Genomic DNA, 82,087 nt, shown 5'->3' on the forward strand with positions numbered 1-82,087 from the left:
CCGGACGTCGGCCCCGATCCGCGCCACCTCGGTCGCGATGCCGTGCACCACCGGGTCGGCCCGGAGGTCGGGCGCGCTGTTGTCGCGGATCGCGCGGGTCATGCCGGTGACGCGGGTGACGAGGACCCGCAGGTGGTCGGTGATCGCGACGTCGCGGTCGAGGATCGTCCGGTGCCGGCCGCCGCGCGGGTTCATCGTGAGGGACTCGCGCGCTGAGCCGAGCGATGCCTCGGCCTTGGCGTGCTGCTGTCGGAGTGCACGAGCAGCGACGAGCGCCTCGTCCCAGCGGTCGCGGTCCCATCCCTCGGTCAGGCCGATCGCGATCCGCTCGAACGCCACCGCGGTGTCGCGGGCGAGCCGCGCGACGGCGAGGTGCGCCGGTTCGAGCAGCACGGGCGGCACGATGAGCGCGTTCACGACCAGCGCGACGACCGCGCCGATCACCGTCTCGAGGATGCGGTCAGCCGAGTAGTTCGGCGTGACGACCCCGGTGGTGAGCACGAGCATCCCGCTGATCCCGACCTGCGTCGCCGAGGTCGGGGTGAGCCGGAGCGCCCAGGCGATGAGGATCGCGAGCACGATGACGAGCAGCACCACCATCACGCCGTCGCCGAGCAGCAGGTGGAAGCCGGTGGCCAGCACGACGCCGATCACGACGCCCGCGCTCCGTTCGAGCCCCTTCACGAACGACTGGTTGATGCTCGGCTGCACCACGAGCAGCGCAGCGATGGCCGCGAAGGTCGGGAACGGCCCCTGGATGACGAGGCGGCAGAGCAGCACGGCGGCGACGACGGCGACGGCGGTCTTCACGACCTGCAGGAACGGCGTGCGACTGGAGCTGCGGAGACGCGTGACCGGGTTCACACCGACCACGGTAGCCACCGGGCGTGCGCCGAGCCGTGCACGAACGCGACGAAACCGCCGCGACACGGTTGACTGATGCCGTGTGGCCCAACCATGAGCGCGTCATCCCGCAGGCCTTCGCCGGCTCCGGGACCTCCGTGGTGGCCGCGCGGGCGCACTCGGTCGAGCCCTCGGGCAACGGCTACCTGTACGGCTACGAGGTCGACACGGTGGACCGGAACGGCCAGCGTGCCACCGTCCTGACCTACGTGGACACCGGCGGGACGCACGACCAGAACAGTGCCATCGTCACCGACCCCGCGACGAACGAACCCGTCTCGGTGTGGGCGTACCCGAACGACCCCGGTCTGCCGGTGCTGCCCCAGGCGACCTACCGCGACGCCGTCGCCGAGCTGCTCACCACGCTCGGCATGCCCGTGACCGACCCGGTGCTCACGGTGGCCGCCTACCGACCGGGCAAGCGTGCAGTGGTTCGGATCGACGCCCCCGAGCGCACGCTGTTCCTGAAGATCGTCCGCCCGCACCGGGTCGCCCCGATCGTGCAGGCGCACGAGCAGTTCGTCGCGGCCGGCCTGCCGGTGCCGCGCGTGCTCTCCAGCCGCGGTGACGGCCTGCTGGTCCTCGAACGGATCCGCGGCGTGCCCGCCGGCAGCCGCATCCTCGACATCGCGGACGACCCGCGATTCGTGGCGTCGCTCGCCGCCCTGAGCGGCCGGGTCGCCACCGTCCCGATGACCCAGCAGGCCCGTGCCGACGCGATGGACCACGCCGACTGGCACCGCCGCACGCTCGTCGCCGCTCTGCCCCACGACGCCGAGGAGATCGACCGGCTGTACGACGCGATCGGCCGCCGCTCGATCGGGTGGTCGAGCTCGACGAAGCAGGTCGTGCACGGCGACCTGCACCTCGAGCAGGTGTTCGTCGACGAGGACGAGCCGTGGCGCATCTCCGGCCTGCTCGACATCGACACCGCCGGGTGGGGATTCCCGGTGCGCGACGTCGGCGCGGTCGTCGCGCACCTCGTCGTCACCGGCCTGTGGCACCGTTCGCGGGGCGACGCGGAACGCGGTGCGGCCGCGGAGCGCCTGGCCGATGCCATCGCCCGTGACTGGGTCGCGCGCAACCCGCGTGAGGCGGACCGCATCGGCCCCGCCATCGGCGCGCAGCTCCTGGCGCACGCCGGCGGCCAGGCGACCACCGGTTCCGCCAACGGGATCCAGACGGCCGAACAGCTCCTCGCCGCGACGCAGGCCGCCCTGGCGGACGCGGCCCCGAGCCTCCCGACCGGTGGATCGACCCGTCCGCGGTCCGCGCCGCAGGTCTGAGCCGACCGTGGTCACCGTCGCGAAAGCGACAGGTCGGCGCGGAACATCCGTGGCATTCCGTCGCTTCCGCGGATTGGACGGGCGGGGAACCAGCGATCTGTCGCTGTCGCGGGGTGGTCGCTACCGGCGGACGGGAGGCGCGACGCGCGCGGGTGACCCCGACTCGCCTCCGTCGGTGGTCCGGGAGTAAACTGAGTGCGCACGCACCGCGTTCCCGCGTGCCGCGTCGATTCCGGACGCAGCCGTCGGTCACTTGATCGATGCGGGAACCGGGCCGTGACCGCTCCGTGGGGGCGTCACGTGCGTGTGACGACGCCGGATCCCGGCGCGGACCGTCGCACCCTGTGCCCACCGGGCGCTCGTGGTGGAGCGGACCGCGGGAGTCCACCGGACGTCCCGATGCGGGGACCGGCGTAGCAGCGGGCCACGGTGGCCCGCAGCCGGACCGGTGCCGCGCAAGGCTCCGGTGCAGGACTTCCCGCCCGAGGGCGGATCGCCCCGATGCGTGGGCGGAACAGGAGGAGCGTTGGCTCGATCAGGCACCCGGCGAGCTGCCGGCGGGACGCGGACCGCGTCACGTCGCACCAGGCCGCTGGACAACGACGGCGTGATCCCCGTCCTCGCTCGCGCTGTGCGCGAGGTCGAGGCAGCGGCGCAGCGCGGACCGCTCAAGGCGTCGAACCGGACGAAGTTCCAGGCCGTCGCCCTGCTCATGCGCGAGGAGCGTGCACGGGTGAAGGCGGACACCGACCTCACCGATGCGCAGCGCGCCGAGCAGCTCAAGCGGCTCGACGGCGTCGCGACGATCCTGGCGAAGACGGCGGCGCGCGACACGAGTGTCATCCAGCTCCTCGCCGAGGAACTGCCGGTCCCCGAGGCGACCCGCGCGGTCAAGCGCGACATGATGATCGCCGGGGGCATGGAACTCCAGCCGGAGGACCTCGTCATCGCGACGGAGCCCGCGCCGGTCGTCGAGTCCCCGGTCCGTGCCGTCGTGCCGCAGGCCGTCGTGCAGCGTCAGCTCGCGAACCCGTTCATGCCGCCGGACTTCGCCCTCGCCGACCAGCCCGTCGCGCACCCGCGCCGGCTCGCGAACTGGGAGCTGTTCGGGCCGCTGTTCAAGTCGTTCGAGTACGGCGCAGGCGGGGGAGCGGCGACGATGCCGCTGCCGGAGCCCACGTCGCTGCACTCGCGCTCGGGCACCACGCTCATGAAGCACCAGGCGGAACTCGTCGCCGCGGCGGCGCAGGGACACCGCACGTTCCTGCTCGCCGACGAGCCGGGTCTCGGCAAGACGGCGCAGTCGCTGCTCGCCGCCGACGCCGCGAACGCCTTCCCGCTGCTCGTCGTCGTGCCGAACGTCGTCAAGACGAACTGGGCGCGCGAGGCCGAGCGCTGGGTACCGAACCACCGTGCGACCGTCATCCACGGGGACGGCAACGACCTCGACGGGTTCGCCGACATCGTCATCGTGAACTACGAGATCCTCGACCGGCACGCCGGGTGGCTCGGGAACTTCGGGTTCAAGGGGATGGTCGTCGACGAGGCGCACTTCATCAAGAACAAGGACTCGCAGCGGGCACGGTTCGTGCTGCAGATCGCCGAGCGCATCCGGCAGCGCACCGCCGCGCCGCTGCTCATGGCGTTGACCGGTACGCCGCTCATCAACTCGGTCGAGGACTTCCGCACCATCTGGGAGTACCTCGGCTGGATCGACGACAAGAAGCCGCGCGCGAAGCTCATGAACGAGCTCGAGGAGATCGGCCTGACGCCGGCCGACCCGGGCTTCTTCGTCGAGGCCCGCCGTGCTGTGGTCGACCAGGGCATCGTCCGACGCCGCAAGGTCGACGTCGCCGCGGACATCCCGGCCCGCCGGATCGCGGACATCCCCGTCGAGCTCGACGGCGACGAGGGCCGCTCCATCCGCGACGCGGAGCGCGAGCTCACCGCGAAGCTCGTCCGCCGGTACCACCAGGCGCTCGACGCCCGCACCGGGCAGGACCCGGTCGTCGGCATCGACCACCGGCTCGTCCGGCAGGTCGCCCGCTGGGAGCTCGAGGACCAGGACGCCTCGTCGACCGGCGAGAACGTGTTCTCGATGGTCCGCCGCATCGGTCGCGCCAAGGCCCAGCTCGCGGCCGACTACGCCGCGCAGCTCGCGTCGAACGTCGGCAAGGTCGTGTTCTTCGCGAAGCACCTCGACGTGATGGACCAGGCGGAAGAGGTCTTCGCACGCCGCGGTCTGCGCACCGCCACCATCCGCGGCGACCAGACGGCGACCCAGCGGACGGCGCAGATCGACTCGTTCGTGAACGACCCCGACGTCGCCGTCATCGTCTGCTCGCTCACCGCCGCCGGCGTCGGCCTGAACCTGCAGGTGGCGTCGAACGTCGTGCTCGCCGAGCTGTCGTGGACGAGCGCCGAGCAGACCCAGGCGATCGACCGCGTGCACCGCATCGGGCAGGAAGAGCCCGTCACAGCGTGGCGCATCATCGCCGCGCAGACGATCGACACCAAGATCGCCGAGCTCATCGACTCGAAGGCGTCCCTGGCCGCCCGCGCGCTCGACGGCTCCGACGAGGAAGTCGTCGACTCCGGTGACATCCAGCTCGACGCGATGGCCGCGCTGCTCACCGAGGCCCTCGGCGGCTAGCGACCGCGGCGCGCGTCCCTCTCGCACAACCAAAGTCCGTCCGAACCACGCGATCGTGCGGTTCGGACGGACTTTGGTTGTGCGGGGCGTCGCGCCGGGGCGCGCGCGGCGGCGCTCAGATGCGGGACTGCACCTCGGCCAGGGACGGGTTGGTCGCCGTCGTGCCGTCGGGGAACACCAGCGTCGGCACCGTCTGGTCCCCGCCGTTGACCTGGGCGACGAGCTCGGCCGTGCCCGGGGTCTGCTCGATGTCGACCTCGGTGAAGGGGACGCCGGCCTTGGTCATCTGGTTCTTCAGCCGGGCGCAGTAGCCGCACCACGTGGTGGTGAACATCGTGACCGCGCCGGCTTCGGGGGTGAACTGCTCGCGGGTGATCGTGTCGCTCATCCCAGCAGGCTAACCCCGGGTGCAGGGAAAGCGCGCAACGCCTGGTAGACAGGAGCGTGTGAGCCACACGCACCTCGAGATCGAGCGTACCTACGACCTGCCCGAGGGCGGTGCTCTGCCCGACCTCGTCGGCGCGGGCGGCATCCTCCGCACCGAGCACCAGGAGCCGTTCGAACTGGACGCCACCTACTGGGACACCGAGCGGTACGACCTGGTGGCCGCACGGGTGACCGTTCGTCGTCGCACCGGTGGCCCCGACGCCGGCTGGCACATCAAGCGCTCCGAGTCGGACACGATCCGCCATGAGCAGCACTTCCCCCTGACCGACGACGCCGACGCCGTGCCGGACGAGGTCCTCGCCGCGCTGTTCACCGAACGTCGAGGCCGCGGCCTGCACCCCGTCGTGCGCATCACCACGACCCGCACGGTGTCCCGTCTGCTCGACGAGGACGGCGACCAGATCGCCGAGCTCGCCGACGACCACGTGACGGCCCAGCGCCTGGACGACGAGGCCCCGGAGACCGCGCGCACCTGGCGCGAGATCGAGGTCGAAACCGTCGGCGACGTCGACCCGCAGGTCGCGCACGAGCTGTTCGCGGCTCTCGACGGACGCTTCGCGACCGTCGGTGCCGGCCCCGCCGCCGTCGCGTCCAAGCTGGCACGCGGGCTGGCCGGAGCACCGGCACCGCGCCTCCAGACCGAGGAGAAGCCGGCCAAGGGCACGACCGCACGCGTCCTGACGAAGCGGCTGCGCAAGCTGCGCGTCGCGCTGCTCGGCCAGGAGGCCCGGCTCCGGTCCGGCGACACCACCGACCTCCGGCAGACGGCCGAGACCACCCTCGAGATCGCCGCGATCCTGGGCGGGTACCGTCCGGCGTTCCCCGCCGGCGACGCCGTCGACCGTGCCGCCGAGGCTGCGAACGGCCTGGCGGCCGTCACCGCGCGCGCCGCGCTGGCCGAGTACCTGATCGATCGGCTGCCGCGGGCGTCGTCGCCGGCCCAGGACGACCTGGTCGACGCGATGACCCGTGAGCGCATCCTCGCCTCGACACGCGAACGCCGCGACCAGTCGGTGCGGGACGTCGTGGCGTTCCTGCACGGTGAGCCGTTCCTCGAGCTGCTCGACGCCCTCGACGACGCGGTCGAGCGTCCGGCGCCGACGGCGTGGGCGCTCCGGTCGCCGAAGCAGGTCGCGCAGGACGTCGGTGCCGAGGTGAAGCCGCGCGTTCGCGAACTCGTCCGCGCTGCGGTCGCCGACGACACCTCGGACACCGCCGCCGAGCGCGAAGCAGCCGACCGCGGGACCACCGAGGCCGCGTGGCAGGCGACGATGCGGGCGCGGATGGCCATGGACGTGCTCGGTGACGACGCGTTCCCCCACGCGCTGTGGAAGCGGATCGGCACCGCGGCAGACGTGCTGACGGAGCGGGTTCGCTCCCTGCACGCCCTCGACATCCTGCGCGCCAACGCGGCGATCGCGGAGCGCGGCGGCGAGGGCACGTTCGGGTACGGGGTGCTCGCGGGGGACCGGGTGCGCCTGGCCGAGGAGTCCTACGACGAGGCGGTGCACGCGCTCAACCGCGTGTGAGCGGGCTGCGTTCGCGGCTGTCGTTCGCTGCGTTCGCTGCGTTCGCGGCGTTCGCTTGGTGAGTAGAAATGGTCGGGTCCCCGTTCGGGACCCGACCATTTCTGCTCACGAAGTGCGCGGCGGCGCTCAGCCCGCGGCGATCGGGTTGGCGGTCGCGGCGGCGGGCGTCTCGTCGGCGAGCCCGAGCACGTCGAGCAGCCAGGCGAGCTCGAACGCCCGCTCCTTCCAGGACGCGTACCGACCGCTCACGCCTCCGTGTCCGGCGGACATCTCGGTCTTCAGCAGCACCGGCGCCCCGACCTCGCGGAGCTTCGCGGTCCACTTCGCGGGCTCGACGTACAGCACGCGGGTGTCGTTGATCGAGGTCACGGCGAGGATCCGCGGGTACTGCACGTCGTCGCGGACGTTCTCGTACGGGGTGTACTCGCTCATGTAGCGGTAGACCTCGGCGTCGTGCAGGGGGTCTCCCCACTCGTCCCACTCGATGACGGTCAGGGGCAGGTCCGGGTCGAGGATGCTCGTCAGTGCGTCGACGAACGGCACGGCGGCCAGGATGCCGGCGAAGCGGTCCGGTGCGATGTTGGCGACGGCGCCCATCAGGAGCCCACCGGCGCTGCCGCCCTCGGCGACGAGGCGGTCGGCGCTGGTGCGGCCGGAGGCGATCAGGTGGTCGGCGACCGCGACGAAGTCGGTGAAGGTGTTCTTCTTCGTCAGGGTCTTGCCGTTCTCGTACCAGTGCCGGCCGAGCTCGCCACCGCCACGCACGTGTGCGACGGCGAAGACGACACCGCGGTCGAGCAGCGAGAGCCGCATGACGCTGAAGCCGGGATCGATGGAGTGCTCGTACGATCCGTAGCCGTACAGGTGCAGCGGCGCCGGGGTGCCCTCGTCGATCGCGTCACGACGCCACACCAGCGAGATCGGCACCCGGGTGCCGTCCTCGGCCGTGGCCCAGTCGCGCTCCTGCACGTAGTCGGCCGGGTCGTAGCCGCCGAGGACCGGCTGGCGCTTCAGGACCGTGACCTCGCCGGTCGCCAGGTCGAGGTCGCTGACCTCGGAGGGGGTGACGAACGACGTGTACCCGAGGCGGAGCGTGGGCTGCTCCCACTCCGGGTTGCCGCCGAGGCCCACCGAGAACAGCGCCTCGTCGAAGGGGACCTCGTGCGCGTCGCCGTAGCCGTCGCCCTCGATCGGGATGATCGCCACACGGGGGAGCGCCTCGGAGCGGTACTCCAGGGCGAGGTGGCCCGCGAAGGCATCGACCGACTCGATGCGCCGCTCGCTGTGGTGCGCCACGACGACCCGGCGGTCGCGCTCGGACGTCGGATCGTCTGCGGGCACGTCGACGAGCTCGAAGTTCTCGGCCCCGTCGTTGTGCAGCACCAGGAACCGGTCGCTGCCGCCGACGATCGCGTGCTCGATCTCGTACTCGACGCCGTCGCGCCGCGGCCAAACGACCTGGAACTCGCCGGTCGGGTCAGCCGCGTCGAGGACGTGCGCCTCTGACGTGATCTTCGACCCGAGCTCGATGACGATGTACTGCGACGAGCGCGTCACGCCGACGCCGACCCAGTAGCGGTCGTCGGGCTCCTCGAACACCAGGACGTCCTCGGACGCAGCGGTGCCGACCGTGTGGCGCCAGATCTTGTCCGGCCGCCAGGAATCGTCGACGGTGGGGTAGAACACGTAGCGACCGGCCGGATCGAAGGTCGCACCGGCCCCGGTGTTCGGGATCGCGTCGCCGAGATCGGTGCCGGTGGCCAGGTCGCGGACGTGCAGGGTGTACCGCTCGTCGCCCTCGACGTCGATGCCGTAGACCAGCCGGGTGCCGTCATCGCTGATGTCGTAGGAGCCGAGGGAGAAGAACTCGTGCCCGTCGGCCAGGGCGTTGCCGTCGAGGACGACCTGCTCGCCGGGGAGCGTCGACTCGCCCTCGGTGACCTCGGGCGGGGTCCATTCGTCGGGGCCCGCGACGGGGGTACGGCAGTGCACGCCGTACTGGCTGCCCTCCGCGGTGCGGGTGAAGTACCACCAGCCGCCCATGCGCACGGGGACCGAGAGGTCGGTCTCCTGCACGCGGCTCTTGACCTCTCCGAAGATGCGGTCCCGCAGCGGGGCGAGGTGCTCCGTCGCGGCGTCGGTGTGGGCATTCTCGGCCTCGAGGTACGCCAGGGTGTCGGGGGATTCCTTGTCCCGCAGCCACTCGTAGTCGTCGACGAACTCGATGCCGTGGTGGGTCCGTGTCACGGGCCGCTTGGCGGCGCTGGGCGGAGTGGATGCGGTGTGCTCGTTGCTCACCGTCCCACCCTATTCGCCCGTGCCCCCGGTCAGGCCGCCGCGGGTTCCCGTCCGGCCAGGGCGGCGGGTCGCCGGTCGGAAACGGCGGCCTGCACCCGCTGCTCGAACGACTCGAGCTCGGCGACGACCGCCGGGGCGACCCAGGCCCGGTCGCGGCGGCGTCGGGTGACCGGGCGGAGCACCCCGGCGTGCACGAGGTCGGCCACGACCCGCTCGGCGCGGTCGACGGGCAGCAGCGTGTGCAGGTGCTCCTCGGTCAGGACCGGGTCGTCGGCGAGCGCGCGACCGACGACCGCGTGCGGCCCCGACGCGCAGGGACGGGCGACCCGGTCGGCGTCGTGCTCGGCGAGCATCAGGGCACTCAGCGTCGCTTCGTCGCAGACCGTCCCGATCGCGAGGGCCAGGTCGACCACGAACCCGGTGACCCGACCGTCGCGGTACTGCTCCAGGTGCCGGAAGTACCGCCGCCGATCGGCCGCGAGCGCGGTGGCCACCGGCGCTGTGACCGTCGTGGTCACCCCTCGTCGCCGCAGCACGGCCCCGATCAGTGCCCGCCCGATCCGACCGTTGCCGTCCGTGAACGGGTGGATCGACTCGAACTGCGCGTGCGCGATCGCCGCCTGGGCGATCGGGTGCAGGTCCACGCGGCGCACGAACGCGAACAGGTCGGCCATCAGCGGTGCCACGAGCTCGGGTGGTGGCGGCACGTACCGGGCGTCGCGAGGGGTGGCACCGCCGCCGATCCAGTTCTGCACGTCGCGGTACCGGCCGGCGTACCGTCCGTCGACGGGGTCATCGCGCATCAGCAGGCGGTGTGCCTCGAGCAGGGCTGCCTCGGTGACGGTGCCGAAGTCGGCGCTGGACACCAGGTGCTCGACGGAGCCGCTCGCACGGACGACCGCGGTGGCACCCGGGTTCGCCCGGATGCCGACGAGCGCCCGCGCGAGGTCGTCGATGGACGCGGACTCGTCCTCGATCCGCGACGACGCCACGGCTTCGGTCCGGCCGAGCACGGACCCGAGTGGAGCGAGCCGGGAACCGTGGTGGACGTCGAGGGCTCGCAGGGCGGTGGCGCTGCGGTCGAGCAGCGCCTCGGTGTGGGCGTCGGGGACCCACCGAGCCCGAGCGATGGACGGCGGCAGGGCGACCCGGACCGAGGTCACCAGGCGGTCGTCACGACGCCCCCGGACCGCGCTCCGCCACGGTCGCTCGGTGCTGTCGTGCGTGGGCCAGGTGTCGCTCGGGTCTGCCATCCCCTGACGCTAGGGCCGCTCGGACGCTCGACGCCAGGAATCCGTATTTCGCCGCACGACCGCACGACCGCACGACCGCACGACTGCTCGCCCGCTCGCGCCGCGTAGCGTTGGTGGCATGCGCAACTCCTTCGCGATCACCGGTGCCCACGTCGTCCCCGTCTCCGCTCCCGCCTTCGACGGCGGCGCGGTCGTCGTCGAGGACGGCCGCATCACCGCCGTCGGCCCCGACGTCACGCCGCCGGAGGGGATGCCCGTGATCGACGCCGCCGGCTCCTGGCTCGTGCCCGGGTTCGTCGAGGCGCACGGCCACGTCGGCATCCACGAGGAGGCGAACGGCGAGGCCGGCAACGACACGAACGAGATGACCGCCCCGAACACGGCCGGCGTCCGTGCCATCGACGCCATCGACATCGACGACGAGGGCTTCCGCGACGCGCTCGCCGGCGGGATCACGAGCATCGTCGTGAAGCCGGGCTCCGGCAACCCGATCGGCGGCCAGAGCGTCGCGATCAAGACCTGGGGCGGCCGCACCGTCGACGAGCAGCTCATCTCGGACGCGGTCAGCGTGAAGAGCGCCCTCGGCGAGAACCCGAAGCGCGTCTACGGCGGCAAGGGCCAGACGCCGTCCACCCGTCTCGGCGTCGCGAAGGTCATCCGTGATGCCTTCGTCGAGGCGCAGAACTACCGTGCGGCGCGGGACGCCGCCGCGGCGAAGGGGGAGCCGTTCGCGCGCGACCTGACGAAGGAGACCCTCGTCCGGGTCCTCGACGGCGAGCTCGTCTGGGACCAGCACGCCCACCGCCACGACGACATCGCGACCGCGATCCGTCTGTCCGAGGAGTTCGGCTACCGGCTCGTCGTGAACCACGGCACCGAGGCGCACAAGATCGCCGACGTGCTGGCCGCGAAGGGCATCCCCGTCATCTACGGTCCGCTCTTCACGAGTCGCTCCAAGGTCGAGCTCCGCGACCGCGGGATCCCGAACCTCGCCGCGATCGCGGCAGCCGGGGTCCGCGTCGCCATCACGACGGACGCGCCGGTCGTGCCGATCACCATGCTCGTCGACCAGGCCACCGCCGCGGTGAAGGAGGGACTGCCCGCCCAGACCGCGCTCGAGGCGCTCACCGTCAACCCGGCCGACTTCCTGGGCTTCGGGGACCGCGTCGGACGCCTCGCCGAGGGCTGGGACGCCGACCTCGTGCTCTGGGACGGCGACCCGCTCGACGCGACCAGTCGCGCGACGCGCGTCTGGATCGACGGCCGGCAGGTCTTCGAGTGGGCGGACGGCGTCGGCGTCACCACCCCGCGCTGGTAGCGGGGAAGAGCCGGGAGGCGCGGATCGCGACGTGCCCGCACGTCGCGATCCGCGCCTCCCGTCCGTGTCGCCGGGGGCGCTGGATGGTGACGTCCGGCGGACCCGGCCGGGTCAGACCTCGCGCGCCAGCAGGAAATCGTTGATGCGCGTCGTCAGCTCGGCGTCGATCGGCCGGGCGTCACCGTTCAGGGCGCGGATCGGCGCTGCCTGCCGCACGCTCGACACGAGCCAGAGCGCGTCCGCGGCCCGCAGGTCGGCGACGGTGACGAGCTCGTACGCGGTCTCGATCCCCGACTCCTCGGCGTACCGGAACACGTCGGCCTGGGTCGTGCCGTCCAGGATCCCGATGTCGGTGCGGGGCGTGACGAGCCGGTCGCCGACCCGCATGACGAGGTTCGCGCGCGTGCCCTCGAGCACGTACCCGTCGCTCGAGACGAACAGGGCGTCGTCGGCACCGCGGCGGACGGCCTCGCGCAGGGCGGCCATGTTGACCGCGTACGACAGCGTCTTCGCACCCTGCAGCAGCCACGGCGAGGTGCGCTCGACGTCGTGCCGGTACCCGCGGTCCAGGAGCACGACCGAGATGCCCTCGGTACGTGCGGCGGTGGAGTCACCGGACGGGGCGGCGTAGACCCAGCCGGTCGGGCGGTCCGTGCCCTCGACGCCGCGCGTCAGGACGGTCTTCGCGAAGGCTTCGCGGACCGGGTCGAGGCGCGCACAGACGGCCTCGATGGCCTGCCGCCAGGCCTCCGGGTCCGGTGCGGGCAGGTCGAGCAGCGCGGCGGAGCGGCCGAACCGGGCGATGTGTGCCTCGAGTGCCTGCGGACGACCGTCGATCACGGTGATGGTCTCGAACACGCCGTCACCCCGGGTGACGCCGAGGTCCTGCACCTGCACGTGCTCCTCGAGCGGCTTCGCCCACGTGAAGGCGTCGGCTCCGGGATCGTGCGGCGCAGCGTCGCGGGAGGGCTGGTTCAGGACGGCGAGCACGGTTTCGGTCATGCCCCCCATCCAACCCCACGGGCGTGCGTGTGCCCGCGGCGTCACCTCGCGTCGGGCAGGGCGCCGAGCAGCTTCCACACGGCCGGCGTGAGCTCGGGGTGCTGCAGCGCGATCCGCCGTAGCCGGTGGTACTCCTCGCCCAGGGCGGTGCCCTGACCGGACGCCGGGTGGGTCGACCACTGCGCGTGCCGCTTGCCGATCGCCTCGTCGAGGTCGACCGCATCGGCGCGCAGGATCAGCACGACCTGCTCGTCGACGGTCGGGAGCGTCGGCATGAAGTCCCACGGGTCCTCGCCCTGACGGCTCCGGTGCTCGACGAGCATCGAGATCTCCTCGGCGGCCTCGGCGCGCAGGACTTCGAGGCTGCGCCCGGTCCTGCGGGGCTCAGCCATGGTGCCCCCGCAGCCCGCCTGCCATGGGAAGAGCGTACGGCACTCCATCGGTCAGACTGGACGCGTGACCCGTCCAGACGAGAGCAAGTCCCAGCACCCCCGGGTGGTCGTCGTGTACCTGCTGCGTGACGGCGCGGACGGTCCGGAGGTCCTGCTCGGCGAGAAACGCCGTGGCCTCGGGACAGGCCGCCTGGTCGGTCCCGGCGGCAAGCGCGAGCCCGGTGAGTCGGCGGTCGAGACCGCCGTGCGCGAAGTGCGCGAAGAGGTCGGTCTGCGGATCGGGGCGGCCGACCTGGAGGCTCGTGGCACGTTGGACTACCGGTTCCCGTACCGGCCGTCCTGGTCCCAGGTGTCGGACGTCTTCGTCTGCCGCCGCTGGCAGGGGGACCCGACGGGGTCCGACGAGCTGGAGCCGCGGTGGATCCCGGTCGACGCGGTGCCCTACGACGCGATGTGGGACGACGCCCGGTACTGGCTGCCGGGGGTGCTCGACGGCGGCAGCGTGCGCGCGCGGTTCACGTTCGCCGAGGACGACGCGACGGTGGCGGGCTTCACCGGCACGGGGGTCGGCGGCTAGCGGGTCTGCTGGGTACGGGTGCTGCCGGTGCGCGCCTCTTCGGCGGCGGCCATCACGTCGGCGTCCCCGCTCCGGCCGCCAAGGGGGCGCACGAAGAAGTCGATGATCCCGAAGATGATCGCGCCGATCATCGAGAACATCGCCCAGCCGACGAACAGGCCGGCGGTGTTGCGGCCGTCGGCAGGGGCGAGCAGCACGCTCGCGGCGTAGAACCCGACCGTCAGCACGAGGAACACGACGACGACGGTGATGAGGACGCGGTGCCAGGTGATGCGCGGGTTCATGCCCCCAGGATACGCGGCGGCCGGACGTCACCGGTCCGTGCCGGTACGGATGATGCACGCGCACCCTGCGACGTTGCACGCGTCGTTCGACTGGTGCCTCGTCGGAACATGCACACGTAATGGATGCGTGTGCATCATTCGACAGTGCACGAGTCGTTCGGCTGGTGCATCGTCGGAACATGCACGCGCAGTCGGTCTGGGAGAGCGTTGCGACCGTCAGGAACGAGCTACCGGTCCGCGTGCCGCCCGTGTGACGGCTCGTCCGGTGCGTCGACGCGCGCCGCTGCGTCGGACCGGACCGGGGCCCGTGAACCGTCGGTCCGCGGGACGGGACGGGTGCGCGGTCCGGTCCCCGCGCCTCCCGGCCGTTGCGCGGGGCCGGTGCGCTCGCCGCTCCGCACCACCGCGATGCGGCCCGTCGGCGTCGCGCCCGGTTCGAGGCCGTCGCGGCCGCCCGTGAAGACGTCCCCGCCGGTGCGGTCGTCCTCCCAGTCGTCGTCGCGCAGGACGCTCAGGGTGCCGGTCTCGGTCGAGGTGAGCCCGTGCCGCTCGAGTTCGGCGTCGCGCTGCTTGCCGAGGAACTCGCGGTTGGCGGTGTTGGCGTCCTGGAACATCGTGGTGCGGCCGGTGACGATCGCCCGGATCCGTCGGCGCTCCCACCACTTCTTGCCGAAGTACATCAGCACGAGGCCGGCGAGGGCGTAGCAGGCCATCGTGATCAGGCCGCGAGCCGGTCCGGGCCCGACGCCGTAGACCTGGTGCTTGATCATGTCGACCATGCTCGAGCCGACGACGACGTTGTTGAGCCACGCGAAGGGCTCGGGCATGAACCACTTCGGGTACGCCCCGCCGGACGACGGCATCGACAGGAAGACGAAGCAGATCATCGCGGGGGCGGCGATGAACCGGCCGACGAAGTAGCTCAGGCCGTTCACCGCCAGACCGATCGCGACGATCCAGCCCCAGGCGATGAGCACGAGCTCGATCCAGTGCCCGTGGATCGCCCCGAGGACCGGGCCGGCGAGGGTGTTCGTGATCAGCGAGATGACGAGACCACCGATGACGATCACGGCCATCCGGGTGCGGTGCCGGAGCGGGCCGCCCATGATCCCGATGAACATCGCGACCATGTAGCCGCCGATGCACCACGCGAGCATGACGTACATCGCGACGGTGCCGTACTCGTCCCAGGTAGGCAGCGGCGCGAGCTCCGTGACCTTCGGACTCGCGACACCGATGCCGGCGAGCACCGCGGTGAGGGTGGCGGGTATGAGACTCGCGACCTGGAACTGGTGCGCGCTGGCCTTGAAGAACTCGTTCGCCGCGGGGTCGTACGCGACCGCCATCGACCCGCCCACCACGTCCCGCTTGGCCTGGGCCAGGGAGTCGTACGAGTGGAACACGAACTCGCCGGGCAGCGCCTGTCGCACGGCCTGCACGAACGTCGGGTCGCTGCCGACCAGCGCGATCGGGACGTCGTGCGGGTGCGGGGCGTGGAAGGCGAACACGTAGCAGAGGCAGAATCCGACGATGAAGAACAACGGCATCCAGAGCTGCAGCCCGATGAGCTGCAGCGACGGGTGCAGGGTCGAGTACCACCGGCGGTAGGCGCCGTACTGCTGCGGTGCGGGCGCGGGTGCCTGCCGTCGCGGTGCGGTCCGCTTGCTCCCCGCGACCCTGGCGCCGCGTCGGGGCTTCGTCCCACGGGCAGAGGGCCGGGCGGTGCGCGGTTTCGCTGGCGACTGCCGGGACCCGCCGGATCGCTCCGGGGTGTCGTCGTTCCTGGGGACGTCGTTCCGCGGCGTGCTCACTCGGCGCTGTGCTCCTGATCTCGATCGGAGCGCCAGGATACGCCCGGGGTGGTCAGGAGCGGCTGCGTGACGCCTGCGCCGAGTCCATCGCGAGTTCCTCGGCGTCGAGGGTCACGAGCACACGGCGCATGACCTCCTCGTCGAGGTTGCCCTTCTCGCGCTCCTCGAGCACGATCTCGCGCCGGCGGTCGAGCAGCTCGCGCCGGATGTCCTGGATCTGCGCGCCGCGGAGTCGCATCGGGGCGTTCCGCTCCTCGTCCTCCTCTTCCTCGGCGTCGCGTCGGAAGGTCTCGGCCTGCCGTTCGAGCCGGGCCTTCAGCCGGTTGACGACGGAGTCGACGGCCTCGGGCCCGTAGTGCGTCGACCAGGCGGGCCGGCGCGCGTCGAGCAGCTCGATCGCTGCCTCGATGGTCCGCTGGTTCAGGCGCATCTCGCTGCGGACGTCCTCGTCGTCCTCGGCGGGGTCCTGCACCTTGAGGGCCCGGATGACGAAGGGCAGCGTCAGACCCTGCAGCAGCAGCGTCCCGACGGTGACGAAGAACGCGATGATGAAGATCGTGTCCTGCGCCGGGATCTGGACGGGGCTGGCGACGACGGACACCGCCGCGGCCAGGGTGACCACGCCGCGCATGCCGGTCCACGAGATGACGGTGAGCTCGCGCCAGTTGAGCTTCGGTTCGGCGGTGCCGCGCATCCAGCGCAGGGACCGGTGCCCGCGGGACAGCCGCACCCGGAGTGGACGGATCCACCGCCCGTTGAAGCGGTTGCGCGCGTAGGACTCGAAGACGAACAGCGGCCGCACCAGGATCACGACCACGAGCACGACGGCCGCGGCGGTGAGGGTCTGGCCCAGGCTCCGCTCGCTCTCCACCAGGTCCTGCACGACCGTGTTGAGCTGCAGCCCGATGAGCGCGAACACGAAGCCCTCGAGGATGACGTCGATGCTCGTCCACAGCGGGCGCTCCTGCAGGCGGGTGGCGTAGCCCTCCTTCGGTGAGTTGTACCCGATGTACAGACCTGCCGTGACGACCGCGATGACGCCGGAGCCGGAGAGATCCTCGGCGAGGATGTACGCGACGAAGGGCAGCAGGATGCTCATGATCGTCTCGACCACGGGGTCGTTGATGCGCATCCGGATCCAGTGCACGAGGACGCCGAGCACGATGCCCACGACGAGGCCGACGCCGATCGCCAGTCCGAAGATCCCGAGGTCCTGCCAGATCGTCAGCGACGTGCCCGCGATGATGAGTGTGAAGACGCGCACGAGGGTCAGCGACGCGGCGTCGTTGATGAGGCTCTCGCCGGACAGCACCGTCATGACGCGCCGGGGGAGTCCGAGCTTCCGACCGATGGCGGCGGCGGACACCGCGTCCGGCGGGGCGACGATCGCGCCGAGGAGGATCGCCGCCGGCAGCGTCATGTCCGGTATGAGCAGGTACACCACCCCTCCGACCACCAGCGCCGTCACGATGACCAGGAAGATGCCGAGACGACGGATCTGCTTGATGGACCCGCGGAAGCTCTGCCACGAGACGTCGAGCGCCGCCGAGTAGAGCAGCGGCGGCAGGATGACCGTGAGGATCACCTCGGAGTCGATCTCCATCGGGGGCAGTCCGGGCAGGAACGACGCCGCCAGCGCGACCGCCGTGACGAGCAGGGGCGCGGGGAGGCCCTTCGCCCGCGCGAACCCGGTCACCGCGAGTGATCCGATCAGCAGGATGAGGAGCTCAGCGGTGTCCATGGGACGCATTCTCCCATCGGCATGATCGCGGTCTTGAACGAGTGTGAAGCTGCGGTGAACAACAGGTTGCCGATCAGGTTTGCTCCAGCGGCCGACGCCTGGGACACTTGCCCGCGGTGGACATCACACTCATAGTCGTCCTGGTCATCGCGTTGGCCCTCTTCTTCGACTTCACAAACGGTTTTCACGACACCGCCAACGCGATGGCGACCCCGATCGCGACCGGCGCCATGAAGCCCAAGGTGGCGGTCACCGTCGCCGCGGTGCTCAACCTGGTCGGGGCGTTCCTCAGCACCGCCGTGGCGACGTCGATCTCGCACGGGCTGATCAACGAGGGCCCCGGCGGCGTCGCGATCAGTCCGGAGATGATCTTCGCGGGCCTGATCGGCGCGGTCGTCTGGAACATGATCACGTGGCTGCGTGGCCTGCCATCGTCGTCGTCCCACGCCCTGTTCGGCGGGCTCATCGGTGCCGCGATCGTCGGCGCCGGGTTCCAGTCCGTCAACTACGTCGCGCTGCTGACCGTCGTCATCATCCCGGCGTTCGCCTCGCCCGTGATCGCCGCGCTCGTGTCGTTCCTGTCGACGCGCATCGCCTACCGGATCACGAAGCGGCCCGTGTTCCCGAACGAGCGCGGCGGCTTCCGCATCGGGCAGGTCTTCACCAGCTCGATGGTGTCGCTGGCGCACGGCACGAACGACGCGCAGAAGACGATGGGCGTCATCACGCTGACCCTCATCGCCTCGGGCGCGCAGCCGTCGAGCCAGGGCGTGCAGTTCTGGGTCGTCGTGGCCTGCGCCCTGGCGATCGCGCTCGGCACCTACACCGGCGGCTGGCGCATCATCCGGACGCTCGGTTCCGGCATCACCGAGATCCGTGCGACGCAGGGGTTCGCCGCCGAGGCCTCGACCGCGGCGACGATCCTGGCCTCGAGCCACCTCGGGTTCGCACTGTCCACGACCCAGGTCTCCTCGGGCTCGATCATCGGTGCCGGGCTCGGTCGCCGCGGCTCGAAGATCCAGTGGTCGACCGCCGGCAAGATCGTCATCGCCTGGTTCATCACCCTGCCCGCAGCCGCCGCGGTGGGTGCCGTCGCCTCGGGCATCGCGCGCTTCGGCATCGGTGGGCTCGTGATCGACGTCGTCGTCGGTGCCGCCGTGATCCTCGGCCTGTACCTGTGGTCGCTCCGGAAGCCGCACGAGCAGGCCGCGGCGATCGAGGTCGACGTCGCCGCCAACGCCGTCCTCACCCGGAAGGAGCTGCGCGACATGCAGCGCAAGAAGCGCGCGGACGCGGTCGCACAGCGCCGCGCCGAGCTGAGCCGCGAACGCACCCTCCGTCGCATGGCGGCCCGCAAGGGAGGCCGTCGCTGATGGGGATCGACTGGTTCGCATTCCTCACCGTGGCGCTGGTCGCCGTGGTCTCGTCGTGCTTCGTCGTCGCCGTGTACTCGGTCGGCCTCCGGCTGTGGAGCGCCGCCGACACCCGTGCCGGCAAGTTCGCCGTGAAGGACGACGGCACGATCGGCCCGGCCACGGCCGGCTTCCCGAACCCGGCCGGCGCCTCGGCCGCCACCCGTGGACTCCGCGCGCTCGCGATCGCCTGCTTCGTCGTCTGCGGCGCCGTCGTGCTCTACGGCATCTACCTGATCGTCCCGCAGTTCCACTGACGCCCTCGCTCGGCGCGCGTTCGTTCGCGTTCCGTTCGCGCAACTGGTGCGTCCAGTGAGCAGAAGATGTCGGGTCGGGACCTGCGACCGGACGTCTACTGCTCACTCGTTTCGCGTTCGCGGCGTGACCGCGGCGCGGCCTGGAGGCCCGTGGCGGCCTGGCGCCGGGCCTCCAGGCCGTCGCGGGGCGAGCGGGCGGAATGCCGACGTGCGTTGCGGAGGCCAACACGGCCTCCCGCCCGCTCGCGCTGGCGGCGCGTTCGGTGAGCAGAAGCGGTCGGGTCGCGGTCTGTGACCCGACCCGTCCTGCTCAGAAGTGCGAGCGTGAGCGGCCGGGCGTGCGCCAGGGCATACGTGCGTGAGCGCGCGGCGTGAGCGGGCGAAACACCCGCGTCCGCAGCCGCGGGCACCCTGCCATTTCGCCCGCTCGCGTTCGCGGCGCGCCACTGCCCGCCCCGGAGGCGCGTGGCGGCCTGGCGCCGGGCCTCCAGGCCGTCGCGGGGCGAGCGGGCGGAATGCCGGGCTGCGTTGCCGAGGCGACCGCGGCATTCCGCCCGCTCGCGCAGGCGGGCAGCGGGCAGGCAGGCCGCCGCTCCCGCCCGCCCCGGCGCGGTTCCGGACCGGCTGGACGGACCGGACTAGCCTCGACGCGTGACCGGCAACGAGGAGGCACCTGTGACGACGACGCGGACCGAGAGCGACTCGCTGGGATCACGGGAGGTCCCGAACGACGCGTACTGGGGCATCAACACCCTGCGGGCACTGGAGAACTTCCCGATCACGTCCGTGCCGATCGCCGTGTACCCGGACCTCATCGAGGCGCTCGTCACCGTGAAGCAGGCCGCCGCCCGCGCGAACCGTGCCATCGGCGTCCTCGACGACGAGCGCGCCGACGCGATCGACCGTGCGGCGCAGGAGGTCCGTGACGGCGCCCTCCGCGAGCAGTTCGTCGTCGACGTCGTGCAGGGCGGCGCGGGGACGAGCACGAACATGAACACCAACGAGGTCCTGGCGAACCGGGCCCTCGAGCTCCTCGGGCGTGAGCGCGGCGACTACGCGTACCTGCACCCGATCGACCACGTGAACCGCAGCCAGTCGACGAACGACACGTACCCGACGAGCATCAAGATCGCGATGATCTTCGGGGTCCGTCGATTGATCGACCAGCTTGAGCAGCTCTCCGCGGCGTTCGCCGAGCGGGGCCGTGCGTTCGCCGACGTGCTGAAGGTCGGTCGGACGCAGCTGCAGGACGCCGTGCCGATGACCCTCGGGCAGGAGTTCACCGGGTTCTCGCACACCATCCAGGAGGACGCGGACCTGCTCCGCAAGGTCATGCCGCTGCTGGCCGAGATGAACCTCGGTGCGACGGCCATCGGCACGGGCATCACCGCCGACCCGCTGTACCGAGACGAGGTCCGCCGTCAGCTGCAGGACGCCAGCGGCATCGACGTCGTCACCGCACCCGACCTGATCGAGGCGACGAGCGACGCCGGGTCGTTCATGACGCTCTCCGGCACGGTGAAGCGCAGCGCGGCGAAGCTCTCGAAGATCTGCAACGACCTGCGGCTGCTGTCGTCCGGCCCGCAGGCCGGTCTCGGCGAGATCACCCTGCCGCCGCGGCAGGCGGGCTCGTCGATCATGCCGGGGAAGGTCAACCCGGTGATCCCCGAGGTCGTGAACCAGATCGCCTACGCGGTCGCCGGGGCGGACACCACGGTGACGATGGCGGCCGAGAGCGGACAGCTGCAGCTCAACGCCTTCGAGCCGATCATCGCGCACTCGATCCTGCAGTCACTGCAGTGGATGTCCCGCGGCTGCGCGACCCTGCGCGAGCACTGCGTGATCGGCATCGAGGCGAACGAGGCGAAGCTCGCCGCCCAGGTCGACACCAACGTCGGGGTCGTGACCGCACTGACGCCGTACATCGGCTACGCGGCGGCGGCGTCGATCGCGCACACGGCGCTGACGACCTCGACGCCGATCTCGACGCTCGTCGTGGCCGCGGGTCTGATGGACGAGGACCAGGTGATGCGGGTGCTGAGCCCGGCGCGTCTGTCGGGCATCGAGCTCGCGACCGGCGCCATCCCGATCGTCACCGAGGAGATGCTCGACGCCGAAGCACGCAAGCGCTGACGCCAGCACGTCAGCACGTCAGCACGTCAGCTGACGCGGGCGCGCGTCAGGGCAGGGGCCGCTCGCCGACCCGAACCTGCTGCGCCATCGCACGCAGGTGCTCCTCCGCCGGTGTCGGCTCGGCGGCCTCGTCCTCGGCGACCCGCGCGGCCTCGGCCCGGACGTACTGCGCCGCCGCGATGTCGGCGTCCCGCCACCGGGCGAGGGTGAAGTTCCGGGTGACGTCGCGGAGCGGGAGCCGGATCGACTCGTCCGCCTCGATGCCCGCCAGGAGCTGCCGCATCCGGATGACCTCGGAGTCGAGCTCCCCGCCGACGACGAGCACGAAGTTGGAGATGTACAGGTAGACGAGCAGCAGGATCGCCCCACCGAGCCACCCGTACGCGCGGTTCCCGCCGCCGAGGGTCTCGACGTAGAGCGCGAAACCCAGCGTCGCGATCGCCCACGTGACGATGGCGAACCCCGCGCCGGCCGACACCCACCGCAGTTGCGGCGTCTTCACGTTCGGGGTCGCGTAGTACAGCACCGCCACCATCACCACGAGGTCGGCCGCGAGCACCGGCCACTTCACCACGTTCCAGACGTCGTCGATCCACGGCGCCCAGCCGAGCTGCCGGATGATCGCCTCTGAGATCGTCGGGGTGCCGAGCAGGATCACGATGGCCACGGCTCCGCCGACCATCACGAGCAGCGTGACGAGGAGCATCATGCTGCGGAACTTCCAGATGCGCCGACCCTCCTCGACCTCGTAGGCGGTGTTCATCGCCCGCCCGAACGCCGTCGCGTAGCCCGACAGCGACCAGAGCGTCAGCACGACGCCGATCGAGAACCCGAGCCACGGGTTGTCCAGGGTGAGCAGCTGCCGGAGGGGGCTCTCCAGGTGCGCGGCGGTCTCCGGACGGACGATGAAGCCGAGCACCTCGACGATGTCCGACACGCTGTCGCCCCGCCGGTCGACGATCGACAGCGCGGACACGACGGCCAGCGCGGTCGGGAACACCGTCAGCAGGGCGAAGAACGTCAGCGACGCGGCCGCGTCGACGACGCGGTGCCGGATCACCGAGTGGTAGGTGCGTCGGACGACGGCGCGGACTCCTGTCCGCTGGAGGTCGCGCGAGGCGCTGTCCGGCATGTGTCGTACGGTACCGGACCGGTGACGTCACGCCGTGCCGTGGAGGCACCGTGATGTGGCCTGGAGGCGCGGGGCGGGCCCGCCCCGCGCCTCCGGGCCGATGGTGGTCGCGTCCACCCCGTCAGAGCGACACGATCCCGCGACGATCCGCCGTCCGCGTCGCCGAAGCGACAGACGTCCGCGGAAGGTTCGCGCAGATCTGTCGCTTTCACGGAAGGAGGTGGTCCGGAGCGGCGGCCGCGCCCGTCAGTCGGCGTGGGGGTGCAGGGCGTCGTACCGGCGGAACGAGGGGACCATCCGGAGGAGCAGCGCGACGAGGCCGATGATCAGCACGCCGCCGATGACGGGCGGGTACGCGATCCCCGCGGCGACGACGAGGCCCGCGTAGAGGTCGCCGAGTCGCGGGCCGCCGGTGACCACGACGATGAAGATGCCCTGCAGTCGTCCCCGCATGCCGTCCGGCGATGCCGCCTGCAGGATCGTGTTCCGGAACACCGAGCTGACGTTGTCCGCACCTCCGGCCATCGCCAGGAACAGCGCGGCGAGCCCGAGCGCTGGGAGGATCTCGACGCCGAACGCCTCGCCCGAGCGCCCGCCGAGCAGGTGCGCCAGCGCGATGACCACACCGAACGCCGCGATCGCCCCGCCGTACGCGGTGATGGCCCAGCCGACGGCCTCACCCTGGCGTCGGACGTGCCCGAGCGGCCCGGAGAAGACACTCGACAGCAGCGCACCGATCGCGTACGCGGCGGTGAGCGTGCCGACGGTGATCGACCCGCCGCCGATGACGAGTGCGCCGATCGCGGGGAACAGCACGCGCGGCTGCCCGAACGTCATCGCGACGATGTCGAGCACGAACGTCATGGTGATGTTGCGCGACCTCCGCAGGAACCGTGCGCCCTCGATGAGCGAGCCGAGCCCGGGCCGGAGCGCGTCGCGGTCGGCGGCCATCCGCGGCAGGGTGAACACCCCGAGGAACGCGAACGTGAACAGGACGACGTCGATCGTGTACGTCGGGGCGAACCCGACCGTCGCGATCAACACACCCGCGATCGCCGGACCGACGGTGACCTGGAACCCCGAGGCGATCCCGCCCAGGGCGCTCGCCGCGGGGAGCAGGTCCGTGCCGACGAGTCGGGGGACGATCGCGGAGCGCGAGGCGTTGCTGACGGTCGCCGCCACGGCGTTCACGGTGGCCAGGACGTAGAGCAGCAGGACGCTGTGCAGGTCGAGCCAGGCGTGGGTGGCGATCAGGGCGACCGCGACCCAGGCGATGATCGACGAGATGAGCGCGACGAGGCGCCGGTCGAACGCGTCGGCGAGCATCCCGCCGTACAGTCCGGCGACGATCATCGGCACGAGTGCGATGACGCCCACGAGCGCCACGGCGAAGGTGGAGCGGGTGATCTCGTACACCTCGAGCCCCACGGCGACGGTGGTCATCTGGGTCCCGATGCCGGCGATGGCGGTGCCGGCCCAGAGCCGGGCGAAGGCGGGGGAGCGGCGGAGCGGGGTGAGGTCGGCGAGCAGGCGGCGGCGGGGCGGTGCGGGAGTGGATCGTGTCACGGTGGAACCATTCTGCGGGCTGCACGGTCTGTGCGTCTGCCCCGCTCGGCCTCTGGTTGACTGATCCGCATGACTGACCTCAACAGCAAGCCCGAGTTCGACGCCCCCGAGGGCCCCGCCCCGACCGAGCTCGTCGTCACCGACATCGTCGAGGGTTCCGGCGAGGAAGCGTCCGCCGGGTCGACCGTCAAGGTCCACTACGCCGGCGTCGAGTACGAGACCGGCGACGAGTTCGACAGCTCGTGGAACCGTGGCGAGCCCATCGACTTCCCGCTCGCGGCGCTCGTGCGCGGCTGGCAGGAGGGCATCCCCGGCATGAAGGTCGGCGGACGCCGCAAGCTCGTCGTCCCGCCGGAGCTCGCCTACGGTCCCGCCGGCGGTGGGCACTTCCTGTCCGGCAAGACCCTGATCTTCGTGATCGACCTGCTCGGGGTCCGCTGATGCAGGTCGGTGCCCCGACGATCGAGCTGAACGACGGCCACCGGTTCCCGGAGCTCGGCCTCGGCACCTACGGCCTGAACGGTGACGAGGGTGCGGCCGCGGTCGGTACCGCGATCACCAGCGGCTACCGACTGCTCGACACGGCGCTGAACTACGGCAACGAGGACGCTGTCGGCAAGGCCGTGCACGAGTCCGAGGTGGCGCGCGAGGACCTCGTCGTCACGTCGAAGCTCCCCGGTCGGCACCACGGCTACGACGAGGCGCACCGGTCGATCGACGAGACCCTCGGCAACCTGGGGCTCGACCACGTCGACCTGTACCTGATCCACTGGCCGAACCCGTCGGTGGGCAAGTTCGTCGACACCTGGAAGGCGTTCGTCGACCTCCGAGACAGCGGCAAGGTCCGCTCGATCGGCGTCTCGAACTTCACGCCGGAGCACCTCCGCCGCATCGTCGACGCCACCGGGGTCGCCCCCGCCGTCAACCAGGTCGAGCTGCACCCGTACTTCCCGCAGGCAGAGCTGCGGAAGGTGCACCAGGAGCTCGGCATCGTGACCGAGAGCTGGAGCCCGCTGGCGAAGCGGTCGGAGCTGCTCACCGAGCAGCCGATCGCCGACGCCGCCGCGGCGCACGGCGTGACCCCTGGCCAGGTCGTGCTGCGCTGGCACGTCCAGCTCGGTGCCGTGCCGGTGCCGAAGTCGGGCGACGCGGCCCGTCAGCAGGAGAACCTCGACGTGTTCGGCTTCGAGCTGACCGACGACGAGGTCCGGGCGATCTCGGGTCTCGAGCGCGGCCGCCTCTGGGACGGCGACCCGGACACGCACGAAGAGATGTGACCCGTCGCGACCCTTCGGGGACTGCGGGGCTCCCGGTGGGCAGTACACTGGTTCCCCCTCTTCCCGAAGGGTTGCGTGTGTCCGAACCGACCGAGATCGACCGTGAACGCGGCTACGTCGACAGCCTCTTCAGCCGACTCGACGAGCTGACCACCGAAGCCGAACAGCGCCTCGCCGAGACCCGCCGACAGGCCGTCGGCGGCAACCACCAGAGTCGCAGCGAGCGCGACGCCTACGCCCGGCTCTACGAGGACACCATCGCGACGCTCGAGCGCGTGGGGGACCGGCTGGTCTTCGGCCGGCTCGAGGTGGCCGAGCCCGAGAGCCCCGACGACACCTTCCGCTACATCGGCCGGGTGGGGCTCCGCGACGCCGAGCACCGCCCGCTGCTGCTCGACTGGCGCGTCCCCGGTGCCAGCGCGTTCTACCAGGCCACGGCCGCGCACCCGATGGGCATGCGCTCCCGTCGGCACCTGTCGCTGCAGGGACGCCGGGTCGTCGGCGTCGAGGACGAGGTCTTCGACGCCTCGCTCTACGACGACGAGCGCACGCACCTGCAGGGCGAGGGCGCACTGCTCGCCGCGGTGACCGCCGAGCGCACCGGTCGGATGACCGACATCGTCGCGACGATCCAGGGCGAGCAGGACCGGATCATCCGTTCCCCGCTCGAGGGCGTGCTCATCGTGCAGGGTGGCCCCGGCACCGGCAAGACCGCCGTGGCGCTGCACCGCGCCGCGTACCTGCTCTACTCGTACCGCGAGCGACTGCGGGGGTCCGGCGTGCTCATGGTCGGTCCGTCGCCGGCGTTCCTGACCTACATCGAGCAGGTGCTCCCGTCGCTCGGCGAGACCGGTGTCGTGATGGCATCGCTCGGCTCGCTCTACCCGGGGGTGCACGCGACGACGCACGACGGTCGTGACGCCGCCGCCGTCAAGGGTTCGGCGCAGATGGCGTCGCTCCTGCGCCGGGCCGTGCGCTCCCGCCAGGTCGTGCCGACCGAGTCGGTCACGCTCGACGTCGAGGGGGAGCGGCTCGTGGTGCCGCCGCAGCTCGTCGCCGACGCGATGAAGCGCGCGCAGGACCGCGGCAAGCCGCACAACGCCGCCCGCGTCACGTTCAACAAGATCGCCCTCGACGCGATGACCCGGCTGCTCGCCGAGCAGCTGCGTGAGCGCGGCACCACGGTGGACGAGGCTGACGAGAAGGTCCTGCGCGAGGACATCCGGAGCTCGTACGACGCCCGGGTGCTGCTCAACACCGCCTGGCTGCCGCTGCCGCCGGAGAAGTTCCTCGAGGACCTCTACGCCCGCCCGAACTGGCTCGCCTCGCTGACCCCCGACTGGACCCCGGAGCGCCGCGCGCTGCTGCAGCGCGCCCGCGGTGGGACCTGGACCGTCGAGGACGTCCCCCTGCTCGACGAGGCCGCCGAACTGCTCGGCCCGTTCGACCCGACCGGTGGCGCCGCCAAGCGTGCCGCGAAGGCCAGCCGCAACCGCGACATCGAGAACGCCCGCCAGGCGATCGAGAACATGGGCGTCGAGGGCATCGTCACCGCCGAGCAGGTCGCCGGTTCGTTCGCCGAGGGTGGCGACCCGCGCTCCACCGCCGAGCGCGCTGCCGAGGACCGCGAGTGGACCTACGGGCACATCGTGGTCGACGAGGCGCAGGAGCTCTCGCCGATGCAGTGGCGCGTGCTCGCCCGCCGCAACCCGCTGCGGTCGTTCACGATCGTCGGCGACATGGCGCAGGGTTCCTCCCCCGGGGCCGCACGGACCTGGGACGACGTCATCGGCGCCCTCGCCCGCCGTCGTCGTGGGCGCGCGCCACAGGTGCCGCTCGACCACCGCATCGAGCAGCTCACGGTGAACTACCGCACCCCGCGCTCCATCGTCGAGGCCGCCGGGGCCTTCGCTGACAGCGCCGGACTCACGGTCACCCGCAACGAGGCCGTGCGCGACGGCGACCCCGTCGAGCGTGTCCGCGTCGCCCGGGCCGACCTGCTCGACACCGTCGTGGCGGTCGCCGACACCGAGCGGGCCCGGATCGGGTCCGGCACCATCGGCGTCATCGTCCCCGAGTCCGAGGTCGACACCGTCCGGCAGCGACTCGCCCGCACCGAGGCGGACGTCCGGGGGCTCGCCTCGCCGACCGTCGGGTCGCTCACGGTGCTGACGGGTGCGGACGCCAAGGGCCTGGAGTTCGACGGCGTGCTGCTCGTCGACCCGGACGGCGTGGGCGCCGACGCCGCCCGTGCCGCCGCCGCGGTCTACGTGGCGATGACGCGCCCGACCCGTCGTCTGACGGTCATCGACGTCGACTGAGGCGGACGGGAGGCCCGTGGCGGGCCCGCCACGGGCCTCCCGTCGGTCGCCGGTCGCGCCCCCGGACGCCGGTCACGCTCAGTCGCGCTTGCGGTGCTCGACCAGCGCGAGCGCGTACGACTCCCACCACTCCCCGGCCGCAGGGCCGCCGTTGCAGGTGCCGTCGCTCAGACCCGGGGTCTTCACCCAGAGCAGCGCGTCGAGCCGGGTCGTGCCGCCCGTGACGTGCGGTTCCTGCCCGAGTCCAGCTCCCTCGGGGTTGCACCAGGTGCCGCGCCAGCCCTGCCCGTTGCGGGACACGTCGACGACGAAGTGCGGGTCGCCGCCGATCGCGTCGGCGAGCTCGTCGGCGTAGGCGCGCTCCTGGTCGACCCGGTAGAAGTTCGACACGTTCGTGAAGAAGCCCTGCACTTCGTCGACACCGGCCTGCCGCAGCCGGTCAGCCATCGTCGTGACCGGCACTCGGTTCTCGTTGCCGCCGTCCAGGTAGATCGTCAGGCCGTGGCCGGTCAGCTCGTCGACGGCCTTCCGGAGCAGGGGCAGCCGCGAGTCCCGCAGTCGCTCGCAGTTCTGGATCTGGGCGATCGCGTCCGGCTCGACGAGCACGACGGCGTGCGTGCCGGCCATGGCGCGGACCGCGGACCGGACCCACGGCAGGTAGGCGTCGTCCTCGGTGCCGCCCTCGGAGTAGCTGCCGCAGTCGCGGTCCGGCACGTTGTAGAGCACGAAGACCGGGGTGGCGCCGCTCTCCTCGGCGGTGTGCATGACCGAGCGGATCGTGGCGCGGGTCTCGGCACGCGAGGTGTTCGTGAGCCACGTCGCGATCGGCTGGTCGGCGATGACGGCGATCCGGTCGGCGGTGACGTCCTCGCCGGCCGCCCGTGCCTCGCGTTCACGGATGCCGGCCTGGTTGACGGCGGTCGGCTGCCGCGCGAGGCCGCCGGGGAACGCCTCGGCCGCTGACCTCCGTTCGGTCACGGTCCGCCCGCTCGGGGTGCCGCCACCGTCCGGCGGGCCGCTGTTCCACGGGGCGACGACCGCCAGGGTCGTGACGACCGCGGCGACGACGGCCGCGGTGGCGATCCATCCCCACTGCCGCAAGCCGCCCGTGCGGTTGCTGCGCGGTCTGCGGGGTCCCTCGTGCTCCGGCATCCGGCGGTCCTCCCTGGTCTGACCGTGCTGTGTCGGTGGTGCGGGCGGCTGACGTGCCCGGACCCATGCTGGCAGGTGCGGCCGACTGCTGACCAGCAACGTCGGGCGATCGTGCAGGCTGGACGCCGGTTCCTGTCAGGAGCGCTCCAGCGGCCGTGCAGGCCGGTGCAGCACACTGTTCGGATGTTCCGTCGACTCCTCCTCCTCGCCGTGACCGCGGCGTACGCCTGGGTGATCTGGCGGATGACGCTCACCCCGCAGGTGTTCACCTCGGCTCAGAACTCCCTCGTGCTGCACGCGATCGCGTGGGTCCAGCAGCTGCCGCACGGCACCTGGTTCACGTACGAACGCACCGAGTTCCTCGCCAACATCGCGATGTTCGTGCCCGTCGGGATGCTCGCCGCGCTGTGGTTGCCCCGCCGCTGGTGGATCCTCGGCGCCCTGGTCGCGGTGGTGCTGTCCACCGGCATCGAGTTCGCCCAGGCGACCTACCTGCCGTACCGCGTCGCCGACCCCCGCGACGTCCTGTCGAACGGCCTCGGCGGCCTGCTCGGCGCCACGCTCGTCGGCCTCGTCCGCAGCCTGCTGCCCGCACCGCGGCGCCGTCGTCTGCGGGCCAGGACCGCATAGATCTCTGGTAGTCTTGCGCGGTTGCCGTCGAACGGCCGCGGACAAAGAGCGCCCGTGCATCAGGCACGGGCACCGCGCAACGGACAGAAAGGGGATCTACCTATGGCACTTGACGCGAAGATCAAGCAGGAGATCATCGAAGAGTACGCGACCCACCCGGGCGACACCGGATCCCCCGAGGTCCAGGTCGCCGTTCTGACGCGTCGTATCAACGACCTGAACGAGCACCTCAAGGAGCACAAGCACGACCACCACTCGCGTCGTGGTCTGCTGCTCATGGTCGGTCAGCGTCGCCGTCTCCTCGGTTACCTCTCCGACATCGACATCGCCCGCTACCGCACGCTCATCGAGCGCCTCGGCCTGCGCCGCTAGTCGATCGAACACGCTTGATCGAACGCCCCGGTCCTCCTCGTGAGGGCCGGGGCGTTCTCCGTTCCGCGACACGGCCGGTGGGAATGCTTGCGGATCATGGCCGGTTGGATGCTATGTTCATGCAAACGCATCGAAAGTCGGGAAGCATCATGACCAGCATCGCCGTCGTCTCCGCCGGGCTCTCCGAGCCCAGCTCCACCCGCCTGCTCGCCGACCGCCTCGGTGAGGCCGCCGAGGCCTCGCTCGTCGCTGAGGGCACACCCGCACACGTCGTGCACGTCGAGCTGCGCCCGCTCGCGCACGAGATCACCGACGCCATGCTGACGGGTTTCGCGGCCCCGGCGCTGTCCGCCGCGATGGCCGCCGTGGTCGAGGCAGACGCGGTCGTGTTCGTCTCGCCGATCTTCACCGCCGGAGTCAGCGGTCTGGCGAAGTCGTTCCTCGACGTGCTCGACAAGGACTCGATGGCCGACATGCCCGTGCTCCTCGGCGCCACGGGTGGCACGTCACGGCACTCGCTCGCCATCGACCACGCGCTGCGACCGGTCTTCGCGTACCTGCGCGCCGCGGTCGTGCCCACCGGCGTCTTCGCTGCGACCGACGACTGGGGGAGCGAGGGGGAATCGGCGGCCCTGGACGGACGCATCCGCCGGGCCGGGGCCGACCTGGCCTGGGCGGTCCGGGCCTCCCGACGGACCCCTCAGGAAGCCGACGCGCTCCCCGCGACCCGGGACTTCGCGAGCCTGCTCGGCGGCCTCGGTCACTGACCCGCTGTCCTCTCCATCGGAAGACGCCGTGGTCTTCGTGTGACGCCGCCGAATCCGGCGGCGTCACGGCAACACGACGGCGTCTTCGGGGGAAGGGTCTCTTAGGCGCACCACAGGGCTCGTGGGGCCGGAGTGCGGCGGGCGCGCGGCTGGCTCATCGTCGTGGTCGGGAACCTCGTCATGACGACGAGGAGGACCGATGGACACCAGAGGCAGCGGCAGGCGATCCGCACGGATCGCGAGTGCGCTCGTCAGCGTGGGCGGACTCGTGGTGGCGATGGTCACCGGTGCGGGGCTGTGGGTCGGGCACGAGCAGGCCGACACGAGCACCGACTCCGGGACGAGCAGCAGCACGAGCGGCACCACCGACTCCGGCACGAGCACCGACTCCGGTACGTCGAGCGAGCCCGGTGACACCGCGGCCGACTCGACGACGGACAGCGGCACCACCGACACCGGCACCGGCACCACCGACTCGGACACCGGCGTCTCGCAGGGCACCACCGGCGGCAGCTCCGACACCACGACGACGGGGTCGTGACCGTGCCCGCCGCCACCCAGTGGGACCTGTGGACCACCACCGCCCGGGTCGTCGTCGACCATCGTGACCGCCGCCACCTCGCGGCCGCAGCCTCCTGCGTGCGCGAGGTCACCAGGGCGGTCGACGCCGCCTGCAGCCGATTCCGCGACGACTCCGAGCTCTCCGTCCGCGCCGACGACCTGGTCCAGGGCGCCGAGGTCTCGCCGCTCCTGGCGACGCTCGTCCACCAGGCCCTCGACGCGGCACGGCGCACCGACGGCGACGTCGACCCGACCCTCGGGCGCCGGATGGTGTCCCTCGGGTACGACGCAGCGTTCGCTGATGCCCCACCGGTGGCGTCACCGGATGCGGTGGCACGAGCACTCGACACCCGCCCGGCGTGGCAGCGGGTCCTGCTGTCGGGGACGTTCCTCCGCATGCCCGACGGCGTCACGCTCGACCTCGGCGCCACCGCGAAGGCCGCCGCCGCGGACATGGCCGCCGCGAGCATCACCGCGCGGCTCGGCATCGGCGCGCTCGTCTCCCTCGGCGGGGACGTCGCCACCGCCGGACCCGACCCGTCCGGTGGATGGCAGGTCCGAGTGCAGGACCTCGAGGGCGACCCCGTCGACCACGTCCGCATCGCCTCCGGCTGGTCCGTCGCGACCTCGAGCACGCAGAAGCGCCGTTGGGAGCAGGGCGGCACCGCGCGGCACCACATCCTCGACCCGCGATGGGGCCTGCCCGCCGAACCGGTGTGGCGTTCGGTGACGGTCGTCGCGCCGGCATGCACCACCGCGAACACGATGACGACCGCGGCGGTGGTCCGCGGGCACGCCGCCACCGAGTGGCTCCGCCAGAGCGGACGCGCGGCCCGCCTCGTCGCCGCCGACGGCAGTGTCGTGCGGCTCGGCGGCTGGCCGGACGAAGCGCAGGGAGCCGCCTGATGGACACCGCGCTCTGGGTGATCGGCCGGGGGATGGGCGTCGGCGCCGTCGTGCTCCTCACGCTCACGGTGCTGCTCGGCATCGTGACGCGCGGCGGGCGCCCGCTCCCGGGCCTGCCGCGGTTCGCCGTCCAGCTCGTGCACCGGGACGTCGCCCTCGCCTCGACCGTGCTGGTCGTCGTGCACGTGGTGACGCTGCTGCTCGACACCGAGGCCGAGCTCCGGCTGCTCGACACCGTCGTGCCGTTCGTCGGCGCCTACCGGTGGTTCTGGCTCGGGCTCGGCACCCTCGCGGTCGACCTGCTCGTGGTGCTCGTCCTCACGGCGATGCTCCGCCGGGTGATCGGGCCGCGCGTGTTCCGCGCCGTGCACTGGGCGGCCTACGCCATGTGGCCGATCGCCCTGGCACACGCGATCGGCACGGGGACCGACGGCACGTCCGTGTGGTTCCTCGTCGTCGCCGCGGTCTGCACCGCCGCGGTCCTCGGCGCCGTCTGCTGGCGCTGCACCGCCCGCGTCACCGAGTTCCGTTCCGCCGAACTGGAGGTCGTCCGATGACCCTGGCCCACCCACGCACCGTCCTGCCGCCCACCGGGAGCCGACGACTCCTCGCCACCCCGGGCCCCGGGCTCGCCGATCACGAGCAGACCCACGGTCTGCTGCCCCACGTCGGGCCGGGCATCATCGACGAGCTCGGACGCGCGGGCGTCGACGGGCGCGGCGGAGCCGGCTTCCCCCTGGCCCGCAAGCTCACCGCCGTCGCCGCACGGGGACGCCGCCGGACCCGTGGCGCGCCGATCGTCATCGCCAACGGAGCCGAGGGCGAACCCGCCAGCCGCAAGGACGCCGTGCTGCTCGGACGCGCCCCGCACCTGGTGCTCGACGGCATCGTCGTCGTGGCGGCCGCGGTCGGCGCGACCGACGCCGTCCTCGCCACGAGCGAGCGTCTCGCCGAACCGGTCCGCCGAGCACTGGCCGAACGGGCCGCGTCCCGCCCGGACCCGGTGTCGATCTCGATCCGGATCCTGCCGCACACCTCGTTCGTGTCCGGTGAGGCCGGTGCCCTCGCCTCCGCGGTCGCCGGCGGCCGGGGCCTCCCCGAGGACCGCGTGGTCCGGCTCGCCGAACGCGGACCGCGCGGCCGCCCGACCCTGGTGTCGAACGTCGAGACCCTCGCACAGGCAGCCCTCGTGGCACGCTTCGGCGCGGAGTGGGCGCGGAGCACCGGGAGCCCGCGTGCGCCCGGCACACGGCTGGTGACGGTGAGCGACGTGACGGACCCGACCACGGCCGTGGTGCTGGAGACCGCCGGGGGTGCGCCGCTCGGGGAACTGCTGCGGGCCTCCCGGCTGGCGGCGGCGGAACCGGGACGGACACGAGCCGTCCTGATCGGTGGATGGGGCGGGACCTGGTTGCCGGCTGCGGCGCTCGACGCGGGGTTCGACGTCGACGGGCTGGCGCCGTGGGGCGCCGCGCCGGGAGCCGGTGTGCTCGCGGTGCTCGACGACCGCACCTGCCCGATCGGGGTGACGGCGCGGCTGGCGACGGCGCTCGCCGGGGCCTCGGCCGGACGCTGCGGGCCGTGCGTGAACGGGCTGCCGCGCATCGCGGACGTGGTCGGGGACCTGGCGTCCGGGCGGCCGGCCGGCGACCTGGCGGGCGAGGTGCGGCGCGTGGCTGCGCTCGTCGACGGACGCGGCGCGTGTCACCACCCGGACGGGGTCGCGCGGATGGTGCGGAGCGCGCTCGACGTGTTCCACGACGACGTGCGGGCGCACCTCGGTGGCAGCTGCCTGCTGCGGCACGGGGGTCGGCGATGAACGCCGGGGGCACGGTGCTGCACGTGGACTGGACCCGCTGCCGCGGGCGGGGGCTCTGCACCGAGCTGTTCGCCGATCGGCTGGCACGTGACGAGTGGGGCTACCCGATCGCCCGGAGCCGAGCCGGCGACGGCGACGGGGCGGGTGACGGAGACGGGGTCCGCGACGGCACCCGCGACGTCCCGGTCCGACCCGACGAGCGAGCCGCCGCGGCCGACGCGGTGGCGATGTGCCCGCTGCAGGCGCTGCTCCTGGTGGAGCGATAGCGCTCAGTACCAGTGCGGGTCGACGCTCATCTCGTGGTTCCAGGCACCGCACGGCGATCCGTAGGCGCTCTTGATGTAGGCGAGGCCCCAGTCGATCTGGGTGTCTGCGTTCGTCCGCCAGTCCGCACCAGCAGCTGACATCTTCTCGGCCGGCAGCGACTGCGGGATGCCGTAGGCGCCGCTCGAGGCGTTCAGTGCGTTCGCCCGCCAGCCGGACTCCTGCGTCCACAGCGACACCAGGCAGGAGAACTGGTCGGACCCCCACCCGTAGGAGCCGAGGGCGTTCCGGGCGTAGGCCTGTGCGGCGGCGGGGTCGACGACGACGCCGCCGGTGCTCGGGTACGACGTACCGGAGCCGCCGCTGGTCGCGCTGCCGCCGGAGCCGGTGTCCGCCGCCGCGGCTGCCGATGCCGTGGCCGCCGCCTCGGCCGCGGCCGCTGCAGCCCGCTTCCGCTGCTGCTCCGCCTTCTGTGCCGCGACCCGCTGCCCGAGCTCGTACCCGGCCTCCTGTTCCGCGGTGGTGTCCTTGAGGGATGCGAGCTGTGCGTACAGCTCGTCGCTGTGCTGCTCCGTCGACTCGACCGCGGCGTCCGCTGCCTGCTCGGCCGACTTCGCGGCGGCGGAGCGCTCCTCGGCCGCCTGCGCGCGGGTCGCGCGCTCGGACTCCGCCCGTTCGGCCTGCTCGTGCAGTGACGACGCCGTGCGGGCCGCCACGGACGCCTCGTCCATCACGCCGGACCAGGTGGACGACAGCTGGTCGAGCGCGCCGAGCTGGTACAGCAGCTGGTCGGGGTTCTTCGCGGTCGCGATCCGCGTGGTCATCTGGTTCGTGCTGCCGTCGCGGTACAGGTTCGCCGCCAGCTGGCCGGCCCGCTGCTGTGCCCGGTCCGCCGTCTCGGTCGCGTGCTGCGCCTGGGCCTGGAGGCTCGTGGCGGCCTGGGTGGCGGCCGTCAGTTCCGCCTCGGCCGCGTCCGCCTTCGACGAGGCCACCAGGGCCGCCTGCGACTTCGCCGCCGCTTCGTCCTGCGCGGACTGCAGCGCCGCCTGCACCTTCTGCACCTCGGCCCGCTTCGCGGTCTCGCTGCCCTTCGCCCGCTGGACGTCCTGCCACGTCGGGTAGTCGGTCGCGTTCGCGGGGACGGCGGTGAGGACCGGGGCGACGAGCGCGCCGACGACCACGGCGGCCGCGACGAGCACGCCCCGCGAGGGGGTGAGACGCATGTCGGCAGGCTAGCGATGTTCACCAGGAGTCCAGCGAGCCGCGCCGCCCACAGCCTGAGGACTGGTAAAGTCCATCGTGTCCGAGGACTCATTCCCCGGACGTCACACACAACACTGCGCAGGCCGGGCACGGAGCTGGTCATCGGTGGTGGCTCGCGGGCCGGAACGGTTTCCCGAGTGCTTCTACTGCTGGCCAGACATGCGTCCGGAACGATCGGCGCGCACGCACCATCGAGTGCCGTCGCCATGGCCTGCCGGAAACACATCAAGGAGGCGCCCTTTTGGAGGGTCCCGAGATCAAGTTCGCCGAAGCCGTCATCGACAACGGCAAGTACGGCAAGCGCACCGTCCGGTTCGAGACCGGTCGGCTCGCACAGCAGGCGCAGGGCGCGGTCGCCGCGTACCTCGACGAGGAAACGATGCTCCTGTCGGCCACCAGCGCCGGCAAGCACCCGCGTGAAGGATTCGACTTCTTCCCGCTGACCGTCGACGTCGAGGAGCGTTCCTACGCCGCCGGCAAGATCCCCGGTTCGTTCTTCCGCCGTGAAGGCCGTCCGTCGACCGAGGCCATCCTCGTCTGCCGGCTCATCGACCGGCCGCTGCGTCCGTCGTTCGTCGACGGCCTGCGCAACGAGGTCCAGATCGTCATCACCGTCCTGAGCATCGCTCCGGACGAGTTCTACGACGCGCTCGCCATCAACGCCGCGTCGGCGTCGACGCAGATCTCCGGTCTGCCGTTCTCCGGCCCGATCGCCGGCGTGCGCCTCGCGCTCATCCCGGGTGCGAACGGCACCGACCAGTGGGTCGCGTTCCCGAAGGCATCGCAGCTCGCGGACGCCGTGTTCGACCTCACCGTCGCCGGCCGTGTCGTCACGGACGAAGCTGGCAACGAGGACGTCGCGATCATGATGGTCGAGGCCGAGGCCACCGAGCACGCCTGGGACCTCATCCAGGGCGGCGCCACCAAGCCCGACGAGGCCATCGTCGCGCAGGGTCTCGAGGCGGCGAAGCCGTTCCTCAAGTCCCTCGTCGACGCGCAGGCCAAGCTCGCGGCGCAGTCGGCCAAGGAGATCCAGGACTACCCGGTCTTCCCGCCGTACGCGCCCGAGGTCTACTCCGCGGTCGAGGCCCTCGCGCTCTCCGAGCTCGGCGACGTCTACAAGATCGCTGCGAAGACCGAGCGTCAGGACGCCGACGACGCGCTCAAGTCGCGCGTCAAGGCCGCCATCGCCGAGCAGGTCACCGCGGGCTCGCTGCCCGAGGTCGCCAACTCGCAGGTCAGCGCCGCGTACAAGTCGGTCACGAAGAAGGTCGTCCGCGGCCGCATCCTGACCGAGCAGATCCGCATGGACGGTCGTGGCCTCGCCGACATCCGTCCGCTCGACGCCGAGGTCGCCGTGATCCCGCGCGTCCACGGTTCGGCGATCTTCCAGCGCGGCGAGACGCAGATCCTCGGCGTCACCACGCTGAACATGCTCAAGATGGAGCAGCAGATCGACTCGCTGTCGCCCGTCACGAAGAAGCGCTACCTGCACCACTACAACTTCCCGCCCTACTCGACCGGCGAGACCGGCCGCGTGGGTTCGCCGAAGCGTCGCGAGATCGGGCACGGCTTCCTGGCCGAGCGCGCCCTCGTGCCGGTGTTGCCGTCGCGCGACGAGTTCCCGTACGCCATCCGTCAGGTCTCCGAGGCGCTCAGCTCCAACGGCTCGACCTCGATGGGTTCCGTCTGCGCCTCGACCCTCTCGCTGCTCAACGCCGGTGTGCCCCTCAAGGCCCCGGTCGCCGGCATCGCGATGGGTCTGGTCTCCGACACCGTCGACGGTCAGACCCGCTACGCGGCCCTGACGGACATCCTCGGTGCCGAGGACGCGCTCGGCGACATGGACTTCAAGGTCGCCGGTACCTCCGAGTTCGTCACCGCCATCCAGCTCGACACCAAGCTCGACGGCATCCCGTCGACGGTGCTCGACGCGGCGCTGAAGCAGGCCAAGGAGGCCCGCTCGGCCATCCTCGGTGTGCTGAACGAGGCCATCGACGCGCCCGACGAGATGGCGGACACCGCTCCTCGCGTCATTTCGGTGCAGATCCCCGTCGACAAGATCGGCGAGCTGATCGGCCCGAAGGGCAAGACGATCAACGGCATCCAGGACGAGACCGGTGCCGACATCTCGATCGAGGACAACGGCACCGTCTACATCGGCGCCGTCGACGGTCCGTCGGCCGAGGCAGCTCGTCTGCAGGTCAACGCGATCGCGAACCCGACCAACCCGGAGATCGGGGACCAGTTCCTCGGCACCGTCGTGAAGATCGCCACGTTCGGCGCCTTCGTGTCGCTGCTCCCGGGCCGCGACGGTCTGCTCCACGTCTCCGAGGTCCGCAAGCTCGCCGGTGGCAAGCGTGTGGAGAACGTCGAGGACGTCCTGGGCGTCGGCCAGAAGGTCCTGGTCGAGGTCACCAAGGTGGACGACCGCGGCAAGCTGTCGCTCGCGCCGGTCGTGGCCGACGAGGCCGCTGGTGACTCCACCACGGCCGAGACGGTCCGTGCGCACACCGAGGACCCGGCCGAAGGCTGATCCTCTCCCGCGTCTGACGCGCGAACGGCCGCCGTCCCCTCCGGGGCGGCGGCCGTTCGTCGTCTGCGGGGCGCGTGCCGGTCAGGCCGCGGGCGTCTCCTGGGTACCGACGAGCTGGGCACGGCCGAGCAGGTGCTCGCGCAACACGAAGCCGACGACCGCGGGGGTCGCGTCGGCCGGCACCTCGAGCACGGGGACGTCGAGGGCGCTGAGCGTGAAGAAGTAGCGGTGCACACCGTGCCCGGCGGGCGGGGCAGCGCCGAGGAACGTGTCGGTACCGAACTCGTTGCGGCGTCGGAGTGCCTCGGCGGGCAGCAGCGCGTCATCCGTCCCGGCACCCGCGGGGAGCGACGTCGCCGATCCCGGGATGTCGGTCAGGGTCCAGTGCCAGAAGCCCGACCCGGTCGGTGCGTCGGGGTCGTAGACGGTGAGGACGAAGCTCTTCGTCCCATCAGGGGCACCCGACCACTCGAGCGCGGGGGAGCGGTCCTCGCCCCCGGCGCCGGTGCCGCGCGCCGAGGTGGGCAGCTCCCCGCCGTCGGGGAAGTCGGGGCTCGTCAGGGCGAACGAGGGGACATCGGGCAGGTTCCAGTTGGGATCGTTGGCCATGTGCCCAGCCAACACCCGTCGGCTCGGGCGGCGCTCGGTGCGCGCGCGATGCGGGCGAGCGGGCACGGGCTGTGGAGGTTCGCACGGGGCGGCCTGGAGGCGCGGTGCCAGCCCCGCCCCGGGCCTCCCGACCGTTGGCGGTCCGGGCAACCCTGCCAACGCGACAGATCTGCGTCACGGACGTGCGGCGGTGCCGCCGAGGCGACAGAACTCCGCGGACAGTCGGCAGGATCCTGTCGCTTTCGCGACAGTGGCCGGCGGGCGACCACCGGCCGGTGACCACCGCCCGGCCGACTGACCTGCAGAGTCAGACTGCGAGCACCCGGTCCACGACGCGGTGCAGCGCCGCCGTCGCGGCGATCGCGTCACCGGCGTAGGCGCCGGCCATCGCCCCGTCACGAGCGAGCATCAGCTCGTCCGCACCGTCACCGGGCAGGGGGTGCCCGGCGTCCTGCAGCAGGGTCGCGAGCCGCTCGGTGTACCAGTCACGATGGGTGGCGACGACCTGGCGGACCGGGTCGCGGGCGTCGTGGTACTCGGCGGCGGCGTTCAGGAACGCGCAGCCGCGGAACGCCGGGTCGTTGACGTCGTCGGTGAGTGCGGCGACCCAGGCGCGCACGGCCCGCTCCGGGCTGCCGGCAGCGGTGACGAGCTGTTCCATCCGCTGCTGCGCGCGCTCGTGCTGCGTGCGGACGTAGGCGAGGATCAGGTTGTCCTTCGAGCCGTAGTGCTTGTAGAACGTCGCCTTCGTGACGCTCGCCTCGGAGATGAGACGGTCGACGCCGACGCTGTGGATGCCCTCTTCGTAGAAGAGTCGTGTGGCGGTCTCGAGGACGCGGACCTTCGCGCCGCCGGAGCGGGGAGTCGGGGGGACGCTCGACCCGTCCGGCGACGCGAGGTTCGTGCTCGGGCCGGGGAGACGCTGGACGGCCGGTTGGGGGGAATCGACCGTCACAGCGCTTACTCCTCGGACTCATCGGCTCCGTGGCCGGAGTGGGGGGACTCGATGGCCACGCAGGACTGATGTCCCGAGCCGCCGGATCGGAACTTAGGGGGGCTTTCGATCCGGCGTCACCGACTGTACCACAAGGAGGACAGACAGACGAGTCGGTCTGTCCGCAGTTCTTGTCCCCCACTTCGAGTGACAGCGGACGCACCCGTGGAAACTGGGCGGCTCCCGCCGGCGGGTCAGTAGGCTCTCCTGCGATGAACCAGCCAGTGCCACTGCCGCTCGAGGCCCCGGACACGTCGTTCCTGACGTCCGGCGGGGCCTTCGTCCGCCGGACCGTGCTGCCGTCGGGCGTCCGCGTGCTCACCGAGGCGGTGCCCGGAGCCGCGTCGACGAGCATCGGGTTCTGGGTCGGCGTGGGCTCGCGCGACGAGCGCGACGGGCAGTTCGGGTCGACCCACTTCCTCGAACACCTGCTCTTCAAGGGCACGACGACCCGCTCGGCGCTCGACATCGCGATCGCGTTCGACTCGGTCGGAGGTGAGCACAACGCCGCAACCGCCAAGGAGTACACCTGCTACTACGCGCGGGTCCGGGACACCGACGTCCCGATGGCGGTGAACGTCATCGGTGACATGGTCACCGGGTCAGTGCTCGACCCCGACGCCTTCGCCATCGAACGGGGCGTCATCCTCGAGGAACTCGCGATGGCCGCCGACGACCCGGCCGACGTCGCGGGCGAGGCCTTCTTCGCCGCTGCGTTCGGCGGGCACCCCCTCGGTCGCCCCATCGGTGGCACGCCGGACAGCATCCGCGCGGTCCAGCGTGACGAGGTGCTCGCGCACTACCGCGAGCACTACGCGCCCAACGGCATCGTCGTCACCGCCGCCGGAGCCGTCGACCACGACCGCTTCTGCGAGCTGGTCGCCGGCGTGTTCCACGGTGCCCCCGAGGCCACCCCGCTGCCGCGCCGAACCCCCGAGACCGTGGCGGACCCGGTCGAACCGAAGCTCTCGGTCGTGCACCGCCCCACCGAACAGGTGAGCATGCTCCGCGGTTCGCAGGGCCTCGACCTGCGCGACGACCGCCGACCGTCCCTCAGCGTCCTGAACGCCGTGCTCGGCGGTGGGATGAGCTCCCGCCTGTTCCAGGAGGTCCGCGAGCGCCGCGGGTTGGCCTACGCCGTCTCGTCGTTCGCGCCCGCCTACCTGGACAACGGTGCTTTCGGCGTCTACGCCGGGTGCGCGCCGGACAACGTCGCCGGAGTCGTCGACATCGTCGACGCCGAGTTCCGCCGAATGGTCGCCGACGGCATCACGGACGATGAACTCCGCCGTGCGAAGGGCCAGATCGAGGGTGCGCTGACACTGTCGCTCGAGGACTCCGACGCCCGCATGACCCGGCTCGGCCGGTCCGAGCTCGGCACGGGCGAGTACACCGACCTCGCGACCGCGCTCGAGCGCGTGGACCGCGTCACCACCGCCGGCGTGCTCGAGCTCGCGCGCGACCTGCTCACCCGCCCCACGATCACCTCGGTGGTCGGCGCCGTGCAGCAGGACGAGCTCGCCGCGGCGATCGGGATCGGCAGCTGAGCAGGACATGTCGCACTACCTGTACCTCGTCCGGCACGGCGAACACCAGGACGCCGAGCACGGCCTGCGGGACGGCAAGCTCTCCGAGCGTGGGAAGCGTCAGGCGACGCTCGTCGCGGACCGGCTCGGGGGTGTGCCGTTCGACGGCGTCTACCACTCGCCGCTCGAGGCCCCGAGTGAGACCGCCGCGTTCCTGTCGCAGCGTCTGCCGTCGATCCAACCCGAGCCCTCGACGCTGCTCTTCGACTGCATCCCCTCCGGCCCGACCCCGGACATGCCGCACGCCTACCAGGGCTGGTACGGCGGGATCACCGAAGAGGAGATCGTCGCCGGTCAGGCCCAGATGGGCGACGCGGTGTCGGAGTGGTTCACGCCGGCGCGCGAGGACCGCCACGACCTCCTGATCACCCACAACGCCGTCATCGGCTGGTTCGTGCGCGAGGCGTTCCAGGCACCCGAGTGGCGCTGGATGGGCACGAACGTCGCGCACACCGCGCTCACGATCATCCGGATCCGCTCGGCGAAGCCAGCAGAGGTCGTCACGCTGAACGACCTGGCGCACCTGCCGGTGGAGCTGCGCACCGGTCTGCCGGTCGACCAGCCCGTCTAGCGACCTGCGCTGCCGGGACGGCGCGGAACCCGCCTGGAGGGCCGTGGCACCTCAGGACACCGGCTTGCGGTACCAGGCGGTCGCGTTCGGGTTCACGTTGAACGGCGCGACGCGCGTGAAGCCGCGGCTCCGGTACATCGCGCCCGCCGCGACGAGCGAGTCGTTGGTGTCGAGGACGATGCTCGTCCCGCCGAGCTCGGAGCCGGCCCGCTCGAGCTCGTCCATGACCGCTGTGGCGATGCCCCGGCCGCGCCCCGCCGGGGTGACGAAGACGTGCTTGACCTCGAAGCGCACGTCGGCCGCGCCGGTCTCGTCCGCCCCGTCCGCGATGCGCCGGAGGCCTCCGCACCCGACCGCGACCCCGTCGACGGACGCCACCACGAACACCCCGTTCGGCGGCGCGAACTCGGACGCCGGGGTGCGCTTCCGCGAGTAGGCGCCCTGCGCGCTCGGGAACGTCGCCTCGCGCTCGTCGAGGTACGCGTCGAGCAGCGCGTCGACCTCGGGTAGATCGGCCGGCACGGTCCTGACCTCGACTGACATGGGTCGATCCTAGGATGGACCGCATGGTCACTCCCGTCGCCGTCGTCGGCGCCACCGGTCGTCTCGGGGGCCTCGTGGCCTCCGTCGTCGAGGAACTCCCGGAGTTCGAGCTCGTCGCCCGTCTGTCCTCGAAGGACCACGCGCACGATGCTCCGCTGTCAGTGTTCGCCGGCGCGGCCCTCGTCGTCGACGTCACGACTCCGGCCCTCAGCCCGGCCATCGTCGAGAACGCGCTGTCGAGCGGTGCGAACGTCCTCGTCGGCACCTCCGGGTGGTCGCTCGACCGGCTCGCGACGCTCCGCTCCGGGCTTCGGGAGCGCCCGGACCAGGGGGCCCTGGTCGTGCCGAACTTCTCGATCGGCTCCGTGCTCGGCACGCACCTGGCGATGATCGCCGCGCCGTGGTTCCCGGCGGCCGAGATCGTCGAGACCCACCACGCCGGCAAGATCGACTCGCCCTCGGGCACCGCGGTGCGCACCGCCGAGCTGATGGCCGATGCCCGGCGCGAGGTCGGTCCGGTGGACGCCCCGCACGTCGACCAGCGTGCCCGCGGCCAGCAGGTCGCGAGCGTGCCGATCCACTCGCTCCGGCTGCCCGGGGTGAAGGCCGTGCAGGACGTCGTGCTGAGCGGCCCCGGCGAGACGCTGACCATCCGCCACGACACGAACGACGACGTCGCCTACGTCGCGGGCATCCGCGCCGCGCTGTCCGCCGCGGTGTCGACCCGCGGACTCACCGTGGGCCTCGGCAGCGTCCTCGGCATCGGCTGACCCGGTGGGCCGCATGGTGCGTGCCGGACGCTCGATCCGCTCGCCGTTCTGGGGGGCTGCGTTCATGGGCGCGCTGCTCGCCGTGTACATCGTGCTCGTCGGGCAGCGTGCTGCGGCGTTCATCGGTACCGGCATCCCGGTCGGCATCGGCATCGGCGTCGCGCTGTTCGTGGTCGCCGCGATCGGGGTGCTGCTGCTCGTGCTCGAGTTCCGGTTCGGCGTCCGGATCACCCGGCTCGGCGCGCGACTCGAGTCCGAGGGGGCCGCCCCGCAGGACGTCGTCCCGGTGCGTCCCTCGGGCCGGCCGACGCGCGAGGCCGCCGACGAGCTGTTCCCGCGGTACCGCGACGCCGTCGAGCAGGACCCGAAGGACTGGCGTGCCTGGTACCGGCTCGGGGTGGTCTACGACGCTGCTGGCGACCGCAAGCGGGCCCGTGCGGCGATGCGCACCGCCCTGTCGCACGCAGCCCACGGCTGACCGCAGATCAGAAGACGGCGTCGATCGCGGCGTCCGCCGTGGGGTAGCGGAACGCGTAGCCGGACTCGAGCAGCTTCGTCGGCACCATCCGCTGGCTGGACAGCAGCATGTCGTCGGCGGCGTCCCGCAGGGCCAGACGCAGCGCGAACTCGGGGATCCGGAACAGGTACGGGCGGTGCAGCACCTCGGCCACGTGCTTCGTGATGCGGTCGGCGACGACGGGCTCGGGGCCGGCGAGGTTTACCGGGCCGGAGACGTCCGGCGCCGCGGTCGCGAGGTGCACGATCGCGCCGACCTCGTCCTCGAGCGCGATCCACGGCCAGTGCTGGCCGCCGGTGCCGAGCCGACTGCCGACGCCGGCCTTCGTGAGCGGGACGAGCGGTGCGAGCGCGCCGCCGCCCTTGCCGATCACGATGCCGGTGCGGAGGGTGACGACCCGCACGCCGTCGGGGGCGGCGTTCGCGGCGGCCTCCCAGGCCGTGCAGACGTCGGCGAGGAACCCCGAGCCGGCAGGAGCGTCGTCCTGCAGCACGTCGGCCGGACGGTCGCCGTACACGCCCGATGCCGAGCCGGACAGGAACAGCGCAGGGGGAGTGGCCGCGTGCCGCATCGCCTCGACCAGGGTGTCCGTCGTGTCGATGCGCGAGCTCCGGATCTCCCTGCGGTACGCGTCGGTCCACGGCAACCTGCCGATGTTCGCGCCGGCCAGGTTGATCACCACGTCGGCACCGTCCACGATGGCGGGGTCGAGGGGACGCCGCCCCGGTGCCCATCGGAACTCGCTCGCGGTGCGTGCTTCGCGTCGCACGAGCGTGGTGACGTGGTGCCCCGCCTCGCGCAGAGCGCGGACGAGGGCCGTTCCGATGAACCCGGACGAGCCGGCCACCAGGATCGAGAGTGGCTGTTCAGCCATGTGGGCCTCCTTGTGCTGCCACGCTACTCATGCCGACGTAGTCTTCTGTGTGTGACCGACAGCGAGACCGTGCAGCCCGACGCCTCCGTTCCCACCCCCTACGAAGACCTGCTCCGCCGGGTCCTGACCGAGGGATCGCCGAAGGGCGACCGCACCGGCACCGGCACCCGCAGCCTGTTCGGCGCACAGCTCCGCTACGACCTGTCGGAGGGCTTCCCGCTCGTCACCACGAAGCGCGTGCACTTCAAGTCGGTCGCGTACGAGCTCCTCTGGTTCCTGCGCGGCGAGGGCAACGCGACCTGGCTGCAGGAGCACGGTGTCCGGATCTGGAATGAGTGGGCGGACGAGGACGGTGACCTCGGCCCGGTGTACGGCGTGCAGTGGCGCTCGTGGCCCACTCCCTCGGGCGAGCACGTCGACCAGATCGCCCAGGTCATCGAGCAGATCAAGACGAATCCAGACAGCCGCCGGCTCATCGTGTCGGCGTGGAACGTCGCCGATGTGCCGGACATGGCGCTCGCCCCGTGCCACGCCTTCTTCCAGTTCTCCGTCAACGACGGCAAGCTCTCGTGCCAGCTCTACCAGCGGAGCGCGGACATGTTCCTCGGCGTCCCGTTCAACATCGCCTCGTACGCGCTGCTGACCCACATGATCGCGGCGCAGACCGGGCTCGAGGTCGGCGACTTCGTCTGGACCGGCGGCGACTGCCACATCTACGACAACCACGTCGAGCAGGTCGAGGAGCAGCTGTCCCGCACTGCCTACCGACTGCCGACGCTCGAGCTCGCCGCGCGCGACTCGATCGACGACTACGAGTACGAGGACTTCACCGTCGTCGGCTACGAGCACCACCCGGCGATCAAGGCCGCGGTCGCCGTCTGATGATCGGCATGGTCTGGGCCCGCTCGACCACCGGCGTCATCGGGGCCGACGGCGGCATGCCCTGGCACGTGCCGGAGGACCTGGCACACTTCAAGCAGGTCACCGGCGAGGCCACGGTCCTCATGGGCCGCCGCACCTGGGAGTCCCTGCCCGGGCGGTTCCGTCCGCTGCCGGGCCGCCGCAACGTCGTGCTCACCCGTGACACGACCTGGACGGCCGACGGTGCCGAGGTCGTGCACGACCTCGGGGCGGCGCTCGACACCGACGAGACCGTCTGGGTCATCGGCGGCGGTCAGGTCTACACCGCCGCGCTCGACGCGGCCGACCACGTCTCCGAGACGGTGATCGACGTCGAGGTCTCCGGGGACACCCTCGCACCGAGGCTCGGTGAGGCGTCCGGCTGGACGCTCGTCGACGACGGCCCCTGGCAGGAGTCCCGGAACGGCGGGACCCGGTACCGCTTCCTCGAGTGGCACCGCAGCGCGTGACCACTCGGAACCAGGTTCCGGACACCGCACCGCGCAATCCCGTGGTGTGGTGTCCGGAACCTGGTTCCCACCGGGCGCGACCCTCGGGAACGACGTGATCCGGGCCTCCCGGCCGCGCCGCAGGCAGACGACCGTCCACGCGGACGGCGGCCTCCGCGCGCATCCCTTGTACGCTGGTGCCCGTGTCCCCGCGTGAGAATCCCTTCGGTCAGGTCCTCGTCGCCCTTGTGACCCCGTTCACGGCCGACGGTGAGGTCGACTGGCCCGGCGTCGAGCAGCACATCGACGACTGCATCACCGCCGGCGCCGACGGCATCGTCGTGACCGGTACGACCGGTGAGACGTCGACGCTGACGGACCCGGAGAAGCTCCGGCTGGTCGAGGTCGGCAAGTCCGTCGCCGCCGGCCGGGCGAAGATCATCACCGGTGGTGGCTCGAACGAGACCGCCCACGCGATCCACCTGTACAAGCAGAGCGAGCAGGCCGGCGCTGACGGCGTCATGATCGTCACGCCGTACTACAACAAGCCGACGCAGTCGGGTGTCCTCACCCACTTCCGGATGATCGCGGACGCCACCGACCTGCCGGTGATCCTGTACGACATCCCGGGGCGCACCGGCATCCCGATCACGTACGACACGATCCTGCGTGCGTCGAAGCACCCGAACATCCTCGCCGTGAAGGACGCCAAGGGCGACTTCGCCGAGGTCTCGCGCGTGCTGAACAACACCGACCTCATGTACTTCTCCGGCGACGACACGAACGTGCTCCCGCACCTGTCGATCGGTGCCACCGGCCTGATCGGCGTGACCGCGAACATCACGTCGGCGCCGTACCGCACCATCGTCGACGCCGTGAACCGGGGCGACCTGGCCACCGCGACCGCCGAGCACAAGCGCCTCGAACCGCTCGTCCGCGCCGTGATGACGCACGTTCCCGGTACGGTGGCCGCGAAGTACATCCTGCACGGGCTCGGCCGCATCGGCAGCCCACGCGTCCGACTGCCGCTCGTCGGCCCCGAGGACTCCGAGGCGTACGCCATCGAGACCTCGCTCGAAGCCGTGCGCGACGTTCCCGGCGCCGACTTCTCGAACTTCCGCCCCGACCGCAATGCGGCGGCCGGCGGTGCACTACCGAAGGTGCCAGGCACCACCCGCTAGCGAACACCGCGGCGCGCAGCACGCGCGTCGCCCGAATCCGTAGGACCGAATGCCCACACAGATCTCCGAACCGCAGCCGCTCGAAGCCGGCACCCTCCGCGTCGTCCCCATCGGGGGCCTCGGTGAGATCGGTCGCAACATGACCGTCTACGAGTACGAGGGCAAGCTGCTCATCGTCGACGCCGGCGTGCTGTTCCCCGAGGAGCACCAGCCCGGTGTCGACCTGATCCTGCCGGACTTCTCGCCGATCCGTGACCGCCTCGACGACGTCCTCGGCGTCGTGCTCACGCACGGGCACGAAGACCACATCGGGGCCGTCCCGTACCTGCTCAAGCTCCGCGACGACATCCCGCTGATCGGCTCCACGCTGACCCTCGCGCTCGTCGAGGCGAAGCTCAAGGAACACCGGATCAAGCCGTACACGCTCGTCGTGGCCGAGGACCAGACCGAGCAGATCGGCCCGTTCCACCTCGAGTTCGTCGCTGTGAACCACTCCATCCCCGACGCCCTCGCCGTCGCGATCACGACCCCCGCCGGTCGTGTCCTGCACACGGGCGACTTCAAGATGGACCAGCTCCCGCTGGACGACCGCATCACCGACCTCCGGGCGTTCGCGCGTCTCGGTGAGGCCGGCGTCGACCTGTTCCTGCCGGACTCGACCAACGCCGACGTGCCGGGCTTCACCGCTCCGGAGCGCGACATCGGCCCGGTGCTCGAGAACATCATCATGCGCGCCCGCAAGAAGGTCGTCGTGGCGAGCTTCTCGTCGCACGTCCACCGCGTGCAGCAGGTCCTCGACGCCGCGGCCGCCGCGAACCGCAAGGTCGCGTTCATGGGGCGCTCGATGATCCGCAACATGACGATCGCCGCCGACCTCGGGTACCTGCGGGTGCCGGAGAACGTGCTCATCGACACGAAGAAGGCGAAGAACGTCCCCGACGACCAGATCGTCTACATGTCGACCGGGTCACAGGGCGAGCCGATGGCCGTCCTGGCGCGCATGGCGAACCTCGAGCACCAGATCGAGATCGGCGAGGGCGACACCGTCATCCTCGCGTCGTCGCTCATCCCCGGCAACGAGAACGCCGTGTACCGCGTGATCGACGGGCTCACCAAGCTCGGTGCGAAGGTCGTGCACAAGGGCAACGCGAAGGTGCACGTCTCCGGACACGCCTCGGCCGGCGAGCTGCTCTACTGCTACAACATCCTGCGGCCGCGCAACGTGCTCCCCGTCCACGGCGAGCACCGTCACCTGTACGCGAACGCCGACCTGGCGATCCAGACCGGTGTCCCGCCGCGCAACGTGATCCTCGGGCAGGACGGCATCGTCGTCGACCTGAAGGACGGGGTCGCGACGGTCGCCGGGCAGCTCGACATCGGCTACGTCTACGTCGACGGCTCGACCGTGGGTGAGATCACCGACGCCGACCTCAAGGACCGCCGTGTCCTGGCCGAAGAGGGCTTCATCTCGGTCTTCGCCGCGGTGGACTTCACCACCGGACAGTGCGTGATCGGCCCGGAGATCCAGTCGCGCGGTTTCGCCGAGGACGACTCCGTGTTCGACGACGTCCGTCCACAGATCGCCAAGGCGATCTCCGAAGCGGCTGCGAACGGCACCCGCGACTCGCACGCGTTCGCCCAGGTCGTCCGCCGCACCGTCGGCCGCTGGGTGAACACGAAGCACCGCCGTCGTCCGATGATCGTCCCGGTGGTCATCGAGGCGTAGTGCGTCTGTTCGGTCGGGAGGCCCGTCCAGCGTCCGTCACGGACGCTGCGGCGGGCCTTCCTGCGTTTGTCCTGAGCGGGCGTTAGGGTTCTGCCCATGGCCGGAGGCACCAAGTCGACCACGCGCTCGCGCGCGTCCACGTCGTCCCGTGGCAACGGGACGCGTGGTTCGTCGCGCACCCAGGCCACGACGAAGAAGCTGCCGCAGGCCGCACCGACGCCGGTGTTCCGCGAGCAGAACCCGCTCGTGACCTTCTGGCTCGCGATGGCGCGCGGCGTCGGTGCGATGTTCCGGCTGCTCGGCAAGGAGACCCTCGAGAAGGACCAGCGGCGCGACGGGTTCCCGTTCCTGCTGTTCGTGCTGGCGATCGCCGGCGCGGTCGTCGAGTGGCTCAACCCGACGAACAGCGTCTCGGTCGCACTCGACGCGTACACGTTCGGCGGGCTGTTCGGCCGCCTGGCGTTCGCGCTGCCCGTGATCATGGTCGTGTTCGCCGGGTGGCTGTTCCGGCACCCCGCGTCCGTGCACGACAACACCCGGATCGGCATCGGCCTGGGCCTCCTGATCGTCTCGATCGCCTCGCTCTGCCACGTGTTCGGCGGGCGACCGAGCGCCGGCGACGGCATGCCTGCACTGGCCGCGGCCGGTGGTGTGCTCGGCTGGGTCGTCATCGGCTGGCTCGTGACCATCGCGACCGCCTGGGTCGCCGTGCCCGTGGCGATCGTGCTGCTCGTGCTCTCGCTCTTCATCATCACCAAGACGCCGCCGAACAAGCTCGGGCGTCGCCTGCACGAGCTGTACGCCTACCTGTTCGGCGCGCCGGCACCGGCTGCCGAGCCGGAGGCAGACGCCGCCACCGTGGCGGAACCCGCTGCCCGAGCCCGCGCTGCGAAGCGCGGCAAGAAGAGCGACACCGACTTCCAGCTCTTCGAGGACCTCGGGTTCGGCGACGAGCAGGCAGCTGCAGCCGAGGCCGGCGGGGACGCCGTGCCGTGGTGGCGCCGCAACAAGTCCGGGCGTGAAGAGGACCCGGCGTACGACAGCCCCGTCCTGCCCCCGGCCACGGGCATCGCACCGACGGCCCCGCCCGCTGCGGCCGCTGCGCCGGTCCCGTCCGCAGTACCGATCACGAGCCCGAACGCCGGTGCCGCGGCCGGTCTCGTCGACCTGACGCCGGCCGAGCCCGCGTCGGTGAACCTCAACGACTCCGTCGAGCAGGACCTGCAGGACGCCGAGCAGGCGCTCCGCGACTTCGGCGCGGACGTGCCGGGGCGACCCGAGCCCACCGCGGCGATCCGCCCCGCCGTGCCCGAGACCGTCGCGGCGCCGATCGTCGAGGACCACGTGATCGAGGAGCCCGTCGTCGAAGAGCGCGAGGAGCTCTCCGCTGCCGCCACCGACGACGATCCGTCGAAGCCGTACCGCCTGCCAGCGGCGACGACGCTGAGCTCCGGCACCCCCTCCGTCGCCCGCAGCCAGGCGAACGACGACATCGTCGCCGCCATCACCGGCGTGCTCACCGAGTTCAAGGTCGACGCGAGGGTCACCGGCTTCTCGCGCGGCCCGACGGTCACGCGGTACGAGATCGAGCTCGGCCCGGGTGTGAAGGTCGAGCGCGTGACGGCGCTGTCGAAGAACCTGTCGTACGCGGTCGCCTCGAACGAGGTCCGGATCCTGTCGCCGATCCCGGGCAAGAGCGCCATCGGTGTCGAGATCCCGAACACGGACCGCGAGATCGTGTCGCTCGGCGACGTGCTGCGGTCGAATGCGGCCCGGAAGTCGAAGCACCCGATGACGATCGGCGTCGGCAAGGACGTCGAGGGCGGCTTCGTCGTCGCGAACCTGGCGAAGATGCCGCACCTGCTGGTCGCCGGCTCCACCGGTTCGGGCAAGTCGGTCTTCATCAACTCGATGATCACGTCACTGCTCATGCGCGCGAAGCCGTCCGAGGTCCGCATGGTCCTGGTCGACCCGAAGCGCGTCGAGCTCTCCATCTACGCGGGCGTGCCGCACCTCATCACGCCCATCATCACGAACCCGAAGAAGGCGGCGGAAGCGCTGCAGTGGGTCGTGAAGGAGATGGACATGCGGTACGACGACCTGGCGTCGTTCGGGTTCCGCCACGTCGACGACTTCAACAAGGCGATCGAGAACAACGAGATCGTCCTGCCCGCCGGCAGCGAGCGGAAGCTCAAGCCGTACCCGTACCTGCTCGTCGTCGTCGACGAGCTCGCCGACCTCATGCTCGTCGCGCCGCGTGACGTCGAGGAGTCGATCGTCCGCATCACCCAGCTCGCCCGCGCCGCCGGCATCCACCTGGTGCTCGCGACGCAGCGCCCGTCGGTCGACGTCATCACCGGGCTGATCAAGGCGAACGTGCCGTCGCGCATCGCCTTCGCGGTGACGAGCGTCACGGACTCCCGCGTCATCCTCGACCAGCCCGGTGCCGACAAGCTCATCGGCCAGGGCGACGCGCTCTTCCTGCCGATGGGGTCGTCGAAGTCGCTCCGCGTGCAGGGCGCCTGGGTGCAGGAAGGCGAGGTCGCCGAGGTCGTGCAGCACGTCACGCGGCAGGCCCAGCCCGAGTACCGGCAGGACGTCCAGGCCGTGGTCGAGCGCAAGGAGATCGATGCCGACATCGGTGACGACCTCGAACTGCTGCTGGCGGCCGTCGAGCAGGTCGTGTCGACGCAGTTCGGGTCGACGTCGATGCTGCAGCGCAAGCTCCGCGTCGGGTTCGCGAAGGCCGGCCGCCTGATGGACCTCATGGAGTCCCGCGACATCGTGGGCCCGTCCGAGGGGTCCAAGGCGCGCGACGTCCTGGTCACCGCGGACCAGCTGCCGGCGGTGCTCGCCAAGCTCCGCGGCGAGGAGCCGCCGGCCGCGGCCGCTCCGGCCGTTCCGGCACCGACGCCGTCCGACGATGGTGACCGCTACGGCGCCGACGCCGTCGGGGACATGACCCGCGGGTACGATGAGGTCCACGACGAGCCCGATGAGGACGCGTGGGGACTGACGGGCAGGGAGTGACGGCGATGACCGCCTCGGACAGCACGAACAGCACGCACGGCGCGCGGTTCCCGTGGCGCGGCCGACTGCTGCGCAAGGGTCCCGGACCGGCGTCGACGGCCAACGTCGCGAACATCATCACGGTGATCCGCATCCTGATGGCGCCGCTGTTCGTCGTCCTGCTGCTGGCCGACGCAGGCAACGACGGGCCCCTGCGCATCTGGGCGGCCGTCGTGTTCGTCGTCGCGATCGTCACCGACAGTGCCGACGGCATCATCGCCCGCCGCCAGAACCTGGTCACCGACTTCGGCAAGCTCGTCGACCCGATCGCCGACAAGGTCTTGATCGGCGGAGCGCTCGTCGCCCTGTCGATCCTGCAGGAACTGCACTGGTACGTGACCGTCCTGATCATGCTGCGTGAGATCGGCATCACGGTGTTCCGCTTCGCGGTGCTGTCCGACCGGGTGATCCCGGCGAGCCGCGGCGGCAAGATCAAGACCGTGCTGCAGGCCGTCGCGCTGACGGCCGCGCTGTTCCCGTGGTGGGACCTGGTCGGCGACTGGGCGCACTGGGTCAACGGGATCCTGATGACCGCCGCGTTCCTGGCAACGATCCTGAGCGGGATCGACTACCTGTGGCAGGCATGGAAGCACAACCGCACCACGGCATGACCGGCCCGGATCGCTCGACGCAGGCCGTGCCTCCCGTCCCGGTCGCACCGGGCCTGATCGCCGAGCTGACGGCACGGGGCGAGACCATCGCCGTGGCGGAGTCGCTCACCGGCGGCCTCGTCGTCGCGACGCTCGTCGACGTGCCGGGCGCGAGCGCCGTGGTGCGTGGCGGCGTCGTGGCCTACGCGACGCCCGTGAAGCACTCCGTGCTCGGGGTCTCGACGTCCCTGCTCGAGGCCGAGGGTGCCGTCCACCCGGAGGTCGCGCGCCAGATGGCCTCCGGTGTCCGGATCGCGCTGTCCGTCGACGGAGAGCCCGCGACGTGGGGGATCAGCACGACGGGGGTGGCCGGTCCGGATCCGCAGGACGGCAAGCCCGTCGGTACGGTGTTCGTCGGGATCGCCTCAGCCGCGGGGGCATCGGCCTACGAACTGCACCTGGACGGCGATCGAGAGGCAATCCGGCACGCCACCGTCTCCGAACTCCTGGCACGGATGTCGTCCACCGTCCGGGGCCGGGAATAGGTCCCGTTACCGCTGGGTTACATCTCACGAAATCTCCAGCAGTACGGCAGCCAGCCTGGCTAGCATGCTGCAACCGGCAACGCTACTGTTGCTGAACCCGAACTCGATCCACCGGACCGAGCGGGCGCGGAGACGACAGAGAGGAGGAGTTCTCATGGTTCTCGTTCGTCAGGAAATCGGCGATGTGCTCCGGGACTTCCGACTGCAGAAGGGCCGGACCCTCCGTCAGGTCGCGTCCAAGGCCAGTGTCGCGCTCGGGTACCTCAGTGAGGTCGAGCGCGGGCAGAAGGAAGCCAGCTCGGAGATCCTCGCGTCCGTCGCGGACGCGCTGGACACACCCATCTCGACCATCATGCGCGAAGTGGGCGACCGTCTCGCGATCGTCGAGGGGCTCACCCCCGTCCCCGACACGCTCCCGGACGACCTCGTCGCCGAGTTCGACAACGACCTCGCGGTGCGCTGAGCGCATCGCACCGAACGCCCCCGCCGGTCCTTCCCGGCGGGGGCGTTCTGCGTTCGGTGTCGCCCGCGGGCGCTTAGGCTGGACCGATGCGCGTGAGTGAGTTCTGGCGGGCCGTGGACCAGGTCTTCGGCGAGGCCTACGGGTCCGTGGTCACCCGCGACGTCGTGCTCGAGCAACTCGGTGGTCGCTCGGCCGTGGACGCCCTCGGCGCCGGCATCGATGCCCGTCGGGTGTGGGACGCCCTGTGCGACTCGCAGGACGTCCCGTTGGACCGTCGGCACGGCAAGGGGCTGGCGGAACCGCAGGACTGACACCCGAAACTGTGTTCGGCGTGTTGCTCGAACGCGTGTTCGATCGGTGGTAGCTTCCTCCACAGCGGCGTCGCCCGGGTGTTCCATCCACAGATCGCGTGACCGTCGGCAGTGATGTCGGTGGCCCGCCATAGGTTGATGGACATCGGGAACAGCCCGAAGCCTTGTCGCAGAACCATCGGCCTTGCACCATCGGCCGGCGTGGACGCGACAGCCTACAGGCGGCCGAACACGAGCACGAAGGAGCACCCCATGCCATCACCGGCAGACCGCGAGAAGGCCCTCGAGACCGCACTCGCTCAGATCGACAGGCAGTTCGGCAAGGGTGCGATCATGCGCCTCGGTTCGGACGAACGCGCCCCCGTCAACGTCATCCAGACCGGGTCGGTGGCGCTGGACGTCGCGCTCGGCATCGGTGGGCTGCCCCGCGGCCGCATCGTCGAGATCTACGGCCCGGAGTCGTCAGGCAAGACGACCCTCACCATCCACGCCATCGCCAACGCCCAGCGCGCCGGTGGCATCGCAGCCTTCATCGACGCCGAGCACGCGCTCGACCCGGAGTACGCCAAGAAGCTCGGCGTCGACATCGACGCCCTGCTCGTGTCGCAGCCGGACACCGCCGAGCAGGCGCTCGAGATCGCGGACATGCTGGTCCGCTCCGGCTCCATCGACCTCATCGTGATCGACTCCGTCGCGGCGCTCGTGCCCCGCGCCGAGATCGAGGGCGAGATGGGCGACTCGCACGTCGGGCTGCAGGCGCGGCTCATGTCCCAGGCCCTGCGGAAGCTCGCCGGTGGACTGAACCAGACGCAGACCACGATGATCTTCATCAACCAGCTGCGCGAGAAGATCGGCGTGTTCTTCGGTTCGCCGGAGACCACCTCGGGCGGTAAGGCACTGAAGTTCTACGCATCCGTCCGCCTGGACATCCGTCGCATCGAGACGCTGAAGAGCGGCACCGATGCGGTGGGCAACCGCACGCGCGTCAAGGTCGTCAAGAACAAGATGGCGCCGCCCTTCAAGCAGGCCGAGTTCGACATCCTGTACGGCGTCGGCATCTCGCGCGAAGGTTCGCTGCTCGACTTCGGTGTCGACCACGGCATCGTCAAGAAGTCGGGTGCCTGGTACACGTACGACGGCGACCAGCTCGGGCAGGGCAAGGAGAACTCGCGTTCGTTCCTGATCCAGAACCCCGAGATCGCCGCTGACATCGAAGGCAAGATCCTCGCGAAGCTCGGCGTCGGTGGTGCCAAGGCCGAGGACGCCCCGGTCGAGTCCATCGCGCCGAAGCTCGCGGAGCGCAAGGGCGCGTGAGCACCGACCACGACGACGACGGCCTCGCGCCGGTCACCGACCTGTTCGGTGCGAGGTCGCGTCGTCGCGCCCCGGCAGCTGCGGAGCCCACGCCCGGGCCCGAGCAGACGGTGCCCAGCGTTCCGGAGCCCGTGCTCGAGGACGATGCGGACACGCCCGTTCCACTGCCCATCCGCGGGCCACGCGCACAGGCCGACTGGGTTTCGCCGGTCATCGGCGACGGTTCCGGTCGCACCGCGCGGGCGGAGCAGGACGGCTACGACGACGACGGGGCGGACGCCACGACGGCGTCGGTGTTCTCCATCGCCGGCGGCGAGGAGATCGACCCTGCGGATGCTCCGCGTCCCCTCGACGAGCAGCGCGCCGACGCCGAGCGCCTCAGCATGCGGGCGCTCGGCCGCAAGGGCGTGAGCGAGTCCGAGATGCGGACACTGCTCACCCAGCAGGACCTCGATCCCGACGTGGTCGAGCATGAGGTTGAACGGTTGACCCGTGTCGGGCTCCTCGACGATGTCGCCCTCGCCACCGACCTGGTGGATCGACTGCACGCCCGCAAGGGGCTCGGTCGGCAGGGGGTCGTCACCGAACTCCGCCGTCGGGGGATCGACCAGGTGGCGATCGACACCGCGCTGGACGAAGCCGCAGACGACGAGGACGACGAGTTCCTCCGTGCCCAGGAGCTCGCCGACAAGCGCGCACCGCAGATGCGCGGGCTCGATCGTGCGACCGCAGAACGCCGGCTGTCCGGGTTCCTGATGCGCAAGGGCTACAGCTCCGGCGTCGTCCGGATCGCCGTCGCCCGTGCGCTCGACGGAGTCGAGAAGCGCCCTCGACCGGGCGGCGGGACCGTGCGGTTCGAGTAGTCGCTCCGACCTACACTGGAACGACCATGGCCACCGTCGCAGCTCGCCCCCGCACCTACGAAGTCCGCACCTACGGGTGCCAGATGAACGTGCACGACTCCGAGCGGTTGAGCGGGTCGCTGCAGGCTGCCGGGTACACCGCTGCGGACGGCGAGCAGGCGGACGTCGTCGTCATCAACACGTGCGCGGTGCGCGAGAACGCGGACAACCGGCTGTACGGCAACCTCGGGCAGCTCGCGGGCATCAAGCGCCAGCACCCCGGCATGCAGATCGCCGTCGGCGGGTGCCTGGCGCAGAAGGACAAGAACGTCATCCTCGAGAAGGCGCCGTGGGTCGACGTCGTCTTCGGCACGCACAACATGGGATCGCTCCCGACGCTGCTCGAGCGGGCGCGGCACAACGACGAGGCGCAGATCGAGATCCTCGAGGCGCTCGACGTCTTCCCGTCGACGCTGCCGACCAAGCGCGAGTCGACGCACAGCGGCTGGGTGTCGATCTCGGTCGGGTGCAACAACACCTGCACGTTCTGCATCGTCCCCTCGCTCCGTGGCAAGGAGAAGGACCGTCGCCCCGGTGACGTCCTCGCCGAGGTCCAGGCACTCGTCGACGACGGGGCGATCGAGGTCACGTTGCTCGGCCAGAACGTCAACTCGTACGGCGTGGAGTTCGGTGACCGCCAGGCGTTCGGCAAGCTGCTCCGGGCCACCGGCGCGATCGAGGGCCTCGAGCGCGTCCGGTTCACGAGCCCGCACCCGGCGGCCTTCACCGACGACGTCGTCGACGCCATGGCCGAGACTCCGAACGTCATGCCGCAGCTGCACATGCCGCTGCAGTCCGGCTCCGATCGCGTCCTCAAGGCCATGCGCCGGAGCTACCGCAGCGAGCGGTTCCTCGGCATCCTCGACCGCGTCCGCGCGAAGATCCCGAACGCGGCGATCTCCACCGACATCATCGTGGGGTTCCCCGGCGAGACCGAGGCTGACTTCGAGGACACGCTGCGCGTCGTCGAGCAGGCGCGGTTCGCCTCGGCCTTCACGTTCCAGTACTCGATCCGTCCGGGCACGCCGGCGGCGACGATGGACGACCAGCTGCCGAAGCAGGTGGTGCAGGAGCGCTACGAGCGACTCGTGGCACTGCAGGAGCGCATCACCGCGGAGGAGAACGCCCTGCAGGTCGGTCGCAGCGTCGAGGTCCTGGTCGCCTCGGGGGAGGGCCGGAAGGACGACGCCACCCGTCGGCTGTCCGGTCGTGCCGAGGACTCCCGGCTCGTGCACTTCGCGGTGCCGACCGGGTCCGGCGTTCCGCGCCCCGGCGACGTCGTCACGGTCGAGATCACCCGCGCTGCGCCGCACTTCCTCATCGCCGACGACGACGCGCCACTCCGGATCCGCCGCACGCGAGCCGGCGATGCCTGGGACCGCGCGCAGGCCGAGAGCTGTGGTGTCCCCACCCCGGCCGCTGCTGGCGACGTCCCCCGTCCGGTGTCGCTCGGGCTGCCCACGCTCCGTGTCGGTCGCTGACGTCCCCGGGGCTGCTCCGTCGGGCGGTTCGCCGCTCGCGTCCGGTGACGCCGCGGAGCTGATCGCGGTCGTCGGGGCGACCGGCACCGGGAAGTCCGACCTCGGGATCGCGATCGCGGAGCGGCTGCACGCCACCGGCCGGCATGCCGAGATCATCAACGCGGACGCGATGCAGCTGTACCGCGGCATGGACATCGGCACGGCGAAGCTCCGGCTGGCCGAACGCAACGGGATCCCGCACCACCAGCTCGACGTGCTCGACGTGACCGACGAGGCGAGCGTCGCCGCGTACCAGGTCGCCGCCCGAGCCGACGTCGAGCGGATCCAGGCTGAGGGCGGTGTCGCCGTGCTCGTCGGCGGCAGCGGACTCTACGTGTCCGCGGTGCTGTTCGACCTGGCGTTTCCCGGCACGGACCCGGAACTCCGCGCCCGGCTCGAGCGCGAGCACGAGGAGCTCGGGCCGGGCATCCTGCTCGAACGGCTGCGCACCCTCGATGCTGCGGCCGCCGCGACGATCGACGCACGCAACCCGCGGCGGTTGATCCGGGCACTCGAGATCGCGAGCCGGTCCGAGGTGGTGACCCCGAGCCTCCCGGCCGCGCCCCGCGCCTGGCGGCCGTCCCGGATCCTGCACCTGCGCCGCGACCGCGAGCAGCTGGTGTCGGCGCTGCACGAGCGGGCGGCACGGATGTTCCACGCCGGGCTCGTCGACGAGGTCGCGGCGCTCCGCGAGCAGGGGCTCGAGCGGGGCAAGACCGCGCGCGGCGCGATCGGGTACTCGCAGGCGCTCGAGGTGCTGGGCGGGACGTCGACGGTGGAGCAGGCCGTCGAGGCGACCGGCATCGCGACCCGGAAGTACGCCCGGCGGCAGGTGTCCTGGTTCCGGCGCTACGTCGACGCCGAGACCCTCGACGTCACCGGCGCTGACCGCGGCGACCTGTCGGAACTGGCCCGTAGGATCGTGCCGTGACCGAGCTGCACTTCACCAAGGGCCAGGGGACCGGCAACGACTTCGTCCTGTTCGCCGACCCCGACGCCACCGTCGACCTGACCCCCGAGCGGATCCGGGCCATCGCGGACCGACGCTTCGGCGTGGGTGGCGACGGGGTGATCCGGGCGGTGCGGTCCGAGGCGATCCCCGAGGGGCGTGCGCTCGTGGCCGTCGAACCCGAGGCCACCTGGTTCATGGACTACCACAACGCCGACGGCACGATCGCGGAGATGTGCGGCAACGGCATCCGTGTGTTCGCCCGATACCTGACCGAGGCCGGGCTGGTGGAGCTCGCACCCGGTGAGACCCTGACCGTCGGCAGCCGGAAGGGGCTGGTCGACATCCAGCGGACGACGAACGGGTTCGCGGCCGACCTCGGTCGCTGGGGCCTGGGCATCGAGGGCGGCGGAGCCGACGACGTGCTCGTGCGGGCCAAGAACCTCGACGGCGCGCGTCCCGGCATCGGCATCGACGTCGGCAACCCGCACGTGGTGGTCGCCGTCGAGACCGAGGACGAGCTCGCTGACCTCGACCTGACCTTCCTGCCTGTGCTCGACCCGGCGCCCGAGCACGGTGCGAACGTCGAGTTCGTGCTGCCGGGCGACCCGCTCATCAAGGACGGCGTGGGCGAGATCACGATGCGGGTGCACGAGCGGGGGAGCGGGGAGACGCTGTCGTGCGGCACCGGTGCCGTGGCGGCTGCCCTCGCGACGCGGTACTGGGTGGGTGCCGGTGCGCCGGACACGTGGCGGGTGCGTGTTCCCGGTGGGCTGCTCACCGTGCGGATGACGGCGACCGAGGACGGCGAGCACGTGTCGTTGTCCGGGCCGGCCGAGCTCGTGTTCTCCGGCGACCTGACGGTCTGACGCGCGGCGCGCTACGCGCTGTGCTGCACCCGGATGACGCGAAACCCCTTGGCCGTCGAGGTCCGCGACACGGTGAACTCCTCGCCGAGGGCCCCGACGAGCCACTTCTGCAACGAGTCGCCTCCGAGGTCCTTCGACACGACGAGCCAGGCGTCGCCTCCGGCCTCGAGCCGGGGCAGCCAGGTGAGCAGGATCTGGTGCAACTCGTCCTTGCCGACGCGGATCGGCGGGTTCGACCAGATCGTCCGGAAGCGCAGGTCGGCCGGCACGTCGTCCGGCAGCGCGATGGTGACGTTCGACGCCCCGGCAGTCGCGGCGTTGGCGCGCGCGAGTTCCAGCACCCGCTCGTTCACGTCGACACCCCAGACCTGCGCGTCGGGGGCCTGCAGCGCCATCGTGATCGCGATCGGCCCCCAGCCGCAGCCGATGTCGAGCAGCGCACCCTCGGGCGCGGGAGTCGGCACCGTGCCGAGCAGGACCTTCGTGCCACGGTCGACACCGTCGGGGCTGAAGACGCCCGCGGCGGTGGACAGGGTGAGGTCCCGACCGGCGAGCGTGACGTCCACCTGGCGGGGCCGGAGATCGCTCTCGGGGTTCGCCGAGAAGTAGTGGTCGTTCGCCATGGATGAACCGTACCGGCAACCGAGTGTGTCGGAAGGCCGCCAGAGGTAGCCTGTGCACAGGATGACGGATACCGATCAGCAGAACCACCAGACCAACGACGACAGCGCAGAAGGTGTCGTCGAGAGGGTGTTGCGCAACGCAGACCGCCGCGCGGCATCGTCCATCTTCGCACCCGCCCAGGCGATCCAGACGCAGTCGGCTGACGACCGCAGCTGGACCGGCGACGGCGACCAGTACGACCGTGAGGACCGAGCGGCGCTGCGCCGTGTCGCCGGCCTCTCCACTGAACTCGAGGACGTCACCGAGGTCGAGTACCGCCAGCTGCGGCTCGAGCAGGTCGTCCTCATCGGCGTGTACCCCCACGGCGACGCGCAGGATGCCGAGAACTCCCTGCGCGAGCTGTCCGCCCTGGCCGAGACGGCCGGTGCGGTCGTGCTCGACGGGCTCCTGCAGCGCCGGCCCCACCCGGACGCCTCGACCTACCTCGGCAAGGGCAAGGCCGAAGAGCTCGCGATGATCGTGAAGGCCACCGGCGCCGACACCGTCATCGCGGACACCGAGCTCGCACCCTCGCAGCGCCGTGCGCTCGAGGACGTCGTGAAGGTGAAGGTGATCGACCGTACGGCCGTGATCCTCGACATCTTCAGCCAGCACGCCAAGAGCCGCGAGGGCAAGGCGCAGGTCGAACTCGCCCAGCTCGAGTACCTGCTGCCGCGACTGCGCGGTTGGGGTGACTCGATGTCGCGGCAGGCCGGTGGCCAGGTCTCCGGCGGTGCCGGTATGGGCTCGCGTGGCCCCGGTGAGACGAAGATCGAGCTCGATCGTCGTCGCATCCACACCCGGATGGCCAAGCTGCGCCGCCAGATCGCCGGGTTCCGGCCCGCTCGAGAGGCCAAGCGAGCAGAGCGCAACCGCAACGAGGTGCCGAGCGTCGCCATCGCCGGCTACACCAACGCCGGCAAGTCCTCGCTGCTCAACCGGCTGACGAGCGCGGGCGTCCTGGTGCAGAACCAGCTCTTCGCAACGCTGGACGCGACCGTCCGCCGGACGACGTCGGCGAAGGGACGCGAGTACACCTTCACCGACACCGTCGGCTTCGTGCGCAACCTGCCGCACCAGCTCGTCGAGGCCTTCCGCTCCACCCTCGAGGAGGTCGGCGACGCCGACGTCATCGTGCACGTGGTCGACGGCTCGCACCCCGACCCCGGCGCGCAGCTGTCCACCGTGCGCGAGGTCATCGGCGAGGTCGGTGCCGGTGACATCCCCGAGATCGTCGTCTTCAACAAGGCGGACCTGATCGACGACGCGCAGCGCCTCGTGCTCATCGGACTCGTGCCGGACGCGGTGTTCGTGTCGGCCCGTACCGGTGAGGGCATCCCGGAACTCCTCAGCGTCATCGAGGACCGCCTGCCCGAGCCCGACGTCGACCTGACCATCGTGGTGCCGTACGACCGCGGCGACCTGGTGTCGACGCTGCACGACGCCGGCTCGGTCGAGTCCGTCGACTACGTCGAGAACGGCACGCTCCTGCGCGTGCGGGTCTTCCAGCGGCAGGTCTCCGAGCTCGAACCGTACGTGGTCACGCCCGCAACGACCGCCTGACGGGAGGCACGGCTCGCGTCCGCAAGACGCCGTCGTGTTCCCGAGACACCCCGGAACACACGAAACGCCGCCGAATCCGGCGGCGTTTCGTCGTGGTGCGGACGTCGAGCGATGACGACGGCCCCCAGCCCCCGGCGTGGGCGCGTCAGAGGGAGCGGAGGACCGCGACGACCTTGCCGAGCACCGAGGCGGCGTCGCCGAGGATCGGCTCGAAGGCCGTGTTCCGCGGCAGCAGCCAGGTGTGGCCGTCGCGCTGGCGGAAGACCTTCACCGTGGCCTCTTCGTCGAGCATGGCCGCGACGATGTCGCCGTTCTCGGCGGTCTGCTGCGCCCGGACGACGACCCAGTCGCCGTCGCAGATCGCGGCGTCGATCATCGACTCGCCGACGACCTTGAGCATGAAGAGCTCGCCGGTGCCGACGAGCTGCCGGGGGAGCGGGATGATCTCGTCGACGTGCTGCTCGGCGGTGATCGGGACACCGGCCGCGATCCGGCCGACGAGCGGCACGAGCGTGGTGGCGTCGATGTCCGGTCCGCCGACGTCGGAGGACGGCTCGTCCACCAGGACCTCGAGCGCCCGCGGGCGGTTCGGGTCGCGGCGGATCCATCCGCCGAGTTCGAGCTGTCCGAGCTGGTGGGAGACGCTCGACAGGGACGAGAGGCCGGCCGCGTCGCCGATCTCGCGCATGCTCGGCGGGTAGCCGCGCGACGCGATCGACGCACGGATCGCGTCGAGGATCGCCTGCTGCTTCGCCGTCAGCGGCTTCTGGCCCCGCAGTTCGTCCACCACGTCGTCTCGCTTTCGTCGATGCCGGTCCGGCCGCGGCGGGAATGTCGGTGGTCCCCGTCAGGCTTGCCCCAGTCGATCGAAACAGTATCCGACCAGCCAGGGCCGGACAAACACCTGTTCGAGCGTGTCGCAAGAAAACCCCCAGAAATCCCTCCCAGGGGACTTGTGCGCCGCCTCGTTCGAAACTATGTTCGGTACAGGACTTCGGTTCCACCGAACGGGAAGGCAAGAAGGACATGAGCACCATCGCCATCGCTGACATCCAGCGCACCGCGGCGCCCGCCGTGCGTACCCGCCTGCGTCTGACGCGTCGCGGCCGCATCGTCTTCACGACGCTCGCCGCGATCCCCCTCCTCATCGTCGTCGCCCTCGGCGTGCTGAACGGCGGCCAGGCTTCGGCCGGCGACGCCGCCGCCGGTGGGACGCGCACCCACTTCGAGACCGTGACGATCCAGCCGGGCGAGACGCTCTGGCAGCTCGCCGAAGAGACCGCTCCGAACTCCGACCCGCGCGACTTCGTGCAGGACGTCGTGAGCCTCAACGCACTCGACGGCTCGGCGCTCCAGGCGGGCGAGCAGGTCTCCATCCCGACCAAGTACACGTCCGGCGAGTAGCGATCACGGCAGTCCCGTCCAGACGGCTGGTCCCCGCACGGTGACAGCGGCCTACGATGGATCGGTGGCATTCACGCTCGAAGACCTCCCGATCCGAGACGACCTCCGTGGTCAGAGCCCGTACGGCGCTCCGCAGAAGCACGTCCGTGTCCAGCTGAACGTCAACGAGAACACGCATCCCGTTCCCGACGACGTGGCCGACGACATCGTCGACTCCATCAGGCAGGCCCTGCTGACGGTCAACAGGTACCCGGATCGCGAGTTCACCGAACTCCGGCAGTCGCTGGCCGGCTACCTCGGTCACGATCTGACCGCCGAGCAGCTCTGGGCGGCGAACGGGTCGAACGAGGTCCTGCAGCAGCTCCTCCAGGCATTCGGTGGCCCCGGGCGCTCCGTCCTCGGGTTCCCGCCCACGTACTCGATGCACTCGATCCTCGCATCGGGGACCGGCACCACCTGGATCCCCGCGCAGCGCGACGACGAGTTCCGTATCTCGCCCGAGACCGTCGTGGCCGCGATCCGTGCGCACCAGCCGGACATCGTGTTCCTGTGCGGGCCGAACAACCCGACCGGGACCCCGCTCGAGATCGAGACCATCGCCGCCGCGTACGACGCGACCGACGGCATCGTGATGGTTGACGAGGCCTACGCGGAGTTCATGCCGTCCGACGCGCCGAGCGCCCTGACGCTCTTACCCGGTCGCGAGCGGCTCGTGGTCTCGCGCACGATGAGCAAGGCGTTCGCGTTCGCCGGAGCCCGGGTCGGGTACATGGCGGCGCACCCCGCCGTGATCGACGCTGTGCGGCTCGTCCGGCTGCCGTACCACCTGTCCGCGCTGACCCAGGCGGCCGCGATCGCCGCGCTCCGGCACGCGCCCGAGATGCTCGCGATGGTGGACGACATCAAGACCCAGCGCGACCGCATGGTGACCGAACTCCGGGCCATGGGCTACCGCACCTACGAGACCTGGTCGAACTTCGTCCTGTTCGGCGGTGTCGCGGACCCGCACGCCGCGTTCGAGTCGCTGCTCGAGCGGGACGTGATCGTGCGCGACCTCGGGATCCCGAACCACCTGCGTGTGAGTGCGGGGACGGCGGAGGAGACCACCGCGTTCCTCGACGCCATGCGGCAGGTGGCCGCTGAGCAGCCGCCGGTTAGGGTTGAGGCATGACCGCCCGCACCGCCTCGATCAGCCGCCGGACGAGCGAATCGAGCGTCGAACTCGAGCTCGACCTGGACGGCACCGGGGCCTCGACGATCTCGACCTCCGTCCCGTTCTTCGACCACATGCTCACCGCGTTCAGCAAACACTCGCTCATCGACCTGCGGGTCACGTCGACGGGCGACACCGACATCGACGTGCACCACACCGTCGAGGACACCGGAATCGTCCTCGGGCAGGCCATCAAGCAGGCGCTCGGTGACCGTTCCGGCATCGGCCGCTACGGCGACGCCCTCGTGCCCCTCGATGAAGCGCTGGCCCAGGCCGTCGTGGACGTCTCCGGGCGGCCGTTCCTGGTGCACTCCGGCGAGCCAGCGGGCTTCGAGTTCCACCGCATCGGCGGCCACTTCACCGGGTCGATGATCCGCCACGTGTTCGAGGCGATCACGTTCAACGCCGGCATCACCGTGCACGTCCGCGTGCTCGAGGGCCGCGACCCCCACCACATCGCCGAGGCCGAGTTCAAGGCGTTCGCCCGTGCCATGCGCAAGGCGGTCGAACTGGACCCCCGCGTCGACGGCATCCCCTCCACGAAGGGCGCCCTGTGACCGCCGCGAAGCCGAACGTCGTCGTCCTCGACTACGGGTCTGGGAACGTGCACTCTGCCGCCAAGGCACTCGAGCGCGCCGGGGCCGAGGTCACCCTGACCGCCGACAAGCAGGCGGCGCTCCGTGCGGACGGCCTGCTCGTGCCGGGCGTGGGAGCGTTCGCCGCCGTGGTCGACCAGCTCGAGGGTGTGCGGGGCGGCGAGATCGTCGACCACCGTCTGGCCGGCGGGCGGCCCGTCCTCGGCATCTGCGTCGGCATGCAGGTGCTGTTCGCGCGCGGTGTCGAACGTGGTGCCGACGTCGAGGGACTCGGACAATGGCCCGGCACCGTCGAGGAGATCCAGGCGGAGGTCCTGCCGCACATGGGCTGGAACACGGTCGAGGCGCCCGAGGACTCCGTGCTGTTCGACGGCCTGCACGACGAGCGCTTCTACTTCGTGCACTCCTACGGCGTGACCGACTTCCCGCTCGACGCGTACGGCCCGTTCCGTGCGCCCCGGCTGACGTGGGCCGAGCACGGGCAACGGTTCATCGCCGCGGTCGAGAACGGGCCCCTCACCGCCACGCAGTTCCACCCTGAGAAGTCCGGTGAGCCGGGCATCCGCCTGCTGACCAACTGGGTGCGATCGCTCTGATCCCGGCCGGCGACGAGCGCGACGGCCGGTGCCGGACGCGCGCCGTGCCTCCGAGCCGACCGCCGACCGCCGACCGCCGACAGCCGACCGCCGACCGCCGACAGCTGCTCCACCGCAACGAAACCGACAGGACCATGACCGACCTCACCGACACCCCACCCCTCGTCCTGCTGCCCGCCGTCGACGTCGTCGACGGTCAGGCGGTGCGGCTCACCCAGGGCGAGGCCGGGAGCGAGACGGGCTACGGCGACCCGGTCGCCGCAGCACGCACGTGGCGTGACCAGGGCGCTGAGTGGATCCACCTGGTGGACCTCGACGCCGCCTTCGGTCGTGGGGACAACCGCAAGGTCATCGCGCACGCCGTTCGCGAGGTCGAGGGCGTGTCCGTCGAGCTGTCCGGGGGCATCCGCGACGACTCCTCGCTCGAGGCTGCGCTGGCGACGGGTGCTGCACGCGTCAACCTCGGCACCGCTGCCCTGGAGCACCCGGAGTGGGCGGCCCGCGTGATCGGCGAGTACGGCGAGCAGATCGCCGTCGGGCTGGACGTCCGTGGCACCACACTGTCCAGCCGCGGCTGGACCGAGGACGCCGGCGACCTGTGGGAGGTCCTGGACCGCCTGGAGGCGGCCGGGTGCGCGCGCTACGTGGTGACCGACGTGACGAAGGACGGCACGCTGCAGGGGCCGAACGTCGAGCTGCTCCGCCAGGTGTGCGACCGCACCGACCAGCCCGTCGTCGCCTCGGGTGGGATCTCCACGCTCGACGACCTCCGTTCGCTCCGCGAACTCGTGCCGTACGGGCTCGAGGGCGCGATCATCGGCAAGGCGCTGTACTCCGGGGCGTTCACACTGCCGGCCGCACTCGACATCGCCTCGGAGTAGCACCGTGGCGGGCATCTCGAACGGCCGCGGCACCGGGCCGGACGCCGACGACGCGCACACCCCCGGCGGGGCGGCGGACTCGGCGGGCTTCTCGTGGGAAGGTCGCACGTTCGACCACCACGACACCGCGTTCGCCGACGACGACGGACTCGCCGACCCCGCGGTGGTCGCGGCCATCGGCTCGCTCGCCGGCGGTGCGTCCCAGGCGGCGATCGTCGAGGCGCTCCGGACCGCCCGCCTGCTCATCCCGCTCATCGCCGAGGCCGGCGACGTGGGGGAGACCGACGAGGGCAAGCTCGTCGACAAGACCCAGGAACTCTCGATCGTGACGGTCGCCGGCCCGGACGGTCGCAGCGTGATGCCGGCGTTCACCTCGGTCGAGGCCATGCGCTCCTGGGACCCGGACGCGCGCCCCGTGCCGGTGGAGTCCCGCCGCGTGGCGATGGCCGCGGCGAGCGAGGACACCCAGCTCGTCGTGCTCGACCCGAAGTCGCCGACCGAGTTCGTGCTGCGTCGACCGGCCGTGTGGGCGCTCGGGCAGGACCTGCCGTGGACCCCGTGCTTCGAGGACCCGGAGGTCGCGCGGGCCTTCGCCGCGTCGGTCGACCAGGAGCCGAGCGTCGCGCGGGTCGAACTCGCCCCGGGCGACCCGGTCGGTCGGTTCGCCGGGCCGGAGCTGACCGTCGGGCTGGCACTGCACGCGGGGCTCGACCGCGAACAGGTCGGGGTGCTCGTCCGGCGGCTGCAGGAGCGCTGGTCGGCCGACCCGGTGATCGCCGAGCGTGTCGACAGCATGCGCGTCGCCCTCCGTACAGCCTGAGGATCAGCAGCTCGACGATCAGCGAGCCCTGGCGGCGGTGCGACCCCGGCCGGAGCGGTGTCGCCGGTACGATGACGGGGTGAGCACGAACCCGACGATCAACCCCTCCGGCGCGACCACCTTCGGTCCGACGGGGCGACCCGTCCGGGAATTCCCCGTGCCCGAGGAGCTCGACAGCACCGGACCTGCCCGCATCATCGCGCTCTGCAACCAGAAGGGCGGCGTCGGCAAGACCACGACGGCGATCAACCTCGGCGCGGCGCTCGCGGAGTACGGCCGCAAGGTCCTCGCCGTCGACTTCGACCCGCAGGGCGCCCTGTCCGCCGGCCTCGGAGTCCGGACACACGACATCCACACCGTGTACGACCTGCTGATGGGTGCCGTGAAGGACCCGAACCAGGTCATCCAGCCGACGAACACCCCCGGGCTCGACGTGATCCCCGCGAACATCGACCTGTCCGCGGCCGAGGTCCACCTGGTCAACGAGGTCGCCCGCGAGCAGATCCTGGCGAGTGTTCTGCGCAAGGTGGCGAACGACTACGACGTGATCCTGGTCGACTGCCAGCCGTCCCTCGGGCTGCTCACCGTGAACGCGCTCACCGCCGCGCACGGCGTGCTCATCCCGCTCGAGTGCGAATTCTTCGCGCTCCGCGGGGTCGCCCTGCTCATCGAGACCATCGACAAGGTGCGGGACCGCCTGAACCCGGCGCTGACGCTCGACGGCATCCTGCCGACCATGTACGACTCGCGCACCCTGCACTCGCGTGAGGTCATGGAGCGCGTCGTCGACACCTTCGACGACCGTGTGCTCGACACCGTCATCGGGCGCACCGTGAAGTTCCCCGACGCCACCGTCTCCGCTCGTCCGATCACGCAGACCGCGCCCGACCACGCCGCCGCACACGCCTACCGGCAGCTCGCACGAGAGCTCGTCCAGCGTGGCGCCGTCGCCTGACGCGGGGTTCCGGGTCCGGCTCACCAACTTCGACGGCCCGTTCGACCTCCTGCTGTCGCTCATCACGAAGCACGAGCTCGACATCACCGAGGTCGCGCTGGGCGCAGTGACGGGAGAGTTCATCCAGTACGTCCGGCAGGCCGAGTCCGCCGACGAACTCGACGAGGCGAGTGCGTTCCTCGTCGTCGCGGCGACCCTGCTCGACCTGAAGATCGTCGGGCTGCTGCCGCAGGGCGAACTCGTCGACGCCGAGGACGTCGCTCTTCTGGAAGCCCGCGACCTGCTGTTCGCTCGGCTGCTGCAGTACCGCGCGTTCAAGCAGGCCGCCGATTGGTTCGGGGAGCGCTGGGGCGTCGAGTCGCGCCGCCACGTGCGGAGCGTCCGGCTCGAGGAACGATTCCGCGCCCGCACTCCCGAGCTCGTCTGGACCCTGTCGGTGCAGGACTTCGCTGCCCTCGCCGCGCTGGCCTTCGCTCCGCGGGAGATCCCGACCGTCGGCCTCGACCACCTGCACGCCCCGCTGATCAGCATCCGTGAGCAGGCCGCGATCGTCGTCTCGATCCTTCGCACCCGTGATGGTGAAGGGGTCTCGTTCCGCGAACTGGTCGCGGGCGTCCATGAGACGGGTATCGTGGTGGCTCGCTTCCTCGCGATCCTCGAGCTGTACCGGAACGCGTCGATCTCGTTCGAGCAGCTCGAGCCGCTCGGGGAGCTGACACTGCGGTGGACCGCCGAGGACTGGTCCGACGAGAGCCTCGCGAACCTGGGAGCCGACTATGACGGATGACGCGCACGACGCGTCCAGCGCCGAACCCGGCGGCGCCGACGAGATGGCCGACGCCCGCGCGATCGAGCGCGAGATCCACGAACGCGCCGCGTCCGAGGCTCACCCCACCATCCCCATCGACCGTCAGCTCGAGGCCATCCTCATGATCGCCGACGAGCCCCAGTCGCTCGTCGCGCTCGGTGCCGCCGTCGGTTCGCCCGTCCCCGCCGTGCGCCAGGCGATCGAACGCCTGGTCGCGGACTTCGACGGCGTCGACGGCACGATCCGCCGCGGCTTCGAACTGCGCGAGGTCGGTGGCGGCTGGCGCTTCTACGTCCGTGCCGACCTGGACCCCGTTGTCGAGCAGTTCGTCGAGGCCGAGCGCCCCTCGCGCCTGTCGCAGGCCGCGCTCGAGACCCTCGCGGTGGTCGCGTACAAGCAGCCGATCACCCGCTCGCAGATCGCCTCGATCCGCGCCGTCAACGTCGACGGTGTCGTCCGCACCCTGGTGGCGCGCGGCCTCATCGAGGAGTCGTTCACCGACGCCGAGACCGGCGCCATCAACTACGTCACGTCTGACCTGCTCCTGCAGCAGCTCGGCATCAACTCGCTCGACGAGCTGCCGCTCATCTCGCCCCTCCTGGACGACGGTGCGGACGGCTTCGAGCAGAACGAAGGGATCCCCGATGGCAGGGTTTGACGACCGGGGGCGCGGCGCGCCCCGAGACCGAGACGACCGCAACGGACGATCGGGAGGCCCGGATCGCTCCGACCGCTCCGCTCCCGGCCGGGGCGGGGCTGGCTCCGGAGCCGGCGGCCGCTCCGGCGGCTACGGTCGCGACGACCGCGGGGGCGCTCGCCCGCCGCGTGACGACGACCGTCGTGGCGGGTACCCGTCTCGCGATGACCGGGGTGGCGACCGTGGTGGCTACCGCGGCTCGGCTCCGCGCGATGACCGTGGCGGTGACCGTGGTGGGTACCGGGGCCGTGACGACCGCAGCTCGGCGCCGCGCGATGACCGCGGTGGCTACCGCGGCTCGGCTCCGCGCGATGACCGGGGTGGCGACCGTGGTGGGTACCGGGGCGCATCTGCGCCGCGCGATGACCGCGGTGGCTACCGCGGCTCGGCTCCGCGCGATGACCGGGGTGGCGACCGTGGTGGGTACCGGGGCGCATCTGCGCCGCGCGATGACCGCGGTGGCTACCGCGGCTCGGCTCCGCGCGATGACCGTGGCGGTGACCGTGGTGGGTACCGGGGCCGTGACGACCGCAGCTCGGCGCCGCGCGATGACCGCGGTGGCTACCGCGGCTCGGCTCCGCGCGATGACCGTGGCGGTGACCGTGGTGGGTACCGGGGCCGTGACGACCGCAGCTCGGCGCCGCGTGACGATCGTGGTGGGTACCGGGGCCGTGATGACCGTGGTGCTTCGGCTCCGCGTGAGGACCGTGGTGGGTACCGGGGCCGTGATGACCGTGGTGCTTCGGCTCCCCGTGACGATCGTGGTGGGTACCGGGGCCGTGACGACCGCGGCACTTCCGCTCCGCGTGAGGACCGTGGTGGGTACCGGGGCCGTGATGACCGTGGTGCTTCGGCTCCCCGTGATGACCGTGGTGGCTACCGGGGCCGCGACGACCGCAGCTCTGCTCCCCGTGACGACCGTGGTGGCTACCGGGGCCGCGACGACCGTGGCAGCTCGGCACCCCGTGACGACCGTCGGGACGACCGCGGCCGCGATGACCGCCGGACCCCCGACGGCCAGCAGAGCCGCGTCTGGCACAACGGCCGCCGCTACGTCGGCGGCACCACGAGTGTCCGCAACAGCGACCGCACCACGCCGAAGCCGAGCGGGCAGCGCGACGACCGGGGCAACCCGGCCGAGGGCACGCCCGAACGGCCCATCATCGCAGACTGGGACGCGGCGGACGGGACGGCGCCTGCCGGGGCCCAGCCGGGCCTCCAGGCAGAGGGTGAGCGCCTGCAGAAGGTGATCGCCGCTGCGGGCGTGGCATCCCGCCGGGTCGCGGAGAACCTGATCGTCGAGGGCCGCGTGACGGTCAACGGCGAGGTCGTGGACGCCCTCGGGCGTCGCGTCGACCCCGAGAAGGACGCGATCAGCGTCGACGGCGTGCCGGTGCAGATCGACTCGTCGCGGCGCTACATCGTGTTGAACAAGCCGACCGGTGTCGTCTCGAGCCTGCAGGACGAGCGCGGTCGCCGTGACCTGACCGAGTTCGTGGACCGCTACGAGGAGCGCCTGTTCAACGTCGGGCGCCTCGACACCGAGACCTCCGGGCTGCTCGTCCTGACGAACGACGGCGACCTGGCGCACGTGCTGGCGCACCCGTCGTTCGGCGTGCAGAAGACGTACATCGCGAAGGTCCACGGCAACGTGAACCCCGCCGTGGTGCAGCGTCTGACCGAGGGTGTCGAGCTCGAGGACGGCCCGATCAAGGCCGACAAGGTGCGGCTGCTCGAGTCCTCGCGAGGCGAGTCGCTCGTCGAGATCACGCTGCACTCCGGCCGCAACCGCATCGTCCGACGGATGCTCGAAGCCGTCGGCCACCCGGTCCTCGAACTCGTTCGGCGGTCGTTCGGACCGCTGCACCTGGGCAGCCTGCCGCCGGGCAAGATGCGCGAACTCGGCGCGGTCGAGGTCGGGAAGCTGCTCGGCACGGTCCGTGACGCGAAGCCGTCCGCTCGTGACGACCGTGACGTCGCCCTCGACCAGGGCGAGGACGACGAGTACGACGACGAGTCGGCGGACTGACCGGGGCCGACGCTCGGGCATCGACCGATGCCCGAGCGTCGATCGGTAGGCTTGCCCGGTGACCGACCTGACCCCGACCGACATCGACCGCCGCCTGCGCGGTCCGGTGCGTGTCGTCGGCACCGGGCTGCTCGGCGCCTCGATCGGTCTCGCCCTGCGTGAGAAGGGCGTCGACGTCGTCCTCGACGACGTCTCACCCGCCGCACTGGCGCTCGCCGTGGACTACGGCGCCGGTCGGCGACCCGCCCCCGGTGACCAGCCGGAGCTCGTCGTCGTCGCGGTCCCGCCGGACGTCGTGGCGACCGTGGTCGAGCGCGAGCTCGCCGCGTACCCGGAGGCCGTCGTGACGGACGTCGCGAGCGTGAAGTCCGGTCCCCTGGAGGCCCTGGTGGCCGCCGGCGCGGACGTCACCCGATACATCGGGTCGCACCCGATGGCCGGACGCGAGCGCAGCGGTCCGACCGCCGCCCGCGCCGACCTGTTCGTCGGTCGCCCCTGGGTGATCGCGGGGCACGACGGCATCACGTACCAGCGTGCCGCGGTGGTCGAGGACCTCGCGCTCGACGTCGGCGCGACCGTCGTGCCGATGGACCCCGAGTCGCACGACCTCGCCGTCGCCTACGTGTCCCACGCGCCGCAGCTCGTGTCGACGCTGATGGCCTCGCGTCTGCGGGACGCGCCGGACGGGTCGCTCGGCCTGGCCGGCGGCGGTGTCCGCGACGTCACCCGGATCGCCGCGAGTGACCCGGGGCTGTGGGTGCAGATCATCGGGGCGAACGCCGGGCACATCCGGCCGGTCCTCACCGACCTGCGTGACGACCTGTCCCGCGTGATCGACGCCCTCGGCGACCCGGACGGTGCCGGGTCGCCGCGCACCATCGCCGAGACGATCGCCGCGGGCAACCGCGGAGTCGAGCGGCTGCCGGGCAAGCACGGCACCACCAAGCGCTTCGCCCAGGTGGTCGTCCTGGTGGACGACACCCCCGGGCAGATCGCCGCACTCCTGACGTTCATCGGGGAGATCGGCATCAACCTCGAGGACATGCGCCTCGAGCACTCACCGGGCGCACAGATCGGCATCGTCGAGGTGTCGGTGCTGCCCGAGCAGGAACAGCGACTCGTCGAGGAACTCGAGGGGCGCGGATGGAGGATCGCAGCAGCATGGGCCTGAACGACGACATGAACGCAGCGCTGAACGACTCGGGTGTGACCGGCGGACGCGCTCCGGCCGGTGGGACCGACGGCCCCGACTCCGGCTTGCCGACGCCGACCCCTGGTGACGGGGCACGCGGCGGTGCTGAGGGCGGCCCCCTCGGTGGTCCGGCCGGCGGCCTCGGCGAACCCGGCGGGGAGCCCGGCTCGACCAGCGCACCGATGCCGTCCGGTCTGGCCGACGGCGCCTACGTGGCCAAGATCGTCATCGCGGTCGACGGCCCCGCCGGCAGCGGCAAGTCGAGCGTCTCCCGTGCGGCCGCCCGCGCCCTGGGCTACGGCTACCAGGACACCGGCGCTGCCTACCGTGCGCTCGCCTGGCACGCCCTGCAGCAGCGGGTCGACCTCGACGACGCCGCAGCGATCCTGGCGAGCTGGGACACCTTCGACTACGCCATCGGCACCGACCCCGACGACTACTACGTCAAGGTGGGGGAGACCGACGTCACCGAGGCCATCCGCACCCCTGACGTCACGGGTGCGGTCGCCCACATCGCGAAGCTCCCGGACGTCCGGCGCCGCCTGGTCCAGCTCTTCCGGAACGTGATGCGGAAGGCCGACGCCCCGGGCATCATCACCGAGGGCCGGGACATCACCACGGTCGTCGCACCCGACGCCGAGGTCCGGATCCTGCTGACGGCCGACGAGTCCGTTAGAATGGCCCGACGCTCGGCAGAGGTCACGACCCAGTCGGCCGCCGAGACCTCCGCAGCTCTCGCTCGTCGCGACGCGGCGGACGCGAAGGTCGTCGACTTCATGAACGCCGCAGACGGTGTCACGACGCTCGACTCCACCGACCTCGACTTCGACCAGACCGTGCAGGCGGTCGTCGACCTGGCCCGCGCGGCCACGCACTGACGCACGACCGGACGGCCTAGGCCGCCTGGTCACACCACGGCCGGACCCCCGGCCCCGGCCGGCAACGGCCACCGACACCGCGGCCCCGGCCGCTCGCGAGGAACCCAAGATGGCTCAGCTGGACAACCCGGACAACGACGACTTCCCCCGGTACGACGACGCCCTCGGCGAGCGGCTCGCCGGACTCGACGAGGCCGAGGCCGAGCAGCGCGCGACCGCGCTCCGCGCCGGCCTCGAGGAGTACGACCTCGAGGACGAAGACCTCGCTCTGCTCGAGGCCGGTCAGGTCGGCGAGGACGGCGTCCACTACCTGCCCGCCTACCCGGTGCTCGCGATCGTCGGTCGCCCGAACGTCGGCAAGTCGGCGCTCGTCAACCGCATCCTCGGTCGCCGTGAGGCCGTCGTGCAGGACGTCCCCGGCGTCACCCGCGACCGTGTCAGCTACAAGGCCGACTGGAACGACAAGCGCTTCACGCTCGTCGACACCGGCGGCTGGGAGCCCGGCGCCGAGGGCATCAACGCCTCGGTCGCCGCGCAGGCCGAGGTCGCGATCGACCTCGCCGACGCCGTGCTCTTCGTCGTGGACGTCACGGTCGGCATCACCGCCACCGACGAGCACGTCGTCAAGATGCTCCGCGGCACCGACCGCCCCGTCATCGTCGTCGCGAACAAGGCCGACGACGAGCGCCGTGAACTCGACGCCTACGAACTCTGGAACCTGGGGCTCGGCGAGCCGCACCCGGTGTCGGCCCTGCACGGCCGTGGCGTCGCAGACCTGCTCGACCTGATCATCAAGACGCTGCCCGACACCTCGGCCGTCGCCAAGCAGGAGGTCGGCGGCCCCCGCCGCGTGGCCATCCTCGGCCGCCCGAACGTCGGCAAGAGCTCGCTGCTCAACAAGGCCGCCGGTGAAGAGCGGGTCGTCGTGAACGACATCGCCGGCACCACCCGCGACCCAGTGGACGAGCAGATCGAGCTCGGCGGCAAGGTGTGGCGCTTCGTTGACACCGCCGGCATCCGGAAGCGCGTCCACATGCAGCAGGGCGCCGACTTCTACGCGTCGCTCCGCACCACCGCCGCGCTCGAGAAGGCCGAGGTCGCCGTCGTCGTCCTCGACGTCACCGAGCCGGTGTCCGTGCAGGACCTCCGCATCATCGACCTCGTCCTCGAGTCGGGCCGTGCCCTCGTGCTGGCCTACAACAAGTGGGACCTGCTCGACGACGAGCGACGCCGCTACCTGGAGCGCGAGATCGAGCAGGACCTGGCGCACGTCGCCTGGGCCCCGCGCGTGAACATCTCCGCCCGCACCGGCCGCCACCTCGAGAAGCTCGTGCCGGCCCTCGAGACCGCCCTCGAGTCGTGGGACACCCGCATCCCGACCGGCAAGGTCAACGCCTTCATCGCCGAGCTCGTGCAGGAACACCCCCACCCCGTCCGCGGCGGCAAGCAGCCCCGCATCCTGTTCGGGACCCAGGCGTCGAGCCAGCCGCCGACCTTCGTGCTCTTCACGTCGGCGTTCCTCGATCCGCAGTACCGACGCTTCATCACGCGTCGCCTCCGCGAGGTCTGGGGCTTCTCCGGTACGCCGATCAACGTCAACATGCGGGTGCGCGAGCGCCGGAAGCGCTGAGCCCGCCCGCCCCGTCACACAGAACGCGCCTCGATCCGTCGGGGCGCGTTCTGCGTTCTGCGTTCGCGCTCGGCCTGGAGGCCCGGAGCCGGTCCGGCGTGCCGGTGCGGCATCATGGGTGCGTGCGGATCGGGCCGTGGGCAGCGGACCGACGTCGGCTCGCCCTGGTGGGTGTCCTCGTCGGTGTGGTCGTTGTGGGTTCGGTGTCGCTGTGGGATTTCTCGCACGCACCGGACGACGGCGACGCGGTGAGCCGTGCCGACCCCGTGGTCCCCGAGCCGGCGCGGTCGCCCGGCACCGGACTGCAGCCGTCCAACGCCCTCGAGGAACCGATCGAGCCCGAACCCGTCCGTCCGGTCGACGGTTCGCCCATCGACCCGTGGTGGCGCCGCGTCCCACCGGTCTCCGGCGACGTCGTCGGCATCGGAGCTGCGGCCTCCGGGCACGTCCGGATCGCCGCGAACTCGAGTGACGAGACGCTCGCGGTGGAGATCGACCACCTGGAGACCGGCGGGGACGGTCCGGTCGTCGTCGTGCTGTCCGCGGGGACGGTGCGCGGGGGCTCGAAGCCGATCTGGACACCCGCCGGGGAGTCCTACGACCTGTTCCAGGCCGCCGGGGTCGAACAGGGCCTGACCGTCGTGCTCAGCGATCCGTGGTCACTGCCCGACGAGGTCCGTTCCCTGGTCCTGCTGGACGCCGACACCGGCACGGTGCTGGGCGGCGCGGCACTCGTCCCGTCCGACTGAGCGGGGCGTGCTGGCCGACGCCGGGGCTGTGCTGAACCGACGCAGAACGACACCGTGGTCGTCGTCCGACATCGACCATGTCGTTCCGCGTCGGCAGAGCGGCTCGTGCCGCGTCCGCTGCCGCCCTCGGGATGGGGCACGATGTACTGGTGACGCGGCAGAACGACGGACTCGGTGTGCTCGCCGACCGCGTGTGGTGCCGTCTGCGGCTCGACCGGTTGGCCGGAGGCCGGCAGTCCGGGTACGTGATCCGCGAGGACATGCTCGGACACCCCGACACCGTCCGCTCGTTCCGGTGGATCCGGTGGCTGCTCGTCGCGGAGACCGTCGTCGGCCTCACCGCCATCGTGGTCGCCGTGGTGCTGACCCGCGCGGGGGACACCCTGTCGTGGGCGGTGTGGTTCCGGTCCACCGTGGTGCTGCTCATCACCCTGACGCTCTACGTGTTCGCCTGGCGGGCGCAGCTCGGGTACTACTGGGCGTACCAGCGGCTGCGGTTGTTCAGCCGGATCTTCCCGATCGTGACCCTGATCGTCGCGGCGATCCCTGGGCTCTACCCGTTCTGGATGGTCATCGAGCAGATCCTGTTCTCGGTGCTCATGGTCGGCATCGGCGATGTGCTGACCAGCGACCACATGCGGGCGACGTTCCCGAAGCCCGCGCGGCGGTAGGGCTCCGCCCGGCGCGGGTGGACCGGCACCGCGACAGAACACGAGTCGATCGACGCGCGTTCTGTCGCAACGGTGGTGCGAGGCGCTACGCGACCGTCGCCAGCGCGAACGGGAGCACGGCCGAGGCCCCGGCGCGCCGGAGCTCCCGGCCGGCGACGGTCATCGTCCACCGGCTGTCGACCAGGTCGTCGACGAGCAGCACCGGGCCCTCGTGCGACTGCAGGGCGGCGGCGAGCGACGGATCGACCACGAAGGTGTCCCACACGCCGGACAACCGGTAGGCGCTGTTCGTCGCACCGTCACCGCGGGGCGTGCCGCCGTCGCGCTCGAGCGTGCCGAGGAACTGCAGCCGCCCGATGGTGGACAGGGCCTGTGCGAGAGATCCCACGAGCTCCGGCCGCGACCGCGACGACATCGCCACGACGCCGGTCGGCCGGGTCTCCCACGGCCAGTCCTTGAGCGCCCGGACACAACCGTCGACGAGTTCGCGCGAGATCGGGGCATCGGGGGTGGACGGCGAGAACAGCGCCCGCAGGGGACCGCCCCAGCCGAGGTCGGTCAGACGCGCCACCGCACGGCCGGGCTGCACGAGTTCGTCCGGGCCGATCTTGCCCCGCACCGAGACCCCGAGCGACGACATGCCTGAGGGCCACTGGGCACGCGGGGCGATCTCGACGCCGACCTTGTCGAGTGCGGCCGCGGCCCCGGACGAGTCGGTGTCGGACACGGCGATCGGGAACCAGGCACCGGCGCAGTTGTCGCACCGGCCACAGGGCTCGGCCGAAGGGTCGTCGAGGTCCTGCTGCAGCAGCTGCATGCGGCAGGCCGAGGTGGACTCGTAGCCGAGCATCGACGCGGCCTCCGCAGCACGGGCCGCGGCGACCCGCTCGTACCGGGGCGCGTCGTACTCCCACGGCTGCCCGGTCGACACCCAGCCGCCGGTGACGCGGCGGACGGCGCCGTCGACGTCGAGCACCTTGAGCAGGAGTTCGAGGGTGGAGCGCTTGATGTCGACCAGGCCCTCGAGCGCCCCGGTCGACATCGCGGTGTCGGTGGACAGTGCACCGAGCACGGCGGCGGCGCGGGCCTCGGTCGGCATCGAGGCGCTGGCGAAGTACTGCCAGATCTCGCGGTCCTCGCGCCCCGGCAGGAGCAGGACGTCGGCGTTGTCGGTCGCACGACCCGCACGACCGATCTGCTGGTAGTAGGCGACGGGCGACGAGGGAGCCCCGACGTGCACGACGAACCCGAGGTCGGGCTTGTCGAACCCCATGCCGAGTGCACTCGTGGCGACCAGGGCCTTCAGCTCGTTGCCCTTGAGCTGCTGCTCGAGCTGCTCGCGCTCGTCGGTGTCGGTTCGGCCGGTGTAGGCGCGGACGGCGTACCCGTTGTCGCGCAGCAGGCGGGCGATGTCCTCGGCCGCCGAGACCGTGAGCGTGTAGATGATGCCGCTGCCGGGCAGGTCGCCCAGGTGGGCGAGGAGCCACCCGAGCCGCTGCCGGGCGTCGGGGAGCGTCAGCACGCCGAGGCGCAGGGATTTGCGGGCGAGGGACCCGCGGATGGTGAACACCGGGTCGGCCGGGCCGGCGGTCAGCTGCTCGGCGACGTCCTCGACCACGCGCTCGTTCGCCGTCGCGGTGGTGGCCAGCACGGGGACGCCGTGGGGGAGTGACCGGATGAGCTCGGCCAGTCGGCGGTAGTCCGGCCGGAAGTCGTGGCCCCAGTCCGAGATGCAGTGCGCTTCGTCGACCACGAGCATGCCCATCTGGGCGATCAGGGTCGGCATCTGCTCGTCGCGGAACTTCGGGTTGTTCAGGCGCTCGGGGGAGACGAGCAGCACGTCGACCTCGTCACGGGCGAGTGCTGCCTGGGTCTCGCCCCACTCGTGCGCGTTCGCGGAGTTGATCGACACCGCACGGACCCCGGCCCGGGCCGCCGCGGCGACCTGGTCGCGCATCAGGGCGAGGAGCGGCGACACCAGGACCGTCGGGCCGCCCCCACGTCGGCGCAGCAGCAGCGTCGCGAGGAAGTACACCGCGGACTTGCCCCACCCGGTGCGCTGCACGACCAGGGCGCGCTGCCGGTGCTCGACCAGGGCGGAGATGGCCTCGAGCTGGCCGGGGTGGAACACCGCGTCGGGGCGCCCGGTGAGCGCAGCGAGCGCCTGCTGCGCCTCGGCGGCGATGTCTGCAGAAGGCGGTGCGGTGGTTTCCATGCCCCCATGCTGTCAGGACCGACCGACGAAACCCGAGCCGCGCCTCCAATGTGTGGAGAACCGGACCGAAGCGCCTTACTGGTAGGTGACCAACGACGGCGTCGGCTGCACGTCCTGCATCGTCTGCGCGGGCGTCAGCATGGGCGTGTCCTCGTCGTAGAAGTTCTTCCAGCCCCAGTGCAACCCCTCCGGTGCGCCGACGTGCAGCGCGTTCCACGTCGCCTGCTTGTCCGGCTGCGACCCCTGCCCGTCGACGTGCACGAGCATGTCGAGCTCCGGGTGGGTCTCGATCGCGGAACGGTCCTGGATCATCGACAGCCGGAACTGGTGGAGCACGAGCGCCTTCGGCGGCAGTCCTTCCTCGCGCACGAGCGCAGCCAGCCACGACGAGACCTCGTTCACCTCGGACGCCGACACGCTGCCGATCTGCTCGAGCGGCACCTGGTCCTTCGTGAGCCGCCACTCCGGGTCGAGCGCCAGCCAGACGCCGGGCTTCTTGAGCAGCGACTCGTACTTCTTGGCCTGCGACAGGAAGTCCGACCGCCCGGGCTGCAGGTCGATGATCACCGGCATGTCCGCGTCGTGCGCGGCGTCGACGTAGGGCTCGAGCGTCGACACCGGCAGCTCCGTCGAGTAGTCGCCGTCGGCTCCGGCGTCGCCCGCGGCGACGGTCGCGATGACCTCCATCGCGGGCGTCACGAGCTCGTCGGACTCGGCCCGGTACGGCTTCGCGACCTGCTCGGCGCGCTGCACGGTCTCCTTCGGCCCCTGCTCGCCGAGCACGCCCAGCGCCGGCGCTCCGGGAGCCCCGTACAGCGCGACGTACCGGTGCCCGTCGAACGGTCGCTGGCCGCCGTTCCGCAGCTGGAACCCGCCCTCGGCTGCCCGCACCGTCCACTCCGGGTCCGGCAGGGCGTCGAACGCCGCACCGACCAGGACGGTCGGGTGCTTCGCCCGCTCGTGCAGCGCCGTCACGACGTCGGGTGCGGCAGCCGGGTCGGTCACGCCCTTCGGCATGGTCACGACGCGGGCGCCGGCGGCCTTCGCGGTCGCCACGGCAGCAGCGTCCGCACTCGCGTCCGCCACCACCACGGTCGCCTGCCGGGAGGCCCGGTTCGGCTCCGGCGCGTCACCACTGTCCGGCGCCTGCCGCTGTCCGACGTCCGTGCCGACCGACACGTCGCCCTCGGCCTGGTACCAGTCGGCACCGAGCCGGTCGAGCTCGCGGGCGACGGCAGTGCTCGTGTCCTTGGCCGTCAGCAGCACCGGGACATGGGCGCTCGCCGCAGCCTTCGCCGCACCACGGATCCGGTCGGTGTCGCCGGCCCGGGCGACGACCGCTCCCGGGGCACTCGCGAACAGCGCCTTGCTGACGCGGACGGACCGGGCTGCGGCGTCCGAGGCGTCGGCCACCGTGACGGTGTCGGCCGAGGCCTTCGCCAGCGTCGGGCGGCTCGTGTCCGGTCCGCTCGACGTGCACCCGGCGGCTCCGAGCAGCAGGCCGGAGACCGCGATCGCGACCAGGAGACGAGGGGTGGAACGAGAACGCATCGAGCCACCATACGAGCCAGACGGAGAGGTCCCTGGGAATCCGACGGGTGTCGTCTCGTAGAAGGGAGGCATGCCCCACCACCCCGACGACCGCCCGCTCATCGGACCGGTCCGGTCGCCCGAGGTGCACTGCATGACGCTCAACGTGCGTCGCCGCGTGCCGCGACAGCCGACCCACCCGGACGCCTGGGAGCGTCGCCGCGACGCCGTGCTCGCGCTCGTCACGTCCGAAGCGCCCACCGTCCTCGCCGTCCAGGAGGCCCTGCCCACGCAGGCGGACGACCTCACCGCCGGCCTGGGGTCGGGTTGGGAGCCCGTCCTGGCCGGGCGAGGCGCGCGCGGCGACGGGGAACAGGTCGGCCTGTTCCTCGACCGCTCGCGTCTCGACGTCGTCGAGCGCCGGACCTGGGCGCTCTCCCGCACACCCCACCGCCCCGGCTCACGGTCGTGGGCGACGTCCTTCCCCCGGCACGCCGTCGGGGCCGTCGTCGACGACCGCGCGACCGGCATCAGGTTCCTGGCCGTCGCCACCCACCTCGACGTCGCCTCGCCGTGGGCCCGGCTCCGGTCCGCCGAACTGCTCGGCCGGATCGTCCGGCAGCGCGGACTGTCCGCCGTGGTCATGGCCGACTGGAACAGCCCCGCCGGTTCCGCACCATGGCGAGCCCTGGCGGAGGCGGGGGTCGAGGACAGCTGGGGGCGGGCCTCCAGGCAGGTGGGCGGGCCCTACGGGACGTACCCGCACTACGGGAGTCCGCGCGTCGGGGGCCGGCGGATCGACGGGGTGCTCGTGACGTCCGAGGCGGAGGTGGACCGCGTCGCGGTCGACGTGCGGCGGCCGGGCGGCGTGTGGCCGTCCGACCACGCCGCCGTGCACGCGGTCGTGCGATGGGCGTCGTGATCGCCACGCTCGGACCGACGTTCCTGCGGCCGCGGTTCCTGGTGGCCGACGTGGTGCGGGCGCTGACGCTCGTGAGCATCATCGTGGCGACTGTCGGGTGGGGCGGGACGGCGTTCCCGGTCATGGCGCTGGCGCTGCTCGGGGTCGTGGTGCCGCGGATGCTCGGGCTGCGGCCTGCCTTCGACGTGGCGGTGTGCGTGCTCGTGCTCGTCGCCGGGTGGTCGAGCGTGCTCGAGTGGTACACGACGGTGTTCCTGTGGGACAAGTTCATGCACGTCGTGCTGACCGGGCTGCTCGCGGCGGTGCTCTACGTCATCGGTGCCGATCTGCGTGCGGTGCCGGCGCCGCATGCCGAACGCCGGGTGGTCGTCGCGGTGCTCGCGCTGTGTGCGGGACTCGCGGTCGGGGCGGTCTGGGAGATGGGGGAGTGGGTCGGGCACAACTTCGTCGACTCGAAGATCTTCGTCGGGTACGACGACACGATCGGGGACCTGGCGGCGGACGGGTCCGGCGGGTTGCTCGTCGGGCTCGGGTTGCCGTGGTTGGCGGCGCGGCGCGAGGTGGTGCGGCCGGGCTGAGCGTGTCGTTCGGGTCGCGTTGCTCCGACTCGCCGTGGCACGGAGGGGGTCTGACGTCCGCTATGCTGGACCGGTCGCTCGCGCTCCGGTCGGACGTGGGCGAGGATCCTCCGGGGTCCTGAGTTCTCCGGAACTCGCGGGCTGTGGCGCAGCTTGGTAGCGCACTTGACTGGGGGTCAAGGGGTCGCAGGTTCAAATCCTGTCAGCCCGACCGAAACGTGTCTGACACGATGACAGAAGCCCACCGATGATCTCGGTGGGCTTCTGTCGTTCCGGCGGGTGTCGTTGGGTCGTCCGCATAGGGCTCCTTGGGTTCAGCTGGTCGTTGCAACACCATCGTGAATCGGAGTGTTGCAGATGGGGTCGAGGCTGGAACACCGTGC

The 82,087-nt window shown here is 71.4% G+C and carries 77 protein-coding genes and 1 tRNA gene (1 of these 78 running past the window's edge); 57 read left to right on the forward strand and 21 right to left on the reverse strand.

Features of this window, described 5'->3' with window-relative positions:
* Positions 1-864: the 5' portion of an FUSC family protein gene (locus tag ITJ56_RS09575; protein WP_194630096.1), read on the reverse strand. It extends 222 nt beyond the left edge of the window; 864 of the gene's 1,086 nt are visible here — the first part of the coding sequence; its start codon is at positions 862-864; its stop codon lies beyond the left edge, outside the window.
* 80 nt (positions 865-944) lie between these two features.
* On the opposite strand from ITJ56_RS09575, the gene ITJ56_RS09580 reads away from it, so the two are divergent.
* Positions 945-2,189, forward strand: coding sequence for a phosphotransferase enzyme family protein (locus ITJ56_RS09580; protein WP_194630098.1), 1,245 nt, complete (start codon positions 945-947; stop codon positions 2,187-2,189).
* Between the two features lie 526 nt (positions 2,190-2,715).
* On the forward strand, positions 2,716-4,842 hold the full coding sequence (locus ITJ56_RS09585; RefSeq protein WP_194630101.1) for a DEAD/DEAH box helicase: 2,127 nt from the start codon (positions 2,716-2,718) through the stop codon (positions 4,840-4,842).
* A gap of 115 nt (positions 4,843-4,957) precedes the next feature.
* Here ITJ56_RS09585 and ITJ56_RS09590 read toward each other — a convergent pair whose 3' ends face one another.
* A complete protein-coding gene (locus ITJ56_RS09590) occupies positions 4,958-5,230 on the reverse strand; it encodes a mycoredoxin (protein ID WP_194630103.1) in 273 nt (90 codons plus the stop codon).
* 58 nt (positions 5,231-5,288) lie between these two features.
* Here ITJ56_RS09590 and ITJ56_RS09595 point away from each other — a divergent pair, with 58 nt between their 5' ends.
* Positions 5,289-6,818 (forward strand): CYTH domain-containing protein, encoded by a 1,530-nt coding sequence (locus ITJ56_RS09595; RefSeq protein WP_194630113.1) that lies wholly within the window; start codon positions 5,289-5,291, stop codon positions 6,816-6,818.
* Between the two features lie 126 nt (positions 6,819-6,944).
* Here ITJ56_RS09595 and ITJ56_RS09600 read toward each other — a convergent pair whose 3' ends face one another.
* Both ITJ56_RS09600 and ITJ56_RS09605 read right to left on the reverse strand, forming a co-directional pair.
* Positions 6,945-9,116 carry a S9 family peptidase gene (locus tag ITJ56_RS09600; protein ID WP_194630115.1) on the reverse strand — a complete coding sequence of 724 codons (2,172 nt, stop codon included), beginning with the start codon at positions 9,114-9,116 and terminating at the stop codon, positions 6,945-6,947.
* A 29-nt stretch (positions 9,117-9,145) separates the two neighbouring features.
* On the reverse strand, positions 9,146-10,369 hold the full coding sequence (locus ITJ56_RS09605; protein ID WP_194630117.1) for a Fic family protein: 1,224 nt from the start codon (positions 10,367-10,369) through the stop codon (positions 9,146-9,148).
* Between the two features lie 118 nt (positions 10,370-10,487).
* On the opposite strand from ITJ56_RS09605, the gene ITJ56_RS09610 reads away from it, so the two are divergent.
* Positions 10,488-11,687, forward strand: coding sequence for an amidohydrolase (locus ITJ56_RS09610; RefSeq protein WP_194630119.1), 1,200 nt, complete (start codon positions 10,488-10,490; stop codon positions 11,685-11,687).
* 111 nt (positions 11,688-11,798) lie between these two features.
* Here the strand turns inward: ITJ56_RS09610 and ITJ56_RS09615 are convergent, their stop codons facing one another.
* Positions 11,799-12,689, reverse strand: a complete 891-nt coding sequence (locus tag ITJ56_RS09615; RefSeq protein WP_194630121.1) for an aminodeoxychorismate lyase — start codon at positions 12,687-12,689, stop codon at positions 11,799-11,801.
* A gap of 41 nt (positions 12,690-12,730) precedes the next feature.
* Positions 12,731-13,081 (reverse strand): tryptophan synthase subunit alpha, encoded by a 351-nt coding sequence (locus tag ITJ56_RS09620; RefSeq protein ID WP_194630123.1) that lies wholly within the window; start codon positions 13,079-13,081, stop codon positions 12,731-12,733.
* 64 nt (positions 13,082-13,145) lie between these two features.
* Between ITJ56_RS09620 and ITJ56_RS09625 the strand changes: the two genes are divergently transcribed.
* Positions 13,146-13,658, forward strand: a complete 513-nt coding sequence (locus ITJ56_RS09625; RefSeq protein ID WP_194630125.1) for an 8-oxo-dGTP diphosphatase — start codon at positions 13,146-13,148, stop codon at positions 13,656-13,658.
* Here the strand turns inward: ITJ56_RS09625 and ITJ56_RS09630 are convergent.
* The 3 genes from ITJ56_RS09630 to ITJ56_RS09640 all read right to left on the reverse strand — a co-directional run bounded on the left by ITJ56_RS09630 (position 13,655) and on the right by ITJ56_RS09640 (position 17,494).
* Positions 13,655-13,942 carry a hypothetical protein gene (locus ITJ56_RS09630; RefSeq protein ID WP_194630127.1) on the reverse strand — a complete coding sequence of 96 codons (288 nt, stop codon included), beginning with the start codon at positions 13,940-13,942 and terminating at the stop codon, positions 13,655-13,657. The two genes, ITJ56_RS09625 and ITJ56_RS09630, sit on opposite strands and share 4 nt — an antisense overlap.
* A gap of 227 nt (positions 13,943-14,169) precedes the next feature.
* Positions 14,170-15,753 (reverse strand): ABC transporter permease, encoded by a 1,584-nt coding sequence (locus ITJ56_RS09635; RefSeq protein ID WP_194630129.1) that lies wholly within the window; start codon positions 15,751-15,753, stop codon positions 14,170-14,172.
* 52 nt (positions 15,754-15,805) lie between these two features.
* A complete protein-coding gene (locus ITJ56_RS09640) occupies positions 15,806-17,494 on the reverse strand; it encodes a cation:proton antiporter (protein ID WP_194630131.1) in 1,689 nt (562 codons plus the stop codon).
* A gap of 116 nt (positions 17,495-17,610) precedes the next feature.
* Between ITJ56_RS09640 and ITJ56_RS09645 the strand changes: the two genes are divergently transcribed.
* From ITJ56_RS09645 to ITJ56_RS09655, 3 genes are all read left to right on the forward strand, one after another.
* Positions 17,611-18,867 (forward strand): inorganic phosphate transporter, encoded by a 1,257-nt coding sequence (locus ITJ56_RS09645; RefSeq protein ID WP_194630133.1) that lies wholly within the window; start codon positions 17,611-17,613, stop codon positions 18,865-18,867.
* The gene (locus ITJ56_RS09650) at positions 18,867-19,163 is read left to right on the forward strand and encodes a hypothetical protein (RefSeq protein WP_194630135.1); all 297 of its coding nucleotides are present in this window, start codon (positions 18,867-18,869) and stop codon (positions 19,161-19,163) included. The genes ITJ56_RS09645 and ITJ56_RS09650 overlap by 1 nt, the downstream gene beginning before the upstream one ends.
* A 651-nt stretch (positions 19,164-19,814) precedes the next feature.
* Positions 19,815-21,296, forward strand: a complete 1,482-nt coding sequence (locus ITJ56_RS09655; RefSeq protein ID WP_194630137.1) for an aspartate ammonia-lyase — start codon at positions 19,815-19,817, stop codon at positions 21,294-21,296.
* A 46-nt stretch (positions 21,297-21,342) separates the two neighbouring features.
* On the opposite strand, the gene ITJ56_RS09660 is transcribed toward ITJ56_RS09655, so the two are convergent.
* Both ITJ56_RS09660 and ITJ56_RS09665 read right to left on the reverse strand, forming a co-directional pair.
* Complete coding sequence (locus ITJ56_RS09660) at positions 21,343-22,428, reverse strand: YihY/virulence factor BrkB family protein (protein ID WP_194630139.1); 1,086 nt, start codon at positions 22,426-22,428, stop codon at positions 21,343-21,345.
* Between the two features lie 246 nt (positions 22,429-22,674).
* On the reverse strand, positions 22,675-23,994 hold the full coding sequence (locus tag ITJ56_RS09665; RefSeq protein WP_194630141.1) for an MFS transporter: 1,320 nt from the start codon (positions 23,992-23,994) through the stop codon (positions 22,675-22,677).
* Positions 23,995-24,063: 69 nt separating this feature from the next.
* Here ITJ56_RS09665 and ITJ56_RS09670 point away from each other — a divergent pair, with 69 nt between their 5' ends.
* The 3 genes from ITJ56_RS09670 to ITJ56_RS09680 all read left to right on the forward strand — a co-directional run bounded on the left by ITJ56_RS09670 (position 24,064) and on the right by ITJ56_RS09680 (position 27,592).
* A complete protein-coding gene (locus tag ITJ56_RS09670) occupies positions 24,064-24,435 on the forward strand; it encodes an FKBP-type peptidyl-prolyl cis-trans isomerase (RefSeq protein ID WP_194630143.1) in 372 nt (123 codons plus the stop codon).
* Positions 24,435-25,271, forward strand: a complete 837-nt coding sequence (locus ITJ56_RS09675; protein WP_194630145.1) for an aldo/keto reductase — start codon at positions 24,435-24,437, stop codon at positions 25,269-25,271. Before ITJ56_RS09670 ends, ITJ56_RS09675 begins: the two co-directional genes overlap by 1 nt.
* A 77-nt stretch (positions 25,272-25,348) precedes the next feature.
* On the forward strand, positions 25,349-27,592 hold the full coding sequence (locus tag ITJ56_RS09680; RefSeq protein ID WP_323749772.1) for a HelD family protein: 2,244 nt from the start codon (positions 25,349-25,351) through the stop codon (positions 27,590-27,592).
* Positions 27,593-27,670: 78 nt separating this feature from the next.
* Here ITJ56_RS09680 and ITJ56_RS09685 read toward each other — a convergent pair whose 3' ends face one another.
* Positions 27,671-28,744: a glycoside hydrolase family 6 protein gene (locus tag ITJ56_RS09685; protein ID WP_194630149.1), complete on the reverse strand. Its 1,074-nt coding sequence runs from the start codon at positions 28,742-28,744 to the stop codon at positions 27,671-27,673.
* A 183-nt stretch (positions 28,745-28,927) separates the two neighbouring features.
* On the opposite strand from ITJ56_RS09685, the gene ITJ56_RS09690 reads away from it, so the two are divergent.
* From ITJ56_RS09690 to ITJ56_RS09725, 8 genes are all read left to right on the forward strand, one after another.
* The gene (locus ITJ56_RS09690) at positions 28,928-29,374 is read left to right on the forward strand and encodes a VanZ family protein (RefSeq protein WP_194630151.1); all 447 of its coding nucleotides are present in this window, start codon (positions 28,928-28,930) and stop codon (positions 29,372-29,374) included.
* 102 nt (positions 29,375-29,476) lie between these two features.
* Complete coding sequence (gene rpsO / locus ITJ56_RS09695) at positions 29,477-29,746, forward strand: 30S ribosomal protein S15 (protein WP_194630160.1); 270 nt, start codon at positions 29,477-29,479, stop codon at positions 29,744-29,746.
* 149 nt (positions 29,747-29,895) lie between these two features.
* On the forward strand, positions 29,896-30,513 hold the full coding sequence (locus ITJ56_RS09700; protein ID WP_194630170.1) for a CE1759 family FMN reductase: 618 nt from the start codon (positions 29,896-29,898) through the stop codon (positions 30,511-30,513).
* Positions 30,514-30,712: 199 nt separating this feature from the next.
* Positions 30,713-31,054, forward strand: a complete 342-nt coding sequence (locus ITJ56_RS09705) for a hypothetical protein (protein WP_194630172.1) — start codon at positions 30,713-30,715, stop codon at positions 31,052-31,054.
* Entirely contained in the window at positions 31,051-31,980 is a 930-nt protein-coding gene (locus ITJ56_RS09710) for an FAD:protein FMN transferase (RefSeq protein ID WP_194630174.1), read from the forward strand. Before ITJ56_RS09705 ends, ITJ56_RS09710 begins: the two co-directional genes overlap by 4 nt.
* Positions 31,980-32,537 carry a ferric reductase-like transmembrane domain-containing protein gene (locus tag ITJ56_RS09715; protein WP_194630182.1) on the forward strand — a complete coding sequence of 186 codons (558 nt, stop codon included), beginning with the start codon at positions 31,980-31,982 and terminating at the stop codon, positions 32,535-32,537. The genes ITJ56_RS09710 and ITJ56_RS09715 overlap by 1 nt, the downstream gene beginning before the upstream one ends.
* A complete protein-coding gene (locus tag ITJ56_RS09720) occupies positions 32,534-33,799 on the forward strand; it encodes an NADH-ubiquinone oxidoreductase-F iron-sulfur binding region domain-containing protein (RefSeq protein ID WP_194630184.1) in 1,266 nt (421 codons plus the stop codon). The genes ITJ56_RS09715 and ITJ56_RS09720 overlap by 4 nt, the downstream gene beginning before the upstream one ends.
* Before the next feature lie 23 nt (positions 33,800-33,822).
* Positions 33,823-34,065: a ferredoxin gene (locus ITJ56_RS09725; RefSeq protein WP_323749773.1), complete on the forward strand. Its 243-nt coding sequence runs from the start codon at positions 33,823-33,825 to the stop codon at positions 34,063-34,065.
* A 3-nt stretch (positions 34,066-34,068) separates the two neighbouring features.
* Here ITJ56_RS09725 and ITJ56_RS09730 read toward each other — a convergent pair whose 3' ends face one another.
* Positions 34,069-35,286: a coiled-coil domain-containing protein gene (locus tag ITJ56_RS09730; protein WP_194630188.1), complete on the reverse strand. Its 1,218-nt coding sequence runs from the start codon at positions 35,284-35,286 to the stop codon at positions 34,069-34,071.
* A gap of 281 nt (positions 35,287-35,567) precedes the next feature.
* On the opposite strand from ITJ56_RS09730, the gene ITJ56_RS09735 reads away from it, so the two are divergent.
* On the forward strand, positions 35,568-37,862 hold the full coding sequence (locus tag ITJ56_RS09735; protein WP_194630190.1) for a polyribonucleotide nucleotidyltransferase: 2,295 nt from the start codon (positions 35,568-35,570) through the stop codon (positions 37,860-37,862).
* Between the two features lie 81 nt (positions 37,863-37,943).
* On the opposite strand, the gene ITJ56_RS09740 is transcribed toward ITJ56_RS09735, so the two are convergent.
* Both ITJ56_RS09740 and ITJ56_RS09745 read right to left on the reverse strand, forming a co-directional pair.
* Positions 37,944-38,471 carry a YbhB/YbcL family Raf kinase inhibitor-like protein gene (locus ITJ56_RS09740; RefSeq protein WP_194630192.1) on the reverse strand — a complete coding sequence of 176 codons (528 nt, stop codon included), beginning with the start codon at positions 38,469-38,471 and terminating at the stop codon, positions 37,944-37,946.
* Between the two features lie 307 nt (positions 38,472-38,778).
* The gene (locus tag ITJ56_RS09745; protein ID WP_194630194.1) at positions 38,779-39,426 is read right to left on the reverse strand and encodes a TetR/AcrR family transcriptional regulator; all 648 of its coding nucleotides are present in this window, start codon (positions 39,424-39,426) and stop codon (positions 38,779-38,781) included.
* A 251-nt stretch (positions 39,427-39,677) separates the two neighbouring features.
* Between ITJ56_RS09745 and ITJ56_RS09750 the strand changes: the two genes are divergently transcribed.
* Complete coding sequence (locus ITJ56_RS09750; protein ID WP_194630196.1) at positions 39,678-41,012, forward strand: M16 family metallopeptidase; 1,335 nt, start codon at positions 39,678-39,680, stop codon at positions 41,010-41,012.
* Positions 41,013-41,019: 7 nt separating this feature from the next.
* Positions 41,020-41,622, forward strand: coding sequence for a histidine phosphatase family protein (locus ITJ56_RS09755; RefSeq protein ID WP_017885928.1), 603 nt, complete (start codon positions 41,020-41,022; stop codon positions 41,620-41,622).
* Between the two features lie 51 nt (positions 41,623-41,673).
* On the opposite strand, the gene ITJ56_RS09760 is transcribed toward ITJ56_RS09755, so the two are convergent.
* Positions 41,674-42,165, reverse strand: a complete 492-nt coding sequence (locus ITJ56_RS09760) for a GNAT family N-acetyltransferase (RefSeq protein ID WP_194630198.1) — start codon at positions 42,163-42,165, stop codon at positions 41,674-41,676.
* A 23-nt stretch (positions 42,166-42,188) separates the two neighbouring features.
* On the opposite strand from ITJ56_RS09760, the gene ITJ56_RS09765 reads away from it, so the two are divergent.
* Positions 42,189-42,935, forward strand: a complete 747-nt coding sequence (locus tag ITJ56_RS09765; RefSeq protein ID WP_228517437.1) for a 4-hydroxy-tetrahydrodipicolinate reductase — start codon at positions 42,189-42,191, stop codon at positions 42,933-42,935.
* A gap of 13 nt (positions 42,936-42,948) precedes the next feature.
* Entirely contained in the window at positions 42,949-43,413 is a 465-nt protein-coding gene (locus ITJ56_RS09770) for a tetratricopeptide repeat protein (RefSeq protein ID WP_194630202.1), read from the forward strand.
* Positions 43,414-43,420: 7 nt separating this feature from the next.
* Here ITJ56_RS09770 and ITJ56_RS09775 read toward each other — a convergent pair whose 3' ends face one another.
* On the reverse strand, positions 43,421-44,326 hold the full coding sequence (locus tag ITJ56_RS09775; protein WP_194630204.1) for a TIGR01777 family oxidoreductase: 906 nt from the start codon (positions 44,324-44,326) through the stop codon (positions 43,421-43,423).
* A gap of 51 nt (positions 44,327-44,377) precedes the next feature.
* Between ITJ56_RS09775 and ITJ56_RS09780 the strand changes: the two genes are divergently transcribed.
* The 14 genes from ITJ56_RS09780 (at position 44,378) to dapF (ending at position 59,114) form a co-directional block, all read left to right on the forward strand.
* On the forward strand, positions 44,378-45,208 hold the full coding sequence (locus ITJ56_RS09780; protein WP_214543623.1) for a thymidylate synthase: 831 nt from the start codon (positions 44,378-44,380) through the stop codon (positions 45,206-45,208).
* Complete coding sequence (locus ITJ56_RS09785) at positions 45,208-45,696, forward strand: dihydrofolate reductase (protein ID WP_194630206.1); 489 nt, start codon at positions 45,208-45,210, stop codon at positions 45,694-45,696. The genes ITJ56_RS09780 and ITJ56_RS09785 overlap by 1 nt, the downstream gene beginning before the upstream one ends.
* A gap of 182 nt (positions 45,697-45,878) precedes the next feature.
* Positions 45,879-46,856, forward strand: a complete 978-nt coding sequence (dapA, locus tag ITJ56_RS09790; protein WP_182066693.1) for a 4-hydroxy-tetrahydrodipicolinate synthase — start codon at positions 45,879-45,881, stop codon at positions 46,854-46,856.
* A gap of 49 nt (positions 46,857-46,905) precedes the next feature.
* Positions 46,906-48,582, forward strand: coding sequence for a ribonuclease J (locus ITJ56_RS09795; protein ID WP_194630208.1), 1,677 nt, complete (start codon positions 46,906-46,908; stop codon positions 48,580-48,582).
* A gap of 96 nt (positions 48,583-48,678) precedes the next feature.
* On the forward strand, positions 48,679-51,612 hold the full coding sequence (locus ITJ56_RS09800) for an FtsK/SpoIIIE family DNA translocase (protein WP_194630209.1): 2,934 nt from the start codon (positions 48,679-48,681) through the stop codon (positions 51,610-51,612).
* A 5-nt stretch (positions 51,613-51,617) separates the two neighbouring features.
* Positions 51,618-52,262: a CDP-diacylglycerol--glycerol-3-phosphate 3-phosphatidyltransferase gene (gene pgsA / locus ITJ56_RS09805; RefSeq protein ID WP_194630211.1), complete on the forward strand. Its 645-nt coding sequence runs from the start codon at positions 51,618-51,620 to the stop codon at positions 52,260-52,262.
* On the forward strand, positions 52,259-52,786 hold the full coding sequence (locus tag ITJ56_RS09810) for a CinA family protein (RefSeq protein ID WP_194630213.1): 528 nt from the start codon (positions 52,259-52,261) through the stop codon (positions 52,784-52,786). Before pgsA ends, ITJ56_RS09810 begins: the two co-directional genes overlap by 4 nt.
* Positions 52,787-52,940: 154 nt before the next feature.
* Positions 52,941-53,249: a helix-turn-helix domain-containing protein gene (locus ITJ56_RS09815; protein ID WP_027464765.1), complete on the forward strand. Its 309-nt coding sequence runs from the start codon at positions 52,941-52,943 to the stop codon at positions 53,247-53,249.
* An 86-nt stretch (positions 53,250-53,335) separates the two neighbouring features.
* Entirely contained in the window at positions 53,336-53,560 is a 225-nt protein-coding gene (locus tag ITJ56_RS09820) for a DUF3046 domain-containing protein (RefSeq protein ID WP_194630215.1), read from the forward strand.
* A gap of 252 nt (positions 53,561-53,812) precedes the next feature.
* Positions 53,813-54,874, forward strand: coding sequence for a recombinase RecA (recA, locus tag ITJ56_RS09825; RefSeq protein WP_027464767.1), 1,062 nt, complete (start codon positions 53,813-53,815; stop codon positions 54,872-54,874).
* Complete coding sequence (locus ITJ56_RS18940) at positions 54,871-55,737, forward strand: regulatory protein RecX (protein ID WP_194630217.1); 867 nt, start codon at positions 54,871-54,873, stop codon at positions 55,735-55,737. The genes recA and ITJ56_RS18940 overlap by 4 nt, the downstream gene beginning before the upstream one ends.
* A 26-nt stretch (positions 55,738-55,763) precedes the next feature.
* Positions 55,764-57,257, forward strand: coding sequence for a tRNA (N6-isopentenyl adenosine(37)-C2)-methylthiotransferase MiaB (gene miaB / locus ITJ56_RS09835; protein WP_194630219.1), 1,494 nt, complete (start codon positions 55,764-55,766; stop codon positions 57,255-57,257).
* A 58-nt stretch (positions 57,258-57,315) separates the two neighbouring features.
* On the forward strand, positions 57,316-58,227 hold the full coding sequence (gene miaA, locus ITJ56_RS09840; protein ID WP_194630283.1) for a tRNA (adenosine(37)-N6)-dimethylallyltransferase MiaA: 912 nt from the start codon (positions 57,316-57,318) through the stop codon (positions 58,225-58,227).
* On the forward strand, positions 58,224-59,114 hold the full coding sequence (gene dapF / locus ITJ56_RS09845) for a diaminopimelate epimerase (RefSeq protein WP_194630221.1): 891 nt from the start codon (positions 58,224-58,226) through the stop codon (positions 59,112-59,114). Before miaA ends, dapF begins: the two co-directional genes overlap by 4 nt.
* Before the next feature lie 11 nt (positions 59,115-59,125).
* On the opposite strand, the gene ITJ56_RS09850 is transcribed toward dapF, so the two are convergent.
* On the reverse strand, positions 59,126-59,737 hold the full coding sequence (locus ITJ56_RS09850; RefSeq protein ID WP_194630223.1) for a class I SAM-dependent methyltransferase: 612 nt from the start codon (positions 59,735-59,737) through the stop codon (positions 59,126-59,128).
* A 61-nt stretch (positions 59,738-59,798) separates the two neighbouring features.
* On the opposite strand from ITJ56_RS09850, the gene hflX reads away from it, so the two are divergent.
* The gene (hflX, locus tag ITJ56_RS09855) at positions 59,799-61,340 is read left to right on the forward strand and encodes a GTPase HflX (protein ID WP_194630225.1); all 1,542 of its coding nucleotides are present in this window, start codon (positions 59,799-59,801) and stop codon (positions 61,338-61,340) included.
* A gap of 145 nt (positions 61,341-61,485) precedes the next feature.
* On the opposite strand, the gene lexA is transcribed toward hflX, so the two are convergent.
* Complete coding sequence (gene lexA / locus ITJ56_RS09860) at positions 61,486-62,130, reverse strand: transcriptional repressor LexA (RefSeq protein WP_194630227.1); 645 nt, start codon at positions 62,128-62,130, stop codon at positions 61,486-61,488.
* Positions 62,131-62,366: 236 nt separating this feature from the next.
* On the opposite strand from lexA, the gene ITJ56_RS09865 reads away from it, so the two are divergent.
* The 15 genes from ITJ56_RS09865 to ITJ56_RS09935 all read left to right on the forward strand — a co-directional run bounded on the left by ITJ56_RS09865 (position 62,367) and on the right by ITJ56_RS09935 (position 76,459).
* Positions 62,367-62,744, forward strand: coding sequence for a LysM peptidoglycan-binding domain-containing protein (locus tag ITJ56_RS09865; RefSeq protein ID WP_194630229.1), 378 nt, complete (start codon positions 62,367-62,369; stop codon positions 62,742-62,744).
* Positions 62,745-62,808: 64 nt separating this feature from the next.
* Entirely contained in the window at positions 62,809-63,915 is a 1,107-nt protein-coding gene (locus ITJ56_RS09870) for a histidinol-phosphate transaminase (protein WP_194630231.1), read from the forward strand.
* Positions 63,912-64,514 carry an imidazoleglycerol-phosphate dehydratase HisB gene (hisB, locus tag ITJ56_RS09875; protein WP_194630233.1) on the forward strand — a complete coding sequence of 201 codons (603 nt, stop codon included), beginning with the start codon at positions 63,912-63,914 and terminating at the stop codon, positions 64,512-64,514. The genes ITJ56_RS09870 and hisB overlap by 4 nt, the downstream gene beginning before the upstream one ends.
* Positions 64,511-65,149, forward strand: coding sequence for an imidazole glycerol phosphate synthase subunit HisH (gene hisH, locus ITJ56_RS09880; RefSeq protein WP_194630235.1), 639 nt, complete (start codon positions 64,511-64,513; stop codon positions 65,147-65,149). The genes hisB and hisH overlap by 4 nt, the downstream gene beginning before the upstream one ends.
* A 134-nt stretch (positions 65,150-65,283) precedes the next feature.
* The gene (gene priA, locus ITJ56_RS09885) at positions 65,284-66,030 is read left to right on the forward strand and encodes a bifunctional 1-(5-phosphoribosyl)-5-((5-phosphoribosylamino)methylideneamino)imidazole-4-carboxamide isomerase/phosphoribosylanthranilate isomerase PriA (RefSeq protein ID WP_194630237.1); all 747 of its coding nucleotides are present in this window, start codon (positions 65,284-65,286) and stop codon (positions 66,028-66,030) included.
* Positions 66,031-66,034: 4 nt separating this feature from the next.
* The gene (locus tag ITJ56_RS09890) at positions 66,035-66,850 is read left to right on the forward strand and encodes an SseB family protein (protein ID WP_194630238.1); all 816 of its coding nucleotides are present in this window, start codon (positions 66,035-66,037) and stop codon (positions 66,848-66,850) included.
* A gap of 79 nt (positions 66,851-66,929) precedes the next feature.
* Positions 66,930-67,805 carry a ParA family protein gene (locus ITJ56_RS09895; protein WP_194630240.1) on the forward strand — a complete coding sequence of 292 codons (876 nt, stop codon included), beginning with the start codon at positions 66,930-66,932 and terminating at the stop codon, positions 67,803-67,805.
* Positions 67,789-68,592, forward strand: coding sequence for a segregation and condensation protein A (locus ITJ56_RS09900; RefSeq protein WP_194630242.1), 804 nt, complete (start codon positions 67,789-67,791; stop codon positions 68,590-68,592). Before ITJ56_RS09895 ends, ITJ56_RS09900 begins: the two co-directional genes overlap by 17 nt.
* Complete coding sequence (scpB, locus tag ITJ56_RS09905; RefSeq protein WP_228517438.1) at positions 68,582-69,271, forward strand: SMC-Scp complex subunit ScpB; 690 nt, start codon at positions 68,582-68,584, stop codon at positions 69,269-69,271. The genes ITJ56_RS09900 and scpB overlap by 11 nt, the downstream gene beginning before the upstream one ends.
* A 1,276-nt stretch (positions 69,272-70,547) precedes the next feature.
* Positions 70,548-71,339, forward strand: coding sequence for a pseudouridine synthase (locus ITJ56_RS09910; RefSeq protein ID WP_228517470.1), 792 nt, complete (start codon positions 70,548-70,550; stop codon positions 71,337-71,339).
* Positions 71,340-71,397: 58 nt separating this feature from the next.
* Positions 71,398-72,510: a prephenate dehydrogenase gene (locus tag ITJ56_RS09915; RefSeq protein WP_194630244.1), complete on the forward strand. Its 1,113-nt coding sequence runs from the start codon at positions 71,398-71,400 to the stop codon at positions 72,508-72,510.
* Positions 72,511-72,713: 203 nt separating this feature from the next.
* Positions 72,714-73,409 carry a (d)CMP kinase gene (gene cmk, locus ITJ56_RS09920; protein WP_194630288.1) on the forward strand — a complete coding sequence of 232 codons (696 nt, stop codon included), beginning with the start codon at positions 72,714-72,716 and terminating at the stop codon, positions 73,407-73,409.
* A gap of 109 nt (positions 73,410-73,518) precedes the next feature.
* Positions 73,519-75,039: a ribosome biogenesis GTPase Der gene (der, locus tag ITJ56_RS09925; RefSeq protein WP_071405612.1), complete on the forward strand. Its 1,521-nt coding sequence runs from the start codon at positions 73,519-73,521 to the stop codon at positions 75,037-75,039.
* 122 nt (positions 75,040-75,161) lie between these two features.
* On the forward strand, positions 75,162-75,788 hold the full coding sequence (locus tag ITJ56_RS09930; RefSeq protein WP_194630246.1) for a hypothetical protein: 627 nt from the start codon (positions 75,162-75,164) through the stop codon (positions 75,786-75,788).
* 149 nt (positions 75,789-75,937) lie between these two features.
* The gene (locus tag ITJ56_RS09935) at positions 75,938-76,459 is read left to right on the forward strand and encodes a hypothetical protein (protein WP_194630248.1); all 522 of its coding nucleotides are present in this window, start codon (positions 75,938-75,940) and stop codon (positions 76,457-76,459) included.
* 85 nt (positions 76,460-76,544) lie between these two features.
* Here ITJ56_RS09935 and ITJ56_RS09940 read toward each other — a convergent pair whose 3' ends face one another.
* Together ITJ56_RS09940 and ITJ56_RS09945 are read right to left on the reverse strand one after the other, a co-directional pair.
* The gene (locus ITJ56_RS09940) at positions 76,545-78,674 is read right to left on the reverse strand and encodes a RecQ family ATP-dependent DNA helicase (protein WP_194630250.1); all 2,130 of its coding nucleotides are present in this window, start codon (positions 78,672-78,674) and stop codon (positions 76,545-76,547) included.
* A 75-nt stretch (positions 78,675-78,749) separates the two neighbouring features.
* Positions 78,750-80,225 (reverse strand): hypothetical protein, encoded by a 1,476-nt coding sequence (locus tag ITJ56_RS09945; protein ID WP_194630252.1) that lies wholly within the window; start codon positions 80,223-80,225, stop codon positions 78,750-78,752.
* Positions 80,226-80,295: 70 nt separating this feature from the next.
* Between ITJ56_RS09945 and ITJ56_RS09950 the strand changes: the two genes are divergently transcribed.
* The 3 genes from ITJ56_RS09950 (at position 80,296) to ITJ56_RS09960 (ending at position 81,915) form a co-directional block, all read left to right on the forward strand.
* Complete coding sequence (locus ITJ56_RS09950; protein ID WP_194630254.1) at positions 80,296-81,126, forward strand: endonuclease/exonuclease/phosphatase family protein; 831 nt, start codon at positions 80,296-80,298, stop codon at positions 81,124-81,126.
* Positions 81,123-81,704, forward strand: coding sequence for a hypothetical protein (locus ITJ56_RS09955; RefSeq protein WP_194630256.1), 582 nt, complete (start codon positions 81,123-81,125; stop codon positions 81,702-81,704). The genes ITJ56_RS09950 and ITJ56_RS09955 overlap by 4 nt, the downstream gene beginning before the upstream one ends.
* Before the next feature lie 137 nt (positions 81,705-81,841).
* Positions 81,842-81,915 (forward strand) — tRNA-Pro (locus ITJ56_RS09960).
* Positions 81,916-82,087 lie beyond the last annotated feature (172 nt).

The organism is Curtobacterium sp. VKM Ac-1376 (assembly GCF_015351025.1).
Taxonomy (GTDB): Bacteria; Actinomycetota; Actinomycetes; order Actinomycetales; family Microbacteriaceae; genus Curtobacterium.

Coding starts and splice junctions, on each gene's coding strand:
- ITJ56_RS09590 (WP_194630103.1), bottom strand. CDS start 5,230: ATGAGCGACACGATCACCCGCGAGCAGTTCACCCCCGAAGCCGGCGCG.
- ITJ56_RS09605 (WP_194630117.1), bottom strand. CDS start 10,369: ATGGCAGACCCGAGCGACACCTGGCCCACGCACGACAGCACCGAGCGA.
- ITJ56_RS09610 (WP_194630119.1), top strand. CDS start 10,488: ATGCGCAACTCCTTCGCGATCACCGGTGCCCACGTCGTCCCCGTCTCC.
- ITJ56_RS09615 (WP_194630121.1), bottom strand. CDS start 12,689: ATGACCGAAACCGTGCTCGCCGTCCTGAACCAGCCCTCCCGCGACGCT.
- ITJ56_RS09620 (WP_194630123.1), bottom strand. CDS start 13,081: ATGGCTGAGCCCCGCAGGACCGGGCGCAGCCTCGAAGTCCTGCGCGCC.
- ITJ56_RS09630 (WP_194630127.1), bottom strand. CDS start 13,942: ATGAACCCGCGCATCACCTGGCACCGCGTCCTCATCACCGTCGTCGTC.
- ITJ56_RS09640 (WP_194630131.1), bottom strand. CDS start 17,494: ATGGACACCGCTGAGCTCCTCATCCTGCTGATCGGATCACTCGCGGTG.
- ITJ56_RS09650 (WP_194630135.1), top strand. CDS start 18,867: ATGGGGATCGACTGGTTCGCATTCCTCACCGTGGCGCTGGTCGCCGTG.
- ITJ56_RS09660 (WP_194630139.1), bottom strand. CDS start 22,428: ATGCCGGACAGCGCCTCGCGCGACCTCCAGCGGACAGGAGTCCGCGCC.
- ITJ56_RS09670 (WP_194630143.1), top strand. CDS start 24,064: ATGACTGACCTCAACAGCAAGCCCGAGTTCGACGCCCCCGAGGGCCCC.
- ITJ56_RS09675 (WP_194630145.1), top strand. CDS start 24,435: ATGCAGGTCGGTGCCCCGACGATCGAGCTGAACGACGGCCACCGGTTC.
- ITJ56_RS09685 (WP_194630149.1), bottom strand. CDS start 28,744: ATGCCGGAGCACGAGGGACCCCGCAGACCGCGCAGCAACCGCACGGGC.
- ITJ56_RS09690 (WP_194630151.1), top strand. CDS start 28,928: ATGTTCCGTCGACTCCTCCTCCTCGCCGTGACCGCGGCGTACGCCTGG.
- rpsO (WP_194630160.1), top strand. CDS start 29,477: ATGGCACTTGACGCGAAGATCAAGCAGGAGATCATCGAAGAGTACGCG.
- ITJ56_RS09700 (WP_194630170.1), top strand. CDS start 29,896: ATGACCAGCATCGCCGTCGTCTCCGCCGGGCTCTCCGAGCCCAGCTCC.
- ITJ56_RS09705 (WP_194630172.1), top strand. CDS start 30,713: ATGGACACCAGAGGCAGCGGCAGGCGATCCGCACGGATCGCGAGTGCG.
- ITJ56_RS09715 (WP_194630182.1), top strand. CDS start 31,980: ATGGACACCGCGCTCTGGGTGATCGGCCGGGGGATGGGCGTCGGCGCC.
- ITJ56_RS09720 (WP_194630184.1), top strand. CDS start 32,534: ATGACCCTGGCCCACCCACGCACCGTCCTGCCGCCCACCGGGAGCCGA.
- ITJ56_RS09730 (WP_194630188.1), bottom strand. CDS start 35,286: ATGCGTCTCACCCCCTCGCGGGGCGTGCTCGTCGCGGCCGCCGTGGTC.
- ITJ56_RS09740 (WP_194630192.1), bottom strand. CDS start 38,471: ATGGCCAACGATCCCAACTGGAACCTGCCCGATGTCCCCTCGTTCGCC.
- ITJ56_RS09750 (WP_194630196.1), top strand. CDS start 39,678: ATGAACCAGCCAGTGCCACTGCCGCTCGAGGCCCCGGACACGTCGTTC.
- ITJ56_RS09755 (WP_017885928.1), top strand. CDS start 41,020: ATGTCGCACTACCTGTACCTCGTCCGGCACGGCGAACACCAGGACGCC.
- ITJ56_RS09760 (WP_194630198.1), bottom strand. CDS start 42,165: ATGTCAGTCGAGGTCAGGACCGTGCCGGCCGATCTACCCGAGGTCGAC.
- ITJ56_RS09765 (WP_228517437.1), top strand. CDS start 42,189: ATGGTCACTCCCGTCGCCGTCGTCGGCGCCACCGGTCGTCTCGGGGGC.
- ITJ56_RS09770 (WP_194630202.1), top strand. CDS start 42,949: ATGGTGCGTGCCGGACGCTCGATCCGCTCGCCGTTCTGGGGGGCTGCG.
- ITJ56_RS09775 (WP_194630204.1), bottom strand. CDS start 44,326: ATGGCTGAACAGCCACTCTCGATCCTGGTGGCCGGCTCGTCCGGGTTC.
- ITJ56_RS09785 (WP_194630206.1), top strand. CDS start 45,208: ATGATCGGCATGGTCTGGGCCCGCTCGACCACCGGCGTCATCGGGGCC.
- ITJ56_RS09795 (WP_194630208.1), top strand. CDS start 46,906: ATGCCCACACAGATCTCCGAACCGCAGCCGCTCGAAGCCGGCACCCTC.
- ITJ56_RS09800 (WP_194630209.1), top strand. CDS start 48,679: ATGGCCGGAGGCACCAAGTCGACCACGCGCTCGCGCGCGTCCACGTCG.
- pgsA (WP_194630211.1), top strand. CDS start 51,618: ATGACCGCCTCGGACAGCACGAACAGCACGCACGGCGCGCGGTTCCCG.
- ITJ56_RS09810 (WP_194630213.1), top strand. CDS start 52,259: ATGACCGGCCCGGATCGCTCGACGCAGGCCGTGCCTCCCGTCCCGGTC.
- ITJ56_RS09815 (WP_027464765.1), top strand. CDS start 52,941: ATGGTTCTCGTTCGTCAGGAAATCGGCGATGTGCTCCGGGACTTCCGA.
- ITJ56_RS09820 (WP_194630215.1), top strand. CDS start 53,336: ATGCGCGTGAGTGAGTTCTGGCGGGCCGTGGACCAGGTCTTCGGCGAG.
- recA (WP_027464767.1), top strand. CDS start 53,813: ATGCCATCACCGGCAGACCGCGAGAAGGCCCTCGAGACCGCACTCGCT.
- miaB (WP_194630219.1), top strand. CDS start 55,764: ATGGCCACCGTCGCAGCTCGCCCCCGCACCTACGAAGTCCGCACCTAC.
- ITJ56_RS09850 (WP_194630223.1), bottom strand. CDS start 59,737: ATGGCGAACGACCACTACTTCTCGGCGAACCCCGAGAGCGATCTCCGG.
- hflX (WP_194630225.1), top strand. CDS start 59,799: ATGACGGATACCGATCAGCAGAACCACCAGACCAACGACGACAGCGCA.
- ITJ56_RS09865 (WP_194630229.1), top strand. CDS start 62,367: ATGAGCACCATCGCCATCGCTGACATCCAGCGCACCGCGGCGCCCGCC.
- hisB (WP_194630233.1), top strand. CDS start 63,912: ATGACCGCCCGCACCGCCTCGATCAGCCGCCGGACGAGCGAATCGAGC.
- priA (WP_194630237.1), top strand. CDS start 65,284: ATGACCGACCTCACCGACACCCCACCCCTCGTCCTGCTGCCCGCCGTC.
- scpB (WP_228517438.1), top strand. CDS start 68,582: ATGACGGATGACGCGCACGACGCGTCCAGCGCCGAACCCGGCGGCGCC.
- cmk (WP_194630288.1), top strand. CDS start 72,714: ATGCCGTCCGGTCTGGCCGACGGCGCCTACGTGGCCAAGATCGTCATC.
- der (WP_071405612.1), top strand. CDS start 73,519: ATGGCTCAGCTGGACAACCCGGACAACGACGACTTCCCCCGGTACGAC.
- ITJ56_RS09940 (WP_194630250.1), bottom strand. CDS start 78,674: ATGGAAACCACCGCACCGCCTTCTGCAGACATCGCCGCCGAGGCGCAG.
- ITJ56_RS09945 (WP_194630252.1), bottom strand. CDS start 80,225: ATGCGTTCTCGTTCCACCCCTCGTCTCCTGGTCGCGATCGCGGTCTCC.
- ITJ56_RS09950 (WP_194630254.1), top strand. CDS start 80,296: ATGCCCCACCACCCCGACGACCGCCCGCTCATCGGACCGGTCCGGTCG.